This is a genomic window from Aeromonas sp. S15(2024) (assembly GCF_041402265.1).
Classification (GTDB): Bacteria; Pseudomonadota; Gammaproteobacteria; order Enterobacterales; family Aeromonadaceae; genus Aeromonas; species Aeromonas dhakensis.
The window spans coordinates 1-112,669 of sequence record NZ_JBGLQY010000005.1; the positions used below are offsets into that span (position 1 = coordinate 1).

At 61.4% G+C, this 112,669-nt stretch carries 109 protein-coding genes, 1 rRNA gene and 1 pseudogene; 37 read left to right on the forward strand and 74 right to left on the reverse strand.

The window, feature by feature from the left end:
* From ACB033_RS12280 to ACB033_RS12295, 4 genes are all read right to left on the reverse strand, one after another.
* A 16S ribosomal RNA gene (locus ACB033_RS12280) occupies positions 1-99 on the reverse strand; the annotation flags it as partial.
* A 492-nt stretch (positions 100-591) separates the two neighbouring features.
* A complete protein-coding gene (locus ACB033_RS12285) occupies positions 592-1,650 on the reverse strand; it encodes a nitronate monooxygenase family protein (protein WP_139725716.1) in 1,059 nt (352 codons plus the stop codon).
* Positions 1,647-1,931 (reverse strand): Pathogenicity locus, encoded by a 285-nt coding sequence (locus tag ACB033_RS12290; protein ID WP_042051325.1) that lies wholly within the window; start codon positions 1,929-1,931, stop codon positions 1,647-1,649. The genes ACB033_RS12285 and ACB033_RS12290 overlap by 4 nt, the downstream gene beginning before the upstream one ends.
* Positions 1,932-1,999: 68 nt before the next feature.
* Positions 2,000-2,647: a ribonuclease gene (locus ACB033_RS12295; RefSeq protein ID WP_017781081.1), complete on the reverse strand. Its 648-nt coding sequence runs from the start codon at positions 2,645-2,647 to the stop codon at positions 2,000-2,002.
* Positions 2,648-2,877: 230 nt separating this feature from the next.
* Here ACB033_RS12295 and ACB033_RS12300 point away from each other — a divergent pair, with 230 nt between their 5' ends.
* Both ACB033_RS12300 and ACB033_RS12305 read left to right on the forward strand, forming a co-directional pair.
* Positions 2,878-3,438, forward strand: coding sequence for a carbonic anhydrase (locus tag ACB033_RS12300; protein WP_005309014.1), 561 nt, complete (start codon positions 2,878-2,880; stop codon positions 3,436-3,438).
* Positions 3,439-3,583: 145 nt separating this feature from the next.
* Entirely contained in the window at positions 3,584-3,877 is a 294-nt protein-coding gene (locus ACB033_RS12305; protein WP_017764061.1) for a hypothetical protein, read from the forward strand.
* A 68-nt stretch (positions 3,878-3,945) separates the two neighbouring features.
* Here the strand turns inward: ACB033_RS12305 and ACB033_RS12310 are convergent, their stop codons facing one another.
* Entirely contained in the window at positions 3,946-6,996 is a 3,051-nt protein-coding gene (locus tag ACB033_RS12310) for a cytochrome c peroxidase (RefSeq protein ID WP_139725717.1), read from the reverse strand.
* Between the two features lie 193 nt (positions 6,997-7,189).
* The gene (locus ACB033_RS12315; RefSeq protein ID WP_139725718.1) at positions 7,190-8,098 is read right to left on the reverse strand and encodes an S-adenosyl-l-methionine hydroxide adenosyltransferase family protein; all 909 of its coding nucleotides are present in this window, start codon (positions 8,096-8,098) and stop codon (positions 7,190-7,192) included.
* 170 nt (positions 8,099-8,268) lie between these two features.
* Here ACB033_RS12315 and ACB033_RS12320 point away from each other — a divergent pair, with 170 nt between their 5' ends.
* Positions 8,269-8,724, forward strand: a complete 456-nt coding sequence (locus tag ACB033_RS12320; protein WP_025202207.1) for a hypothetical protein — start codon at positions 8,269-8,271, stop codon at positions 8,722-8,724.
* A 110-nt stretch (positions 8,725-8,834) separates the two neighbouring features.
* On the opposite strand, the gene ACB033_RS12325 is transcribed toward ACB033_RS12320, so the two are convergent.
* The gene (locus ACB033_RS12325) at positions 8,835-10,067 is read right to left on the reverse strand and encodes an MFS transporter (RefSeq protein WP_139725719.1); all 1,233 of its coding nucleotides are present in this window, start codon (positions 10,065-10,067) and stop codon (positions 8,835-8,837) included.
* A 219-nt stretch (positions 10,068-10,286) separates the two neighbouring features.
* Between ACB033_RS12325 and ACB033_RS12330 the strand changes: the two genes are divergently transcribed.
* The 5 genes from ACB033_RS12330 to ACB033_RS12350 all read left to right on the forward strand — a co-directional run bounded on the left by ACB033_RS12330 (position 10,287) and on the right by ACB033_RS12350 (position 14,130).
* A complete protein-coding gene (locus tag ACB033_RS12330) occupies positions 10,287-11,156 on the forward strand; it encodes a LysR family transcriptional regulator (RefSeq protein WP_139725720.1) in 870 nt (289 codons plus the stop codon).
* 102 nt (positions 11,157-11,258) lie between these two features.
* Positions 11,259-12,503 (forward strand): DEAD/DEAH box helicase, encoded by a 1,245-nt coding sequence (locus tag ACB033_RS12335; RefSeq protein ID WP_139725721.1) that lies wholly within the window; start codon positions 11,259-11,261, stop codon positions 12,501-12,503.
* A 126-nt stretch (positions 12,504-12,629) separates the two neighbouring features.
* Positions 12,630-13,064: a GNAT family N-acetyltransferase gene (locus tag ACB033_RS12340; protein ID WP_139725722.1), complete on the forward strand. Its 435-nt coding sequence runs from the start codon at positions 12,630-12,632 to the stop codon at positions 13,062-13,064.
* Positions 13,061-13,702, forward strand: coding sequence for an FMN-dependent NADH-azoreductase (locus tag ACB033_RS12345; protein ID WP_139725723.1), 642 nt, complete (start codon positions 13,061-13,063; stop codon positions 13,700-13,702). Before ACB033_RS12340 ends, ACB033_RS12345 begins: the two co-directional genes overlap by 4 nt.
* Positions 13,699-14,130: a carboxymuconolactone decarboxylase family protein gene (locus ACB033_RS12350; protein WP_024941976.1), complete on the forward strand. Its 432-nt coding sequence runs from the start codon at positions 13,699-13,701 to the stop codon at positions 14,128-14,130. The genes ACB033_RS12345 and ACB033_RS12350 overlap by 4 nt, the downstream gene beginning before the upstream one ends.
* 60 nt (positions 14,131-14,190) lie before the next feature.
* Here the strand turns inward: ACB033_RS12350 and ACB033_RS12355 are convergent, their stop codons facing one another.
* Both ACB033_RS12355 and ACB033_RS12360 read right to left on the reverse strand, forming a co-directional pair.
* Positions 14,191-15,483, reverse strand: coding sequence for a lipopolysaccharide biosynthesis protein (locus ACB033_RS12355; RefSeq protein WP_139725724.1), 1,293 nt, complete (start codon positions 15,481-15,483; stop codon positions 14,191-14,193).
* A gap of 163 nt (positions 15,484-15,646) precedes the next feature.
* Positions 15,647-16,408 carry a CphA family subclass B2 metallo-beta-lactamase gene (locus ACB033_RS12360; RefSeq protein WP_240041772.1) on the reverse strand — a complete coding sequence of 254 codons (762 nt, stop codon included), beginning with the start codon at positions 16,406-16,408 and terminating at the stop codon, positions 15,647-15,649.
* Between the two features lie 694 nt (positions 16,409-17,102).
* Between ACB033_RS12360 and ACB033_RS12365 the strand changes: the two genes are divergently transcribed.
* On the forward strand, positions 17,103-18,056 hold the full coding sequence (locus ACB033_RS12365; protein ID WP_139725726.1) for a DUF2971 domain-containing protein: 954 nt from the start codon (positions 17,103-17,105) through the stop codon (positions 18,054-18,056).
* 85 nt (positions 18,057-18,141) lie between these two features.
* On the opposite strand, the gene ACB033_RS12370 is transcribed toward ACB033_RS12365, so the two are convergent.
* Both ACB033_RS12370 and aguA read right to left on the reverse strand, forming a co-directional pair.
* The gene (locus tag ACB033_RS12370; protein WP_139725727.1) at positions 18,142-19,845 is read right to left on the reverse strand and encodes an amidase; all 1,704 of its coding nucleotides are present in this window, start codon (positions 19,843-19,845) and stop codon (positions 18,142-18,144) included.
* Between the two features lie 268 nt (positions 19,846-20,113).
* On the reverse strand, positions 20,114-21,211 hold the full coding sequence (aguA, locus tag ACB033_RS12375) for an agmatine deiminase (protein ID WP_371140536.1): 1,098 nt from the start codon (positions 21,209-21,211) through the stop codon (positions 20,114-20,116).
* Between the two features lie 153 nt (positions 21,212-21,364).
* Here aguA and ACB033_RS12380 point away from each other — a divergent pair, with 153 nt between their 5' ends.
* Positions 21,365-22,318 carry a LysR family transcriptional regulator gene (locus ACB033_RS12380; protein WP_371140559.1) on the forward strand — a complete coding sequence of 318 codons (954 nt, stop codon included), beginning with the start codon at positions 21,365-21,367 and terminating at the stop codon, positions 22,316-22,318.
* A 149-nt stretch (positions 22,319-22,467) separates the two neighbouring features.
* Here the strand turns inward: ACB033_RS12380 and ACB033_RS12385 are convergent, their stop codons facing one another.
* Entirely contained in the window at positions 22,468-23,034 is a 567-nt protein-coding gene (locus ACB033_RS12385) for a TetR/AcrR family transcriptional regulator (RefSeq protein WP_371140537.1), read from the reverse strand.
* A gap of 188 nt (positions 23,035-23,222) precedes the next feature.
* On the opposite strand from ACB033_RS12385, the gene ACB033_RS12390 reads away from it, so the two are divergent.
* Positions 23,223-24,260, forward strand: a complete 1,038-nt coding sequence (locus tag ACB033_RS12390; RefSeq protein ID WP_016349467.1) for an alkene reductase — start codon at positions 23,223-23,225, stop codon at positions 24,258-24,260.
* A 204-nt stretch (positions 24,261-24,464) separates the two neighbouring features.
* The gene (locus ACB033_RS12395; protein WP_371140538.1) at positions 24,465-25,403 is read left to right on the forward strand and encodes a GNAT family N-acetyltransferase; all 939 of its coding nucleotides are present in this window, start codon (positions 24,465-24,467) and stop codon (positions 25,401-25,403) included.
* 175 nt (positions 25,404-25,578) lie between these two features.
* Here ACB033_RS12395 and ACB033_RS12400 read toward each other — a convergent pair whose 3' ends face one another.
* The 3 genes from ACB033_RS12400 to ACB033_RS12410 form a co-directional block, all read right to left on the reverse strand.
* A complete protein-coding gene (locus tag ACB033_RS12400; protein ID WP_371140539.1) occupies positions 25,579-25,917 on the reverse strand; it encodes a nuclear transport factor 2 family protein in 339 nt (112 codons plus the stop codon).
* A 167-nt stretch (positions 25,918-26,084) separates the two neighbouring features.
* On the reverse strand, positions 26,085-27,674 hold the full coding sequence (gene prfC / locus ACB033_RS12405) for a peptide chain release factor 3 (RefSeq protein ID WP_085947086.1): 1,590 nt from the start codon (positions 27,672-27,674) through the stop codon (positions 26,085-26,087).
* A 240-nt stretch (positions 27,675-27,914) separates the two neighbouring features.
* Positions 27,915-29,777 carry a diguanylate cyclase gene (locus ACB033_RS12410; RefSeq protein WP_019839902.1) on the reverse strand — a complete coding sequence of 621 codons (1,863 nt, stop codon included), beginning with the start codon at positions 29,775-29,777 and terminating at the stop codon, positions 27,915-27,917.
* Positions 29,778-30,000: 223 nt separating this feature from the next.
* Here ACB033_RS12410 and ACB033_RS12415 point away from each other — a divergent pair, with 223 nt between their 5' ends.
* A complete protein-coding gene (locus tag ACB033_RS12415; protein ID WP_139725816.1) occupies positions 30,001-31,002 on the forward strand; it encodes a sensor domain-containing diguanylate cyclase in 1,002 nt (333 codons plus the stop codon).
* 6 nt (positions 31,003-31,008) lie between these two features.
* On the opposite strand, the gene ACB033_RS12420 is transcribed toward ACB033_RS12415, so the two are convergent.
* The gene (locus ACB033_RS12420; protein ID WP_139725732.1) at positions 31,009-31,461 is read right to left on the reverse strand and encodes an Lrp/AsnC family transcriptional regulator; all 453 of its coding nucleotides are present in this window, start codon (positions 31,459-31,461) and stop codon (positions 31,009-31,011) included.
* Positions 31,462-31,598: 137 nt separating this feature from the next.
* Between ACB033_RS12420 and ACB033_RS12425 the strand changes: the two genes are divergently transcribed.
* Positions 31,599-32,522, forward strand: coding sequence for a DMT family transporter (locus ACB033_RS12425; RefSeq protein ID WP_139725733.1), 924 nt, complete (start codon positions 31,599-31,601; stop codon positions 32,520-32,522).
* On the opposite strand, the gene viaA is transcribed toward ACB033_RS12425, so the two are convergent.
* Together viaA and ACB033_RS12435 are read right to left on the reverse strand one after the other, a co-directional pair.
* A complete protein-coding gene (gene viaA, locus ACB033_RS12430) occupies positions 32,469-33,923 on the reverse strand; it encodes an ATPase RavA stimulator ViaA (protein WP_025202217.1) in 1,455 nt (484 codons plus the stop codon). The genes ACB033_RS12425 and viaA overlap by 54 nt on opposite strands.
* 52 nt (positions 33,924-33,975) lie before the next feature.
* A complete protein-coding gene (locus ACB033_RS12435; RefSeq protein WP_162519908.1) occupies positions 33,976-35,583 on the reverse strand; it encodes an ATPase RavA domain-containing protein in 1,608 nt (535 codons plus the stop codon).
* Between the two features lie 238 nt (positions 35,584-35,821).
* Here ACB033_RS12435 and ACB033_RS12440 point away from each other — a divergent pair, with 238 nt between their 5' ends.
* Both ACB033_RS12440 and rimI read left to right on the forward strand, forming a co-directional pair.
* Complete coding sequence (locus ACB033_RS12440; protein WP_010635098.1) at positions 35,822-36,292, forward strand: DNA polymerase III subunit psi; 471 nt, start codon at positions 35,822-35,824, stop codon at positions 36,290-36,292.
* A gap of 54 nt (positions 36,293-36,346) precedes the next feature.
* Positions 36,347-36,796, forward strand: a complete 450-nt coding sequence (gene rimI / locus ACB033_RS12445; protein ID WP_005308924.1) for a ribosomal protein S18-alanine N-acetyltransferase — start codon at positions 36,347-36,349, stop codon at positions 36,794-36,796.
* Positions 36,797-36,819: 23 nt separating this feature from the next.
* On the opposite strand, the gene ACB033_RS12450 is transcribed toward rimI, so the two are convergent.
* Positions 36,820-37,365 (reverse strand): hypothetical protein, encoded by a 546-nt coding sequence (locus ACB033_RS12450; RefSeq protein ID WP_010635100.1) that lies wholly within the window; start codon positions 37,363-37,365, stop codon positions 36,820-36,822.
* A 186-nt stretch (positions 37,366-37,551) separates the two neighbouring features.
* Here ACB033_RS12450 and ACB033_RS12455 point away from each other — a divergent pair, with 186 nt between their 5' ends.
* Positions 37,552-39,342, forward strand: a complete 1,791-nt coding sequence (locus ACB033_RS12455; RefSeq protein WP_371140540.1) for a long-chain fatty acid--CoA ligase — start codon at positions 37,552-37,554, stop codon at positions 39,340-39,342.
* A gap of 79 nt (positions 39,343-39,421) precedes the next feature.
* On the opposite strand, the gene gshA is transcribed toward ACB033_RS12455, so the two are convergent.
* The 4 genes from gshA to ACB033_RS12475 are packed head-to-tail and all read right to left on the reverse strand — an operon-like array spanning position 39,422 to position 45,321.
* Positions 39,422-41,020, reverse strand: a complete 1,599-nt coding sequence (gene gshA / locus ACB033_RS12460; protein ID WP_017780236.1) for a glutamate--cysteine ligase — start codon at positions 41,018-41,020, stop codon at positions 39,422-39,424.
* 59 nt (positions 41,021-41,079) lie between these two features.
* Positions 41,080-43,893, reverse strand: a complete 2,814-nt coding sequence (locus ACB033_RS12465; protein ID WP_371140541.1) for a M16 family metallopeptidase — start codon at positions 43,891-43,893, stop codon at positions 41,080-41,082.
* Positions 43,894-43,912: 19 nt separating this feature from the next.
* Positions 43,913-44,350 carry a YqaA family protein gene (locus tag ACB033_RS12470; protein ID WP_017785611.1) on the reverse strand — a complete coding sequence of 146 codons (438 nt, stop codon included), beginning with the start codon at positions 44,348-44,350 and terminating at the stop codon, positions 43,913-43,915.
* A complete protein-coding gene (locus ACB033_RS12475; RefSeq protein WP_162519909.1) occupies positions 44,347-45,321 on the reverse strand; it encodes an NADP-dependent oxidoreductase in 975 nt (324 codons plus the stop codon). Before ACB033_RS12475 ends, ACB033_RS12470 begins: the two co-directional genes overlap by 4 nt.
* Positions 45,322-45,377: 56 nt before the next feature.
* Between ACB033_RS12475 and ACB033_RS12480 the strand changes: the two genes are divergently transcribed.
* Positions 45,378-45,545 (forward strand): hypothetical protein, encoded by a 168-nt coding sequence (locus ACB033_RS12480; RefSeq protein WP_005308905.1) that lies wholly within the window; start codon positions 45,378-45,380, stop codon positions 45,543-45,545.
* A gap of 48 nt (positions 45,546-45,593) precedes the next feature.
* On the opposite strand, the gene ACB033_RS12485 is transcribed toward ACB033_RS12480, so the two are convergent.
* Positions 45,594-46,598 (reverse strand): Preprotein translocase subunit SecY, encoded by a 1,005-nt coding sequence (locus ACB033_RS12485; protein WP_162519910.1) that lies wholly within the window; start codon positions 46,596-46,598, stop codon positions 45,594-45,596.
* Positions 46,599-46,872: 274 nt separating this feature from the next.
* On the opposite strand from ACB033_RS12485, the gene ACB033_RS12490 reads away from it, so the two are divergent.
* Positions 46,873-47,151: a hypothetical protein gene (locus tag ACB033_RS12490; RefSeq protein ID WP_010635109.1), complete on the forward strand. Its 279-nt coding sequence runs from the start codon at positions 46,873-46,875 to the stop codon at positions 47,149-47,151.
* A gap of 33 nt (positions 47,152-47,184) precedes the next feature.
* Positions 47,185-47,517 carry a hypothetical protein gene (locus tag ACB033_RS12495; RefSeq protein ID WP_080760737.1) on the forward strand — a complete coding sequence of 111 codons (333 nt, stop codon included), beginning with the start codon at positions 47,185-47,187 and terminating at the stop codon, positions 47,515-47,517.
* Positions 47,518-47,570: 53 nt separating this feature from the next.
* On the opposite strand, the gene ACB033_RS12500 is transcribed toward ACB033_RS12495, so the two are convergent.
* The 4 genes from ACB033_RS12500 to rpsF form a co-directional block, all read right to left on the reverse strand.
* Positions 47,571-48,311: a ferredoxin--NADP reductase gene (locus ACB033_RS12500; RefSeq protein WP_139725738.1), complete on the reverse strand. Its 741-nt coding sequence runs from the start codon at positions 48,309-48,311 to the stop codon at positions 47,571-47,573.
* Between the two features lie 101 nt (positions 48,312-48,412).
* On the reverse strand, positions 48,413-48,859 hold the full coding sequence (rplI, locus tag ACB033_RS12505) for a 50S ribosomal protein L9 (RefSeq protein WP_005308892.1): 447 nt from the start codon (positions 48,857-48,859) through the stop codon (positions 48,413-48,415).
* Between the two features lie 52 nt (positions 48,860-48,911).
* Positions 48,912-49,142 (reverse strand): 30S ribosomal protein S18, encoded by a 231-nt coding sequence (rpsR, locus tag ACB033_RS12510; RefSeq protein ID WP_005308890.1) that lies wholly within the window; start codon positions 49,140-49,142, stop codon positions 48,912-48,914.
* Between the two features lie 30 nt (positions 49,143-49,172).
* On the reverse strand, positions 49,173-49,559 hold the full coding sequence (gene rpsF, locus ACB033_RS12515) for a 30S ribosomal protein S6 (protein ID WP_005308887.1): 387 nt from the start codon (positions 49,557-49,559) through the stop codon (positions 49,173-49,175).
* A gap of 237 nt (positions 49,560-49,796) precedes the next feature.
* Here rpsF and ACB033_RS12520 point away from each other — a divergent pair, with 237 nt between their 5' ends.
* The gene (locus ACB033_RS12520) at positions 49,797-51,020 is read left to right on the forward strand and encodes an Nramp family divalent metal transporter (RefSeq protein ID WP_005308882.1); all 1,224 of its coding nucleotides are present in this window, start codon (positions 49,797-49,799) and stop codon (positions 51,018-51,020) included.
* 67 nt (positions 51,021-51,087) lie between these two features.
* On the forward strand, positions 51,088-51,978 hold the full coding sequence (locus ACB033_RS12525) for a hypothetical protein (protein WP_162519911.1): 891 nt from the start codon (positions 51,088-51,090) through the stop codon (positions 51,976-51,978).
* On the opposite strand, the gene ACB033_RS12530 is transcribed toward ACB033_RS12525, so the two are convergent.
* Entirely contained in the window at positions 51,969-52,859 is an 891-nt protein-coding gene (locus ACB033_RS12530) for a LysR family transcriptional regulator (RefSeq protein WP_042008753.1), read from the reverse strand. The genes ACB033_RS12525 and ACB033_RS12530 overlap by 10 nt on opposite strands.
* A 124-nt stretch (positions 52,860-52,983) precedes the next feature.
* Here ACB033_RS12530 and ACB033_RS12535 point away from each other — a divergent pair, with 124 nt between their 5' ends.
* The 4 genes from ACB033_RS12535 to ACB033_RS12550 are packed head-to-tail and all read left to right on the forward strand — an operon-like array spanning position 52,984 to position 56,217.
* Positions 52,984-53,655: an SDR family oxidoreductase gene (locus ACB033_RS12535; RefSeq protein WP_017785605.1), complete on the forward strand. Its 672-nt coding sequence runs from the start codon at positions 52,984-52,986 to the stop codon at positions 53,653-53,655.
* 10 nt (positions 53,656-53,665) lie between these two features.
* On the forward strand, positions 53,666-54,841 hold the full coding sequence (locus ACB033_RS12540; protein ID WP_139725740.1) for an MFS transporter: 1,176 nt from the start codon (positions 53,666-53,668) through the stop codon (positions 54,839-54,841).
* A 43-nt stretch (positions 54,842-54,884) separates the two neighbouring features.
* On the forward strand, positions 54,885-55,334 hold the full coding sequence (locus tag ACB033_RS12545) for a VOC family protein (protein ID WP_117405012.1): 450 nt from the start codon (positions 54,885-54,887) through the stop codon (positions 55,332-55,334).
* Positions 55,335-55,365: 31 nt separating this feature from the next.
* A complete protein-coding gene (locus tag ACB033_RS12550) occupies positions 55,366-56,217 on the forward strand; it encodes a glycine betaine ABC transporter substrate-binding protein (protein WP_139725818.1) in 852 nt (283 codons plus the stop codon).
* A 58-nt stretch (positions 56,218-56,275) separates the two neighbouring features.
* On the opposite strand, the gene ACB033_RS12555 is transcribed toward ACB033_RS12550, so the two are convergent.
* The 6 genes from ACB033_RS12555 to rlmB all read right to left on the reverse strand — a co-directional run bounded on the left by ACB033_RS12555 (position 56,276) and on the right by rlmB (position 61,441).
* A complete protein-coding gene (locus tag ACB033_RS12555) occupies positions 56,276-57,112 on the reverse strand; it encodes a DMT family transporter (RefSeq protein WP_139725741.1) in 837 nt (278 codons plus the stop codon).
* Between the two features lie 116 nt (positions 57,113-57,228).
* Positions 57,229-58,089 carry a DMT family transporter gene (locus tag ACB033_RS12560; protein ID WP_024942004.1) on the reverse strand — a complete coding sequence of 287 codons (861 nt, stop codon included), beginning with the start codon at positions 58,087-58,089 and terminating at the stop codon, positions 57,229-57,231.
* 218 nt (positions 58,090-58,307) lie between these two features.
* Positions 58,308-58,757 (reverse strand): GNAT family N-acetyltransferase, encoded by a 450-nt coding sequence (locus ACB033_RS12565; protein WP_139725742.1) that lies wholly within the window; start codon positions 58,755-58,757, stop codon positions 58,308-58,310.
* 66 nt (positions 58,758-58,823) lie between these two features.
* Positions 58,824-60,026 (reverse strand): lysozyme inhibitor LprI family protein, encoded by a 1,203-nt coding sequence (locus ACB033_RS12570; protein ID WP_139725743.1) that lies wholly within the window; start codon positions 60,024-60,026, stop codon positions 58,824-58,826.
* 94 nt (positions 60,027-60,120) lie between these two features.
* On the reverse strand, positions 60,121-60,681 hold the full coding sequence (locus tag ACB033_RS12575) for a Crp/Fnr family transcriptional regulator (RefSeq protein ID WP_139725744.1): 561 nt from the start codon (positions 60,679-60,681) through the stop codon (positions 60,121-60,123).
* 10 nt (positions 60,682-60,691) lie between these two features.
* A complete protein-coding gene (gene rlmB / locus ACB033_RS12580) occupies positions 60,692-61,441 on the reverse strand; it encodes a 23S rRNA (guanosine(2251)-2'-O)-methyltransferase RlmB (RefSeq protein WP_124249354.1) in 750 nt (249 codons plus the stop codon).
* Between the two features lie 866 nt (positions 61,442-62,307).
* Here rlmB and ACB033_RS12585 point away from each other — a divergent pair.
* The 3 genes from ACB033_RS12585 (at position 62,308) to ACB033_RS12595 (ending at position 65,484) form a co-directional block, all read left to right on the forward strand.
* Positions 62,308-63,261: a hypothetical protein gene (locus ACB033_RS12585; RefSeq protein ID WP_139725745.1), complete on the forward strand. Its 954-nt coding sequence runs from the start codon at positions 62,308-62,310 to the stop codon at positions 63,259-63,261.
* A 43-nt stretch (positions 63,262-63,304) separates the two neighbouring features.
* A complete protein-coding gene (locus tag ACB033_RS12590; protein WP_371140542.1) occupies positions 63,305-64,384 on the forward strand; it encodes a hypothetical protein in 1,080 nt (359 codons plus the stop codon).
* Between the two features lie 149 nt (positions 64,385-64,533).
* Positions 64,534-65,484 (forward strand): hypothetical protein, encoded by a 951-nt coding sequence (locus ACB033_RS12595; protein ID WP_371140543.1) that lies wholly within the window; start codon positions 64,534-64,536, stop codon positions 65,482-65,484.
* A 67-nt stretch (positions 65,485-65,551) separates the two neighbouring features.
* On the opposite strand, the pseudogene ACB033_RS12600 reads toward ACB033_RS12595, so the two are convergent.
* Positions 65,552-65,707, reverse strand: a pseudogene (locus ACB033_RS12600) (IS481 family transposase); the annotation flags it as partial.
* Between the two features lie 628 nt (positions 65,708-66,335).
* The gene (gene rnr / locus ACB033_RS12605) at positions 66,336-68,729 is read right to left on the reverse strand and encodes a ribonuclease R (RefSeq protein WP_005308855.1); all 2,394 of its coding nucleotides are present in this window, start codon (positions 68,727-68,729) and stop codon (positions 66,336-66,338) included.
* Between the two features lie 134 nt (positions 68,730-68,863).
* Here rnr and ACB033_RS12610 point away from each other — a divergent pair, with 134 nt between their 5' ends.
* Entirely contained in the window at positions 68,864-69,886 is a 1,023-nt protein-coding gene (locus tag ACB033_RS12610) for a GGDEF domain-containing protein (protein WP_024942009.1), read from the forward strand.
* Between the two features lie 61 nt (positions 69,887-69,947).
* On the opposite strand, the gene luxS is transcribed toward ACB033_RS12610, so the two are convergent.
* The 8 genes from luxS to ACB033_RS12650 all read right to left on the reverse strand — a co-directional run bounded on the left by luxS (position 69,948) and on the right by ACB033_RS12650 (position 77,543).
* On the reverse strand, positions 69,948-70,457 hold the full coding sequence (gene luxS / locus ACB033_RS12615) for an S-ribosylhomocysteine lyase (RefSeq protein ID WP_005308851.1): 510 nt from the start codon (positions 70,455-70,457) through the stop codon (positions 69,948-69,950).
* Positions 70,458-70,475: 18 nt separating this feature from the next.
* Positions 70,476-71,069: a transglycosylase SLT domain-containing protein gene (locus ACB033_RS12620; RefSeq protein WP_272943021.1), complete on the reverse strand. Its 594-nt coding sequence runs from the start codon at positions 71,067-71,069 to the stop codon at positions 70,476-70,478.
* A 60-nt stretch (positions 71,070-71,129) separates the two neighbouring features.
* Positions 71,130-71,468 (reverse strand): nitrogen regulatory protein P-II, encoded by a 339-nt coding sequence (gene glnB, locus ACB033_RS12625; RefSeq protein WP_005308848.1) that lies wholly within the window; start codon positions 71,466-71,468, stop codon positions 71,130-71,132.
* 9 nt (positions 71,469-71,477) lie between these two features.
* Positions 71,478-73,100, reverse strand: coding sequence for an NAD+ synthase (locus ACB033_RS12630; RefSeq protein ID WP_139725748.1), 1,623 nt, complete (start codon positions 73,098-73,100; stop codon positions 71,478-71,480).
* 73 nt (positions 73,101-73,173) lie between these two features.
* On the reverse strand, positions 73,174-75,282 hold the full coding sequence (locus ACB033_RS12635; protein WP_139725749.1) for a prepilin-type N-terminal cleavage/methylation domain-containing protein: 2,109 nt from the start codon (positions 75,280-75,282) through the stop codon (positions 73,174-73,176).
* Between the two features lie 8 nt (positions 75,283-75,290).
* Positions 75,291-76,397 carry a hypothetical protein gene (locus ACB033_RS12640; protein ID WP_024942013.1) on the reverse strand — a complete coding sequence of 369 codons (1,107 nt, stop codon included), beginning with the start codon at positions 76,395-76,397 and terminating at the stop codon, positions 75,291-75,293.
* 4 nt (positions 76,398-76,401) lie between these two features.
* Positions 76,402-76,989 carry a PilW family protein gene (locus tag ACB033_RS12645; RefSeq protein WP_017780260.1) on the reverse strand — a complete coding sequence of 196 codons (588 nt, stop codon included), beginning with the start codon at positions 76,987-76,989 and terminating at the stop codon, positions 76,402-76,404.
* A gap of 20 nt (positions 76,990-77,009) precedes the next feature.
* Positions 77,010-77,543: a GspH/FimT family pseudopilin gene (locus ACB033_RS12650; protein WP_019839935.1), complete on the reverse strand. Its 534-nt coding sequence runs from the start codon at positions 77,541-77,543 to the stop codon at positions 77,010-77,012.
* A gap of 92 nt (positions 77,544-77,635) precedes the next feature.
* On the opposite strand from ACB033_RS12650, the gene ACB033_RS12655 reads away from it, so the two are divergent.
* Positions 77,636-78,022: a type IV pilin protein gene (locus ACB033_RS12655; RefSeq protein ID WP_005308836.1), complete on the forward strand. Its 387-nt coding sequence runs from the start codon at positions 77,636-77,638 to the stop codon at positions 78,020-78,022.
* A gap of 4 nt (positions 78,023-78,026) precedes the next feature.
* Here the strand turns inward: ACB033_RS12655 and tppA are convergent, their stop codons facing one another.
* The 12 genes from tppA to murJ all read right to left on the reverse strand — a co-directional run bounded on the left by tppA (position 78,027) and on the right by murJ (position 91,980).
* Positions 78,027-78,428, reverse strand: coding sequence for a type IVa pilus pseudopilin TppA (tppA, locus tag ACB033_RS12660; RefSeq protein WP_017763999.1), 402 nt, complete (start codon positions 78,426-78,428; stop codon positions 78,027-78,029).
* Positions 78,429-78,436: 8 nt separating this feature from the next.
* Entirely contained in the window at positions 78,437-81,790 is a 3,354-nt protein-coding gene (locus ACB033_RS12665; RefSeq protein ID WP_139725750.1) for a pilus assembly protein, read from the reverse strand.
* Between the two features lie 9 nt (positions 81,791-81,799).
* On the reverse strand, positions 81,800-82,276 hold the full coding sequence (locus tag ACB033_RS12670) for a PilX N-terminal domain-containing pilus assembly protein (protein ID WP_005308830.1): 477 nt from the start codon (positions 82,274-82,276) through the stop codon (positions 81,800-81,802).
* Positions 82,277-82,286: 10 nt separating this feature from the next.
* Positions 82,287-83,381, reverse strand: coding sequence for a PilW family protein (locus ACB033_RS12675; protein WP_139725751.1), 1,095 nt, complete (start codon positions 83,379-83,381; stop codon positions 82,287-82,289).
* Positions 83,378-83,791, reverse strand: coding sequence for a type IVa pilus pseudopilin TppB (tppB, locus tag ACB033_RS12680; protein WP_139725752.1), 414 nt, complete (start codon positions 83,789-83,791; stop codon positions 83,378-83,380). Before tppB ends, ACB033_RS12675 begins: the two co-directional genes overlap by 4 nt.
* Entirely contained in the window at positions 83,788-84,291 is a 504-nt protein-coding gene (tppE, locus tag ACB033_RS12685) for a type IVa pilus pseudopilin TppE (RefSeq protein WP_010635136.1), read from the reverse strand. Before tppE ends, tppB begins: the two co-directional genes overlap by 4 nt.
* Before the next feature lie 258 nt (positions 84,292-84,549).
* Positions 84,550-85,485 carry a 4-hydroxy-3-methylbut-2-enyl diphosphate reductase gene (ispH, locus tag ACB033_RS12690; RefSeq protein ID WP_005308820.1) on the reverse strand — a complete coding sequence of 312 codons (936 nt, stop codon included), beginning with the start codon at positions 85,483-85,485 and terminating at the stop codon, positions 84,550-84,552.
* On the reverse strand, positions 85,485-85,937 hold the full coding sequence (gene fkpB, locus ACB033_RS12695; RefSeq protein WP_005308818.1) for an FKBP-type peptidyl-prolyl cis-trans isomerase: 453 nt from the start codon (positions 85,935-85,937) through the stop codon (positions 85,485-85,487). The genes ispH and fkpB overlap by 1 nt, the downstream gene beginning before the upstream one ends.
* A complete protein-coding gene (gene lspA, locus ACB033_RS12700) occupies positions 85,934-86,437 on the reverse strand; it encodes a signal peptidase II (protein WP_017763995.1) in 504 nt (167 codons plus the stop codon). Before lspA ends, fkpB begins: the two co-directional genes overlap by 4 nt.
* Positions 86,437-89,298: an isoleucine--tRNA ligase gene (ileS, locus tag ACB033_RS12705; RefSeq protein WP_017782215.1), complete on the reverse strand. Its 2,862-nt coding sequence runs from the start codon at positions 89,296-89,298 to the stop codon at positions 86,437-86,439. The genes lspA and ileS overlap by 1 nt, the downstream gene beginning before the upstream one ends.
* Complete coding sequence (gene ribF, locus ACB033_RS12710) at positions 89,298-90,272, reverse strand: bifunctional riboflavin kinase/FAD synthetase (protein ID WP_005308812.1); 975 nt, start codon at positions 90,270-90,272, stop codon at positions 89,298-89,300. The genes ileS and ribF overlap by 1 nt, the downstream gene beginning before the upstream one ends.
* A 142-nt stretch (positions 90,273-90,414) precedes the next feature.
* The gene (murJ, locus tag ACB033_RS12715; protein ID WP_017780266.1) at positions 90,415-91,980 is read right to left on the reverse strand and encodes a murein biosynthesis integral membrane protein MurJ; all 1,566 of its coding nucleotides are present in this window, start codon (positions 91,978-91,980) and stop codon (positions 90,415-90,417) included.
* A 191-nt stretch (positions 91,981-92,171) separates the two neighbouring features.
* Between murJ and rpsT the strand changes: the two genes are divergently transcribed.
* The gene (gene rpsT / locus ACB033_RS12720) at positions 92,172-92,435 is read left to right on the forward strand and encodes a 30S ribosomal protein S20 (RefSeq protein ID WP_005308808.1); all 264 of its coding nucleotides are present in this window, start codon (positions 92,172-92,174) and stop codon (positions 92,433-92,435) included.
* Positions 92,436-92,483: 48 nt separating this feature from the next.
* Here the strand turns inward: rpsT and ACB033_RS12725 are convergent, their stop codons facing one another.
* The 8 genes from ACB033_RS12725 to rppH all read right to left on the reverse strand — a co-directional run bounded on the left by ACB033_RS12725 (position 92,484) and on the right by rppH (position 100,083).
* On the reverse strand, positions 92,484-92,786 hold the full coding sequence (locus ACB033_RS12725) for a metalloregulator ArsR/SmtB family transcription factor (RefSeq protein ID WP_005308804.1): 303 nt from the start codon (positions 92,784-92,786) through the stop codon (positions 92,484-92,486).
* Between the two features lie 49 nt (positions 92,787-92,835).
* On the reverse strand, positions 92,836-93,768 hold the full coding sequence (gene nhaR, locus ACB033_RS12730) for a transcriptional activator NhaR (RefSeq protein ID WP_005308802.1): 933 nt from the start codon (positions 93,766-93,768) through the stop codon (positions 92,836-92,838).
* Positions 93,755-94,138 carry a hypothetical protein gene (locus ACB033_RS12735; protein ID WP_005308716.1) on the reverse strand — a complete coding sequence of 128 codons (384 nt, stop codon included), beginning with the start codon at positions 94,136-94,138 and terminating at the stop codon, positions 93,755-93,757. Before ACB033_RS12735 ends, nhaR begins: the two co-directional genes overlap by 14 nt.
* A 20-nt stretch (positions 94,139-94,158) precedes the next feature.
* Complete coding sequence (nhaA, locus tag ACB033_RS12740) at positions 94,159-95,349, reverse strand: Na+/H+ antiporter NhaA (protein ID WP_005308714.1); 1,191 nt, start codon at positions 95,347-95,349, stop codon at positions 94,159-94,161.
* Positions 95,350-95,575: 226 nt separating this feature from the next.
* A complete protein-coding gene (gene thyA, locus ACB033_RS12745; RefSeq protein WP_139431175.1) occupies positions 95,576-96,370 on the reverse strand; it encodes a thymidylate synthase in 795 nt (264 codons plus the stop codon).
* Positions 96,367-97,194: a prolipoprotein diacylglyceryl transferase gene (gene lgt, locus ACB033_RS12750; protein WP_017765294.1), complete on the reverse strand. Its 828-nt coding sequence runs from the start codon at positions 97,192-97,194 to the stop codon at positions 96,367-96,369. Before lgt ends, thyA begins: the two co-directional genes overlap by 4 nt.
* Positions 97,195-97,261: 67 nt before the next feature.
* Positions 97,262-99,541: a phosphoenolpyruvate--protein phosphotransferase gene (gene ptsP, locus ACB033_RS12755; protein WP_123247112.1), complete on the reverse strand. Its 2,280-nt coding sequence runs from the start codon at positions 99,539-99,541 to the stop codon at positions 97,262-97,264.
* A gap of 14 nt (positions 99,542-99,555) precedes the next feature.
* Positions 99,556-100,083, reverse strand: coding sequence for an RNA pyrophosphohydrolase (rppH, locus tag ACB033_RS12760; protein WP_005308708.1), 528 nt, complete (start codon positions 100,081-100,083; stop codon positions 99,556-99,558).
* A gap of 733 nt (positions 100,084-100,816) precedes the next feature.
* On the opposite strand from rppH, the gene mutH reads away from it, so the two are divergent.
* Positions 100,817-101,491 carry a DNA mismatch repair endonuclease MutH gene (mutH, locus tag ACB033_RS12765; RefSeq protein ID WP_005308705.1) on the forward strand — a complete coding sequence of 225 codons (675 nt, stop codon included), beginning with the start codon at positions 100,817-100,819 and terminating at the stop codon, positions 101,489-101,491.
* Positions 101,492-101,572: 81 nt separating this feature from the next.
* Positions 101,573-101,902: an isoamylase early set domain-containing protein gene (locus ACB033_RS12770; protein ID WP_005308703.1), complete on the forward strand. Its 330-nt coding sequence runs from the start codon at positions 101,573-101,575 to the stop codon at positions 101,900-101,902.
* Between the two features lie 103 nt (positions 101,903-102,005).
* On the opposite strand, the gene rplS is transcribed toward ACB033_RS12770, so the two are convergent.
* From rplS to ffh, 5 genes are all read right to left on the reverse strand, one after another.
* A complete protein-coding gene (gene rplS, locus ACB033_RS12775; protein ID WP_005308701.1) occupies positions 102,006-102,353 on the reverse strand; it encodes a 50S ribosomal protein L19 in 348 nt (115 codons plus the stop codon).
* A gap of 32 nt (positions 102,354-102,385) precedes the next feature.
* Positions 102,386-103,135, reverse strand: a complete 750-nt coding sequence (gene trmD / locus ACB033_RS12780; protein WP_005308699.1) for a tRNA (guanosine(37)-N1)-methyltransferase TrmD — start codon at positions 103,133-103,135, stop codon at positions 102,386-102,388.
* A 34-nt stretch (positions 103,136-103,169) separates the two neighbouring features.
* Entirely contained in the window at positions 103,170-103,691 is a 522-nt protein-coding gene (gene rimM / locus ACB033_RS12785; protein ID WP_024942024.1) for a ribosome maturation factor RimM, read from the reverse strand.
* A 24-nt stretch (positions 103,692-103,715) separates the two neighbouring features.
* Entirely contained in the window at positions 103,716-103,964 is a 249-nt protein-coding gene (gene rpsP / locus ACB033_RS12790; RefSeq protein WP_005308695.1) for a 30S ribosomal protein S16, read from the reverse strand.
* A 182-nt stretch (positions 103,965-104,146) separates the two neighbouring features.
* On the reverse strand, positions 104,147-105,523 hold the full coding sequence (gene ffh, locus ACB033_RS12795) for a signal recognition particle protein (RefSeq protein WP_005308693.1): 1,377 nt from the start codon (positions 105,521-105,523) through the stop codon (positions 104,147-104,149).
* 221 nt (positions 105,524-105,744) lie between these two features.
* Between ffh and ACB033_RS12800 the strand changes: the two genes are divergently transcribed.
* Together ACB033_RS12800 and ACB033_RS12805 are read left to right on the forward strand one after the other, a co-directional pair.
* Positions 105,745-106,536, forward strand: coding sequence for an inner membrane protein YpjD (locus ACB033_RS12800; RefSeq protein WP_005308690.1), 792 nt, complete (start codon positions 105,745-105,747; stop codon positions 106,534-106,536).
* Positions 106,537-106,579: 43 nt separating this feature from the next.
* Positions 106,580-107,860 carry an HlyC/CorC family transporter gene (locus ACB033_RS12805; RefSeq protein WP_005308688.1) on the forward strand — a complete coding sequence of 427 codons (1,281 nt, stop codon included), beginning with the start codon at positions 106,580-106,582 and terminating at the stop codon, positions 107,858-107,860.
* 55 nt (positions 107,861-107,915) lie between these two features.
* Here the strand turns inward: ACB033_RS12805 and ACB033_RS12810 are convergent, their stop codons facing one another.
* Complete coding sequence (locus ACB033_RS12810; protein WP_123247113.1) at positions 107,916-108,383, reverse strand: Rrf2 family transcriptional regulator; 468 nt, start codon at positions 108,381-108,383, stop codon at positions 107,916-107,918.
* 110 nt (positions 108,384-108,493) lie between these two features.
* On the opposite strand from ACB033_RS12810, the gene hmpA reads away from it, so the two are divergent.
* Positions 108,494-109,687 carry an NO-inducible flavohemoprotein gene (hmpA, locus tag ACB033_RS12815; RefSeq protein WP_139431178.1) on the forward strand — a complete coding sequence of 398 codons (1,194 nt, stop codon included), beginning with the start codon at positions 108,494-108,496 and terminating at the stop codon, positions 109,685-109,687.
* Between the two features lie 102 nt (positions 109,688-109,789).
* Here hmpA and ACB033_RS12820 read toward each other — a convergent pair whose 3' ends face one another.
* From ACB033_RS12820 to artM, 3 genes are all read right to left on the reverse strand, one after another.
* On the reverse strand, positions 109,790-110,383 hold the full coding sequence (locus ACB033_RS12820; protein WP_042051428.1) for a tetratricopeptide repeat protein: 594 nt from the start codon (positions 110,381-110,383) through the stop codon (positions 109,790-109,792).
* A gap of 464 nt (positions 110,384-110,847) precedes the next feature.
* Positions 110,848-111,783, reverse strand: coding sequence for a malate dehydrogenase (gene mdh / locus ACB033_RS12825; protein ID WP_005308680.1), 936 nt, complete (start codon positions 111,781-111,783; stop codon positions 110,848-110,850).
* Between the two features lie 221 nt (positions 111,784-112,004).
* Entirely contained in the window at positions 112,005-112,667 is a 663-nt protein-coding gene (artM, locus tag ACB033_RS12830; RefSeq protein ID WP_017785577.1) for an arginine ABC transporter permease ArtM, read from the reverse strand.
* Positions 112,668-112,669: the final 2 nt, after the last annotated feature.

The window sequence follows — 112,669 nt, forward strand, 5'->3', positions numbered from 1 at the left end:
CGGCAAAAGTAGCAAGCTACTTTCCCGCTGCCGCTCGACTTGCATGTGTTAGGCCTGCCGCCAGCGTTCAATCTGAGCCATGATCAAACTCTTCAATTTAAGTTTGGTTGCTTCGAAAAGCGGCTCAATGAATTGCTGAATTAACTGCTGCAACTTAAAAGTTGCTTTGGTCACTTCATCAGACATTGAAAATCAAAAATTGTTTTTGATGCTCGATGCTGTGAGTGCCCACACAGATTGCTTGATTCAAATTGTTAAAGAGCGACGCAGCTTTTGGCTGCTGCGGGAGTGGCATTCTACTCAACCGCCTTCTCGAGTCAAGCCTTATTTTCAAAGGCTTTTCGAGGCTACCGACTCAGGCTTTGCGTTGCCGCTTGCCGTGTCGATGGGGCGCATTATAGAGAGATTGATCACGCTGGCAAGGGGGCGAATGCAATAAAATTGCAAAAAACTGCACTTTTTTAGTTATTCATATCCAAGCACAGCTTTTATACAAACTTATCCACAGATAGCGAGTAAAACAGGGGATCCGAGTCCTCTTCTCCCCCTCTTTTCTGACCTCCCACCCGAGCCAGCACCCGCTTTGGCTTGCTATCTAGGCATAACGTCAGCCAACCCTGCTTCTTTTACCCAAAGCGAGATTAGTTCGGCAGCAGGCCAGTCACGGCAACCGGAGACATTCTGGCCAGCCCAGAGCGGCGAGCACCCTGCATCTCCCCGCTGTTCGGCCGCACTGCGCAGTGGGGCCAGGGCGCCACTGGCATGAGGAAAGGCAGGCACGGCTTCGGACAGCGGGCCCAACTCTCGCATCAGGCGATTGACGATGCCGCGGGCTGGGCGACCGCTGAACAGGTTGGTCAGCGCCGTGTGTCGCCCTGCCGGCGAGTGCAGCGCCGCCCGATGCAGGGTTGAGGTGGTGGCTTCATGACAACAGAGAAAGGCGGTGCCCATCTGCACGGCGCTGGCCCCCAGCGCCAGTGCGGCGCGAATGCCGACACCATCGACAATGCCGCCGGCGGCGATGACCGGCAGCCTCACCGCCTCTACTATCTGTGGCAACAGGGTAAAGGTGCCCTGCTGCAGGCTGAGATCGTCCTCGAGGAAATGGCCGCGATGGCCGCCGGCCTCCAGCCCCTGGGCGATGATGGCATCGGCGCCATGGTCGGCAAGCCAGCAGGCTTCTGCGACCGTGGTGGCGCTGGCCAATATCTTGGCCCCGCTGGCTTTCACCCTAACCAGCAACTCGGGCTCGGGCAGCCCGAAGTGGAAACTGACCACGGCCGGTTTGAACTCGGCCACCATGGCGGCATGTTCGGCATTGAACGGGGCCCGGCTAGGGGCGGCTGTGCCGGCAGTGTCGCGCACGCCGTATTCGTCATAGTAGGGCGCCAGCCGCTGCAGCCAGAGGGCCTGGGCGGCGGGATCCGGCGCCTCCTGCCGGTGACAGAAGAAGTTGATGTTGAATGGCCCCCCGCTTGCCGCCAGCCGGCTCAGCTCTTCGCGCAAGGTGGCGAGGCTCAGCATGGCCGCGGGCAATGAGCCCAGAGCGCCGGCCCGGGTCACGGCCAGTGCCAGCGCGCTGTCCTGCACACCGGCCATGGGGGCCTGAATAATGGGATAGCGCAGCCCCAGTTTGGCAAACAGCGTCATGATGTCGCCTCTTGCCGCTCGGGAGTGACGCCGCCGACCTGGCTGCGCGCCAGCGCGATGGCCCCATCGATGGCCGCGCGGGCCTGCGGACTGTTCTGCCAGCAGGTCGAGCCCAGCATGCTGGCCACCAGCTGCACGATATGGCCGGTGTCGGCCGCGGCCAATTGCACCAGATTGTGGTAACCAAGCTGTTCAAGTCGCCCGATGACGGTGGGCCCCACCCCTTTCACGCCGAGCAGCAGCGCCCGCTCTTCACCCGAAAATCCTTGCTTGCTCTTCATTGATAAGACTCCTTTCCCATACCCTCATTGCACATCAGGCCCGCGAGGGGCCTGATGAAGACAAGTGGTCAACGTACGCTGCGCAGCAGGAAGTCCGGCTGGCCGCAGGAGCGCAACTCGCGCTTTTGCATCTCGTCGGAACAGGTGACGGCATCGGTCCCCTCCTTGTTGAGGCAGATATAGACCTCCCGCAGGAAGCGGCCACCGTCGGCGCAGGCCACCGTGATGTTGTCCGGGGCCAGCCAGTCGTTGGCACTGGCCAGATCCGCCTTGAGCTGGAAGCGGCTCTTGCGCAGCGGCTCGGCGGGAGACTGATAGGCGGCCGGGATCTTCACTTTCTGGCGCAGGTCGCTGGCCAGCTGATGAAAATCGCGCTGGCTCAGGCCGGAACAGGTGCCGTGCTTCTCCCACTCATGGCGATAGAGAAAGCGGCTGGGATAGAGCCCGGCAAACTCCTGCTCCATCGCCGGATCCAGCCGCTCGCGGGTACAACTGCTCGGATAGCCGCGCTGATACTGGGGCCAGAGCCCGTGCAGCACGAATCCCAGCTGGCGGGAACATTGGTCCCGGTCGGCCGGCTTGATGGCGCAGTGCTCCGGTGACCAGGAGAGCGCCATGGCGTAATAGTCAAACTCGCCGGCCTCCCCTTTGGCCTGAACGGCAGAGGAGAACCAGGGGGCCAGCAGCATGCCGAGCAGCACAACAATCTTCTTCATCTTGGATATCCAGGGTTATGCAAATAGTGTCGAGCGGGCCGTTTCGCCCTCGGGAACGGCCATGCTCCCATATTTTGCCCAAAGGGAACACCCTGCCGGGGCGCCGGCCAATGTCGGGGTCAGACCAGTAAAGGGTTTCCCCTCCCGGCACCGAGGCGTAAGCTGACTCTCCGGCGGGCCCGCACGTCCGGCCTGTTTCCCGTCCGCTTTCCTCTTCAACAGGATGTAACATGATCCGCAAGAATCCCTCCGGCCATCTGCCGGTCATCGACGAGTCAGCCTATATCGACAAGACAGCCATCATCTGTGGCAAGGTGATCATCAAGGAGAACGTGTTTGTCGGCCCCTATGCGGTGATCCGCGCCGACGAGGTGGATGCCAGCGGCGACATGGAGCCCATCGTCATCGGCGCCAACTCCAACATTCAGGACGGGGTCGTCATCCACTCCAAGTCCGGCGCTGCGGTCACCATCGGCGAGTACACCTCCATCGCCCACCGCAGCATAGTCCACGGCCCGTGCGAAGTGGGTAACCGGGTCTTCATCGGCTTCAACAGCGTGCTGTTCAACTGCCACATCGGTGACGGCGCCGTGGTGCGCCACAACTCGGTGGTGGACGGCTGCGATCTGCCGCCGGAGTTCTACGTCCCCTCCACCACCCGCATCAACCAGCAGAGCGATCTGGACCATATCCCGCGGGTCTCGGTGGATGCCGCCGAGTTCTCCGAGGACGTGGCCCACACCAACATCGATCTGGTCAAGGGGTACAAGGCGCTCTCCAACGAGTTCTGAGTCCCGCGGTTGCCAGGATCCACAACGGGCGCCCAGGCGCCCGTTGTCATGACTGTAAAGAGGGTGAAAAGGGAGCGTAAAAGCCATTGAGATGGCGGCCGGCCTGGCGTTTGATGGGCCATCTTCCCTGGATGGAGTCGTCCCCATGTCACGTTACCCCCTCGCACTCACTCTGCTGCTTGCCAGTCTGTCGGCCCAGGCCTGCGAACTGCCAGCCCCGCCAGCCGGTCGTCCCGACGCGCGCCCGCCGGCGTTGCCCGCTCCCCTCTATCACGCCAGCAAGTTGGGCCAGGATCCCCAGGCCACCGCCCAGGCGCTGTTCAAGAACATTCCGCCGGCCGAAGCCGACAAACGCTATGAAGTGGTGGTAAGCGTGCGCGAGCTGCCGCCCCAGCCCATCCGGCTTCAACCTGCCGCCGCCCCGCTCAAGGGGCAGTAAGGCCCACCGCAGAACCGGCCATGAAAAGGGCGCCGCAGCGCCCTTGTCGAGATCATGACTCGAGTTTATTAACGTGCCCGCACGCAGGCGACGCCGTGAGCCTCTTGCGGCAGATCCGTGATGAGCTCGCCGCTGCCCGGATCGAGCAGAGGGGCCTCCCCGTCGTCATTGGGGGCATCGCTGCTCCAGAGCCGGCTGTAGAGCGGCCAGCCCTGCTCCGTCAGCAGCTTCATCTCCTCACCGACCTGATGATAGGCGGCAAACAGCGCCGTCAGCTCCCTGGCCGCCGGCAGGCGCCAATCATCGTGGCCACGCGCCACCAGTTGCTGGCAGTAGTCGCGAGCCCGTTCCTGGCTCATCACCACATAGTCGTGGGGGAAGGGGTTGTAATCCCCATCTTCATCCCTGGCGCTGCCGTCGTAGGCCAGCGTCAGCCGGTCTGCTTCCACGCGAGTCAGGGGGCAGACGAAGATCAACTCGCCCGCCGCCAGCTCGGAATGACGGCAGCCCTGGCTGAAATCGGGCTGGGCATCCACCACCTGCACCGCCAGTTCCAGCATCCGCTCGCCCGTGCTCACCTGCACCCGGGCAGGCCCCACCGCCAGAGCGCGCAGCACTCCATCGCCGTCGACGCTGACCCGCTCCGGCGTCATGCTGCGCCACTGCAAGGGACCCTGCGCCGGATTGCGCGTGCCATCGCTCAGCCGCAGTTCGGCCTGCAGAGCCAGCGCCTGGCCCACTTCCAGCCGGGGGGCTGCCGGCGTCACCTGCAGATCGATCACGATGGCAGACACCGGCGCCTCGTCAGCTACCCCGCTCAATCCGAGCTCGGCGACCGTGGCCGGAGTGCGCCTCGGCTCGGCAGACACGCTACGCAGGAACTCACCGATGGCATCCAGCTCGTCGTTGGAGAGACCGAGCGCATGCAGGTGATCGGAGGCTTGCGGGAAGAAGGGATCGTACTGCGCCACCCCGGTCGGGAAGCCCACCCCGCTGCTCCACTTGGTCACCCCGAAGTTGTACATGGCCACCACCCCCTGCACGGAACTGCCGATGCGCTGCGCCAGGATGGGGAAGACCCCGTTGTGCATATAAGGTGCGGTAAACGCCACGTCCCGCAGGCTGGGGGTCTTGAAGCGTCCCATGTCTGCCTTTTGGCGGGTGTGCAGGAAGCGGCCGCGGTCTTCCAGATTACGGCCATAGTAGGCCAGCCCCACGCTCTCGAACCGGTACTGGCTCAGCAGCGGCCCGGAGTGGCAGTTCATGCAGCGGCCATCGGTGCGATAGAGGTGCATCCCCCACAGCGCCTTGTCGCTTAGGGCCTGCCCGTCCCCTTGGACGAAGCGCTCGAAGTCGCTGTCGCGGCTGATGATGGTGCGCTCGAAGGTGGCGATCGCCTTGGCGATCCGCTCCAGGCTGATCCCCTCGTCACCGAACGCCGTGGCAAAGGCCGCCCGGTAGTCGCGGCTGGCCCGCAGACGCGCCAGCAGTTCGTCGTGATCCAGCGCCATCTCTACCGGGTTCTGGATAGGGTGCAGCGACTGCTCCTCAAGGGAACCGACCCGGCCATCCCAGAACTGGCTGCTGCTGAAAGCACTGTTGAGGATGGAGGGGGCGTTGCGGGTCCCCTTCTGCCCCTGATGGCCCACCGAGACGCTCAGCCCGTCGCTCCACCCCTTTTGCGGATCGTGGCAGCTGGCACAGCTGATGTCTTGCGCCCGGGAGAGCCGCTTGTCGAAGAACAGTTGCTGACCCAATACCACCTTTGCCCGGCTGTAAGGGTTGTCGGCCGGGAAGGGGACCGCCGGCAGCGGCCCCAGCTCCTGCCACTCGACCCCCTCATCAACCCTGGCGGCCGGCCATTGGGCGGCAGGGCCGGCATACTGGGCGCGCAGGGCGGCCATATCGGGCATCTTGTCGTCACGGATGACCGAAGGGCGTACCGGATAGGGCGCCAGCGCATACCAGAGCACGCTGCCCTCCCCCTCCTCGAGCCAGCTGCCCGTGGCGGGTTGGTAAAGAGCGGGGCGGCCGGCGCCGTCCTGCAGCCAGATCCGGGCCGGCACAGCCAGGGCAAAGGTGTGGGGGTAGCGCCAACTCTGCTTGTCCGCCGCCAGCAGCCGTTCAAATTCGGCCAGGCCAGGCAGTCGCCAGTCACCGCGTCCGCAGCCGGTCGGCACCACCCCCAGCCCGGCACGGCTGGCCTGCGGCAACGCACTGCTGCCGCTGGCGTGCAGCCAATACTGGCTGCCCTTGACCCCGGCGGGGCTGCGCACATCGTGCAGGCAACGCCAGTCAGTGCCGCTCGTCAGCCGCCCCTGCTCATCAAGGCGCAGCAGCTCGGCCGTCTCCGGCTCGTCGGGCTGGCTGGGTTGGGCGGGATAGAGCAGCTGCCTCGCCGCCTCGATGGGGCTGCTGTTGCTGCGCCGATACCAGCTGCGCTCCCCCTGATCGGCACGCAGGGCCAGCAGCATCTGCCAGCTGTCCGGATAGTTGAGCTCGGCCCCCGGCTGGCGCTGGGCCAGCAACAGGACTGCATAGTCCTGGATGAGTGTTTGCTGTTGCAGACGGATCTCTGCCAGTTGCCCCCACTCGCTCTGATCGAGAGTGCCGTCCCCATTGCGGTCGGCCAGCAGGAACAGCGCTGTCTCCTCTTCATCCAGTCGCAAGGAAGGAGCGTCAGCGCGGCGGGCCGACAGTGCCGTGGCACCGAGATCGGCCACTCGGGCCGTCGCGGCGCGCAGAATATAGCTGCCGTCGCTCCCCACCAGCTCCAGCGGCTGATCCAGCAGCAAACCGGCCGGCAGCGTCATGACCAAGGGGCGCTCCTCCCCCACCTCTCCGCTCACCGCGATGCCGGTAGCGGCCTGGCGCAGCAGCAGGGTGGCCCCCAGCCCCAGGCGGGTCGTCACATCGAGCCGCACGGTCAACTCGCTGCGGGTATGGGTCGGTACCGGCTCAACCGGCGGCTCTGTGGGTGGCGTCACCACCGGAGGTTCTACCGGCGGCTCTACCACGGGCGGTGTCACCACCGGCACAGAGGGAACGGGCGCCTGGCTATGGTTGTCATTGCAGGCGGTCAGGATCAGCAGGCTGACCAGTAAGAGGCTGGTTTTCATCGTGCAAAGGGTGAGTGGTCTGAGGAGTCGGCGATTATCCAGCCAAATGACAATCATTATCAATATCACCTTGCAAATATGTGTTTTGACAACAACCATCCTGCCTCGGACGCCATGACAAGAGGGCAGGCATCCGTCGATGCCTGCCCTCTTTATCTCCGTGTACCGGTCAGCCGGTGACCTCGGCTCGCGATCAGGAGCACTTCTTCAGGCTGATATGCCAGTTGGCACCGGATTGCACCTGATGCTGGGCGGCGAAGCTGTCCATGTTCAGCGCCACTGACACCTGCAGCAGGCTGTTGAGGTAGACCAGCGGCTGGCCTTCCGGCACATCGCCAAAGCTGCTGACATAGGGGGCCTTGCCCTCGTACTTCAGCGCATCCCCTTCGCTGATCTTGATGCAGGCGTTGTCACCCTTGTTGATCCCCGCCTTGGTCAACAGGCTGTCGTCGATGTTGGTCCACACGTTGCCGTACTGCACGTCCAGGATCGAAATGGTGCCCTTGAGGGTGCCATCCTGCTCGGCCACTGCCGGCTGATAGGGGATCTTCACCACCTCGGCCGGCAGCTTGGGCCCTACCTGCTCATAGCTGATGGCTCCGGAGGCGAGGCGGGCGCCGGTGTAGGCGTAGACGTCGCGGCCGTGGAAGGTGTAGGACTTCTCGGAGCCCCTGAGCCGGTTGGTCTTCTCGTCGATCTGGCGCACGGTATCGATGCCGAAGTGCTCCGCCACCAGGGTCAGGGTGCCGTTGTCCGGGCTGACGATGTAGTGCCCGCTCTTGGTCTTGAGCACCACCGACTTGCGATCGGTACCGACCCCCGGATCCACCACGCTGACGAACACTGTCCCCTTGGGCCAGTACTGCAGGGTCTGATAGAGACGGTAGGAGGCTTCCCAGATGTTGTAGGCCGGGATCTCGTGGGTCAGGTCATAGAGCGGCAGGGTGCGGTCCACCCCGAAGGCGACCCCCTTCATGGCCGAGACGGCACCATCCTTGAGACCAAAGTCGGTCTGGATCACCAGCGCCTCGTTGGCGGTGGCAAGGCCGCTGGCCAGCAACAGGGCGAGCGCAAGCGCGCGCGGGGCGGTACGAATATCCATATCTGAACTCCTGAAGGTAACGACAAAATAACCATCTAGACATCCAGAATGCCATCGATACCACATATTGCAAGCCGTATTCCCCGGATGGGGGGCGCCGAAAGCCCTCGCCAGCAGGTCGCGGCGGGTGTATGGATAGGGCTGAGTCGCGACCGCTACAAGGAGATCCCATGACCCACAACCAGACCGCCATCCTGCTCAGCCTGGGGGAGCACAGCAGCCAGCTGCAGCTGACCCGGGCCGACGGCACCCGCTTCACCCGCGACTTGGGCTTCGGCCTCGAAGCCATGACGCCGGGCCCGTTTCGCCGAGATCCGCCGAGCGCGCTGGAGTTGGAGCAGGCCATCATGGTGGTGGAGGACGTGCTGATGCCGCTGGCCGCCGAGGTACCACCCCATGAGGTGGTGACCCTGCAGGCACCGTTGCCGCTGGCCGAGGTGCTCGGCAGTCGTGAACTGAGCCGGGAGAGCCTGGAGCAGCTGTTCGGCCAGTTTGCCGCCATGGTGGAGGGTGACCCGCTGGCCGCCGCCAACCTGCCCAAGACCCGGCACTTTGCCGCTGCCCTGTTGATCCTGCGCGAATGGATGCACCATCTGTCGGCCGAGCGAGTCGTGCTGGCCGACTGAGTCACACTAGCCTGCCCAAGACCCGGCACTTTGCCGCCGCCCTCTTGATCCTGCGCGAATGGATGCACCATCTGTCGGCCGAGCGGGTGGTGCTGGCCGACTGAGTCACGCTAGCCGGCAGCCGGCTCGAAGCGGGTGCGCCAGGCCGCCCAGGCCAGCCCCAGGCTGATCAGCACGCTGCCGATGGTGAGCAGATCCACCGCCGCCTGCACGCCGGCTCCATCGCTGACCCAGCCCAGCAACACAGGCACCCAGTTCGCCACATAGGCGATCACGTAAAAGAGCGACACCAGCCGGGCGTGGCTGGCAGCCGGCGCGATGCGGTTGACCAGGGTCGCACTGCCGACGAACACCGCGCCCTGGGCATAACCGGCCACCAGCAAACCGACCACCGCCAGCCACCACGACTGGGCATGCACGGCGCCGGCAAACAGCAGCATGCAAATCGCCAGCGCCAGAGCGCCGCTTTGCAGGGTGTGGCGGGCATCGAGCCGACGGGCCCAGAGCTGACAGAGGCCGGAGAGCACCATGTAGGCCGCAATGAGATAGCCGAACAGGCCGAGATCCCGCAGCCCCAACAGCTGACTCGCCACCTTGGGGCCGATGGCCAGCAGGCTGGCCGCCACCGCCCAGGCGGTAAACAGCGCCAGTGCACAGATGAAGAAAGCCGCCCCGGTGGCTTTGAGCCCCTCCCCCAGCGATCCCCTGCCCTGCTGGGTTGCCGCAGCAGGCGCCCCTTGCGCGCTGGCGGGCCAGCTCAATGCCACCCCCGCCATGGCGCAGGCCGCCAGCCCCATGATGAGCAGGAAGGGCAGTTGGGTCGGATAGCACTCCAGCTGCAACGCCAACCCGCTGAACACCGGACCGAGCGCCAACCCGGCGGTGAAGGAGAGGGTCGCGCTGAGGGCCGCCCGCTTGCCGCCATCGCGCGGGCCAAAGCGCAGCAGGGCCACGTTGGCGGCGCCGGTCAGGGCGCCGGTGCCGATCCCGGCCAGCACCCGCGCCAACAACAGCGACCAGAAGGAGTCCGCGAGAGCAAACAGCAGGGCGCCCCCCAGTACCGCCAGCAGGGCCGGCAGGATCATGGCGCGCAGATCGCTCACCCTGCCCGCCAGATTGCCCACCCCGAACAGGGAGATCAGCACCCCGCCCGCATAGCCGCCATAGATGAGGGTGAGGCTGACATCGCTCAGGGCCAGCGCCTGCTGATAGTGGGGATAGAGGGGGGTGGGCACGCTGCTGTTGAGCAGCGCCGACATCAGCGCCAGCGGCAGAAACAGCAGGATAGCGCGATGGGAGGTAGCCGCCGCAGAGGGGGCAGCGGCGCAAAGAGATGATGACATGCAAGGCTCCGATGAGGGCGGGCAAGGCCGCTGACGAGAGGCGCCATGATAGCGCCCGTCGTGGCCCCTCGACAGCGACACAAATGCATCAGCCTGCTTCAATAATGCATGTCAGTGGCATCTATCTGCATGTCGACAAGGGCACTCTTGCCTTGTGCTCCCGCCGGCGCTGGCTTCTAATGAGCAAGCTCCAACAGGGGCTGACAAACGGGAGGCTCGATGATCAACTGGGACGACGCGCGGTTTTTTCTGGCACTGGCACGGCAGGGTACCCTGCGTGGCGCTGCCGGTGTACTGGGGGTCGATCAGGCCACCGTGGGGCGCCGCATCACGGCGCTGGAGCAGAACCTCGGCTCCAAACTCTTTATCCGCACCCCCAAGCTCTATGATCTCAGCCCCCTCGGCGAGGCCATGCTGGCGGATGCCAGCGCCATGGAGCAGGCCATCAAGGCCATCGAACGCAAGGCGAGCGCCGGCGATCAGAGCCTGTGCGGCGAGGTGCGCATCGCCACCACCGATACCCTGGCCCAAGCCTTCGTGCTGCCCGCCCTCACCCTGCTGCGCGAGCGCCACCCCGGCATCCGGCTCAGCCTGCAGACCGCGGTCAGCGTCAGCGACATCGCCTACCGGGAGGCCGATCTCGCCATCCGCGGGCTGCGCCCGGACAACGACGAACTGGTGATCAAGCGCCTCACCACCATAGAGATGGGGCTCTACGCCTCTCGCGACTATCTGGCCCGCCACGGCACGCCCAAGAGCGGCCACGCTCTCAGCCAGCACGCCCTGCTGCTGTTTGCCAGGGAGCTGGTCTCCCGCCACTGGCACAGCCTATGCGGGGAGCCGCTGCACGAGCCCAACGTGGTGCTGCAGTGCAACGCCCAGCTGCTGTTGCTGGCGGCCGCCCGCCAGGGGCTCGGCATCGCCCTGCTCTCCACCTTTCTGGCGGACAAGGAGCCGGATCTGGTGCGCGTGCTGCCCACCCTGTGCGATCCAGTCGACATCTGGCTGGTGCTCCACCCCGACTTGCAAAAAGCCAGCCGGGTGCGCGCCGTGGTGGACGCACTGGAAGAGGTGTTTCACTGCCGCTGAGCCGGCGGCGCCTTCTGCCCGCGGCCCCGCATCTGTTACCATGCCGGCCATCAAGACTGTTTCCAGCGCGGCGTGGCCGCGCCCATCCCGACGGGTACCCTTATGTCCATTGCCTCCTTCGCCGATCTGGCGCTCTCCCCCCGCCTGCAGCAGACCCTGACCGAGCTTGGCTACACCGCGCCGACCCCGGTGCAGGCCGGCGCCATCCCGCTCATTCTGGCGGGGCACGATCTGATGGCGGGCGCCCAGACCGGCACCGGCAAGACCGCCGCCTTCGTGCTGCCACTGCTGGAACAGCTGCTACAGCAGCCACAGGCAGAGCCCCGCCCCATCCGCGCCCTGGTGCTGGTGCCGACCCGCGAGCTGGCGGTGCAGGTGCATGAGAGCGTCACGCGCTACGCCAAGGGCTCCGACCTCACCAGCACGCTGGTCTACGGCGGGGTGAGTATCGCGGCGCAGGTGGAGGCATTGAAAAACGGCGTGGATATCCTGATCGCCACCCCGGGCCGCCTGCTCGACCATCTGCGCCAGGGGGCGCTGAGTCTGGCCGCGCTGCGCCATCTGGTGTTTGACGAGGCAGATCGCATGCTCGACATGGGCTTTATGGACGAGATCAAGGCGCTACTGAAACAGATCCCGGCGGATCGCCAGACCCTGCTCTTTTCGGCCACCTGCGATGACAACCTGTTTGCCTTGAGCAAGGTGTTGTTGCGTGACCCGGCACTTATCGAAGTGGCCCCACGCAACACCACGGCGGCCGAGGTGGAGCAGCGGGTCTATACGGTGGATGGCGATCGCAAGCTGGCGCTGGTCGAGCACATGTTGAAGGTGAAGGGCTGGGCGCCGGCGCTGATCTTCAGCCGCACCCGCCAGGGGGCCGACAAGCTGGCCCAGCAGCTCGGCAAGGCGGGCATCAATGCGCTGGCCTTCCACGGTGACCTGTCACAGGGCGCGCGGGAGAAGGTGCTGCTGGAGTTTCGCGCCGGCACTCTGCAGGCACTGGTTGCCACCGACGTGGCGGCCCGCGGCCTCGACATCACGGATCTCAACTACGTGATCAATATGGAATTCCCGTTTGTGGCGGAGGATTACGTGCATCGCATCGGCCGTACCGGCCGCGCCGGCAACAAGGGGCTCGCCATCACCCTGTTCAGCCCGGAAGATGCGCAGCTCTTGGAGAAGGTGGAGGCGGTGCTCGACACCCGCCTGCCCCAGCAGTGGTTCCCGGGCTTTGAGCCGGATCTCACCCGCTTCGACCCCGAGCCACGCCGCAGCAGCAAGGCGGCCCAGAAGCAGCGCGCCAGAAAGCAGGCGCTCGCTGGCAACAAGAGCAAGGCCCGCCGCTGATCCAATGAGGGAGCCCAGGCTCCCTCCGCACGGCCACATGGCCTACTCATTTACACCGTTTTTGGCCCTGTGACCGGGTCCATGACGGGCATACAGTGCCTCATCACCCCAGCATGGACACCGGATGTGGCACACACTCTCCACCCCCTCGACGACGAAGCGGCCTTTGCCGCCAGCTTCGCCCTGATGCAGCAGCTGCGACCCCACCTCAGCTGCCCGGAGCGCTATATGGCGCAGCTCACCAGGCAGGCACAACAAGGCTATCGCCTGCTGGGTGCACGGGACGCCGAACGCATCGTCGGCCTGGCCGGCTATCGCCTGCAGGAAAACCTCATCTACGGGCGCTTTGTCTATATCGACGATCTCGTCGTCAGTCCCGACCTGCAGCGCAGCGGCCTGGGGGCGCAGCTTCTGGACGCCGTGCGCGCCGAAGCCCTGCGGCTGGGGTGCGATCACCTGGTGCTCGATACTGGCCTGCACAATGCGCTGGCCCAGCGCTTCTACTTTCGCTGCGGGTTGCTCTCCCGCGGGATGCACTTTTGCGAGGATCTGCGCCCATGAACCAGGTACTGCTGATCAATGCCAGCGCCCAGGGGGCTGCCTCTCATGCCAACCGGTTGGCGCTGGACCTGGTGGCCTGTCTGCGGCAAGCGCATCCGACCCTCGCTCTGGTCGAACGCCCTGTTGGCACTGACCCCCTGCCGGCCCTGAGCCAGGCCTATGTACAGGCACTGACCACGGTCACCCCCTTTGACGCCCCCGAGCTGGCCCTCTCCGAGACGCTGATCCGGGAGCTGGAGCAGAGCGATGCCCTGATCATCGCCACCCCGCTGCACAACTTCACCCTGCCGGCCGCCCTCAAGCTGTGGATTGACTATGTGCTGCGCATCCATCGCACCTTCCAGTCGAGTGCCGAGGGCAAGCTGGGGCTGCTGGCCAACCGCCCCGTCTACGTCCTGGTGGGATCGGGCGGCTTTCATCAGGGCCCGCGAGCCGGGCAACCCGATTTCCTGACCCCCTACCTGCGCCACGCGCTCAACACCCTGGGGCTGTTCAACATCCATTTCTTCTATCTGCAGGGACTGGTGTTCGGTGACGAGGCGGTGCGCCAGACCATCGACACCAACCGCGCGCTGCTGGCGCAGCAGCCCCTGTTTAGCCGGCTTGCCGATCCACACCACCTTGGAGTACTGCCATGACCCAACCAAGACTTCCCTTTTCCACCCTGTCAGCCGAGGCCTATCAAGGGCTGCGCGCCACCAGCGACGCCCTGGCCGCAGGCCCCCTCGGCGCTCCCTTGCTGGAGCTGGTCTATCTGCGCATCTCGCAGATCAACGGCTGCGCCTTCTGCCTAGGCAAGCACGCCAAGACGCTGCGCGAGTGCGAGGTGTCGCAGCAGAAACTCGATTGTCTGGCGGGATGGCGGGTCAGCGACCTGTTCAGCGAACGCGAACGCGCCGCCCTGGCCTGGGCCGAGACGCTCACTTATGTCCATGAGGCAGGCGCACCGGACGAGCGCTACGCACCGCTCAAGGCCCACTTTTCCGATCGCGAGATCTCGGATCTGACCCTGGCGGCCGCCCTGATGAATGCCTTCAACCGGCTGGCCGTTGGCATGCTGCTGTAACCCGCAGCGCAACCCAATAAAAAACGCCCAAGCGGGCGTTTTTTATTGACCAACCGGCGGCTACCCTTGGCTGGCCAGCACGGGCGGCAGGGTGCGCAGGATGCGCTGCTCGGCCAGGGTGGAGAGCACGAACATCACCAGATAACCGAGGCCGAGCGCCACGATAATGGCCACCACATTGGTGGTGAAGCGGGCCACCAGGTAATAGGCCGCCACCAGCGCCACTATGCCCACCGCCCGGATCAGCAGGCTCTGGGTAAAGTGGCCGTGGGCCTTGATATAGGCGAGCTGGTAGCCGTTGAGCATCATAAAGATGAAGAAGAGGGAAAAGTGCAGCAGCACCGGCACGGCCCCCAGATAGTCGGCCGGGAACAACAGCGACACCAGCGGCTTGCCCGCCAGCAGCATCACCAAGAAAAAGACGAGGCTGACGATGGCACTGAGGCGGAAGATCCAGCGCCGGATCAGGCGGATCTGGCGGTGATCGCCGCTGCGCAGATTGACCGCCAGCTCAGGCAGCACGAAGCGGTAGATGGGGAAAACGAAAAGCAACGTCATATAGGTAAAGATGGGGCGCACCACCACCTGAAAATCCCCCAGCTCGTCGAGGCTGAAATGGCGGATGGTGAGCAGTACCGTGATGTAGATCATCAGGATGCTGGCCCCCGCCTCGAGGGACGCGGTGAAGCTCTTCTTCACATAGCTGCGCATATCGGGGCCAAGCTCGACCCTGGCCAGCGGCCGGGTGGCGATGGCCCGACGGCGATGCAGATACATGTAACCGGCGATGGCGAGCGAGGAGAAGGTCAGCCCGTAGAAGAGCGAAGCAAGGGCATCCAGGCCAAGTGCGAAATAGCAGGCCATAAACATCAAACCGTTGGCCAGCGGTTCCAGCCAGGTGACCCGGTTGGAGATCCCGTACATCCGGTACATGGCCACCAGATTGGTGAAGTAGACCTTGAGCCCCAGCCCGAAGATGACCCCTACCAGTTGCAGATATTCGGCCCGGATATGGAGCCCGTGCTTGATGTAGGGGATCACCAGCCCCCAGGTGAGCAGCACCATGCCGATGAGGAAGTAGCGGAAGATATTGATGATGTCCCGATCGTTCCTGGTCTGGGAGTAACTCACCACCATGGAGGAGCGAAAGCCGGTCATCAGGATGAGGGACAGCGAGATCAAATCCACCACGCTGTTGAACAGCGCCAGATCCCCCTTGGCCACCCACTGCGCCAGCCACACCTTGAAGGCGAAGCCGATAATGATGCTGGCAAGGGACGCCCACATGCCGGTGATGAAGGCCTGCTTGAGGCGGCCAAGTGAATCGGGTTGTTCGTCTTGAATTGCGTGCATCACGAAAGGCCCGCTAACTGCGTGAGGAGAGGCCCATCTTATGAAAGGGGGCCGCCCTTGAACAGCCCGAAACAGGGGGCAAGGGCGTCCCCCTGCCAGCAACGCCCGGCCGGGCGTCTCTTTTAGTGCGTCCAGCGCGTCCTCCGGCTGCCACCGCGCCGGCTTATGACTGGGGCGCAGCCTTGATCAGCGCCTCGTAGCGATCGATAAGCTCAGGGCCGTGCAGCGGCGAGTCGTGACCGCCCACCACCGTCTTGATCGGCAGCTTCATCGCTTTCAGCCGCTCAAGGGTCTGCGGATAGGCCTTCACATCGGCAAAGTTCAGGTTGCCCAGCTTCTCCTTGAGGATGCAGTTGCCATAGAGCACCTGCTGGTCGGGGAAGTAGACAAAGATGCCGTCCGGCGTGTGGGCCGGGCCCGCGTAGAAGGCGCGCAGCTTGCCCTCTTGCAGGGTGAAGTCGCCATCGTGCACCACGTTGGGCAGTACCAGCGGCAAGTCCGGGTACTCCGGCAACCCCTTGCGGGTAAAGGCGACAATCTCGGCCCAGTCGCTCTTCATCAGATCCCGGGTCTGGCGGGTCGATACCACCTTGGCACCGATGGACTTCCAGTAGGCGTTACCGCCGGCACGGTCGGTGTGGTAGTTGGTGTTGATCACCTCCAGCACCGGCTTGCGGCTGACCCGTTTGATCAGCTTGTGCAGCTCGCGGGCGGTATCCGGCGTCCAGGTCGCCCCCACCACAGTCACTCCCTTGGCCCCGAAATAGACCATGGAATTTTCCTGCACGTAGTAGTTGTCCTCCACCACATAGACGGGGCCGCTCACCTGTGTCAGCGACATCCCCGCCGCCCGCACGCTGCCACCCCAGAAGCTCGCCACCAGCACCACGGCGCCGGCCAGCCCGCACTTTATCCAACCTTTCATCATCTTGCTCCCTCGAACCAACCGCCCCCTCGCCACCCCTGTGGCAAGCCGGGCCCATTTATCAGTGGGCAGAAAATACGGGGGATTTGTGAAGGGAAAATGGGCTTGTGTGAAGAGAAGGTGAAGTCAGGGGGGAATTCAGAAAAAATCAGGGGGGAACCGGCAGCGAGCCACGCGATTGACGGTGCGGGGAATGGAGAGTGAAGAGCTATAAAGGCGCAAAACGAACCGACAACACAGATAGCAACCCCTCACCCTAACCCTCTCCCGAGGGAGAGGGGATGGCCCGTGCCAATTCCAAGCCACTCATATTCACCCGCACCACAGAGCCAACGCACAATCAGCGGAGCATATTTGCTCCCTTCTCCCCTTGCGGGAGAAGGGCTGGGGATGAGGGGGAGGTAACAATAAGCCACATAATGTAGGGACGATTAGCGCAGCGTAATCGTCCGTTTATCGCCACGCATCGAGTCATGGCAAGGCCAACAGGAAACTCTGAATATCACCTGCTTCTCGGCCACGGCCTGTCCGCGATCGTCTGAATACGATTCACTATTCGAACCCATGGCACTAACTGTGAAGACAATCATGCAAGCTAAACAATGCTCAATCTATCCCGACAATAGATTAGAAAACAAATATGAAATCATATTATGATGCATGAAATTACTCACTAAAACGTGCAGGTACGGTGATGAAGAAAGAAATTTTCTACAAATACAGGGCGATGAATACTAACCTAATAGAATCTCTTTGTTGGGATAAAATATTTTATGCTTCACCCGCGACCTTTAATGACCCACTTGACTGCAAAATGTTCTCCATTGAGAATAATTCTTCAATTGAAGAGCTAAGACAGATATATGCTAGGCTAAAGTTTCCTAGAACACTTAAAAATGCAGAACAGAACATTAGAGGTAAAGACATTGAAGCAAAAATAAAACCCTTACTAGAAGAAATGGCAAAATCTATAGTAATAGATGACTTAAATAGAATGAATTATAACTCAACCGATCCAGAGTATACCTGTACACCGGAGGATGCTGAAACTGGAATATTAACTTCAAATATACTTTCAGAGTTAAGGGAACATTACAGTAGCGGTGTTTTCTGTTTTTCTAAAGATGGGAAAAACATGCTAATGTGGAGCCATTATGGTGATGAACATAAAGGTATCTGTATTGGATATAGCGATAATAGAAAGCCTGTTCCTGATATCAAGCCTGTGATATATGGCAAGCATGGCGTGATAAAAACATCATCACTTTACAATGCATTTGTTAAAAATGATAAAGATGAACAAACCATCATAGAAAATGAAATCCTCTTAAAGAAAAGCAGAACATGGAAATATGAAAAAGAATACAGACTGATAAGTAACATTGGTATTCAAAACTCGCCCCTAATGTTAGAGGAAATCACGTTTGGTCTCCGATGCCCAGCTGAAATAAGGCATACGATTATAAAAATGATGGAAGGTCGACAACCAAGTATAAAGTACTATGAAATGGTATTAACAAACAAAAATGCAGACCTAATTAAACAACCTTACAACGAAAATTGCGAGTGGAGCGTCCACTTACCCAAGGTAGCATATTCAGGCGTGGAAATTTTTGGTGAACATAAGATGGAAATACCGAACCAATAACACATTTAAATAAAAACCACCCGCATAACGGGTGGTTTTTTCATTATCTTCGGATAAACCAGAGAGATTTAACTCACCACACAAATCAAGCCAACGGCGGCGTACGCGGCGGCACCTTGCGCTTGCTGCCGGTGGATTCGAAGGCCGAGGCGAAGCGCAGCAGCTTATTGTCGTCATAGGCGCGACCGGCGAAGGTCAGGCCCACCGGCATACCGATATCGGCCATGATGCCCATGGGGACAGTGACGGTCGGCACGCCGAGATGGCGAATGGCGAGGTTGCCGTTGGCAACCCAGATGCCGTTGCTCCAGGCGATATCGGCGGAGACCGGATTCACATCCGCATCAGCCGGGGCGACGTCGGCGACGGTGGGGAACAGCACGGCGTCGAGCTTGAGCCCGTCCATCCAGTCCTCCAGATCCAGCTTGCGGGTCTTTTCCAGAGCACGCAGGCCATCCGGCACCGAGGCAATCTCGTCGAAACGCTTGAGGCCGCGCTTGGCCATATTGACGTACTCGTCCATGCCCGCCGCCAGATCGCCCTCGCGGTTAGGCAAAGTGCCCGGATCGTGGGGGAAGATCTTGGGCCCGTCGACATCGGCCAATTGCTTAAGCTTGGGATCGCCGTTGGCGCGCAGGAAGTCGTCGAACGCCCAGCCGGAGAGCTCCCACAGCTCGTCGTTGAGAAACTCCGGGCTCACGATGCCGCGATTGAACACGGTCGGCGCGCCTGGTCGGTCCCCTTCGCAGTTGGAGACCAGCGGGAAGTCCACTTCGATGACCTCGGCGCCAGCGGCTTCCAGCGCCTTGCGCGCATCTTCCCAGAGGGCAATCACGGCCTCGCGGGTATGGATGCGCTGACCGGTCGGGCCGCCGATACCGGGGTTTTCGCTGGTGCCGGCCAGTTCATCCTTGTTGATAAACATGCGCGGCACGCCGAGGCGCTTGCCCTTGAGGGCATCGGCCTTGGCAGCCAGCTCCAGATAGGAAGCCGGACGCACTTCGGAGGCCTTGGGCAGTTGCACCCAGGGCTGCATGCGCCAGAGATCTCCACGGGTATCGGCATCGTCAGCCACTACCACATCCAGCACTTCCAAGAGATCAGCCATGGTGCGGGCATAAGGCACCACCACATCCATGGTCGGAGTCAGCGGCCAGTTGCCGCGCACCGAGATGACACCACGGGACGGGGTGTAGGCGCACAGACCGTTGTTGGAGGCCGGGCCACGGCCGCTCGACCAGGTCTCTTCAGCCAGGCCGAAGGCGGAGAAGCTGGCGGCGGTGGCGGTACCGGCACCGTTGGAGGAGCCGGAGGCAAAGGGCGCGGTCAGGTAGTCGGCATTGTAGGGGCTCTCGGCACGGCCATAGACGCCGCGCTGCATGCCGCCATTGGCCATCGGCGGCATATTGGTTTTGCCAAGGCAGATGGCACCGGCGGCGCGCAGCCGCTCAACGGTAAAGGCATCGCGCTGGGCCACCAGATCCTTGAAGGCCGGGCTGCCGGAGGCGGCGGTCAGCCCCTTGACCAGATAGCTGTCTTTGGCGGTGTAGGGGATACCGTCGAGCGGCCCCAGAGTTTCGCCACGGGCGCGGCGCTCATCAGACGCTTGCGCCTCTTTCAGCGCATCGGGGTTGGGGACTACCAAAGCGTTGAGCTTGGTGTTGGTCTCGGGGCCGTTGTAGGCCTCGATCCGGGCCAGATAGGCCTTGACCAGTTCGACCGCTGTGGTGCGGCCTGCTTCGAGCGCACCGCGCAGCTCGGCAATGGAAACCTCGGTCACTTCGATCATTTTGATCTCCTGTAAAGGGTGACTGTTTGTCATGATGATCGCCGCATCAGCGCCGGCGACCATCACGTCATCAAGAGAGAAAACCCCACGGCGTGGGGTTTTGAATACTCACCGGAACCGGTTTACGACCCGTCGCGAGAGGCCGTCAGCAAGGTGAAGAGCAGCGCAGGAACCGGAGCGTATAAACATACATGAACCCTCGGTTTCACATAAGCGAGCAGCACATGAGCCTTGATCACGGCCTCGCAGCAGGATCGTCATCCGGTTCTTATTTGCCGGACGGGATCTGCTGGGTAATGCAGTGAATATTGCCACCGCCCAGCAGGATCTCGCGGGCCGGTACGCCGACGACCTTATGCTCCGGGAAGATCTCTTCCAGAATGCGCTGGGCTTCGCCGTCGGTGGCGGCATCCAGCAGCGGGTAGACGATGCGATCGTTGGTGATGAGGAAGTTCACGTAGGAGCCGGCCAGACGACCTTCTGCCTCGCGCGGCACACCGGTGCCGCTCTCGACGCCGGCAGACTCTTCCTGGGTGCAGTAGAGCGGGCCCGGCTGGGGCAGCTTCCACACTTTCAGCTTGCGACCCTTGGCGTCGACCGCCGCTTCCAGCACCTTGAGGGCGGCCACGGAGCGCTCGTACTGGGGATCGTTCTGGTCGTCGGTCCAGTGCAGGGCCACTTCACCCGGACGCACGAAGCAGCACATGTTGTCGATGTGGCCGTCGGTCTCGTCCATGTAGACGCCTTCGTCCAGCCAGATAAAGCTCTTCACACCCAGATAGTCGCGCAGGTGAGCTTCGATCTGCGCTTTGCTCAGGTGCGGGTTGCGGTTTTCGTTGAGCAGGCACTCGGCGGTGGTCAGGCAGGTGCCTTCGCCGTCGACGTGGATGGAGCCCCCTTCCAGAATGAGCGGCGCGTCGTAACGATCCATGCCGTGCTGTGCCAGCATCTGGGCCGCCACTTGCTCATCTTGATCCCAGGGGTAGTAGAGACCGCCCTTGTGGCCGCCCCAGGCGTTGAAGCCCCAATCCACGCCACGGCACTCGCCGGTTGCGTTGGTGACGATGGTGGGGCCGCTGTCGCGGGCCCAGCAGTCATCGCTGTTCATCTCGACCAGGGTGACATGGCTGGGCATGATGGCGCGGGCCTGCTCCATAAACCGGGCCGGCACCCCCATAAAGACCGGGGTGGCTTGCCCGATGGCATCCGCCACCTTGGCGAAGGTGGCTTGCGCGAAGCGACCGGCCTCACGCCAGTTGTCCGGGCGAAACGGCCAGATCATCCAGACGGCCTGCTGGTGTGCCCACTCGGCGGGCATGGTGAAGCCGTCGGCGGCCGGCGTGGTGTTCATGGTCTTGATGCTCATCGCAAGGCTCCTTGCATGGATTGAGACCCCGCAGGCGTGAAAACGCGGCGCGGGGATCCTGGAAAAATAACAGTGGTCGCAGTGTAAGAAGTTGCGCTCACATCCATCAAATGAATAGGATGGATTGTCCCATAAGCCTGGCAAATAATCTTGATGAAACTGCACCAGCTCGACCTCAATCTGCTGCTCGCCTTTGACGCCCTGATGGCGCAGGGCAGCGTCACCCGCGCCGCCGAAACCCTCTTTATCAGCCAACCCGCCATGAGCCATGCGCTCAATCGTCTGCGCACCTTCTTTGGCGATCCGCTCTTGGTGCGCACCCCGCAGGGGATGCTGCCGACCCCTCGCGCCCAGCGGCTGCATCTGGGAGTCCAGCAGGCGCTGCGGCTGCTGGAGCAGCAGCTCAGCGACGAGGAGGTGTTCGAGCCGAGCCAGTCGAAGCGCCGCTTCGTGCTCTGCACCACGGATTACGTGGAGTGCGTGCTCATCCCGCCGCTTATCCAGCGTCTCAAACGGCTGGCGCCCGGAGTCACCATCGAGATCCGCATCCTGCGCGACACCCTGCCCGAAGCCGAGCTGGCGAGCGGCGAAATCGATCTGGTGCTCGGCTTTGACGAATACATGCAGGTGCCGGGGTATCTGGGCAAGGAGACCTGGCTCACCGAGCCGCTGGCCGGGCTGGTGCGCGCCGATCTGCCGATGGCCGCCCCGGCGCTCGCAGAGAGTGGGGATGACCCGGCGCTGCCGGGCGAGCGCATCAGCTTGGCGCAGCTGATCGAGATGCCCCACGTGTTCCACTCGCCCCTTGGCACCTCGGAGGCGAGTCTGGATCGCTATCTGAAGACGCTGGGGTTCAGTCGCACCATCTCGGTCAACAGCCAGAGCTATATGTCCGCCGCCGCCATCGTGAGCCAGAGCGATCACCTGCTGGTGTTGCCCAGCATGGTGGCCGAGCTGCTCGCCAACCACTGGCCGCTGAAAAGCCTGCCGCTGCCCGAAGATGTGCCCGATTATCACCTCAACTGCGTCTGGCATCCGGTGCATGCGCAGCAACCCGCCCTGATCTGGCTGAAAGACCTGATGAAGGAGTTGGTGAATCCGGAGTAACCCGGCAACGTGTGCCCCCCTCATCCCCAACCCTTCTCCCATTCTTTTGTAAATAAGCGGGAGAAGGGAGCAATCAACCCGGCTGCGTGTGGCATACCCAGAAACAACCATGGCTCCCGCGGGAGCCATGGTTGTTTATGGGCGAGGCATTATGCCCGCAGGGCCGTCATCAGCTGGGTGACCACGCCACCCAACAGGACGGGGTCGGGGCGGCACTGGGCGAAGGTGACCAGGCCCTGGATGTTGATGAGCAAAAAGGCAGTCAGGGTCGGGATGTCGCGCCCGACCGCCAGCTCGCCACGCTCGAGGGCCAGGCTCAGCACCGCGGCCAGATCCGCATCCAGCTCGCCATAGATGGCCTTGAGCTTCAGATGCAGCTCTTCATCCTGCTCCGCCAGCTCCATCAGGGTGCGGGTCACCAGACAGGTGCCGCAGAGGGCGTCGTTCACCACCTGCTCGAGGTAGGCCTGCACCCCCGCCAGCGGGCTCGCGGCGGCGAAGAAACTGCGCCGCAGGGCGCTCTTCTCCTGCACATAGTGATCGACCGCCGCCAGCAGCAGGCCGCGCTTGTTGCCAAACGCCGCGTAGAGGCTGCCCGGATGCAACCCGGTCGCCGCCACCAGCTCCTGCATGGTGGTCTTGGCGTAACCCTTGGCCCGAAATGCCTCCATGGCATTTCGCAAGACGTCGTCCCGGTTGAACTCGGCGCTGCGCATGGTTTCTCCGTTGAAAAAGCGGATTCACCGACCAGGGGCCGGCGAGGGGAAATAAGAGGGCGGCAAGTTTACCCCAGCGGGCCGGCAACACCAACCCATGTTGAATGCTCGTTCAAAAAAGACTTGCACACAAAACAAAAAACGTCTTGAATGCACGTTCAAGAATCACTCCCTCAGGACAGACGATCATGAATACCCTGTTTCAGCCCTATCGCCTCAACGACACCCTCACCCTGGCCAACCGTTTCATGATGGCTCCCCTCACCCGCTGCATGGCAGGCCCGGGCCTGGTGCCGACCGAGCAGATGGCCGCCTATTACGCGCGCCGCGCCGACATCGGCCTCATCATCTCCGAAGCCACCATCATCCGGCCGGACGGACAGGGCTACCCCAATACCCCGGGGCTCTACAGCGCCGAGCAGATCGCCGGCTGGAAGAAAGTGACCAGCGCCGTGCATGCCAACGGCGGCAAGATCTTCGCCCAGCTGTGGCACGTGGGTCGTCTCTCCCACCCCTTCTTCCACCACGCCGAAGTGCTGGCCCCCTCTGCCGTCGCCCATGAGGGCACTGTGCCCCGCATGCGCGAGCTGGTCTATCAGGTGCCGCGCGCCCTGACCGAGAGCGAAATCGCCCAGCTGGTCGAGGATTACGCCCAGGCCGCCGCCAACGCCATCGAAGCGGGCTTTGACGGGGTGGAGATCCACGGTGCCAACGGCTACCTCATCGATCAGTTCCTGCACCACGCCAGCAACCTGCGCACCGACAACTACGGTGGCAGCCCGGAAAATATGAGCCGCTTCGCGCTGGAGGTGGTGGATGCCATCAATGCCCGCATCGGCGGGGATCGGGTGGGCCTGCGCCTCTCCCCCGGCGCCTATGTGCACCTCGAAGGGGATGCGCGGGATCGCGCCGTGTTCGACCACCTGCTGGCCGAGCTGAACCAGCGCAACCTGGCCTATGTGCACCTCGGCATCTTCGATGACAGCCTCACCTTCGACTACCTGGACGGCCGCGCCTCCGACTACCTGCGCGCCCGCTACGACGGTCATCTGGTGGGGGTGGGCAACTACAGCGCCGAGACCGCAGCCGAGGCCATCAAGGCCGACCGCTTCGACCTCGTCGCCATCGGTCGCCCGCTCATCGCCAACCCGGACTACCTCGCCAAAGTGAAACAGGGCGACGCCCTGGTGCCCTATGCCGACACCATGCTGGCCGAGCTGGTCTAACGCTCGCCGGCGCCTTGCCTGACCAAGGATGGGATCCGCGCCCTCGCGCGGGTTTCCAATGTTTGGGCCCCCTCCCGGGCCCTTTTTTGTGTCCGCTCGTTATGCCCGCCATTTCACGACCCTCGCCAGCGCAATAAAAAAGTTGCTAGTAACAACTAGTTGGCTATATTGGTTGTTGATGACAACCAAATAGGAAACCCTGATATGGATCCCCGCCCCCTGCGCGCCCTGTCGCGCGATCTGGTACGCGAACTCGGCATGCTCTCCCAGCAGTGCGGCGAACTGGCGCTCAGCCCGCTCGAAGCCCATCTGCTGATCGAGCTGGAGAGCGGCCCCGCCACCAACCAGCAACTGGCCGAACGGCTGCGCATCGACAAGTCCAACGCCAGCCGCCCGCTGGCCCGTCTGGCCGAGCGCGAGCTCATCAGCTGGCACCCCCATCCGTCCGATGGCCGCAGCAAGGAGGCGCGCCTCACCATCGCCGGCCAGGCCCAGCTGCTGGATCTGCATCAGGAGATGGACAGCGCCATGGAGGAGACCCTGGCCCAGCTCACCCTCGCCGAGCGTGAGCAGCTGTGGACCGGCCTGCGCCTCTATCGCAGCGCCCTCTCCCGTGCCCGCCGCCAGCAGGGCTACCGCATTCGCCCGATCCGGGCGGCCGACAACGGCCAGATTGCCGCCGTGATCCGCGCCGTCTCCGCCGAATACGGGCTCACCGCCGACAAGGGATACGGGGTGGCCGACCCCAATCTGGATCGGCTGCATGAGACCTATCAGGGCGCGCAGAGCCGCTACTGGGTGATCGAGGGACCGGACGGCGCCATTCTCGGCGGAGGCGGCATAGCGCCGCTGGCGGGGGAAGAGGGGCAAGTCTGCGAGCTGCAGAAGATGTACTTCATGCCCTCCCTGCGCGGGCTGGGACTGGGGCGACGGCTGGTGCTGCAGGCGCTGGACGAGGCGCGCGCGCTCGGCTATCAGCGCTGCTACCTGGAGACCACCGCCGTGCTGCGCGAGGCCACCGCACTCTACGTATCTCTGGGCTTCGAGCACCTGCCGGGCCCGCTCGGCAGCACCGGCCACGATGCCTGCGAGATCTGCATGGTGCTGGCGCTCGCCGCCAACAAGGCCCTGCCAGTGGCGTGAGGCATAAAGACCGGATGAACAGGGGCGGCTCTGGTGCCGCCCTTTTGTTTGCCTGTCGTTCAGAGCCGGGGGGCGGGTGGCACAAAATGGCATGAAGGGCGAGGCTTGACGTCATCCTGTATCAATGAACGGCGTTTGTGATCAGGCCAGGGCAGACAGGGGCGCTGGGCGCCTGTCAGGTGGGAAAGTAGAACCAGGCCGTCTTGATAAGGCCGGCCTCCACCTCGAACACCGCCATGCTCTCCAGCGGCTCGGGGGAAAGGCCATAGATCAACTCGTGATCGAACACCTTGTTGCCGATGACGGTGCGCGCCAGCAGCTCGGCCCGCAGGGCCGGGTTGTTGAAGCGATGTTCGGCATAAAAGGTTCTGAGCGCCTCCTTGCCCACTGTGCTCGGGCTCTCCGTCGGCATCCGGTACCCCTTGAACGCGTCGGAGAAGCAGGCCAGGAAGGCCTCGAGATCGTGGGCGTTGTAAGCGTTAAATTGTGCCTCGACGGGCAGTTCGACGGACATGCATCACTCCCTGAATCATGTGTGAGCCTCCTTTATAGGGGGCATTGCTCCCCTTGTCGACGGGTGACGGCGGCGCTCCCCCTATCCGCGCCCTGTTCGCCATGCAAAAAGAGACCCCGCCGAAGCGGGGTCTCTTTTTATCTTGTCTGCCTGTCGGCAAGCGCTGATCAGTGCTCGCGGGTCTGGCGGAACTGGACGTCGGCGTGACGCTCCTGGGCCAGGCGCAGGTTGACCATGGTCGGCGCGATGTAGGTGAGGTTGTCACCGCCATCCAGCGCCAGGTTGACCTCGTTCTTGCGCTTGAACTCCTCGAACTTCTTGACGTCGGTCCCTTCCACCCAGCGGGCGGTGGCGACGTTGACCGCCTCGTAGATGGCCTCGACGTTGTACTCGCTCTTGAGGCGCGAGACCACCACGTCGAACTGCAGCACACCGACCGCACCGACGATGAGATCGTTGCTGATGAGCGGACGGAACACCTGCACCGCCCCCTCTTCGGAGAGCTGCACCAGCCCCTTGAGCAGCTGCTTCTGCTTGAGCGGGTCGCGCAGGCGGATGCGGCGGAACAGTTCCGGCGCGAAGTTCGGGATGCCGGTGAACTTGAGATCCTCACCCTGAGTAAAGGTGTCGCCGATCTGGATGGTGCCGTGGTTGTGCAGACCGATGATGTCACCGGCGAAGGCGTCTTCCGCCTGCTCACGGTCACCGGCCATGAAGGTCACGGCGTCGGAGATGTTCACGTCCTTGCCGATGCGCACGTGGCGCATCTTCATGCCCTTGCTGTAGGTGCCTGATACGATACGCATAAAGGCGATACGGTCGCGGTGTTTCGGATCCATGTTTGCCTGGATCTTGAACACGAAGCCGGAGAACTTCTCCTCGGTCGCCACCACTTCGCGGCTCTCGGCCTTGCGCGGCATGGGGGCCGGCGCCCAGTCGGTCAGACCGTCCAGCATGTGGTCGACACCGAAGTTGCCGAGTGCGGTACCGAAGAAGACCGGGGTCATCTCGCCGGCGATGAAGGCGTCGTGATCGAACTCGGGGGAGGCGCCCTGCACCAGCTCCAGTTCACCGCGCAGCTGGGCCGCCAGATCGTCGCCGATGGCCGCGTCCAGTTCGGGGTTGTTCAGCCCCTTGACCACCCGCTTCTCCTGGATGGTGTGGCCCTGACCGCTCTGATACAGATAGGTCTCGTCCTTGTAGAGGTGATAGACACCCTTGAAGGATTTGCCGCAGCCGATGGGCCAGGTGATGGGGGCGCACATGATGTTGAGCTCGCGCTCCACCTCGTCCATGACCTCCATGGGATCGCGTACTTCGCGGTCCAGCTTGTTCATGAAGGTGAGGATGGGGGTGTCGCGCAGCCGGGTTACTTCCATCAGCTTGCGGGTCCGGTCTTCAACACCCTTGGCGGCATCGATGACCATCAGGCAGCAGTCGACCGCCGTCAGGGTACGGTAGGTATCTTCGGAGAAGTCCTCGTGACCCGGGGTATCGAGCAGGTTGACCAGGCAGTCGGCGTAGGGAAACTGCATCACGGAAGTGGTGATGGAGATACCGCGCTGCTTCTCCATCTCCATCCAGTCGGATTTGGCGTGCTGGCCCGAGCCACGGCCCTTGACGGTACCGGCGCGCTGAATGGCCTGTCCGAACAGCAGTACCTTTTCGGTGATGGTGGTTTTACCCGCATCCGGGTGCGAGATGATCGCAAAAGTGCGTCTCTTGGAGACTTCACTCAGAAATTCAGCTGACATAATTCAATGTTCTTCTATTGGGCGGCGGCCTTGGCCACCGTGGGATAATTCCGGAGTGCCGCATTGACTCACGGTCCGGCATGGATACGCAACGGGCCACTCGGGCGGGCATCAGACCCGCCGGTGGAGAGAGGGAGAGGGTTGCGTTACATGGGTCTTCTCACCTGAGCCAAAGCAAAATTGCGCGACATTATACCCGCGCGAGTGAAAAATACCCAGCCCGGCTTTGCAGGGTGGGGCACCCTATTCGGCCCGCATCACCTGGTTGCGGCCGGCCTGCTTGGCCCGGTACATGGCCTCGTCGGCCCGCTGCACCAGCCCCCCCAGGCTCTCGTCGAGAGGGCCTTGCTGGGCACAACCGATGCTGACGTTGACAAAACGCCCCTCCGGCATCCCCTCGATACGCAGCTGGGAGACGCGATGACGGATCCGCTCCGCTACCTCCATCGCTTCGTCCAGACAGGTGTCGGGCAGCAGCACCAGAAACTCTTCGCCGCCGTTGCGCCCCACTCTGTCCAGCGAACGCAGCTGGGCGGCGATGCACTTGGCCACGGCGGCCAGCACCAGATCCCCCACGTGGTGGCCCAGCTGGTCATTGACCAGCTTGAAGTGATCGATGTCCAGCAGCAGCACCGAGAAGGGCTTGCCCTGCTCGCGCGCCTGTCTGAACCAGTGCTGGCCCTTGTTCTGGATCTGGCGGCGGTTGTGCAGCCCGGTCAGATCGTCGGTCATGGCGAGCCGGCGCATCTGGCGGGAGCGATTGAACTGGTGCAGCGCCAGCATGCCCATCACCAGCAACAGCAGGGCCACCACCACGTACTGCCAGTGGCGCCGCTCCTGCAGCTGCTTGAGCTTGGCCTCCTGCAGCAGCTGCTTGGTCTTGAGGGCCTGGTTCTCCAGCTCCTTGCGGGCCAGGTCGAACTCGAAGCGCATCTGCAACGAGCGCTGCTCCCTGAGCACCCGTTCCAGCGAGTGCTTGGTCTCGACAAACAGCTTGAGGTTGCTGAGGGCGGCGCTGATCTGCCCCTGCTGCTCCAGGATCCGCGCCCGCACCTCGTAGACCCGCGCCAGGAAGCGCTGGTTCTTCTCCTTGACGAAGATGGGTTCGGCGTGGGCCAGGTAGTAGAGCGCCTTGGTCGGGTTGCCCTGCGCCGCCTCCGCCATCCCCATCACCAGTTGCCAGTGACCCAGGGTGACGCTGTCAGAGGTCTCGCGCCCCTGCAAAATGGCGTCAGCCTGGCGTAACTTGCTCACCGCCTCGGTCACCTTGCCCTGATTGAGCAGTATGGTGGCGATCTCGATCCGGACCCAGGCCAGCAGCCCCTCTTTCTGCTGAGAACGATAGAACTGCTCGGCCATCTTCATCAGCGGCAGCGCCCGGTCATACTCCCCCATCTCGGAGTAGAGCAGCCCCTGCTGGGAGCGGATCCTCACCAGCGGCTCCTGAGCGCGCAGGGCGCTGTAGTCATGAGCCAGCTCTTCGAAATACCCCTCGGCCCGCTCATAGAGCCCCATCCGCCGATAGGCGTTGGCGATCTGGGCCAGCACCTCCCGCGCCTTGCCATCCAGCCCCAGCGACTCGAAGCGCTTGTGCGCCTCGATGAGCTCCATCAGCCCCTCCGCCAGCTCACCCTGATAGGCGTACATGTCGCCGCGCAAGCTGAGGATGTCCGCCTCCTGCACCCGATCACCGAGCCGGCGGGCCAGCACCAGCGCCTGCTGGTAGTCCTCCTTGGCCTGCTCCATGTTGCCGAGCATCTGCTGATGAAAGGCGCGGCAGGCCAGCAGACCTGTCTCGGTGATCCTGTCCTTGCGGGCCCGGGCACCGGCCAGTTCCTGGTCGGCAAAGTTCACCACGGCACGGTACTCGTCGTCCCACTCGGAAGGCATGGCCCAGCACTGCAGCCGCACGATGCGCCCCTGCACGTCGGGGGGATAGGCCTCCTTGCTCGCCACCAGGGCGGCGATGCGCAGCCGGAACATGCGATCGGGCTGGAACCCCTCCTCCAGCAGCTGCAACTCGCGGGAGAGCTGGGGCTCGGTCAGCGGCGCCCGGGCCGCCCAGGCGAGGGGCGTACACAATCCCGTCAACAGGATCAGGGTCATGATGCGTTTCATGCCGGTTCGGTTTCCCCTCAGGTGGTGCTAGTACACGAATATGCTCACTCCCCCCATCATATCTCGCCTTGCAGCAACACACAGCAACCATGGAAAAAGAGAGGAGATAGGCCAGATCCGGCAGGCTCTCACGCTGACCGAACGCGCCCCTTTACAGATGGAAAATCAGCATCGACTATAGGCGCCATCCAACACAGGGAAGCGCAGGTTGATGACATATCAGGAGCTGCAGGCGGCCTACGACAAGCTGCTGCAGGAGAACGAACGGCTCAGGCGGGTCGCCGACGATGCGCGGGAGAAGCTGGAAGCCGCCATGGACGGCACCGGCCTGTGCATCTGGCAGAAACACGTGCCCACCGGCAAGCTCATCATCTTCAACCGGCGCTGGGGTTCCATGCTCGGCTATCAGCCCAAGGAGCTGTCGGCCCACTTCGATGTCTGGCGCGAGCATCTGCATCCGGAAGACAGGGAGCGGGTGCTGCAGGCCTTCTTCGATCACCTGAGCGGCAAGAGCCCGTTTTATCAGGTGATGCACCGGATGATCGCCAAGGACGGCAAGACCACCTGGGTGCTGGACCGGGGCCGGGTGGTGGAGCGGGACGCACAGGGCAACCCCGTTCGGGTGATGGGCACCCACATCGACATCACCCACGAGAAGGAGTATGAACAGCAGCTGGCCCGGCTCGCCCACCGGGATCCTCTCACCGGCCTTGCCAACCGCACCGCCCTGCAACGCAAGTTCAACCAGGGTTTCAAAGCCATCTGCTTCATCGATCTGGACGACTTCAAGCAGGTCAACGACAACCTGGGCCACCGCGCCGGCGACGAGCTGCTGATCGCCCTCACCCGTCGGCTGCGCGACTGCTGCGAAGAGGGGGTGAAGATAGGCCGGCTCGGCGGCGACGAATTCGTGCTGCTGCCCTGGGCCAGCGACGATCCCCGCACCAGCCAGCTGGCCAGCCAGTGCATCGACGCCATCGCCACCCCGTTCGAGCTGCCCAACGGCGACGCCTCGGTGGGCTTGAGCATGGGGATTGCGGCAATCCGGCCGCAGGATGATTTCAGCACGGCACTGGCCCGGGCCGATCAGGCCATGTATCGGGTCAAGCGCGGCGGCAAGCGGGGCTTTCATGTCGCCCGGCCGAGTGGCCAGCCACTGCTGGATCAGGAGCAGGTCAACGAGCGCGGGCTCGGCCACCAGCCCCGCCCCTGAACAGGGTCAGATGGGCAGCGGCCCCATCACCTTGACCGCCCGAATGGCGAAGTGGCTGCTGATGTCGTTGACCATGTCCTGAGACTGCAGCCGCCGGATCCACTGCTCATAGGCGGGCAGGTCGGGCACCACCACCTCCAGCAGGTAGTCGTAGTTGCCGGAGACGGTGTGACAGCTGATCACCTCCGCCATGGCCGCCACCGCCTGCTCGAAGGCCTCCACCAGCGGCTCCCTGTGCTGACTGAGCCGCACGTTGACGAAGATGGTGATGCCCAGCCCGAGCTTCTCCCGCGCCAGCACGGCGCGATACCCCCGTATATGGCCCTCCCCCTCCAGCCGCTTCAGGCGCCGGGCACAGGGGGAGGCGGACAAGCCGACCAGCTCCGCCAGCTCCACGGTCGTGAGGCGTCCATCCTGTTGCAGCAAGCGCAGCAGATGTAAATCAATCCTGTCGAGCATCTTGGTGATATCCGGTAAAAATCCCTTTTGGATTGGCTGAAACTAGCAATTGCCCCCGAATATCTCAAACAGTTTGCCCTGCAACACCCTCCCCCCTGGCGGGATAATGAGCCGGGACACGCCATGGAGGGAGCCCGATGTCATTCACACCATCACCCCGTTGCAGCGGCTGGGCCGCCGCCCTCGCCACCGTGCTGCTCTGGTCCGGTTTCTTTCTCTCACTGCGTCTGGGCGCCGAGGAGAAACTCCCGCCACAGGCGCTGGCGCTGCTGCGCTTTGGCATCCCGGCCCTGCTGCTGCTCCCCTATTACTGGCGTCACCGCATCCGTCTGCGCCGCACGCCCCTGCGCTGGCAGCTGGCCATGCTGGCGGGAGCCGGCCTGCCCTTCTTCTGGCTCGGCGCCATCGGCATGCAGCTGGCCCCGGTGGCCCAGGGCAGCGCCCTGATCCCGGGCACTGTGCCCCTCATGGTCAGCCTGCTGGGCCTGCTGCTGTGGCGCGCCCCCTGCCCCCTGCAGCGGCGCTGGGGGCTCTCCCTCATCGCCCTGGCCACCGCCATCCTGTTGCTGAGCGGAGAACCGGGATTATGGCAGGGGCAGCTCTGCTTTCTGGGGGCGGCCCTGCTGTGGGCCCTGTTTACCCTGGCGGTCAGACGCAGCGGACTGGCGGCGCTGGATGCGGCCGCGCTGGTGGCGGTGCCGTCGGCCCTGTTGCTGCTGCCGACGCTCCTGTGGAGCCCCTTGCCCGCCGTGAGCCATGCCAGCGTCTGGCTCTGGCAGGGTCTGCTGCAAGGGATAGGCGCCGGCTTGCTGGCGGCACTCTGTTACGCCCACGCCATCCGCACCCTGGGCGCCGAGGTCAGCTCGGCGCTGGGCTCGCTCACGCCCGTGATGGCGGCCATGCTGGCATGGTGGCTGCTGGGGGAGAGCGTCACGCCGCCGGTGTGGCTGGCGCTTGGCCTCTTGTGTGTCGGGGTGGTGCTGGCCAGTCTGCCGGCACGGCGGGTTTCAGCTGCGCTGCCAGCGGCGCAACAGGCGACCGCGCAGGCCGCAGTCGAGTAGCCAGCTGTTGTCGAACACCCGCAGCAGCGCCGGTTTGGCGTGGCGGGACATGGCCACCGCGTGGAAGCGGGTCTGCTGCTTGCGCTGGCGGTTCATCCGATCCAGTAGGCTGTGAGGCAGGCTCTGGGCGATAAAGTCGGAGACCACCAGTACGTCCGCTCTGGCAAAGGCGGGGTCATCCAGCTTGATCAGGGCCTTCTCGAGGCAGGGCACCAGATCGGTGCCGCCGTGAAAACTCATGGAGAGGAAGCGCTCCGCCTTGTCGAGCCCTGTGTCGGCGGTGATCTCCAGGGTCGCCACCTCGGTGGAGAAGAGCATCAGGTAGCAGCCCCGCTTCTCGTCCATCGCCACCTTGAGCAGCGCCAGAAACAGCGCCTTGGCGCACTCCTCCGGGTAGCCCCCCATGGAGCCCGAGGTGTCGATGCAGACGATGAAGGGCCCCCGCTGCTGCAGCTGCCGCCCGCCAAGCTCAGGGGTGCGCAGCATGATGCGCTGGCGCGGCAGGGTGCCGCGCGACTGGTAGCTGAGCAGGCGCCGCTCCAGATAGCGGCGGTAGAACTCTAGCTCCAGCTCCGGCAGCGCCAGCATCACCGCCTCGCTCGGCAAGAGCCGCATCAGGTCGCTGGCGGGGTGGATGCCCACCAGATCGTCCGGCACGTCGTCGGTCTGCACCTCTTCCAGCTCGTGCACCTGCACCGGCGGCACCGGCGAGTCGTTGGCCCGGTTGTCCTGCTCGCTGCGTCCCAGCAGGTTGGCGATCTCCGCCAGCAGCGGCTCGCGCTGCAGCATGCGGGCGTACTGCTTGACCAGCACCAGGCTGCGCTTGTGCCAGCTGCCCTGCGCCAGATCCCAGAGCCCGCCGGCGGAGATCTGGTTGGGATCGAGCGCATCGGCCAGGGTACGGCTCGCCAGCAGCTGATCTTCGATCTCCTGGCGCTGCTTCTCCCGCTCCGCCTCGGCGATCTGCTGCTGCAGCTGCAGCAGGCTGCCCACCAGGCTGGTGCGCCACTTCTCGATCAACAGCTGGCGCTGGCTGTCGGTGGGGTGAGCCATCAGCTGGCGCACCAGGCTGCGCGCCTCGCCGGCGAAAGGGCTGTACTGCTCAAGCCCGTCCAGCAGGGCCGGCAGGCGCCCCATCAGCTCGGCCAGCGGCAACCCCTTGTGGGCCTGATAGAGGCGATACTCCTGCTCCAGCGCCACCGGCACCGGCTTGTGGCGCATCTCCTCCCCCAGCTGATCGCTCCAGCGGCGGATGCGCTTTTGCAGCAGTTTGCCCTGCAGCGGGGAGCGTTTGATGAACTCGGAGATCTTGGGGGTGGAGGCCAGCAAGAGCGCCATTTCGCCCGCCAGCTCCCCCTCGCCCATGAGCAGCCCCAGATCCATCATGCCGATCTCAAGCATGGCGACCTCCGCCGACCAGGCTCACCACAGTCCCTTTCGCGCTCGCCATGGTTCAGGCGTCCAGCTGCGGCAGCCGGTCGTGCCACTGGCTGATGTCGGTGCGCAGCTGATCCAGATCCCGGTTCAGCACGAAGAAGCTGTCCTCCACCTGCTGCAACCAGTGACGACCGATGAAGAGGTGCTGCTGATGGCGCTCGAACAGGTTGCGCTGGCGCTTGAGCTCCTGCGCCAGCACGCCGGCCTCCGCCAGCAGCTCGGTCAGGGCCGCCTGCCAGGGGGTGATCACCACCTCGGGAATGGGGGTGCGCTCCACCAGCACCAGCGGGATCTGCTGGCGCTGCAGATCCAGCACGTGCAGCCGCAGCTCGTCGTCCAGCACCAGCTCGTAGTGACCCTCCTTGGGGTTGCCAAGCGGCCAGCCCACCAGCGACTCGCCGGTGGGATGCCAGTGGGAGAGCAGGGTCCGGTCGAACACCAGCGTCTCCACCAGCCGCTCCGGATCGTCGCCATCCAGCGCCGCCTGGGTGAGCAGGTGGAAGTGCACCAGCTTGCCGAACGGGCGGGCGTTGGCCAGCGGGATCTGGATGCCGCGGGCGCGGCGCCCGAACCACTGCTGGCGCTTTCTGGCCTTGCAGCACAGGCGCTGGGCCACGCTCTGTTTGAGCTGCTTGAACTTGTCCCGCAGCCCCATCAGCTGACGGGTCATGGTCAGCTGCTGATAGCCGTAGAGGCGGGAGAACTCGGTCATCATCTCCAGCAGGGCGGTGCGCGAGGCCTCGTCATGCCAGAGGCAATCCTTGAACAGCAGCAGATCGAGCGGGGCCACCTCGTCACGGCCGTTGAAAAACGCGCTCGCCTTGATGAGCCGCACAGCCTTCTTCCAGCGCCGATCCGACACGTAGCAGCTGTGGGCCAGCTGGCTGTCGAGCTGCTGGCGCAGCTGATAGATGAGCTCGAAGCAGTCGTCCGGCAGCCGGACCCGGTCGATCTGTTCCTGCCACTCCAGATACTCGTCGCCGTGGATCTGCACCGAGGGCGGCAGATTCTGGTGGGACTGGCCGTCGCTGGCCAGCATGGCCTGGAAGTTGGCCTTCTCCTGCACCCGGTCCATCCAGATCCGCACCAGCATGCGGTCGTAGAGCGCTTCCAGCCCGCTGTCGGGGGCCGGCAGCTCGTTGGAGGCGGTCACCAGCAGCCGCATGGGGATGGGGTGCTGGCTGTCGCCGTTGCGAAACTGCCGCTCGTTGATGGCGGTGAGCAACGTGTTGAGGATGGCGGGGCCCGCCTTCCAGATCTCGTCGAGGAACACCACCTCGGCCTCCGGCAGGTAGCCGGCAGTGAGCCGCAGGTACTTGCCGTCCTCCTTCAGCGCCTGGATGGAGAGGGGGCCGAACACCTCCTCCGGCGTGCTGAAACGGGTCATCAGGTACTCGAAGTGGCGCGCTTCATGAAAGGCCAGCTTGAGGCGCCGCGCAATCAGGCTCTTGGCGATGCCGGGCGGGCCCAGCAGAAACACGCTCTCGCCGGACAAGGCCGCCAGCAGACCAAGCCGCAGGGCATCCTGGCGCTCGTAAAGCCCCTCGCCGAGGGCCGACAGCAGGCGTGGCAGCCGTTCGTGAATGGGGGCGAGACGAAGATTCTGTGATGCTAAAGGTGGCATAGGCGCACTTCCGATACTGGGGTTGTCTGGAACCGGCACACCCGCGACGCGATCGAAGGTTCCCTGTCCTGCTTGTTGTATTGTCGGGAGATCGCCTCAGGCTCGCACCGGCCGGTTGCCGGGCGCCGGAGCGCCTCTCCTGGCTAAAACATACCGCAAAAGATGCAGCAAAACGCGTTCGAGTGTACCCTGCGCAGAGCTTTTTTCATCAATGCAGATCAAGACTGAGTCATCGCCTATGCAAGATCCAGTGCAGCTGACCACAGCGCGGGAACCCGTCCCCGAGCAACCAGACCAGGCATCCGGTCGCCTGCGGCAACACCTACTGGCCCGGATGGGCATCCCTAGCTGGCAACTGCGCCGGCCGGCCCTGCTGGCGGGCCATCAGGCTGCGCCCGCGCCGGCCAATGAGACCCAGGCAAATCTGCAGGAGGCGGCCCCCGTGCCGAGCGAGCCGCCGAGCGGCAAGCTCTGGATCCTGGCGAGCCGGCTGCCCGCCCCCGGTCTGCTGGCGGATCTCTGCCAGCTGCTCGGCATCGACAGCGACGAGATCAGCCTGCTGAGCAGCCTGCCCGCCGGCCACACCCCGCCCCTGCTCTGGCTGGAGGCGGCCGATCCCGCCTGGCCAGAGGCTCTGATCTGCCCGCTCACCCCCAGCCCGGCCCAGAAACGGGCGCTGTGGCAGCAGCTCAAGGGGCGCCTCGGCTGACCAGCCGTGCGCCCCGCATCTCTCTTCGTTCAGCCGCCCCGACCCGGAGCCACCATGGTGCAATTTCGTCCCCTGCTCGAGACCGACTTCGAGCTCGTCTACCCCATAGAACAGGCTGCCCACAAGGAGCCCTGGAGTCAGGCCAATCTGCTCTCCTGCTTCGGGCCACGCTATCTCAACGGCCTGCTGCTGGTCGACGGCCAGCCGGCCGGCTTCTACATCTCGGATCTCGTGGCAGGCGACAGCTCGCTGATGAACATCTGCGTGCACCCTGACTTTCAGGGCAAGGGGCTGGGGCGGGCGCTGCTCAGGGAGTACCTGAGCCGCAGCAAGGCCAACAAGGCCGAGGCCTGGTTCCTCGAGGTGCGGGCCGGCAACAGCACCGCCATCAGCCTCTACGAGAGCGAGGGGTTTGCCGAGTACTGCCGGCGCGCCGACTACTACGGCACCGGTCAGGATCGGGAAGATGCCGTGCTGATGTCCCGCCTGTTCGACTTCGGCTAAGCCGCCGCGCTACATCTGCAGCACTAGAGCAGCGGCGCGTTGTCGAGGGCCGGATCCTGCAGGCTTTGGGTGGTGTGCAGCACAGCCTCGAAGCCGGCGGCGGAGAGCGGCATGAAGAAGCCGCGCTGCCAGGTCACCCCGGGCATCCAGATCTGCTGGATATCCACCACTATCTTGATGGGCTTGAGCGGCTCACCCGGCTGCTGCACATAGATGCCGGGCGGCGTCGCCACCTGCGGGAAGCGGCGCAGTATCTGCTCGCTGCCATCCCCGGCATTCGGGTTGAGACGCACCTTGACCAGCCGGGCCAGCACAGGCGCCATCTCCTCTGTCTGCCACAGGGTGGTATCCAGCAGCTTGCAGCGCCGGCATTTGGCGCGCTCGATCACGTAGAGCAGCGGATAGCCCTTCTGCAGGGCCAGCTGCTGCGCCTGGGCGTAGCCTTCGGCGCCGCTCAGCCAGGGGTTGTCCTCCTCGCCACCCGTGCCTCCCAGCGTAAACCAGAGCCCACCGGCCCCCGCCAGCAACAGCAATACCCCGGTCACCACCCCCTTGATACCGACACTCATTATGCTCCCTCCCTGAATGGCTCCACACGTCAGCCACCATCATGCCTCAAGCGCCCCCTAATTGACGACTTTGTGATCCAAGACAAATGGCGAACACTTGTAAGCTGTAATCTTAGAGTTTAAACTCCAGCGCGATTTTTCAGTGCCCCTTAGGGCGTACAACTGTTACTTGAGGATGTCTGACTGATGCCGAAACACCACCTGGTTCGACTGATGCGGGAACGTATCGCCCGGCTTGGCAACAAGGCCGCCCTGCGCGTACAACAGGATGGCCAGTGGCGTGCCATCGGCTGGCGTACCCTGGGGCAGGCCATGGACTACTGCGCCCAGGCGCTGATCCGCGCCGGCCACCAGCCTACCGAGATGGTCGGCATCTATGCCCGCAACATGCCGGAGTGGACCCAGGCCGATCTCGGCATCCTGGCCGCCCGCGGCGTCAGCGTCCCCATCTACCCCACCAGCACGCTCGATCAGCTACGCTACATCGTCAAAGATGCCGGCATCAAGGTGCTGTTCGTCGGCGAACAGCCCCAGTTCGACCAGGCGCTGCAACTCATTGAAAGCGGCGAGATCCAGCAGCTCATCGCCCTCGACGGCAGCGTCAACCTGCGCGGCTGCCAACAGGCGAGCCACTTCCAGACGTTTCTGGTCTCCGGCAATCACCAGCCCAGCGAACAGGCACTGCGCGAACGCGAGAGCCAGTACCGGATGGACGACCTGCTGACCCTGATCTACACCTCGGGCACCACGGGTGAGCCCAAGGGGGTCATGCTCGATTTCGCCAACATCGCCGCCTGCTTCGAGATGCACAACAGCCGCCTCGATCTGAACGAGCAGGACGTGTCGCTCTGCATGCTGCCGCTCAGCCACGTGTTCGAGCGCGCCTGGACCTACTACGTGCTCTATTGCGGCGCCGAGAACGTCTACATCCGCGATCCGCAGAAGGTAATGGATGTCATCGGCGAAGTGCAGCCGACCGTGATGTGCGCCGTGCCGCGCCTCTACGAGAAGGCCTACGCCATGATCCAGGCTCGCGTCGCTCAGGCCCCACGCCTGCGCCAGGCCCTGTTCGGCTGGGCCACCCGGGTCGGCAAGCAGATGGTCGCCACCCGTCAGGCGGGTAAAGCCGCTTCCCCCCTGCTCTACGGCCAGCTCTGGCTCGCCGAGCGGCTGGTGTTTCGCAAGCTGCGCGCCCGTTTCGGCGGCCGTACCCGCTTCCTGCCGGTGGCCGGCGCCCGCCTCGCCGACGAGGTGAACATCTTCTTCCAGGCCATGGGGCTCAACCTCAAGTACGGTTACGGCATGACCGAGACCACCGCCACCGTCTGCTGCTACGAAGACAGCCAGTTCAAGCTGGGCTCCATCGGCACGGCGCTCAGCGGCATCGAGGTGAAACTGGGTGAGAACAACGAGCTGCTTGTGCGCTCCCCCACCGTGATGCGCGGCTACTACAACAAGCCCGAGGCCACTGCCGAGGTGATGACCGAGGATGGTTTCCTGCGCACCGGCGATGCCGGCGAACTCGACGGCGAAGGCAACATCTACTTCACCGAGCGCCTCAAGGAGCTGATGAAGACCTCCAACGGCAAGTACGTGGCACCGCAACTGGTGGAGGGGACCCTCGGCAAGGATCGCTTCATCGAACAGATCGCCATCGTCGCCGATGCCCGCCACTTCGTCTCCGCGCTGATCGTGCCCTGCTTCGAGTCGCTGGAGGAGTACGCCCGCTCCATCAACCTGCAGTACCAGTGCAAGACCGAGCTGCTGCGCCACTCCAAGGTGGTGGAGTTCTTCGAGGCGCGCATCCAGGATCTGCAAAAAGAGCTGGCCAAGTTCGAGCAGGTGAAGAAGTTCACCCTGCTGCCGAGCGCCTTCTCCATGGAGCTGGGTGAGCTGACCCCCACCATGAAACTGCGCCGCAAGATCATCGAGTCCAAGTACCAGAGCGAGATCGAGGCCATGTATAACCATGTCTGAGTACAACAACGTCTGAGACCGCTCGGATTTCCGGAAATAAAAAAGCCGCTTCAAGAGCGGCTTTTTTTGTTGCCTGTCATCAGGCCGGGGTCTTGCTGGTCCCGAAGTAGTCAGCCAGGAAGTCGTCGAACGACAGGCTGTCGCTGCGCTCCCGCTCCCGCTGCTTGGCCAGGGACTCCCGTGCCTCGCCGGCAAAATAGGCTTCGTCCCAGTACTGCAGCTCGCCGGCCAGCATCTCTTCCCGGTAGCGGCTCGCCAGCTCGTCGGCGAAGGCGCCGTTGTCCTTGCCGCTCTCCAGCAGCTGCTTGAGCAGGCGGGCGGAGTAGGTGAGCTCGGGGTTGAGCAGCTTCTCGCGGTGCATCGCCAGCGTCTCGCGATAGCGGTTGCGGCCGCAGCAGCGATCCAGCAGCGCGGCGACCTCGGCCAGCTCGTCGAACAGCTTGAGGCCGAACTCCTTGAGGCCGATGGGGTTGCCCTGTTCGTCCTCCAGCTCGAGTCCGGGACGGCGCCCCTCCAGCACCACCTTGGTCTGGTTGCGGCGATTGCGGGCGATCTCCTCGTCACCCAGCACAGGGGACGGGCGCAGCAGGCACCAGACCAGGAACAGGTCGAAGAAGCGGATCTGATCCACCTCGATGCCGTACGGGGTGAAGGGGTTGACGTCCACGGTACGCAGCTCGATGTATTCGATGCCACGCTGCTCCAGCGCGTCGGACGGCTTCTCGCCGCTGCGCGGGGTGCGCTTGGGGCGGATCGGGGCGTACAGCTCGTTCTCCAGCTGCAGTACGTTGTCGTTGAGCTGGCGGTACTCGCCGTTCACCTTGACGCCGATCCTGGCGAAGTCGGGATCATGGGTGTTGATGGCGCGGCGCAGGCTGCTGACATAGGCCGGCAGGTTGTCGTGGCTGATCTTGAGCCCAGCCTGGGCGCTGTTGGTGTAACCCAGATCCGACAGCCGCAGGGCGGTGGCGTAGGGCAGGTAGAGGGTGCCCTTGCCGGTCTTCTGGAACGGCAGGTTGCTCTTGCGCCCCTTGAGGAAGGATTCGCAGATGGCCGGCGAGGCACCGAACAGGTAAGGCACCAGCCAGCCAAAGCGGTAGACGTTGCGAATAAGCCCCATGTACTTGTCGGAGATGAAGCGCTGGCTGCAGCACCCCTCGCACACCAGCTCCTGCCACTCGCACCAGAAGCTGTCCGGCATGGAGAAGTTGAAGTGCACCCCGGCGATCACCTGCATCAGGCTGCCGTAGCGGTTCTTCAGCCCCTGCCGGTAGAGGGTCTTCATCCGGCCGATGTTGGAGCTGCCGTACTGGGCCAGCCGGATGTTCTCCTCGTCGCCGACGAAGCAAGGCATGGAGAGTGGCCAGATCCGCTCATCACCCAGGTGATGAATGGTGTGACGGTGGATGTCGCCAAGCTGTTCCAGCAGGCTGTCGATGGAGTCGGTGGCCGGCGTGATGAACTCCAGCAGGCTCTCCGAGTAGTCGGTGGTGATGTTGGCATGGGTCAGTGCCGAGCCCAGACTTCTGGGGTGATCGGTCTGGGCCAGGGTCCCCTGTGGGGTGATGCGCAGACATTCACGTTCGATCCCGCGCCGGATCCCCTTGAGGGCGGTCAGCCGTTCCGGCGAACCCAGGGCGGTCAACAACTCGGTGAGTGACAAGCTTGTCGTAGTCATATTCACGGCTCATGTGTGGCCGCCCCACAGGGGGGCGGCACTATTTTTATGTAGCGCCCTCAGGGCAGCTGCAGCGGATAGATGGGAAGATGAAGCTCCTGCAGGGGTTTTTCAAGCTTTTGCTTGTCCCCCACCACCACAATCACCATCTCGGCCGGGTCAAGCCAGCGTGCCGCACTGGCCTTGAGCGTCTCGGCCGATACCGTCTTGATCAGGTTGTTCTGGGCCTGCACATAGTCCGGTTTCAGGTCATACATGATCATCTGCAGCAGGAAGCCCGCCTTCTGGCCGAGCGTCTCGTAAGAGAGCGCATCCTGCTGGGAGACGGCGCTGCGCATATAGGCGAGCTCGACCGGAGTCGGGCCACTCTTGCGGTAGTTGTCCATCTCCTTGAGGAACTGGCGGATGGCATCCACGGTCGCATCGGCCCGCACGTTGGCGCCGGTGGCGAAGGTACCCACCTCCCGGTTGGCGGAGAAGCCCGAGCTGGCCCCATAGGTATAGCCCTTGTCTTCCCGCAGGTTGAGGTTGATGCGGCTGTTGAAGTTGCCGCCCAGGTTGAAGTTCATCAGCCCGGCGGTGAAGTAGTCACCCGTGGTATCGAACGGCATGGCGCGGCGGCCGATGCGGATCACCGACTGGGGCGCACCCGGCTTGTCCACCAGATAGATGCCCGGCTTGGCCTGCTCGCCTTCGGGCTTGAGACTGCCAAGAGAGGGTGCAGCCCCCTTCCACTGGGTCAGGAAGCCGAGTTGCTCCTCCACCTGGGACTGGGTCACGTCACCCACTACCACCACCTTGGCGTTGGTCGGGTTGTAGTAGTTCTGGTAGAAGCGCTTCACGTCCGCCAGGGTCAGCTTCTCCACGTCGGCCAGCACGCCGTCACCCGGCTGACCGAGGCGGTTCTGCTTGCCGTAGATCAGCTCGCGGAAGGCCTGGCCGGCCAGCCACTCCGGCTGCTGCTCGCTCTGTTTCATCCCTTGCAACATCTGCGCCTTGACCCGCTCGAAGTCGGCCTCGCGCATGCCGGGCCGCTCATACACCTCGCGCACCAGCGCCAGGGTCTGCGGCAGCTTGTCGGCCAGGCTGCTGATGGTGACCAGGTTGTTGTACTGGGCGCTGGAGACGCTGACGCTGGAGCCGAGCTTTTGCAGCTCGTCGCTGAGCTGGGCCTCGGTCAGACGCACCGAGCCCTGCCCCATCATGCTGGCGGTGAGGCTGGCCAGCCCCAGCTCGCCCTTGCCTTCGGCCCGCATGCCGCCCGGCAGGGCGACCATGATGGAAACCGCCGGGATTTCATCGCTCTGGGTGCCGATGATCTCGATCCCCTTGTCGAGCTTGCCGTACCAGATGGCGGGCACCTTGACGCTCACCGCATCGGCCGCCTTGGGCTGCACGCTGCGATCGAAGTCGTCTTTCACCGGCCGTTCGGCCAGCACCTTGTCATGCTTGGCGTAATCCGGCAGCTCGCGCTTGGCCGGGGTGAAGTTGGGCTTGGCGGCCTGCCAGTCGTTCTTGCCTTTGGGCACCACGCTCAGCACCACCGCCGGCTTGTTCAGGATGAACTTGTCGTAGGCAGCCTTGACCTGCTCCGGCGTCACCTTGCCGATGGCGTCCAGGCTCTTGAACACATAGTTGGGATCCTGGGCGAACACCTGGCCCATGGCGAGCTGGCTCACCTTGCCGGAGACGCTGTCCAGACCCCAGATGGCCGAGGCACGATAGCTGTTGATCGCCTTCTCCAGATCCTCCGGCTTGAGGCCGCGACCGGCGAACTCGCCGATCACCTTGTCCACCTCGCTCTTGAGGGTCTTCAGGCTGCCATCCACCGCCGGGTTGGGATAGGCGTAGACGGTGAGGGTACAGGCCAGCTCCTCGCAGTAGTGGGAGGCCCCCACATCGATCGCCTTGCCGCTCTTGACCAGCGACTGGTAGAGCATAGAGCTGGCGGAGCCGCCCAGCACGTCGGCAAACATGTCGAGCGCCGGCTCCTGCGGATCGCCAAGGGACACGGTCGGGTAGCTGATGTAGAGCAGCGGCAGGTGCACCTTGTCCTCGAGCGTCACGTAACGGGTCTCGGGCAGGGTCACCGGCTCGGGGGTCGGCTCAGCCACCTCGGGTCCACGCGGGATCGGGCCGAAGTACTTCTCAATCCATGCCAGCGCCTGCTTGGTGTCGAAGTCGCCGCCCAGGGTCAGGGTGGCGTTGTTGGGGCCGTACCAGCGCAGGAAGAACTGCTTGAGGTCGTTGACGTCGACCCGGTCGAGATCTTCCACATAGCCGATGGGCTGCCAGGAGTAGGGGTGGGTGCGTGGATAGAGCGCCTCCCCCACCTTCTCGCTCACCAGGCCGTAAGGCTGGTTGTCGATGCGCTGGGCCCGTTCGTTCTTGACGGTGGCGCGCTGGATCTCGAACTTCTTCTGGCTCACCGCATCAAGCAAGAAGCCCATGCGATCAGCCTCGAGCCAGAGCACCTTCTCCAGCTGGTTGGCCGGCACGGTCTCGTAGTAGTTGGTGCGGTCCTTGTTGGTGGTGCCGTTCATGTCACCACCGGCCTCGTTGATGATCCGCATGTGCTCCTGATCCCCCACGTGCTTGGAGCCCTGGAACATCATGTGCTCGAAGAAGTGGGCGAATCCGGACTTGCCCACCTGCTCGCGGGCCGAGCCCACGTGATAGGTGACGTCCAGGTGCACCAGGGGATCGGATCGGTCGGGCGCCAGAATGACGGTCAGGCCGTTGTCCAGCTTGTACATCTGATAGGGAATGCCGAGTTTGCCCTCTTCCTTGACCTGTTCCGACACCAGGGTGGGTGCCGCCAGCACGGGCAGAGAGAGGCCCAGAAGCATGCTTAATGGAATGAGTTTGTTCACGGTTACCTCGTGAGTGAAGCTAGAAGATCTGCCTGGCCAGCAGAAAGACCAGGGCATAACGCAATAATTTGCCGAGCCCGATGAGAATGAGAGAGCGCCAGAAGGAGAGGCGCAGCCAGCCGGCCAGCAGACAGAGACCATCGCCGACCACAGGCGTCCAGGCCAGCAGCAGACACCAGTGGCCATGTTGTTTGAGCCAGCCGAGGGCTTTTTGTTCCCCACGGCCTTGAAAATCTTCCGGTTTTTTCTTGAAGGTGGCGAGCCAGCCGAGCCACCAGGTGGTCATGGAGCCGAGGGTGTTGCCCAGCGTCGCCCACAGCAGCAGGCTGGCCATGCTCCACTCCCCCTTGGTCGCCATGGCCCCCAGCAGCACTTCCGAACTGCCGGGCAGCAGGGTGGCGGAGGTGAAAGCGCTCAGAAACAGCCAGCCAAGCCCCAGCTCGGTGATGCCATTCATCCGGCCAGCTCATCCGCGGCGGGCATCCGCAGCAGCAGCTTGCCGCGCACGTGGCCCTGCTCGATGGCCTGATGGGCCAGGGCCCCTTCCGCCAACGGGAATTCGCCGGAGACGGTGATCTGTACCTCCCCCTGACGCAGCAGGATCAGCATCTGGCTCAACTGCTGGCGGTCAGGATGTACCAGCATGCCGAGCACTTCGATGGCGCTGCCGGCCGCGGCATCCTTGATCTGCTGCGCGGTGATGGTGGGTACCGTCACCAGCCGGCCACCCGGCTTGACGCAGGCCAGCGCCGCCTGGCCGCTCTCGCCACCCACCAGATCCAGCACCAGATCGACCAAACCGTCGGCCACCACCTGGGCGGCCCAGTCTGCATGGTGGTAATCCACCATCTTGCTGGCCCCCAGCGCGTGCAGGAAGCTGTGGTTGTCACCGCTCGCCGTCGCCACCACCTCGGCGCCATAGGCGCTGGCAAACTGCACCGCCAGATGGCCGACGCCGCCGGCGCCGGCCAGGATCAGCACCCGTTGCCCCGCCTTGAGGGCGCCGTGCTCGAATAACCCCTGCCAGGCGGTGAGGCCGGCCAGCGGCAGCGCCGCCCCCTGCCTCAGAGCCAGCTCCTCCAGCTTGACCAGCTCCTCCTCGCGCGCCACCACGGACTCGCCGTAGCCGCCGGCGGTGAGGGGAAAGCCGACCATGCCGCACACCCTGTCCCCCTCGGCCAGCGAGCCGACACCAGGGCCGACCTTCTCCACCACGCCGGCCACGTCATAGCCCGGCGTCCAGGGCAGTTTCTCCTTGTTTTGCGCCGCCGCCCAGCCGAGGCCGGCCCGGGTCTTGGCATCGATGGGGTTGACCCCCGCAAAGCAGATGCGCACCCGCACTTCGCCCTCGGCAGGCACCTTGTCCTGGGAAGGGTTGAGCCTGAGTACCGAGGGGGCGCCGAATGCGGTAATCTGTAGCTGCGTCATTGCACAATCCATCCTGTTGATTGATCAAGGGTCAACAGAATAACAGCGAGGACACCATGGCTCGAATGTTTCTTATTCCTCTATTGCTGGCCCTGGGGTGGTGGGCGTTTCTGCTCTACTTCCGCATCCCGCTCAAGCAGGGGGCCAAGGGGTTTTACTGGATCATCGGCATCGGCGGCGGGCTGGCCGCCTTCCTCAGCCTGATGATGGTGCTGACCCACTAGCACAGCCCCCGCGCGCAATAAAAAGGCCACCCCGAGGTGGCCTGATGCTCAACTTCCTTGCGAGCTGAGATGGTAGTGGCGGTTGCTGCCCTGCCCCAGCACGCCCTGGGCCAGCAGATGCTGGAACACCCGATCCACCTCCTCCAGCGACAGCGACAGCGCCTGGGCGACACTGCGCTTGCTGCACTTGAGCTCGCCGCTCTCCAGCGCGCTGCGCACCTGTTCCACCACCTCTGGCTCGGGCTCCGGCCGGCTGGGCAGCTGCTGTGCCATGGCAGCGGCCTCCGCCTGCTGCAGCACGATCTGTTCCCGCTCGCGATCCCGCTGCCACAGCCAGCTGCGGCGAAAGCGGTTCTCCTCGCCGATCAGACTGACGAAGAAGGCGCCGAACACGTCGAGCAGCACCGAGAGGAAGCAGACCAGCAGAAACTGCACCTGGCTGATGCTCATGCCCACCCCGTCCGCCAGGCTGCTCATCAGCCCCAGCATGGAGGATTGCTCGTTGACGGGCTTGGCGTCGCGCTCCTGGCGCAGCTCGTCCTGGCGCAGCCTGAGCTTGGTGTTGGCCTGCTGCAGGCCGCTGACGCCGCTGGAGATGCGCGCCATCTCGATGTACTTGCGGGCCGCCTCCTCATTGAGCTGGATCTGCCGCTCTATGCTGGCGATCTGCTCGTCGAAGCGGGCGATCTCCCGCTCATGGCGCGCCTGCTGGTTGAGGATGGTGTTGGTAGCGCTGTTGATGCCGCCTATGCTGCCGCCGATGGAGATGGCGGCCAGCACGCTGTAGAACAGCAGCGACCAGAAGGCCCCGCTCAGATCGCGACGCGCCTTGCACTCCCCGTATTCATACCAGACGTAGAACTTGCCCAGTTCGAAGATGATGGCCAGGCCACCGAACAGCCACTTCATCAGGGGATTCTCGTCGATGGAGAGAAACAGCAGCAGGGAGAAGACGATGGAGGCCAGAATGGCCAAGCCGGTAAAACTGTACACCGTGGTCAGTGCGAACCACCCCTTGGGGTAGCGCAGCACGGCAGAAGCCTGTGTGGTCATGAGAAAGCGGGCGCGATATGCAGGAAAAGTTGGCTGCCGATTATAGTCAGCAGACTCCTCGAGAGAAGGACAATCACCATAATTGCACCAGATCCTTGGTCAGTTGCCCAGAGTGCGACCAAAACGGACAAATCGACCGCAAAAAGTCGATACACTCACTGCCGACTCTCGTAGCATGGGAGATTGAGCCTGATTCTGCTCGGATTCAGCAAGACTGGCATACACTGACCCGCAACAACCAACCACCGAGGCCACAATGAACCGAACGACTAGCTTGTTACTGCCCCTGCTTCTGGTTGCCGGCGCCGCGCTGGCAGCACCGCAGTATGAGGAGGAAGGTGGTACGGCATTTTCCGTCGATGCACTAACCTTCAACCTGGACTGGGATGACAAGCAATTTGGCTGGTCATCGACCAACTGCTTCGAGCCGGGAATGAACGATGGCACCCAGACGCCATGTCGGGAAAGCAGGGTCAGCTTCGACGATGAAGAGCACCGCAATGATCCCCCCGGCAGCAACCAGATGCCCGCCACCCAGGGCACCGGCCAGTAACCAAGGAGAACTTTCGTCATGACTCATTCAACCATGTTCAACAAAGGCGCCCTGCTGCTCTCCCTGTTGCTGGCCAACGGGGTTGCCTTTGCCGCCCCGCCCCACTCCAAGGATGGCGATGGCATCCGGCTTTCCACCGACAACATCAAGCTGAACGTCGACTGGGATGACAAGGAGTACGACTGGTGGCAAAACAACTGCCTGGATCTCGGCATCGGTGACAGCCGCATCAAGCTCAACTGCGACAAGATCGACGGCAAGTACCGGGATCACTACAACCGCAGCATCCATAGCGGCAACAACCCGGGGCAGGGACATGACAAGTTCAAAGAGAAGGACAAGGGCCACGGCAACAAGAAGCACTGATCTGACTGCCGGCGTGCATGAACAAGGGGCCCATGGCCCCTTGTTCGCTTTTCCTACCAGTAATTCTCCGCACTGATGTTGCCGGGGGCCCGCCGCAGGTTCTTGGCCAACCCCAATGACAACAGGGTCTGCTGGGTCTCCTTCACCATGGCCGGGTTACCGCAGATCAGCACCTGGCTCAGCGCGGGAGCAAATTCCAGCCCCACTCGCGCCTGCAGGCGACCATCGGCGATGGCCGCCGGGATCCGCCCCTCCATCGCCTCGGGCCAGCTTTCACGGCTGACGAAGGGGACGTAGCGAAAACGCTCGCCATGACGCTCGGCAAAGCTCGCTATCAGATCCCGATAGCTCAGCTCCTCCCCCTTGCGGACCCCGTGTACCAGCACCAGATTCTCGAAACGGGCAAAGGCTTCCCCGTCCGCCAGCATGGAGAGGAAGGGGCCGATGGCGGTCCCGGTGGAGAGCAACCAGAGATCGCGCCCGGCCGGCACCTCGTCCAGGGTCAGAAAACCGGTCGCCAGGGATTGCACGAGCAGGCTGTCGCCCGCCCGCAGGGAACCCAGGGTCGGAGTCAGCTCCCCATCGGGGATCTCGACGAAATAGAACTCGTGATAGGGAGTCGAAGGCGGATTGACGAAGGAGTAGGCCCGCTGGACGCGGCGATCGCCCTGCTCGAGGGCCAGTTTGGTGAATTGCCCCGCCTTGTAGGGGGCCAGCTCGGCCACCACACGCAGGGAGAACAGGGTGGGCGTCCACTCGATACGTTCAAGGACGCGACCTTCGACCCAGGCCATAGGGATCTCCTCCAGAGGAACAGGTCTTTACTCTACCCCCGGGCCTGAAAATAAAAAACCCGCGCAAGTGCGCGGGTTTTTTCTGCAAAAGCGAATCGCTATTACAGGGCAACAACCTGGATCTGTACGGTTGCTTTAACGTCAGCGTGCAGCTGAACAGCAACTTCGTAGTCACCGGTGTTACGCAGAACGTTGCCCATGCGGACTTCGCTCTTGGCAACGGCTACGCCGGCAGCAGTGATGGCTTCAGCCACGTCACGGGTACCGATGGAACCGAACAGCTTGCCTTCGTCGCCAGACTTGGAAGCGATAACCACGGTAGCCAGTTCGGCCAGCTTGGCAGCACGCTCTTCAGCAGCAGCTTTGTTGGCAGCCAGTTTGGCTTCCAGCTCAGCGCGACGAGCACCGAAAGCTTCGATGTTGGCCTTGGTGGCCATAACAGCTTTGCCTTGCGGGATCAGGAAGTTACGGGCGTAACCAGCTTTCACGGAAACTTGGTCACCCAAACCGCCCAGTTTGGCGATTTTGTCGAGCAGGATAACTTGCATTACCTTTCCTCTATAAATTTCGTTGAGTTAGGCTTAAGTGCCGGACCGATTCTTACTTGTTGTGCAGATCGGTGTACGGCAGCAGAGCCAGGTAACGAGCACGCTTGATGGCGCGTGCCAGCTGACGCTGATACTTGGCGCGGGTACCGGTGATACGGCTCGGTACGATCTTGCCAGATTCAGTGATGTAGTTTTTCAGAGTAACGATATCTTTGTAGTCGATCTCGGTAACGTTCTCGGCGGTGAAGCGGCAGAACTTACGACGACGGAAATAACGTGCCATGGCCTTTATCCTCTAGTCAGTGATCCAGAATTACTCTTCGGAAGCAGCTTCGGTAGCTTCTTCGCGGCGCTCGTCGTCACGACGGGTGAAGCGCTCTTCCTTGGCCTTGGCCATCGGAGAAACTTCAGTCACGGCGTGCTTGGTGCGCATGATCATGTTGCGGATAACGGCATCGTTGAAGCGGAAGTTGGTTTCCAGCTCATCGATAACGGCTTGCTCTGCTTCTACGTTCATCAGAACGTAGTGGGCTTTGTGCAGTTTGTCGATCGGGTAAGCCAGCTGACGACGGCCCCAATCTTCCAGGCGATGAATGGTACCACCGGAGGTGGTGATGGCGCCGGTGTAACGCTCGATCATGCCAGGTACTTGCTCGCTCTGGTCCGGATGAACCATGAAGACGATTTCGTAATGACGCATTTTAGCTCCTTACGGATTAATTCAGCCTCCGCCCAGGTGCAGCCAGACCTCGGAGGCAAGGAACATAATGGTGTTTAGACGCTGCTTTTCTAGGGCGGCGTATTGTACGAAATCCCATCCCTCACTGCAACCAGCCACCGCCGATGTTTTTATCTATGGGAACAATACAAAACTTCAATTGATAATAATTATCATTTAGATCTATTCTATCTCCATGCACTTATGGAGGCTGATACCATGCAACCCGCGCTGACCACGGCCATCCCGGCCCGCAAATTCAAGCTGACCCTGCTCGGGCCGGCCTTTATCGCCGCCATCGGCTACATAGATCCGGGCAACTTCGCCACCAACATTCAGGCCGGTTCCACCTTCGGCTACCAGCTGCTATGGGTCGTGGTGTGGGCCAACCTGATGGCCATGCTGGTGCAGACTCTCTCGGCCAAGCTCGGCATCGTCACCGGCAAGAACCTGGCGGAACACATTCGCGATCGTCTGCCCAAGCCGGCGGTCTGGGCCTACTGGGTGCAGGCGGAGATCATCGCCATGGCCACCGATCTGGCCGAATTCATCGGGGCCGCGGTCGGCTTCAAGCTGCTGCTCGGCGTCACCCTGCTGGAAGGGGCCGGCATCACCGCCGTGGTCACCTGGGGCATTCTGATGCTGCAGTCCCGCGGCCAGAAACCGCTGGAGTTCGTGGTGGGCGGCCTGCTGCTGTTCGTGGCGGCGGCCTACATCGTCGAGCTGGTGTTCTCCCGCCCCCATCTGCCCAGCCTGCTGGAAGGGGCCCTCTTCCCCGGCCTGCCCAACAGCGACGCCGTCTATCTGGCGGCCGGGGTGCTCGGCGCCACCGTGATGCCCCACGTCATCTATCTGCACTCGGCGCTGACCCAGCACACCCAGGATCAGGGCTCGGTTCCCCAGCGGCTGCACACCACCCGGGTCGACGTGGCCATCGCCATGACCATCGCCGGCTTCGTCAACCTGGCCATGATGGCCATGGCCGCGGCCGCCTTCCATAGCTCCGGCAACCAGCAGGTGGCCGAGCTGGAGTCCGCCTACCAGACCCTGACCCCGCTGCTGGGCCAGGCGGCCGCCACCCTGTTCGGCCTCTCGCTGGTCGCCTCCGGTATCAGCTCCACCGTGGTGGGCACGCTGGCCGGCCAAGTGGTGATGCAGGGCTTCGTGCGCTTCACCATCCCGCTCTGGCTGCGCCGCGCCATCACCATGGCCCCCGCCTTCGTGGTGATCGCCATGGGCCTCAACACCACCGAAATTCTGGTGCTGAGCCAGGTGGTGCTGAGCTTCGGCATCGCGCTGGCCCTGATCCCGCTGCTGATATTGACCGGCGATCGCGCCCTGATGGGGGAGTATCGCAACCACCCGGTGACCCAGGCGCTCGGCCGCCTCATCGTCGCCCTGGTGATCGGGCTCAACGCCTACCTGCTGGTCGCCATGATCTAGCACTCATCATCCTGCCTCCGGACCGGCTCATTAACCGAGGTTAATGAGCCGGTCTGCGCTTTGACGTATGCTGGCGGCTCTCTTCCTCTTCGATCTGCGGGAGCCATCCATGTCACATACCCGAGCCAGCTTCGTGCTGGGCCACCATCAGGAGCAGGCCAGCGTCATCAGCTGCCAGAGCGGCGACACCAGCCTGCTGGTCACCGACCTCACCCCCTTTCATCCCCAGAGCCACCTCTGGCCCGATCAGCCGGGTGACGTGGGCACAGTGCGTTGGGAGGGTGGCGAAGCGGCCGTCGGCCCCTGCCGCATGGGGGCCATCAGTCCGGATGGGGAGCTGTTCGTCGACCAGACGATCCCGGTCAAGCGGGGCGCGGAAGGGTGGTGTTTCGTGGTGGTGCACCCGCTGGCCGGCCACTGTGCGCTACCGGTGGGCAGTCAGGTGACGCTGCAAGTGGATGCCGAGGCCCGCCACGCCCTGAGCCTGGGCCACAGCGGTTGCCATCTGGCGGCACTGGCACTCAACCGGGCTCTCATCCCCTACTGGCGCAAGGAGGTCAGCGAGCGGGATGCGCTGGATCAGCCGGACTTCGACCGCCTCGCCATCCAGACCTCGCGGGTCGAGCCCAATGGCTCGCGCGAGCAGTACCGGATCGGCAAGAGCCTGCGCAAGAAAGGGGTCAACAGTGAGGCCCTGCTGGCGGATCTGGCGCAGATTGAAGCGCATATCAATCGCCAGCTGGCCGACTGGCTGGCAACCGGAGGCGAGATCCGCCGCAGCTGGGCCGGCGAGTCGATCATCGACTCCCGTTACTGGCACTGCCCGCTGGAAGGGCGGGAGGTCACCATTCCCTGCGGTGGCACCCATGTGGCCACGCTGGCCGAGCTGGGACGGATCGAGACCAGCCTCACCGCCGATGCAGAAGGGTTTGTCATGATGACCCGGGTCTACCCCTGAGGGCGTCCGAACTCGGCGACCAGCGCGTCGATCAGGGCGCGCACCCGGCGCGGCTGATGCCGCCCGGAGGGGTAGACGATCTGCAGCCGTGACGCCGGGGCGGCGAACTCGGGCAGGATCTCCACCAGGCGGCCACGGCTCAGATCCTCCCCCACATCCCAGCGGGACTTGAGGCAGATCCCCTCCCCCTGCAGGCACCACTGGCGCACCAGATAACCGTTGTTACTGATGCGCCGCCCCTGCACCATCACCCGCTTCACCACACCCTCGACCTGAAAAGACCACCAGCGCTCCGGATGTTCTCCGAAACGCATCAACAGGCAGTCATGATCGGCAAGCTCTTCCGGATGGCGGGGCTCCCCCTTGCGCGCCAGGTAGGCGGGTGAGGCACAGACGATCCGGCGGTTCTCCCCCAGCGAGAGGGTGCGCAGTGTGCTGTCGGCCAGCTCTCCGTAGCGCAGGGCCAGATCGATCCCCTGCCCCACCAGATCCAGATAGCCGTCGGTCAGGTTGAGATCCAGCGTGATCCCCGGGTGTTGCGCCATGAAGCGATCGAGCAGCGGCACCAGCCGGCTGATCCCCAGATCATGAGGGGCGCTGATGCGCAGCAACCCGTTCATTTCGTCCCCGCCATCGCGCAGACGGCGCTTGAGCCCCTCGGCCTGGGCCAGCAGATGGCGCCCCTCCTCCAGCAACAGGCGCCCCTCTTCGGTGAGGCTGATGGAGCGAGTGGTTCTGCTGAGCAGGGTCGTACCGTAGTAGCGTTCCAGGGAGGCCAGCCGCTCCGAGACGGTTGCCGGGGAGAAGCCCAGCTCACGCCCCGCGGCGGCCAGCCCCCCTTTTTCCACTATGACCAGGAACAGATTGAGGTTCTCGAGCATGATTGTATTGATAATCCGAATTATGTTTTAGATTTTGCGGCAATTATCAAAATACACCGTCACATCTATCTTCTCCAGCAGACACAGGCGCGGATCCCCCGCCGTCTCAGAGAGGAACATTGCCATGGCATTTCATCAACACACCCTGTCCCTTGTCATCGGTGGCCACACCGGTATCGGCCGCGCCGTCGCCGATGCCCTGCGCCAGCGCCCCGGTCAGGTCATCGTCGCCAGCCGCAAGAGCGGCTTGGATATCACGGACCAGACCTCCATCGATAACCTCTTGACCGATCTGGGCCAGCTGGATCACCTGGTCATCACCGCCGGTTCCCAGGCGCCTGGTGGGTCGCTGCTCGAGCTGGATCTCACCGCCGCCAAGGCGGCCTTCGACACCAAGTTCTGGGGCACTCTGGCGGTCATTCGCAGCCTTGCCCCGCATATGGCCCCCGGCGGCACCATCACCCTCACCACAGGGTTCCTGGCCCGCAAAACGGTGCCCGGTACCCTGGTCAAGACCACCATGAATGCCGCGCTCGAAGCCGCCGCCAGGCTGCTAGCCCGTGAGCTGGCCCCCATCAGGGTCAACGTGGTCAGTCCGGGGCTGACCGATACCGAGGCCTACGCCGCCATGGCACCCGAGGCGCGAGAGGCCATGCTGGGCCGGGCGGCCGCCAGCCTGCCGGCCGGTCGGTACGGCCGCGCCGAAGATCTTGCCGCCGGCTATCTGCTGGCCATCGACAACCCCTTCATGACCGGCGCCACCATAGATATCGATGGCGGCGCCCTGATCAACTGAGGAGATGAGCATGAAAGAGCCCAACACGCTCCCGGCCCGGATCTGGATCCTGACCCTGAGTGCCTTTGCCATCGGCACCGCAGAGTTCCTGATCGCCGGCATCCTGCCCCAGGTGGCTGAATCGCTGGGGGTCACCACGGGCCAGGCGGGCAACCTCATCACCGCCTATGCCCTGGCCATCGTCTTTGGCGGCCCGCTGCTCACCCTCTGGCTGGCCCGCTTCGAGAAACGTCGCATCCTGCTGGCACTGATGGTGCTGTTTGTGGTCGCCAACCTGATCGCGGCCTTCAGCACCGACTACGTCACCCTGATCGTGAGCCGCATCCTGGCCGGCCTGACCCAGGGCCCCTTCTATGGCATCGGTGCCGTGGTCGCCACCCGCATGGTGAGCGACAAGATGGCGGGCCGCGCCGTCGGCCAGATGTTTGCGGGCCTGACCCTGGCCAACGTGCTGGGCGTACCAGCGGGGGCCTGGATAGGCAACGCCTTCGACTGGCATACCACCTTCCTGGTGGTCGCCGGGCTGGGTCTGCTCTCCATGCTGACCATCGCCCTCGTCATCGAGCGCCAACCCAGGGAGAGCGCCGCCTCCATCAGCCAGCAGCTTGCCGCCTTCCGCAGTTGGAACCTGCTGGCCAGCCTGCTCTTTACCGTACTGGGCTGGGCCGGCTTCATGACCCTCTATGGCTACATAGCGCCGCTGGCAGAAGAGGTGGCTGGCTTCGAACGTTCCGCCATCACAGGCGTGCTGGTGGTCGTCGGGCTGGGCCTGGTGCTGGGCAACAACATCGGCGGGCACAGCGCCGACCGCAATCTGCGGCGCTCCCTGCTGGTGTGGCCACTGCTGACCATTCTGGCCCTGCTGCTGGTCGGCGTGCTGGAGCACTACACATGGCCTTTCCTGATCGCCACCTTCCTGTTTGGTGTGGCCACCTTCGCCAATCTGCCCGCCATGCAGATGCGGGTGATGAAATATGGCCGGCAGGCCCCGGAGCTGGCGGCCACCGCCAACATCTCGGCATTCAACATCGCCAACGCCTTGGGCGGAGTGATCGGTGGCGCCGTCGTCGACAGTCAGCTGGGACCGGCGGCCCTCCCCTTCTTCGCGGCGCTGGTACCGGCTCTGGGGCTGCTGTTCATCCTGACCCAGGAGCGAAGAGGGCGGCCAAGGGCCCTGGCCTGCTAGGCGACGACCCCTTCACCCGCATTCCGAGCCGACAGGAGGCCATATGACCATACATGCCATCGACCACGTCACGCTTCGCACGGATCAGCTGGAGCAGACCATAGCGTTTTATCGCGATGCCATCGGCCTGCAGGAAGGGGGGAGGCCCCCCTTTCCTTTTCCGGGTTGCTGGCTCTACGCAGGAGGGCGCCCCCTGCTGCACATCGTTGCCAACACCCAGGGCCAAGGACTGACCGACTATCTGGGGAAACGGGAGACGGAGCAAGGCAGCGGCTGCATCGATCACATCTCGCTGAGTGCCTCGGATCCTGTAGAGACGCAGGCTCGCCTGCTGCGACTGGAGGTGCCCTTCGTCAGCCGGGTCATCCCGGAGCGCAACGAGCTGCAGCTCTTTCTGAGGGATAACAACGGGGTGCCGGTCGAGTTGCTCTTCACCCAGACGGACATAGACCAGCACGACAACCCGCCGACCGGGGGAGATAGGGATGAGTAACAGACGACACTTCATCAAAAGCGCGATTGCCATGGGCACCTTGGCAGTGGCGGGGCGGGCCTTGGCAAGCCCTCGCACCCCCTCGGGCCAGGGCGCTGGCCCCCAGCTCAGGCTCGGCATCACGGATCTCTCATTCCACCGCATGACCGGGGCCCTGGTGACTGCCGTTCTGGAGCAGCGGGGCTACCGGGTCACCCGCAGCTACGCCCCCCATGAGGCCAATTTTGAACGGCTCGCCAGCGGCGAGATCGATCTGCTGGCCTCCGCCTGGCTGCCTGCCAGCCACGGCATCTACAAAGCCGAGGTCGAGAAGCGGGTGGCCGTGCGTGAGCTGGGGCTGCACTACCAGCCCTATGCCCTGTGGGGCGTCCCGGACTATGTTCCCGTCGATCAGGTGGCCGAGGTCGCCGACCTGCTGCGCCCCGAGGTGAGACGGCGCATGACCCCGCAGATCCAGGGGATCGGTCCGGGGGCTGGCATCAGCCGCTTCTCGCGGGAGATCATAAGGGTGTACGGGCTCGAGCAGGCGGGTTACCGCTTCCTGAACGGGACACAGGAGCAGTGTCTGGCCGCCTTTGAGCAGGCCGTGGCCGAGCAACGCTGGGCCATAGTGCCCCTGTGGCGCCCCCAGTTCCTGCACGCCATCCATCCCATCCGTGAGTTGAAAGAACCCGGAGGGCTGCTGGGCAGGGTCGACAGGGCCGTGCTGCTGATACGGGAGGATCGCCTGGACAAACTGGACGGCGCCACCCTCACAGCGCTGGACAAGCTGCGCTTTGGCAACGAGCTGATAGAGCGCCTCGACTATCGGGTCAGCCGGCTCGGCGAGCCCCTCGACCGGGTCGCCCGGGAAGCCATTGCCGCCTTGCAGCAACCAGCCTGATGTCGCCGCCGCCGGCATCCAGGTCGGGGGCGGCCGTCAGCACCGAGGGGGCAGGCCCCTAGCCGAGGCGGATCAGCAGGATCCCGCCCAGGATAATCAGGGCGGCCAGCAGCCTGACCCGCCCCAGCGTCTCCCCCAGCCAGCCCCAGGAGAGCAGCACCGCAAACAACACGCTGCTCTCGCGCAGGGCCGCCACCAGGCCGATGGGTGCCTTGGTCATGGCCCAGATGACGATACCGTAGGCCAACAGCGACAGGGCGCCACCGATGGCGCCGCTGCGCCACGCCGCAGGCCCCAGCTCGCGCCAGGCGGTGCGGTTCTGCCAGCGCATCAGCAGCGGCATCATCAGCGCGGTGAGGGTGAACAGCCAGAGGGTGTAACGCACCGGCTCGCCGGCCGAGCGAGCCCCCGCCCCATCGGACAGGGTATAGGAGGCAGTAAACAGCGCCGTGACAAGCACCGCCTGCAGCGCGGCCGGTGCCAGCCGCAGGCCACCGCGCCACGCCATCAGCAGCACGCCGCTCACCAGCACTACGGCTCCCGTCACCGCCACCATTCCCGGTACTTCACCCAGCAGCAGGGCACCGAACAGCAGGGTCACCAGAGGGGCACAGCCCCGGGCCAGCGGATAGATCTGGCCAAACTCACCCAGCCGGTAGGCTCGGCCGAGAAACAGGCAGTAGCCGCAGTGCAGCAGGATGGAGAGCGCCAGCCAGGGATACTCGGCCGCCACCGGCCAGCCCACCAAGGGGAGAAAGGGGGCGGCAAACAGACCGGAGCAGAGGGAGACCAGCAGGACGCTGACGCGCCCCTCGGCCTGGCGCTTGGCCAGCGCATTCCAGAGCGCGTGCAGCAGGGCTGCCAGCAGGATGGCGGCAAAGATGGTTGGGGTCACGACAGGGTTCCGATAGCAACAGGCCGCCCAGCATACCCGGTTTGCCCGGCCATGACAGAGAGCGGCCTCATAAGATGCCTGTTTTTCTCATCCGGCAGCCTGCTGCCGGCCTGGCCTCAGCGCAACCGGCGCTGCCAGTGAATGGCCAGCAGGATGAAGCTCACCCCGACCCAGAGGTTCCACGCCGGGATCTCGCCAAACAGCCAGACCCCCAGCAGTACCACGAACATCAGACCCGAGTACTCGGTCGCCGCGATGCGGTTGGCCTCCACCTGACGATAGGAATAGAAGCAGCTGGCGTGATAGAGCAGCTGCATGACGCCGCTGCCACCGATTAGCACCAGCAGTCGCCAGTCCACCGGCTGCCATTGATGTACCGCCAGCCCGGCGGTCAACGGCAGAGCCAGCAGGTTGGCCCAGAACAGGGTCGCCACCACCGAGATCCCGGCCGGCAACTTGCGTCCCGTGATGTTGAACAGCGCCAGAGTGAAGGCGGTCACCAGGGCGCCCAGCCCGGCCAGATGGAAATCCCCCGGCCGCAGCACGAACACTACCCCGAGCAGCCCCATGCCGCTCAGAAGCCAGACTCTGGGGTGGATCTTCTCCTTGAGCAGCCAGGCTGCCAGTGGCAACGTCAGCAGCGGGGAGACATAGAAGATGGCGTTAGCCGTGGCCAGCGGCAGCTGAGTCAGAGCCAGCATCATGCCACCGCCGCCGAGCAGGCAGAGGTGGCCGCGCAGCAGGTGCCACTTCCAGGCACCCAGCCCCCAGGCCGAGCGCGGCACCCGCAGCATGAAGGGCAGCAGCACCAGCAGGGTCAGCAGCTGGCGCAGGAACATGTATTGGAAGGGGCTGAAACCGGGGCCGATCAGCTTGACCAGCACGTCGGAGAAGGCCTGGGCCAGATTGCCCAGCACCAGGGTGATGATGGCGAAGGTTTGCAGGTCCAGTGCGAACCGCTTGCGCAACAACTCCATCAGCGACAACCGCTCGTGTGACGAACGCAAATAAAATGGCTCAACGGCTCAATCGCTGAATCTTGTTCTGTATTAATGGGGTAAAAGACCATTTTTAAAACCTATCCATCAACGGTTGCCGATTAATCACTCAGAGGGTACCCACTAACATGGCGCCAGGCACCCGTTTTCTTTACTACCTCAAGACATAATAATTTCATTGTTATGCCTAAAAGGCATTAAGAGGAGCTCATGCCGATGTGGGGGATGTCATCTTCCAGATAGGGTTCACCCACGGCGGTGAAGCCGTGACGGCCGTAGAAGCCCTGCAGGTGCGCCTGCGCCCCCAGATAGATGCTGACCTCGGGCCACAGCCGGGCACACTCCTGCAGTGCCTGCTGCATCAGACGGTGGCCCAGGCCATCGCCTCTCGCCTCGGGGGCAGTCACCACCCGGCCGATCACCACCTGCTCACTCTTGGCCACACCGGGTGCCATCAGCCTGGCATAGGCCACCAGTGCCCCATCCTGCCAGCCGAGCAGGTGCAGTACTCCATCCCGGCGGTCTAGACCATCCAGGTCTTGGAAGGGACAGGTCTGCTCGACCACAAACACCTCGACCCGCAGGGCCAACAGGTCATACAGCTCGTCCGTGGTGAGTTCGCACCAGGGTTTCAGGATCCAGTTCATCCGCGACTCCATGTAAAGGGAAAGGTGCAGCATAGTCGATGCGCCACCCCCCTTCATTAACCATTGTTAATGTGAGGCATCCTCGATCAAGTCCCATTCTTCGATGAAATCTAGGCGCTGATTAAGCCAGATTGCCACGATGTGGTTCATGGCGAGCTCGGCGTTTTGGACCGACATTCCCTTCTCTTCCTGCAGCCAGGTCAGTGTGAGCTGCCGCACCTCTACTATCGCCTTGAGCATGGCCTCACGCTCGGCGACCGGCCATACCTTCGCATCCCCGTTGCGTATCCGTGGTTCAGCAGCCGAGGTCGACCTCCCTGCTTTATCGATAACAATAAAATCCTCGGGGGCAAGATTGATATGCAGCTCGTCTATCCGCCAATCGGCGAAGGTACCGAAAACTATGGTGCCAAAAGAGGATGAAATGCGTTCCATCTGTGTATTGAAGAGCTGGAGAAGATGCTGCCAGGCCAGACGCTGGAACAGATCATCGGGAAGAGAGCAGTAAGGCGCCATGTTATCGCGGCTTGATCCCCAGAGCCCGCCAAAGGCGTCATATGCAGGCCAGCCGATGCGTTTAAAGATAAAGCAGTGCCGCAGTGACTCGGGATTGGATCGCTCTTCCAGCACCAGACGCAGCAAGGTCAAGGTCGCACTGGCACGGGTTGCGGGCTTCTCATATCCCAAATCGGCGGCCATAGAAGCGGTGTATTCGTCATTAAATCTGGCCAATATCTGGGCATAGCGAGCACGCGCTTGCTGGTCGCTGACCCCGCTCGCCGGTTCGAACTGATGGAGATAGAGCAGCCACGCCGAGGCTTCTGCACTACGGTAATCACTCAGCTTGACCGCAGCAGCGGCGGGATCGACCTGGATCAGTTGCACTGTCTCGGTGAACGCCTTGTCTTGTTGTGCGATCTGCTCGCCGAGCGCTTTGATACGGTGCGCCATGCTGTCTCGCAAGCACTCTGGCAGTTGCGATGTCTTCTTACTGCAGGCGTTACGCTGTTTAAGCCACTGACGCTGTTCGGCAAGCAGTACATCCGCTTGAGATGAATCAGCACTATCACGAGCATGTTCATAGCGATCGGCCAGCTGACTGTCGAGTGCACCTAGCGCATCTTGTTGGCAAATCGTGTGTTCGATGACCGTGCTGGCCACCCCGCAATCAAACGAGGCTGCCTGTGCGGTGGCCGAACCAACACACGCCCCTACCGTGGTCAGCAACCACAACAGATAAAAAGCAGAATGGGTAACAAACCTTCTCATATGTGCACTCCCGGACTCATGGCGAACCGTGCACATCATACGGAGATTCTCGAGTGGCAACAGCGCCGTATGCCTGCAATACGCCATACGACGATCAGAGTGTATTACGCATTCTCTTACGAATGCGGCTCAGGCTGATGGGGGTGATGCCGAGGTAGGCGGCGATCTGGTGATCGGGCACCCTGGCCTCCAGAGCGGGAAAACTGCGCAGAAAGTGCTGATAACGGGCCTGCGGGCTCTCGGTCAAGAGCAGCAGCTCCTTCTCCTCCTTGATGCGCAGCTGCACCGCCAACAGATGCTGATACCAGGCGGGCCAGCAGGAGATAGTGCGCAGGTCGGCCAGATTGAACAGCAAGAGCCGACAGGGCTCCAGCGCCTCCACGCTGTAGCGGGCCGGCTCGCCGCTGAGCAGGTGGTGGAAGTCGAGGAACTCATCCCCCTCCCAGTAGAACTCCTTGATGTACTCGCGGCCGTCTGCCAGCACCACCTTGGCCCGCAGCAGCCCCTGCTCCACCATCACCAGCAGATCGGGTCGATCGCCGGCATGCCAGAGGCAGGCACGGGGGCTCAGGGTCAGCGGCCGGGCAAAAGAGAGGAGGCGCGCGGCCTCCTGCTCATCCGTGACCCTATCCCGGCAAAACGGGGGTCTGTCCATTCAGCTCGCCTCAGGCACGACGCTGGCGCACGGCTTCAAACAGGCAGACGCCGGTCGCCACCGAGACGTTGAGGCTGGATACCGCCCCTGCCATCGGGATGCTCACCAGCTCGTCGCAGTGCTCGCGGGTGAGGCGACGCATGCCCTTGCCCTCTGCGCCCATCACCAGCGCCATCGGGCCGGTCAGCTTGGCCTGATAGAGGTCGTGATCCGCCTCACCGGCGGTGCCGACCAGCCAGACGCCACGCTCCTGCAGCTCGCGCAGGCTGCGAGCCAGGTTGGTGACCTGAATGAGCGGCACCACTTCGGCGGCGCCACAGGCGACCTTGCGCACGATCGGAGTCAGCCCGGTGGCCTTGTCGCGCGGCACGATCACCGCATGGACGCCGGCCGCATCGGCGCTGCGCAGGCAGGCACCCAGGTTGTGCGGATCGGTCACCCCGTCCAGCACCAGCAGGAAGGGGACGGTTTCTTGCTCGGCCAGCTTATCCAGCAGGCTGGCCAGGTCGTGCTCGGCCAGCTTGGGCGCCTCCTTCAGCCGGGCCATGATGCCCTGGTGATTGTTGCCCTCCGCCTTGTCGTCGAGCGTCTTGCGGTTCACGCTCTGCACCTTGAGGCCGAGCGCATCCAGCTCCGCCAGCAGGGGCTGCAGCCGGTCGTCATCGCGGCCCTTGAGGGCCCACACTTCGATGAAACGCTCCGGCTCGCGCTCAAGAAGGGCGGCCACGGCGTGGATGCCGTAAATCAGTTCACTGCTCATGTTCAAGATCCGTGGTGTCGGGTCGCACTCAGTGCGCCCCAAAGAAAAATGGCCCTACCGGCAGCCTGACCAGCATGATGCTGGCGTCGTCACCGGTCGCTAAATGATGGCGCATCATACCAGAGACACCGGCATCTAGGGAGAAGGGAGGTACTCGGTCAAGCTCCTTCACCTGTGCCAAGCATCCCAATCCCTGCGGGATTGCCACTATGCGGGGGTCGCCCGCCCTGCGGGCTGCGGCGAGTGACTTCTTGCTGGCCCAAGAAGTCACCAAGAAGGCCTTCCCCCGCCCCTCTGATGCACTTGCTGATACCTGAAACTCACCGTATTGGCGCACTACGCACAAAGCCCCCCCATGCCAATTAATTTGTTGATCCTGCTCAGGAAATCATTACTCCCCTCTTTTCTCCCCGCCAGCACTCGCTACCATAGCCGTTTGGCAACCATCTCGTCGGAGTCACCCATGAACCGGGCCAACGAAACCACGCAGGTAAATAGCAGCAGACTGGAGGCTGAAATTCAGGGGCGGTAGCCTTGCCTGATGGAATGGATAAGCGAGTGGCGCGATCACTGAACATGATGACGGACTTATATTCATTTCTGAGCCGTCCACGCAGGCGTGATGAGCCGACGCTTTCCAAGACTGATCTGTGCGCTGTTTTTTCATACAGTGCTAATGGTGGCGCAAAAAGAGGAAGTCAAGCAAATACGCACGGACACCTGATGTAATCTGTAATATTATGATTTCATAATGATTTTTACTTGGCGGTGATTGAAATGTTACGGAGTTAGATGGAATTCTCTGCTAACGGATTAGTACCGCCTTCCATCTAATCACTGTTAGCTATTATAAATAGGAATAGACAATGGATGTAAATTCAAAAAGGGTTGATAACCCAATTTATAAAGTCATCATGTATTTAAATAAACATGATCCGGATCTTATAGATAATGAGAAGCTCGAATTTCTTATAAAGAACTTAAATACGCATTTTAAAAAGCTTTTTTACATGGTCTCGTACATTAATAAAATTCAGAAAGATGAGGATTACATTAATAAGTACGATCAAACTAAGCTTGTTAGCATTAGTGCAGTCGAGTATTGCTACTACAAAATTAGTACAATTTGGGATATTGCATATCAAATTGCTGATAAGCTAATTTTTCCAAAACAAAAAAATGGTAACAAGTACGAGTATCTTGAGAGGCATTTCGAACAGTATGCAGATACATTGCCGAATCTGAACTTAGATTGGTATAAAAGTCTTAATAAGATTAGAAATAAAATAGTTCATGGAGGGATTACTGTTAATCCTTACTATATCAATGATGAAAATGTAAAGCATAAGATTTGCTTCCAAGCATACAACTCTAACTTAGATGATTTGATTCAGCCTCACTACGTGTATTCGAACGAGAGGAATAATAATATTAACTTTGCTGATTACTACTTTGCGTTTCAGACTCACCTGCTCTATTCATACCTTTGTGACTTCTTTGATTTTGTTCTATTGGAATTAAATAAAGAAAGGTCTCACGATTTGAACGACCTCAGCCTTGATGATTTGCCGCATGAGTTCTTTGGTCGTTTTCATGAAACATGGTTGCTATCTGACGTTGACCAGTTTTGTGAAATAACAAGGGAAATGATAGCGCTTCAATTAACCGACGGACGCTTAAATAGCATAGGCACTATAAATCAAGAAGATGTAGAACGTTTTTTTGAGGTTTTTCCATTCTGCTTAATGCAAAGAATCAAAGATGGAGGCTGGGAGTTAATGGAAAAAAAAGCTAACAAGAAAAATCAGGCGGACGCATAAATGCGCCGCTGTTTTTGGCGTTAATTCTATAGGAGTGGTTTCGGTGCAAGTAGATATAAAAAAACTAGATAGCTTAATTAATGCACAATACCTGAGTTTGACAGGCACAGGTGAATTAGAACAGTTGTCAAAACTATTTGAGCCTAGATTTTTAGCAGAGTTACTTAATGTCTTAACAGAGAACTTAAGTAATAGCAGACAATTTCAGCAAAAATTAGAAATTGCAGTATGTTGGATTGATAAAAGACCTTTGGCTGACTTTTCTAAACAAAAAGTTGTCGATCACAATGGGCACATTGTTACTAAAAAGGTCGAAGTAGGTGACGCAGCTTTTGTTTTTAGTAACGAGATTTGTTATTTAAAAGGTGGGAAGGAAGTGAGTCAGAGGCAATATTCAAGCTCTTTGATTTTTCAAGCTAAACGATCTGGTAAAAAAGATATACCACATATTCCTATAGGAATAGGGAAATCGCAAAACGTCAGTACTGCAAAAGAACTGGCTTTGCTATCTGAGTGGCCTACATTTGACTTATTCAAAGCGTCAAGAAGTAAAAAAGCTCTTCACTCAAATCTGAAAATCACTAAAAGTGGTGGATCTAAACTATCATATGGCTGGTTTGGAGCTTGTCCTCCGGGTAAAAAAACATATTGGAAGTCTAGATGGATGTGTGCTCCTGCAAATAATGGTCAAAAATGTAGCTTTAGTCTCGGTGAAGTGTTAGAAGCTCTTATTAATAAAACTCAACTAAGCCATGTAAACGTAGGTGAAGAATTTCAGCTTATTACAGATTGGGAAAACTACGCTAATAAGGGAACCCTTCACTCTTGGGATATTTTGAATAATGAAATACTATCGCAATGTCGAAAGTCTAAACTTCCTAAATCAATATTTAATTCAGAAAAAAGCCGAATAGCTCGTGCTCATAAATACGTATGGCTCGATGAGGAGTTTAGACTCGCAATAGTTGAACCACAGTCAGTTATTGACTTTGATGATGAAGCAAGTACAAAGGCAGTGCGTTATATAACAGGTGCGGACAGCACGAATCCTCAACCGTTACAGTTGATAAACAAAATGCACTTTCCCGTTTTAATGATTTCCCTTAAAAGCATCGAAGGATAGAACTAACAAGCAATTTAAGAGGGATTCACAACGCTTGGCAGTTTCAAATTTAGTGTTTATGGCACAATGCTTTAGGTTTGGGTGGATGCGTTGTTCACCCCTTAATTGGGCGTTAGCTGTCTATCTCAGAGTTTTATGGATATATAAGTATGATCTTATCACCAAGAGAAAGAAGCAATATAGAAAATACGTTTGAAATTGTTTGCAATGTTAATCTTTCCCTTGAATACCAGTTAGAAAAGATAAAAAGAATATCGGAACTCATTGAAGCAGAGTTAGATAAACCAAGAGATACTTGGTATGTGAACTCAGTAGACTTTGACTACAACATTGATTTTTTGATTAACGGGTTTTCTACTCTTATAGAGTATTATCATACTTGGGTTCTCCAACAATGTATTGGATTGATCAAGCCAGAATGTAAAATTAATTATGAGGCGATAGATAAGAATAAGATTGAATTAATCCAAAAATTGATGAAAAAGTATAAGGTTGGCATTACGAACTGTCCTGAGTTGTACCGCTTTAATTTCTATAAAAAATGCAAATCGAAATACATATCGGCGATGACTCCATTTTTCATTGGAAAAAATCATGAGATTTTTGTTCTGAATAATTATATAAAACACAACCATATGGCGAGATCTTATGCACCGTTATCTATTTTAGATAATGAACATTTCTCTTTTCCTTATTTGTATATCGATAACAATCGAGGTCGCTTGTTAAATCGTTCACTGTTTCGCCATTTATTAGACTTATCTGTAGATGACGTAATTAACGGATTTGATTCAGATTTTTATGGGTCGTATGTGAGTAATAGTGAGGTAACCACCTACAAAATGGGTGGTTTAGACATAGTTGTGATTAATGGACTTGAATATGTAAAAGGTGGGACATCTATAGGCATAAGCATAGAATCAATGCTTGAGACTATTAAGCATGCTTGTGTAGATATTTTAGATATGATGCTAGAGGAACAGCATTGTTCTGGTATTACTGCTGGGACCAATATTGATCACTTTACTATGTTAAAATCTAGTTTTATGGAAAGAAAAGCTAAGACGCTAAGTAATGTGATAAATAAAAACGACAGCTAAAAGTGAAATTTGGACACCTGTACAGATCTAGTTATCACCTGACACCGGCCTCAAACCGGTGTCTTGTTTACGCTACTTTAGAGCGCACCTCCTTCGGTATCAATTTCAGACCCTTCTTGAACATGCTGTAAAGCGTCTGTCCCTCCATCATCCTGCCCTGATGCGGCCGCTGGGTGTTGTAGTGCTCCAGGTAGCTATCCAGGTCTGTCTGCATCTGCTCTACTGGGAAATTGGGACACCCACCAATCTGAGCGCCGCGTAGCGGCCCACAGACCAGCAACCAGTCAACCCAGTCAACCCAGTCAACCCAGTCAACCCAGTCAACCCAGTCAACCCAGTCAACCCAGTCACAGGCTGGCACGGTATTGGTCTCCCCTGCAATCCGCTGAGGGGAGGGCACAAGGTCAGGAGCGCCATCAGGGATGATGGCGCAGCCGCAGGCGGCACATGAACGTGCTGTGTGCGGCGGTACAACCGACCCGATCAATGAGCCGAGGGAATCCGCGTAGCGGACGACTTGCCGGGGTTGGCCGCTCGATTGGTAACTTTTCTTTGGCCACGCAAAGAAAAGTCACTCGCCACAGCCCGCAGGGCAGGGCTAAACCCCTATGCGGCATAGCCGCATCAAGATGCTCGCCATAGACAAGGAGATTGGCCGAGCTCCGCCCAGAATCTAAGTCTCCCCACTTCGATGACCATAAAAAAATCCGAACCACGGTAACAGGGTTCGGATTTTTTTCATCTCAAGACTCTCAGGCTTTTGCAGTGATAACCCGGGCTAAGATACCCCGGGGCCATCAGCCCCTTACGACCTCAGACCGGGTCGCCGGCTCCAAGCATGGGCCGAGGGTTTACCCCTTGGCCTTGTCGCGCGCTTTTTTGCTCGGTCGTCTGTTGCTGGGTTTGGCACGGCCGCCCTTGGCTGATTTACCGTGGTCCTTGCCCTCTTTCTCTTTGCGTTTGTCGTGGCGCTCAGCGCTCTTGGCCTTCTCCTTCTTGATCTCGGCCATCTTGCGCACCGCCTGCTTGGCGTTCTTGCCGGTGATCTTGAGGGGCTCTTCCACCATCACGAAGTCGATCTTGCGATCGTCCAGGTTCACGCCCATCACCTTGACCCGCACCTTGTCACCCAGACGGTAGCGGCGGCGGAAGTTCTCGCCGATCAGCTGCTGGTGCAACGGGTCGAACTGGTAGTAGTCGTTGGTGAGGGTGCTGACGTGCACCAGACCGTCGATGTGGATCTCGGCCAGACGCACGAAGAAGCCAAAGCCGGTGACGCTGGCGATGACGCCGTCGAACTCGTCACCCACGTGATCCAGCATGTACTCGCACTTGAGCCAGTCGGCCACGTCGCGGGTGGCGTCATCGGCGCGGCGCTCGGTCATGGAGCAGTGCTCGCCCATCGGGTCCACTTCTTCCAGCTGGTAGTGGTAGCCACCGCTCGGGGTCCACTTGTGGCGCAGGTTGCCCTGCTGCTCCTTGGCGGTCTGATACTTGATCGCGCGGTGCAGGATGAGGTCAGGGTAACGACGGATCGGCGAGGTGAAGTGCGCGTAAGACTTCAAGGCCAGACCGAAGTGACCGATGTTGTCGGCCTGATAGATGGCCTGACGCATGGAGCGCAGCAACATGGTGGAGAGCAGCTCCGCATCCGGGCGCCCTTCAAACTTGGCGGCCAGGTCGGCAAAGTCTTTCGGCTCGGGCTCCAGGCCCCCCTTGAGCTCCAGGCCCAGCTCGGCCAGGAAGTCACGGAAGCCAGTCAGACGCTCTTCGCCCGGGCGGTCGTGCACCCGGAACAGGGCGGCGGCCTCGTTCTTCTCGATGTAGCGGGCGGCAGCCACGTTCGCCTGGATCATGCACTCTTCGATGATCTTGTGGGCGTCGTTGCGTACCAGCGGCACGATGCGGTCGATCTTGCGCTGGGCGTTGAAGATGAAGCGGGTCTCTTCGCTCTCGAACTCCACCGCACCGCGCTGATGGCGGGCATGCTTGAGCGCCTTGTAGAGGTTGTTGAGCTCCTCGATGTGGCCCACCAGCGGCTCGTACTGCTGGCGCAGCTTGGGATCGCCATCCAGGATCGCCGCCACCTTGGTGTAGGTCATGCGGGCGTGGGAGTTCATCACCGCTTCGTAGAACTTGTAGCCGGACATGCGGCCGGCAGCGGAGATGGTCATCTCGCACACCATGCAGAGGCGGTCAACCTGCGGGTTGAGCGAGCAGAGGCCGTTGGAGAGCACCTCCGGCAGCATGGGCACCACGAACTCGGGGAAGTAGACCGAGTTGCCGCGCTGGTAAGCTTCGGTGTCGAGGGCGGTGCCCGGCTTCACGTAGGCAGAGACGTCGGCAATGGCGACCCACAGGCGCCAGCCGCCGCCGCGCTTGGCTTCACAGAAGACGGCGTCATCGAAGTCGCGGGCATCTTCCCCATCGATGGTGACCAGCGGCAGGGCGCGCAGATCGATGCGGCCCTCTTTGGCCTTCTCCGGCACCTGCTCGCCCAGACCAGCGACCTCTTTGGTCACCTCTTCCGGCCAGGTGTGCGGGATGCCGTGGGTACGCAGGGCAATCTCGATCTCCATGCCGGGTGCCATGTTTTCACCCAGCACTTCCAGCACGGTGCCGACCGCGTTGAAGCGGGCAGTGGCGCGCTGGTTGATGCGCACAACCACCACCTGGCTCTGGCGAGCCCCCTTGTTCTCCCCTTCCGGGATGATGATGTCCTGGCCGATGCGGCTGTCGTCGGGTACCACGAAACCGACGCCGTTCTCGACGAAATAGCGACCGACGATGTCCGCCTCGCGGGCCTTGAGCAGGCGCACCAGACGCGCCTCCTGGCGCCCCTTGCGGTCGATCTCGGTGGGCTGCACCAGGGCATAGTCGCCGTGCATCAGGCGCTGCATCTCGCGGTTGTTCAGGAACAGATCCGGGCCACCACCCTCGGGACGCAGGAAACCGAAGCCATCCTTGTGGCCGAGCACATAGCCTTTGACCAGATTCAGGCGATCCGGCAGGGCGTAACACTGGTTGCGGGTGAAGACCAGTTGACCGTCGCGCTCCATGGCGCGCAGACGACGACGCAAGGCTTCCAGCGGCTCTTCTTCGGTCAGCTTGAGGACCTTGGCCAACTCTTCACGGGACATGGGCTTTTCATGGCCCTTGATGAGGTCGAGGATCAGCTCGCGACTGGCGATCGGATTCTCGTATTTTTCGGCCTCGCGTTCGAGGAAAGGATCTTTTTGAGACATAAGCAGGCCTTAGGGTAGGTGGTAACGGCGACATTATATCGGAGGGGGGGGCGAATGGCATCCATCGACTGCCTTTTGGCCAATCTCTCTGTCATACTATGCACAGTTTGCAGTCATGATGAGACATGGAACTCATGAGCAAGGATTCGTTCGCCCAATCCGCCGCCTATCTCAAACAGGCGGTTCCCCTGATGATCAAGTATCAAATCCCCACCACGCCGGATAATTACACCCTTTGGTATAACTATGTGGCGGCCAGCATGCCCGAGCTCAATCAGGCCATCGATCAGGCCATCAAGCTGCAGGGCACCTGCTCGCTGACCACCTGCGAACGTCTCTATCACCAGCACCTCGCCGCCCAGGATGAGCAGCAGATGGAGGCGATGAAGCTCAACCTGGCCGCCATGGCCAACGAGCTCGGCCACACCATGCAGGATGCCATCTCGGATACCGGCATGTTCCAGGAGATGCTCGACAAGAGTTTCGACCGGCTGAGCCTTATCGATGACGAGGGGCTGAGCCTGGAAGACACCATGGGGATCCTGCGGGATCTGGTGCGCGAGTCGCGGGACGTGCGCATGTCGACCATGCACTTTCGCAACCAGCTCAGCAGCGCCGAGAAGGAGATCAAGGAGCTGCGCGAGGCGCTCAACGAGACCCGCAAGCTAGCCAACGAGGATGCCCTCACCAGCCTGCTCAACCGGCGCGCCTTCGATCTGGAGATAGACAGCCTGCTGCGCAGCAAGCAGCCCTTCTCGCTGATCCTCGCCGATATCGACCGCTTCAAGAGTTTCAACGACGAATATGGCCACCTGCTGGGAGATCAGGTGCTGCGCGCCTTCAGCAAGCGACTGCGGGAGACCTGCAAGGAGGGCGTCACCGCCTACCGCCTCGGCGGCGAAGAGTTTGCCCTGCTGCTTCCCATGCGCAACCTGGCGCTGAGCCGCCAGATGGCGGAGAGCCTGCGCCGGGCCATCGAGAAGATGTCGATCCTGGATCGCAAGTCGGGCCGGCGCATCGACCACATCACCGCCTCGTTCGGGGTGGGCGAATACAATGGTCAGGAGACGGGCGACAGCCTGGTCGAGCGCACCGACAAGCTGCTCTACAAGGCCAAGGAGCTGGGCCGCAACCGGGTGATGCCGCTGCCATCCTGAACTCGCCAAACGCAAAAAGGCCGGTCATTGACCGGCCTTTTTCATGTTTGCCATCCCGGGATCAGAGGCTTTTCAGCTTCTCTTCCGGCAGGGCCAGTTCGTCATTGCGGTTGACGCCGATGCCGCGCTCCAGCACGTGGCGGGCGATGGCATGGGCCTCTTCCAGCGAGTGCATGCTGTAGGTACCGCACTGGTATTCGTTCAGCTCGGGGATCTTGCCCTGCTCCTGCACGGTCAGCACGTCGCTCATGGCGGCCTGCCAGGCAGCGCCAACCCGGGCTTCGTCCGGCGCACCGATCAGGCTCATGTAGAAGCCGGTGCGGCAGCCCATGGGAGAGATGTCGATGATCTCAACCCCATCCCCATTGAGATGGTCACGCATAAAGCCGGCAAACAGGTGCTCGAGGGTGTGGATGCCACGCTCGGAGAGGATCTCCTGGTTCGGCACACAGAAACGCAGATCGAACACGGTAATGGTGTCCTTGTTCGGGGTCTGCATGGTCTTGGCCACACGTACCGCCGGCGCGGCCATGCGAGTGTGGTCAACGGTAAAACTGTCCAATAACGGCATTTCTGACTCCTGATTTGGTTACCAGAACCAGCCCCCGCTGGAGAGCTGATCCTTGCATTGTCGATACTGGGCGCCGTAGCGCTGGGCGCGAGCCTCCACCTTGCGGGATGTCTTCATCAGCCATCCCTTGCTGCGGTAGCTGCCACGCCGATAGCCACCCCACCCTTCGTGATAGTTGAGATACTGGCCATACGCATCCCACTTGGAGGTGCCGTTCAGCCGCTGGGCCTTGTGAGTGTACCAGCCCATGAAGTCGATGGCGTCGGCAAAGTCATCGCGATCGCTCCAGCTGTTGCCGGTCTCCCGCTGATAGTCGGCCCAGGTTTCATCTTTGACCTGGGCATAGCCGTAGGCGGAGCTGGCCCGCCCGGTCGGGATGAAGAGGAAATACTGCATCGGCGGCTGAGCATCGTGCACGAAGGAGGACTCCTGATACATCATGGCCATCACCACCTGCACAGGCGTTCCCCACTTCTCGTTCATCTTGAGCGCCGCCTTGTGCCAGTCCGGCTTCTCACGAAAGATCTGGCACAGGTTTTCCGGCTGGGCCGGCGGCCGGGTACTGCAGGCGGTCAGTCCGGCCAGCAGGCCGGCCACCGCAACGAGGCGCATCCAGGACATCAGCGGGCTCGAGTCTCCATTCGTTGGCTCATCACAAGGCTCGGCCATCCGTCAGATGGCGTCTTCGTTCTCTTCGCCGGTACGGATGCGGATGACCCGTTCCACCTCGCAGACGAAGATCTTGCCGTCACCAATCTTGCCGGTGCGGGCGGTGTTCTGGATCGCTTCCAGGCAGGCATCGAGATCCTCGTCTTGCACCACCAGCTCCACCTTCACCTTGGGCAGGAAGTCGACCATGTATTCGGCGCCGCGATAGAGCTCGGTGTGGCCCTTCTGGCGGCCGAAGCCCTTGACCTCGGATACCGTCATGCCGTTGATGCCGATCTCGGCCAGGGCCTCGCGCACATCGTCCAGCTTGAACGGTTTGATGATGGCTTCAATCTTCTTCATGGTGACTCCTTACCAGTTCTGTTTGCCAAACCCGGACGTGATGGGGTAACGGCGATCCTTACCAAAGTTGCGGGCCGTAATGCGGGGCCCGACCGCCGCCTGACGGCGCTTGTATTCGTTGAGATCCACGAGGCGGATCACCTTGCGCACCACCGCCTCCTCGAAGCCTTCCGCCACCATGTCAGCCACGGAGGCATCTTCTTCCACATAGCGCTTGAGGATGGCATCCAGGATGTCATAGGGGGGCAGGCTGTCCTGATCCACCTGGTCCGGTGCCAATTCTGCCGAAGGAGGACGGTCGATGACCCGCTGCGGGATCACATAATCGACGGAATTGCGGTATTCGCACAGCTTGAAGACCAGCGTCTTGGGAACGTCCTTGAGCACGTCGAAACCGCCAGCCATGTCGCCGTACAGGGTGGCATAGCCCACCGCCATCTCGCTCTTGTTGCCGGTGGTCAGCACGATGCGGCGACGCTTGTTGGAGAGCGCCATCAACAGCACACCACGGCAGCGAGCCTGCAGGTTCTCTTCGGTGGTGTCGCGAGCGGTCCCTTCAAACAGCGGCGCCAGCTGGGCCATAAAGCCTTCGAACATGGGCTCGATGGAGATGATGTTGAACTCCACTCCCATCCGTTCGGCCTGCTCCTTGGCATCCTCCACGCTCATCTGGGCGGTGTAGCGGAACGGCATCATCACCGCCTGCACCTTGTCGGCACCGATGGCATCGGCCGCGATGGCCAGGGTCAGCGCCGAGTCGATGCCGCCGGAGAGGCCCAGCACGGCGCCGTGGAAGCCGTTCTTGGTGACGTAGTCGCGCACCGCCAGTACCAGTGCCTGATAGGTCTCGGCCAAGGGTTCCAGTGGTGCGGCGGGTTCCCGCTCCTTCACCGGCTGACCATCGGCAAAGTGCACCAGCGCCAGCTCTTCGGCAAAGGGGGCCAGCTTGTGGGTCAGCTCGCCCTGGCTGTTGAACACCTTGGAGCAGCCGTCGAAGATCAGCTCGTCCTGACCGCATACCTGGTTGAGGTAGACCAGCGGCAGACCGGTCTGATCGCAGCGCTCGGCCATCAGCTCACGGCGGATCCAGGGTTTTTCCTGATCGTAGGGCGAGGCATTGATGGTGAGCAGCAGCTCGGCTCCGGCGGCCTTGGCGGCCAGCGCCGGCCCCGGCTGCCAGAGATCTTCGCAGATGAGCAAGCCCAGCTGATGACCACGGAAGGGGACCACGCAGGTCTCGGTTGCCGCGGTGAAGTAGCGCTTCTCGTCGAAGACCCCGTAGTTGGGCAGATCCTGCTTGAAGTAGCGTGCGACCAGCTGCCCCTGCTCATAGAGGGAGGCGGCGTTGTAGAGCGCCTCCCCTTCACGCCAGGGGTGACCCACCAGAATGGCGCAAGCCCCCTGCCATGCCGCGATGCGGGTCAGCGCGGCCTCCACCCGGATCATCAGATCGGCGCGCAGCAGCAGATCTTCCGGCGGGTATCCGGTCAGGGCCAGTTCGGAGCAGACCAGCAGATCGGCGCCTTGCCGATCGGCTTCGGCGGCTACCGCCAGCACCTTGTCACAGTTATCTTCGATGGCGCCTACCGTCAGATTCAACTGGGCAAGCATCAGAGAGAGGGCTTTTGCCATGGCGATGCATCTTGAATTCGAAAATGATGGGGAATGATAAAGAAAAGGCGCTGGCTGTGCCAGCGCCCAAGACTCAGGGGGTACAAGTCAGGCTGCTCGCGTTGGTCACGCCGTTGTCCACCAGCAGGCCACAGGGCCCGGTGATCACCTGACCGCTGGCGGGCGGTGTCATGGCGATGCTCAACGACGCCGGCTTCAGCAGATAGGTGGTGTTGCCCTGGGCACTGTAGGAGAAACTCACCACCAGGCTGCTGTTTTGCGCCGCCGTGCAGACATAGGTGGCCGGCTGGTTGTTGGCCTGGGGCTTGTCGATGCGGCATGTGGCCCCCGTGGTGGTGGTGGTCACGCTCAACCCGTTGAAGGTGTTCTTGTTGCATGAAACAGGATCCGTATTGTTACCGTTACCTTTTTCCAGACATTCGATCCGTCCCGATACCGTGATGGTCGGCACCGTCTGGGAACTGGTATCGATCGCCACCGGCATGCTGGCGCTCTTGGCTTCACTCTGATCCACTGGCGAGATGAGCGAGGCGGTGATCCCCGAGTTGCCTTGATAGGCGGTCACCTTGATCGACGCGCTCTGCAACACGTTGGAGGCATCCTTGGTGCTCTTCTTGGCCGACAGGTAGCCGCGACTGTAGCTGCCGAAGTAGTAGTTGTTGAGATCGACCACCGTCTTGACCGTCTCGTTGGTCACCCCTACATAGTCGGAGACACTGCCGGTCAGCTGGCCACTCAAGGGCACCAGACTCCACTCGGCCAGCATGGTCAGGTTGATATCCTGGAATGGCACCCTGGCCAGCAGATCCTGCGAGGTCAGGTCGAGTGCGGCCAGATAGGTGGGCGAGAGCACATCCACATAAATGCCGCGCGCGATCAGCTGGGCCGTGCCCGTGCTCATGGTGACCTTGGTCGTGGTGTCTCCCCCCGCCGCCGCGTTGGCAGGCAACCAGTCGGCAAACTCGGTGATGGTCGGTGGCGTGGCAGTGGGGTTCGCTGTCCAGTTGAGGGTGTTCTTCTGCCAGGTGATGTAGGTGGTGACCACGTACTTGATGTAATTCTGGTAGCTGGTCTGATTGGCCGTCTTGGCGAGGAAGTCGGCGCTGGTCACTATGACTTTGATCAGGTTCCACTCTGGCAGAGGGCGATAATAGCCATCGAGCCGGACGAAGCGGCAGGCATCCACATAGTTGCCACTGTTTACCGAGGTGAGCGAGCTGTTATAGCGCTGCCTGTTGGTGTGCAGCGGGGAGTAGAACTGATCAAAGCTGCTGCCACTGCCATCGAAGTGGTTCTTGCAGCAACTGGTGCAGAGGGTGGGTTGATCTGTAACGCTGCTGTTGAGAATGCCGGTCTGCTTGGTGACCTGGGAGCCCACGCTCCAGTAGAGCAGATTGCTGTCGGTCAGGATCGCCTGGCCCGGCAGGTAGGCATTGACGCTCGAGCCGTAACTGCAAGAGCAGGAGACCGAGGCCAGATCCTGCAGCACCTGCTGGGTGTTGCCACCGTTGTCGGGCTTGTAGGTGACCGTCTCGAACTGCACCAGCTTGCCGACGGTGCCATCCTTGGAGGTCACCGTCGGCAGCGGTTTGCTGGTCTCCTGCTTGCGCCCTTCCTGATCGATCTGGATGGAGATGACGTCCGGCGCCACCCCCGGGGTATAGACCACCTGGGGAGGTTCGCGACTGGTATCGAGCCCGCCATTCAACTGGTTCTGGGCCAGTGACTCTGCCGGCGACACTGCACCGGCCAATAACAGCGAGACCGGATTCCCGTCATTGTCGCTCCAGCTGACGGTCACGTTGACGACCTTGCGACCCGGGTAGGACTGCAGGTATCCCGCCGGGGCCGTCGTCTGCCAGGCCGTACCATTCCAGTACTGGTTGTTGACGGTCCAGCTCAGGGTATAGGTCCCGCCGCCATCGGCGGGGGTGACCGTACTGGAGCCCGCCGCAATGCTGTTATAGGCCGTGAGTGGAGAGACGGCACTCACCACGCCGTTGAAGGTACGAAAGTCATCGAGTTTCGACTCGGCCAGCCGCATCGCCACCTCATAGCGCCGCCCGTCCTGGGAAGCCCCGAGGATCCCGCGCGACATGGCCACCAACCCGGCCACCCCCACCCCGAGCAGAACCAGGGTGATCAAGATCTCCAACAGCCCGAATCCCTTGTGCGGTTTCATGTTCGCTCCTACCAGTCCCGCCAGCTACCGGGCACTAGGTTAATGATCTGAAATGCGGCTCCATTCTCGATATTGCTCAGCACCGCCTGGTCGTACTTGGCGTCGAAGGTCCCGTTGGCGGTCTTGCCCAGTTGGTAGTTGGCAACCACAGCGCCATTGACGATAGCGCCCCCCTTCAGGCTGATATCGTTGGTAGCCGTGGCGGGAGTGGAGGAGTAGGCGAACACCAGCCCATAGAGGGTGGCGTTGCCGTTGACCATCAGATCCCCGTTGCGCACGATAAGCACCACAGGTGCGGCAACCGAACCGATCGAGCCGCCCGGCTTGCAGTCCCCATCGACGATGATGAGTCCACGGGAGGCGGTCGACAACGAATCGCAATTGGTCAGCATCTGCACCGCCCGCGACTCCAGATTGGCCCATCCTGTTGCATCGTCATTCTCGTTGAACAGATACCAGACCAGATCGCTTGGGAAGGCGGAATCGTTGTCCTTGATGTCCGACTGTTTGTCCCCCTTCTGGCTGATGTAGGCACTGCACCCTCCACTGTAATCCCCCTGATGGCAGGTCTGACCGGAGCCATTGGTCAGATCCACATTACCATTGGTCCAGATGGAGAGCGGCACGCCAGGCCCGCCCCCGTTGGGATTGGCCACCACGGTAAAGTTGCCGGAAACGGCCATACCACCGGCAACCGTCAGAGGGGCGGCCGGGGTGCCAGCCAATACGCTGACCTTGATGGTCTTTATCTCCACATCAGCATTGGCAGTACTGTCAACCAGGGTAGCCTGAGCTCGCACCCTGACCGGCGTCACGCTCGCCCCGCCCACGGTCACGGCTGTGTCGTCCAGCGCAAACAGGGTATAGGTACCGGCCGACACAGTGACCGACACGCCACTGCTGGCGCTACGCCAACTTGCGTCCTGCGCCAAGCGGCCGACCCCGTCGGATAAACCCAGTTCGGCCAGGGCCAGCGCCTGTCGATACTGCACTTCGTTGAGGCTGACACGGCGGTCAGACACCATCAGCTTGCCCACCAGCAGCGAGATGCTCAGCAACATCACAGTAAGCAACAAGGTAACGGTGAAGGTGGTAAAACCAAGATGACGTTGCATGACATCAATACCCGTCGTTGCGCAGCTTGATATCACGCTGCAGAGTGAGTTTGAGTGCGGTGTTGGCCTTGAACTGGCCCGATATGTTCAGCCGCACCGTCCGTGCACCTGACGAGACGCTGCCACTCAACAGCGAGAAGGTGAGATCCGTAATTTCGATGGTATTGTCGGTACTCAGCAGGCTACCGGTGCTGCAACTGGTGCCGAGCTGCACCCCTTTGTCGGCACTGTCGTAGCTGTAGATATAGGTTTCATCAGCCCCAAGCACGCCGTTGTTATCATCATCGTATTTCAGCCTGATGCAGCGATAAATCTTGGAGCCTGTGACCGTCTCATTCATCAGATCGCTGCTGGTATCGAAATAGAAAGGAGATCTGGCTCCCGATGCCGCGCCGAGAAAGGCTGTCGCCCCCTGATCATAACCGGTGCGCTGCACGTCACGGGCGATCATGTCGGTGACGCTCTGCAGCTCCTGATTGAGGCGGCTCACCTGCATGGAGGTTTGATTGACCCTGAGGATGGTGGCGAACAGGGATGTCACCGCGGCGACCAGCAGCAGGCCTGCGACCATGGCAACCATCAGCTCCACCACGTTGAATCCCCTTGGTGCTCTCAACATGCAGGCACCCCACTGACATTGCTGACACCGCAGGTACGCACACGTCCGACATTGTTGGTCTTGACCTGCATGGAGTAGGTACCGGATGAGATGGCAATATTCCCCGCCGTCAGGGAGGACCTTCTGGGAGAGATACTCAGGGGTCTGATGTTGCTGGCCGATTCACTGTAGCTGGCGACCAGGCTGATACCGGGATATTCACTGGCATCGCCCCCCTTGCGCCCCTCAATACTGGAGCAGTGATCGCTGCAACTGTTGCAACTGCCATCGATAAAAATGCGGTAACACCAATTGCTGGTGCCGCTGTTGAAGATGATGAATTGCAGGGTGCGGTTACGCTTGATCGCCTCGGACTTCAGCAACATCACATCCGTATACACCGCCTGGGTGGCGGCCTTGACCATCTGCTCCTGGCGCAGTGATTGATAACTGGGAATCGCAACGGTCAGCAGCAGAGCGACCAGAGACAGGGCAACCATCAGCTCTATCAGGGTAAAACCGGCGGATCTGCCCTTTCTGCCTTCCATCGTTCAAGACTCCTTTCTTTTGCACATGCCAGTAGAGCACACCGTCAGTACTATCCTATAGTATCAACCTGTTTCACGAAGCATGCCGCCCCATGAAAGCCAAACAGTCCGGAATCACGCTGCTGGAACTGCTCGTTGCAGTCGCCATCGTCGCCATCATTGCATCCATCGCCTACCCCAGTTTCAGCGACGGTTTGCGCAAATCCCGTCGAGCCGAGGCGTTCAAGGGCCTGCTCAGCATGCAGCTGAAACAGGAAGAGTTCAGAGTCTCCAACACCAGCTACGGCACGACCCCGTCCCAGGTGGGCAACCCCACCAGCAGCTACTATGACTTCACCATCTCCGGGGCTACCGCAACCACCTACACCCTGATCGCCACCAGCAAGGGAGCGCAGGTGGGTGACAAGAGCGGCAGCACCGCCTGCGATACCCTCACCCTCAACAAGGCTGACATCAAGACCCCAGCCGCCTGCTGGTAACGGATTACCAGCACTCGGCGGCCGTCATGCTGGCCATCGACACCCCCTGCTGCCCCCCCTGATCCAGAGTCAGCAAGCCGCAGGGATCGCCGTTCATCACTCCGGTCGGGATCGCCGTCAGGGTATAGCGGGCGCCGCTGGCATTGAGCGCCAGATTGTAATAGGCAGCCCCGCCATCCCTGGGCAAGGTGGCCAGTCCGGCTGAGGCCAGGTTGCCACCATCATAGTTGCCATCTGCGGTAAACTGCCGCTCCATGTATTGCGCCGCCTCGAGCAGCGCCGCCTTGGCCTCGGCCCGCTTGGCCGACGCCATGTAGCTGTTGTAGCTGGGGTAGGCAATCAGGGTCAGAATCGCCATCACGGCTACAGCAATCATCAGCTCCAGCAGGGAAAATCCACGCTCCATCTCCACCTCTACTCCAGTTGCAACCAGGACTGGCGCCCCCCAAGGTCACCCGCCCCCTCTTCCAGCGTGACCGAGATATTGCCGCTGGAACCGCTGATGTACTTGCGCTCCATGTCGGCATCCTCCACCACGCTCGGCGTCGTGGTGAGCTCGTCAAACTGCTTGCCGCTGACCGGCACCTTGATGTCGTTGCCGCTGCCGTCCTTGATCCCCACATAGTCGTCATCATTGACGGCCCCATCGCCATTGACGTCGAACACCGAGTAGCTCAGACGCGCCCCCGAGACAGGATCCAGCTCCATCAGCCAGGAGCGTCCACCAAAGTCACAGGCATCCGCCGAGGGGATCAGGGTATTGAAGATCAGCCGTTTGTTGCGGTAGAGCATCTCCGAAACGGCTCGCTCCCCTACCCCCTTGCTCAACGCAGGGGATTTGAGCACCAGATACCACCCTTTCTGGCTGGTGTAGTTGACCGCCGTGTTGGAGACCACCCTCACATTGAACTTGATGGTGGTGCCATTGGCGGAGTATTCGTGGGTAATGCTCTGCTGCTGCAACTGGCTGGCAAGCACGGTCGCCCCCGCATCCCAAATGCCGTAGACAGCCTCCAGCCTGGGGGTTGCCGGCAACAGCTTGTCGTCATTGGTGAAATAGCTGCCGGTTCCCATCAGCACCATGATGCCCCCCTTGGGATGGCGGATGGCCAACGGGCGCATGGTGATGGGCTGGCGCGTGCTGGCAGAGCAGGTCCCGTTGCACGCCTGAAACAGCGGTTTTGGCTTGTTGCCGGTCTTGAAGGCACTCCCCCACTGGGCGCTGTTGTTGTCGGTCAGGTCGAATTTCCACAGATTGCCCTGCAGATCGCCGGCATAGACATAGTCCGCCACCCGATCGCCGTCCTCGTCCACCGGCAGGGGGGATGAGAGGCCATTTGGTTCGCTGGCCGAGCCCACCTGGGTATCTATCTCCTTGATCACGGCGCCGGTCGCCAGATCCAGCACAAACAGCCGGGCGGTCTGGCTGGTGCTGTTGTAGCCGTTGGCCACCAGCGCCACCCATTTGTTGCCGGACTTCACCCGGACCAGGGTCGGCGCAGCCAGCGCTACCCCCATCTCGGCGTTGGTAAACTCCCACAACATCTTGTCGGCGGTGAAGTTGTCGGGGGCCGTTACGTCGATGGCAAAGACCGCCTTGCCTCCGGCGCCGGTCGACCCCAGCAGCACGGTTTTCCAGCTGCTGCCAAGATAGGCATCCCCCACCTTGGGCGTACCGTCCACATAGTAGCGGTGGCTGTAATCCGGCTTGGTCAGCAGGCTCAGATCCCCCAGCAGGCTGGCCGGGATGTAGCCCAGCGTCTCCACCCCGTTGGCGACCCGAAAACCGTGCAGCATGCCGTCGTTGGCCCCCACGTAGAGCATGGGAGTACGGCGACTGATGGCCGTCGAGCCAAGGAAACTCTGGTAGCCCTCCCGCTCGGCCTGGGTCAGGCCGGTGGCGCTGCCATAGCCGTAGTCCCGGTTGCCGACATAGACGGGATCCGAGTTGATGATGTCCCCCAGCAGGTCGCTGCGACTGCGGAACAGGCCGCCATTGCTCTGCTCACTGCTGCGATCACCGCGCAAGTAGGCGACCCGGTTTTCCCCCTGGTTGTCACCGGCGAGGTTGAACAGGGCGCGATTGGTGGCGTTGAGATCGGCCCAGGTGAAGGGAATGCCGACCCCGTTCTGGCGAGTGAAGAGGCTGCGGGCGGTATGGGCAGGGATCTGGGTTGCGGCATCCCAGGCCATGTTGCCCAGCGAGCCGTCGCTGTTGAGCGGAATGGAGATGAGCTGCCCGGACCAGTCGCCACTGTTGTAGCGGGCCTGATAGATGTGGGTATTGCTGTCCAGCCGGGTGGCGTTGGCGGTCACCGAACTGGCGGAGCTGTTGCGTGCCGCAATCTGGGCCAGGGTACTGCTCAGGGCCGCGGCAAAGACGTCGGGATCACCCGCGCTGAAGAAGCTGCCCTTGCTGTTGAGCGCCGCGTGCCACAGGTCATCGATCTTGTACTCCGGAATATAGGTCGCGTTCTTGTACTCCTTGTCATCCGGATCATGGGGATTGGGCCAGCTGTTCGGGATGCCGTTGGCCGGATTGAGCGACCCGTTGACCCCGAGCCCCACGGTAAAGTTGACCAGATGCTGCCAGTTGGCGGGATCTACCGTGCTGGTCGGCACCTTGTCGGCCAGATCGGCACGCAGGTCTGTTTTCCAGTACTTGTAGGCCACGTCGGCCAGGGTATTGCTGTAGCCATCCTTGTCCAGATCCCCCACCGAGGGGGTATCCCCGTTCCAGTAGCCATCGGTCATCAGGATGTTGTAGCTCTGCCGGCAGGTGAGGTGGGGCAAGGTGCTGCCGGCGCTGGCCGCCCAGGGGCCATTGTTGTCGGTGCGGGAGAAATACTCCCCCACATCCTTCAGGCTGGTGCGCAGCGGCGTGCCGGCGGCCGGAATGTCGCGGCTGTAGAGGTCGCTGAAAAAGGCGCTGCGATCGGTGCCGGAGAAGGGCGCCACCCCGCGGATCACGCTGCCGCTGGCATTGATGGTGGCAAACCCCACCCGCAGGGCCTGTCCCTGACTGGCGAAGGCACGACCGACCCCGGCCCGGGCAGCCAGGATCCGGGAGCGATAGTAGGTGTACCAGTTGGCGAAGTTCTGAATCTCCTCCTCATAGGTACAGACAGGAGCACTCTTGCAGTCGCTGCGATTGGGACGCCCGCCATAGGTGCTGCCCGACTTTATCTCGACCCGGGTATAACTGCTCGCCCTCTTTACGTCACCGCTGCCCTTGTAGGCGAAATAGACGGCGGGCCAGAAGGTCTCGTCATCGTTGTAGTCGCTGGAGGAGAACCCGGTGTAGTAGCGCAACGACTTCGAGCGGTTGTTCTTGGTCAGGTCGCGACAGCCGGCGGCGATGTTGAAGGGGTTGTGCGGCGCGCAGCTGATGCTGGCATTCGCCATCAGGGTACCGTCCGCCTTGGCCCAGGGGCGGTAGCTCAGCAAGGGGTTGTAGTAGAGCTTGTTGTTGTTGCTCGAGCGGGTGTAGGCGTTGCGATCGTTGTTGCTGGTGAAGGTCACGGTCCGGTTGTCATAGTCCTCGCTGCCATAGACGTTGTCGGCACGGGGATAGACGTAGCGAGCGCTGTTTTCGATCAAATCCTCCGGCATCAGCTCGAAGTGCATCGAGCCGGAGTCATCCAGACTGAACATGATGTTGGGTTCGGCCCGGGTGCCGAGATAGAGGGGAACCTGGGCGATGTCGAGCGCCGCCTGCACCTGGGTGCAGAGCAACAGGGCACAAAATCCGTAGCCAGATGCACGCATGGTTCCCTCCTAGCGGCTGTAGGTCGATTGCAACAGCACCCGGCTCTCGTCCGAGAGGCCGAATCCCCGAGCCGTGATGCGATAAAGACGGCGCTCGCTGATGGGTTCGTCCACCGCCAGGCTCTCGTTGCTGCTCTGGGTGTAGGGCAGCCGCTCGATGAAGTACTCTGGGGCCCGTCCCGCCAGCCCGCTATTGGCATAGGTACGCCAGGCCGTGGAGGGAGAAGCGGGATCCACCGCCACGCTGACGAACTCATAGAGGCCGGCGCTGTTGTCGTAGGGGCCTGAGTTGCCTGCCTCCAGATAGCGCTCGGCAGCGCGCAGTGCCGCCTCTGCCGCCTGCAGCGCCTGTTGCGACTCCTTCTGGTTGCCCGCCATCTTCTCCTGCAGCAGGGCGCTCTGCATGCTGGCCATCGCCAGCAGGCTCACTACCGCGAGAAAAATCAGGCTGATCACCAGTGCCATTCCCCCTTGTCGCCCCATCATGCCTCCCTCCTCATGGCAGCCGGTTGCGCAAGGCGACCGTGGTTTCGGCCACCCAGTACCAGTGGCTGTCGGTTGCCTGGAAGGTCGCGCCGGCGAAGCTGATGGCCTGCGGATCCGACACCACATTGCCCTGGTTGCTGCGCATCAACAGCTGAACGCCGATCCCCAGCACGTTGTCCCAGTTCGGGTTGCTGGCGGCACTCACGTAACGATCCGCCGCCCGATCCCGGTTCTGATCCTCACCGAAGGTCAGCTGGATATCGGTGACCCCGTCCACCAGCGGCATGCCCGCCCCCAGCCCGCTCTTGCGATAGAGGGCATAGGGGGCGCCGGCCGAGGGACGGGCGATGTAATAGACCCGGGTTTCCATCCGGCTCAATACCGAACCGGCGCCGAAGCGCTCCTCGACCGGGCTGCTGGCTCCGCCCCAGGAGCTGACGGCATTGCCCGGGGTGTATTTGTTGTCGTTGGAGTGGCCGATGTTGACCTCGCTGCCCCCTCCCACCACTTGGGTCTGGGTGATCTGGAAGATCCGCGCCTTCTGGCAGTCGGAGACCATGACGATGTCCCCCTCGCACAGGTCGCTGTAGCCCTGCTTGCCGGTGCCGCAGTAGTTGGCCTTGCTGGAGAGTTGCTGCACGAACAGCTGGGCCGCACTGTTGTTGCGGGTCACCGGCACACCGCTGCCGGTAGGCCCTTGCACCAGCAGCACGTCGGTTCCCGGCTTGGGTTTGGGCTCGGCCGCGGTAAACAAGGCCGACAGCGGCGCAGGCAGCGTCGCCGTGACATTGTCATAGCCGCGCAGATAGACGGTGAAGTTGTAGGGCAACGCCGTCGCCCCGTTGAGGGTATTGGTGATGTTGACCCCCTGCTTGCTGAGGCAGCCCTGGTAACCCACCATCCGCAGCTCTTGTTGCAGCAGGTTGACGGCAAACCGGCTGTCCTCCTGCACCCGGGCGATGGCCTCACCGGTCAGGTAGGTTTTGTGGTTGCCAAGCAGCACCTGGATGATGACCCCGACCGTCAGCAGCGACAGCAGCAGGGCGATCATCACCTCCACCAGACCGACACCGGCCTGGCGCAGCAAGGTGCGCCGCCCGTTCACAGATCCGTCCTCAGGGTCATGCTGCGCAGCGCAGGCTCGGTGGCCAGCCGGCTGGCATCCCACTGGATGGTGATGGTCGCCTGTCCGGCACTCACGGCAATGGCCCCATCACCGCCGGGCAGGCCGCCGAGCGCCTGTTTCCAGTACTGCACATCCTGTATCGCCATCGAGCTGCCGGAGACCGCCTCCCCCATGCCGACGTTGTACTGGCCGAGCAGAGCCGCGCTGCGGTTGGCCCGCATCATGTCGGTGATCATGTAGGCAAACTGGGTCGCCTCGGTCCGGGTCAGGGCCGACTGATTGCTCTTGAGTGCCTGCAACTGCAAGGTCGCCATGCCGAGGATGCCGATCGACAACACCAGCACGGCGATCATGATTTCAAGCAGCGAGACGCCTTGCTGGTGCTTCATATGCAGCTGGTCTCCGTGATTGAAGGGCGGCCGGCCGGGGTGATCGTGATGTCGCGCGATGCCTCCTGAGCGCAGTCGGGCGGCTGCAGGGAAAACACCAGCGCCGCCTGGGTGCGACCATCGAGAAAGCCATTGCCACTGAAACGTACCAGCGACGTATTGCTGACCAGGGTGCCTGCCCCCATGTCGGGAAAGAGTCGCAGCAACTCGCCGTTGTCCAGGGTGCCGTTGCCGTTGCTGTCGACCCAGATCTGCCAACCTGATTCCCAGTGGTTCTGGGTCAGATTGCTGGTGGAGGCGGAGAGAGTGACCGCCGTATTGCGGCGAATGGCTTCGGAGCGGGCAAGGTTGATGGCGGCCACGAAGTTGTTGGCCTGGCTGGTCAACGTCATGTTGCGCATTATCGCGCTGAAGGAGGGGACTCCCAGCGTCAGCAGGATAGAGACGAGCGCAATGGTGACCATCAGCTCGATGAGGCTAAAACCTGAACGCAAAAACATCCTGTTTCGCTCTGATTTTGTCGGGGGGCCGGCTGCACATCCATCTGCCATCAAGCCGGTGATAAGTTCATCAGCAGTCTAGGCCGCGAACCTTCGCTTGCAATTCAATCTACTCAAATCTTGGACATACATCATCAAATTTCGCTGCGATCTCACGGCAAAGCGGCCAACAAGAGCCATAAGAATCACCCATGAAAAAGCCACCTCGCTGGAGGTGGCTCAATCAGAGACGGTGTAGTCCCGCAGGGGACGCATCGCTCACAGGATGCGCAGTTCCGGCGGCACTTCAAACACCACGTTCTCTTCACGACCGGGGTGTTCGGCCACCACCTTGCCGCCCAGCTCGCGCAGACGGGTGATGACGGACTGCACCAGCACCTCGGGCGCGGAGGCACCGGCGGTGACACCGATCGCCTTGACTCCCGCCAGCCAACCGGCCTCGATCATGGAGGCGTCGTCGATGAGGTAGGCCTTGGCGCCCACCTTCTCGGCCAGCTCCCGCAAGCGGTTGGAGTTGGAGGAGTTGCGCGACCCCACCACCAGCATGGCGTCCACCAGCCCGGCCATCTCCCGCACCGCATCCTGGCGGTTCTGGGTGGCGTAGCAGATGTCATCCTTGCGCGGCCCCTGGATCTTGGGGAAGTGCGCCCGCAACGCATCGATCACGTCCGAGGTCTCGTCCACGCTGAGGGTGGTCTGGGTGACGAAGCAGAGGTCGTCCGGGTTCTTCACCTTGAGCCTGGCCACGTCTGCCGGCGTCTCCACCAGATACATGCCGCCCTCGCGATTCTCGTACTGCCCCATGGTACCGATCACCTCGGGGTGGCCGGCGTGGCCGATGAGCACGGCTTCGGAGCCCTTGCGACTGGCGCGATGGACCTCCATGTGCACCTTGGTCACCAGCGGACAGGTGGCATCGAACACCTTGAGGGCGCGGGACTTGGCCATCTCGCGCACCGCCTTGGAGACGCCGTGGGCGGAGAAGATGACGATGCTGTCGTCCGGCACCTCATCCAGCTCCTCGACGAAGACGGCGCCCGCCTCCTTGAGCTTGTTCACCACGTAGCGGTTGTGCACCACTTCATGACGGACATAGATGGGGGCACCGAACTTCTCCAGCGCGCTCTCGACGATGCTGATGGCGCGGTCGACACCGGCACAGAAGCCGCGGGGATTTGCGAGCAGGATATCCATCAGTGCACCTTCTCCTCGTCATCAACCCCCAGGATCTCCACCTCGAAGGTGACGGTGTGACCGGCCAGGGGATGGTTGAAATCGACCGTCACCGACATACCTGCCACCGCCCGGACGATACCCGGCAGCTCGCTGCCGTTGGGCTGGTCGAACAGTATGATGGTGCCGACTTTCGGCTCCACATCGGCGCCGAACTTGGCGCGGTCCAGATGGTAAATGTTGTCGGGGTTGGAGAGGCCAAAGGCCTCTTCCGGCGCCAGGGTGAAGCTCTTGCTCTCCCCTTCGCGCAGCCCCAGCAGGCACTGCTCGAAGCTCGGCGTCAGACTGCCGTCGCCCATCCGCAGACGGGCCGGCTTGCCGTGCAGCGCCGTGCTGTCGGCCACCGAGCCGTCTTCCAGCTTGATGGCGAAATGGAACAGTACGCTGCTGTCCGCAGCAATCAGCTGACTCATGAGTTCGCGTCCTGTTTTTTCTCGCCACGCAAGCCGTCCAGCACGATCATGGCGGCACCGATGAAGATGAAGCTGTCGGCCAGATTGAACGCCGGCCAATGGGCGCGCTGCCAGTAGAAGTCGAGGAAGTCGACCACATGACCCAGCACCAGCCGGTCAAACACGTTGCCGAGCGCCCCGCCGATGATCAGCGAGTAGGCGATGCCGCTCCAGCGCTGGGTGACCGACTGTTTGCGCAGCCAGTGGATCAGCAGGCCGCAGATGGCGAACGCCAGCACGGCGAAGAACCAGCGCTGCCAGCCGCCTTGATCCGCCAGGAAGCTGAAAGCAGCCCCCTTGTTGTAGACGTGGACCAGGTTGAAGAAGGGGGTGATCTCCACCCCCGGATAGCCAAACGGCAGCAGCTTGACCACGGCGAGCTTGCTCGCCTGGTCCAGTACGAAGGCCAGCACCGCCAGCCACAGCCAACGCAGGCCGCTTTTATGTTGAGTCATGTTCATCAGGCAAATTGACGAGTTTCGCCGTCACCCTCGACGTTGGTGACGCAGCGGCCACAGATCTCTTCGTGGCCCGCGATGGTGCCCACGTCTTCCACATGGTGCCAGCAGCGGTCGCACTTGGCGGCGGCAGACTGGGCCACGCTCAGCCACAGGTCATCGCGCTCGGTTGCCACGGCCTCAGCCGGTGCGGCATCGACGCTGACCACCTTGGCCTTGGAGGTAAGCAGCACGAAGCGCAGCTCATCGGCCAGGGCGTTCAGACGCGCAGCCAGCTCAGGCTTGGCGAACAGAGTCAGCTCGGCCTGCAGAGAACCGCCGATGCGCTTCTCGCCACGGGCCACTTCCAGCGCCTTGTTCACTTCACCGCGCACGGTGAGGATCTCGGCCCAGAACTCGTCGTTCAGCACTTCGCCCGCTTCCAGCCCGAACAGGCCGTCGTACCACTCCTCGGTGAACACGAACTCGCCGCGCTCGCCCGGCAGCAGGGCCCAGATCTCGTCGGCAGTGAAGCTCATGATGGGCGCCATCCAGCGCACCATGGCTTCAGCGATGTGATAGAGGGCGGTCTGGCAGGAGCGACGGGCCAGGCTGTCAGCCTTGGCGGTGTACTGACGATCCTTGATGACGTCCAGATAGAAGGAGCCCATCTCGATGGAGCAGAACTGCATCAGCTTCTGGGTCACACCGTGGAAGTTGTACTCGTCGAACGCCGCCACGATCTCGGCCTGTACTGCTTTGGCACGGCCCACCGCCCAGCGATCCACCACCACCATGTCGGCCGGTGCCACCATGTCGGTCGCCGGATTGAAGCCGTTCAGGTTGGCCAGCAGGAAGCGGGCGGTGTTGCGGATACGGCGATAGGCGTCGGCGGAGCGCTTGAGGATCTCGTCGGAAACGGTCATCTCGCCGGTGTAGTCGGTGCTGGCAACCCACAGACGCAGGATGTCGGCACCCAGCTTGTTCATCACGTCCTGCGGGCTCACCACGTTGCCGATGGACTTGGACATCTTGCGGCCCTGACCGTCCACGGTGAAGCCATGAGTCAGCACCTGGTTGTAGGGGGCCTTGTCCTTCATGGCGACGCCGATCATCAGGGAGGACATGAACCAGCCGCGGTGCTGGTCAGAGCCTTCCAGATACATGTCGGCCGGCTTGCCGTTGAACTCGGGACGGGCATCGACCACGGAGGCGTGGGTAGAGCCGGAGTCAAACCAGACGTCCAGGGTATCGGGCACCTTCTCGTAGTTGTCGGCGTCCGCGCCCAGCAGCTCGGCCTTGTCCAGATCCCACCAGGCCTGGATACCGGACTGCTCGACCCGCTTGGCCACCTCTTCCATCAGACGCACGGAATCCGGGTGCAGCGCCTGGGTATCCTTGTGGACGAACAGGGAGATGGGCACGCCCCAGGTACGCTGACGGGAGATACACCAGTCAGGACGGTTCTCGACCATCGCCTGAATGCGGTTTTTACCCCAGGCAGGCACCCAGCCGCTCTGACCGTGCTGGGCAATGCCCTCTTTCTCGATGCGCTCGATCTCTTCCAGGGCACGCTGCCGAAGACCCTTCTGTTCCATGCTGATGAACCACTGCGGAGTGGCACGGAAGATGATCGGGGTCTTGTGACGCCAGCAGTGCGGGTAGGAGTGGTTGAACACCTTGTGATGCAGCAGGGCGCCACGCTCGGTCAGCACCTCGACCACGGCCGCATTGGCCTTGAACACATGCTGGCCGGCAAACAGTTCGGTATCCGGCAGATAGACGCCGTTGCTGCCAACCGGGTTGGCCACTTCCAGACCGTACTTCTGACCGACCACGAAGTCTTCCTGACCGTGGCCAGGGGCGGTGTGCACCGCGCCGGTACCGGCGTCCAGGGTGACGTGATCACCCAGCACCACAGGCACGTCGAAGCTGTAGAAGGGGTGGTTGAAGCGCAGCAGCTCGAGCGCCGCGCCCTTGGCGTAGCCCAGGTTGTGGAAGTGCTCGATGCCGGCGCGATCCATCACGTCCTTTACCAGCTCGGCGGCCAGGATCAGACGCTCGGGATTGTCACCCTCGACCTGCACCAGCGCATAGTCGAGATCGGCGTGCATGGCGATGGCGCGGTTGGCCGGCAGGGTCCACGGGGTGGTGGTCCAGATCACGGCAGAGAGGGGCCCCTTGCCGGTGTGGCCTTCGGCGCAGTCAAACTTGGCGGCAACGGCAGCCTCGTCGACGGCCTTGAAGCGCACGTCGATGGAGGGGGAGTTCTTGTCGTAGTACTCCACCTCGGCTTCAGCCAGCGCGGAGCCGCAATCGGTACACCAGTGCACCGGCTTGGAGCCTTTGTGCAGGTGGCCGTTTTCAACGATCTTGGCCATGGAGCGGATGATGTTGGCTTCGGTGCCAAAATCCATGGTCAGGTAGGGGTGTTCCCAGTCACCCAGCACGCCCAGACGGATGAAGTCGGTCTTCTGCGCTTCGATCTGGGTCTTGGCGTATTTGCGGCACTCGGCACGGAACTCGGCGGCGGAAACCTTCTCGCCCGGCTTGCCGACCATGCCTTCCACTTTCAGCTCGATGGGCAGACCGTGGCAGTCCCAGCCCGGCACGTAGGGGGAGTCGAAGCCGGAGAGGCCCTTGGACTTGATGATGATGTCTTTGAGGATCTTGTTGACCGAGTGACCGATGTGAATGCTGCCGTTCGCATAGGGGGGGCCATCGTGCAGAATGAACGAAGGCTTGCCCGCTTTGGCGCGGCGAATGGCGCCGTAAAGATCCTGATCGTACCAACGTTTCAGCATGTTGGGTTCGCGCTTGGCCAGATCGCCACGCATCGGAAACTCGGTTTCCGGAAGATTCAGGGTGTGTTTATAGTCGCTCATCAGTCCTGGGTTCCCTTCTTTTCTAAAAGAGTGCTGGGTAAATGAAATTGTGGCAGCCCGAACCAGGCTCGGGCCGCCAGGGCATCTCGTTCGATCTGCTCTTTCAAGGCGGTGAAAGAGGCAAACTTCTGCTCTTCGCGCAGCTTGTGGCGAAGCAGCACCTTGACCTGTTGACCATAAAGGTCGCCAGAAAAATCAAATAGATGTACTTCCAATCTGGCTTGTGTACCGCTCAAGGTCGGCCGTACACCCACATTGGCGACACCGGGGAAGGTCTTGCCGGAACATATCACTTCCACCGCGAACACGCCACCGACCGGGATCACCTGACGCTTGAGGGCCAGATTGGCGGTGGGAAAACCTATGGTGCGGCCCAGCTTTTCACCGTGGGCCACCCGACCGCTGATGGTGTAGGGACGGCCGAGCATCAGCTCCACCTCCGCCATCCGGCCGGCCGCGAGGGCCTCGCGCACTAGCGTGCTGCTGACCCGCTGGCGGGAAAGCTGGAAACTCTGGGTGCTGATCACCTCGAAGCCGAAGCGCCGGCCGGCCTCCTCCAGCAGGTGGAAGTCCCCTTCCCGCCCCTTGCCGAAGCGAAAATCGTCGCCGACCACCAGATAGTGCACGCCGAGTTTCTCCACCAGCAGTTGCTCGATGAAGGTGGTGGCGGACTGCTCGGCAAAGCGGTGGTTGAAGCGCACGCAGAGCATGCGATCGATCTGCATCCCCTTGAGCGCCTCGTACTTCTCCCGCAGGCGGCTGAGGCGGGCCGGCGCCGCGGCCCCGGCAAACAGCTCCAGCGGCTGGGGTTCGAACAGCATGACGCAGGCCGGCAGGCCGAGCTGGGCGGCCTTTTCCTGCAAGCGAGCCAGCACGGCATGATGACCCTGATGGACCCCATCAAAGTTGCCAATGGTCAATACACACCCCCGGTGACGGGGCTTGATATTGTGAATACCGCGGATAAGCTCCATCAGTGCCTTGTGCTTTGCTGCTATGAAAATCGCCGGATTATATATCAGGCGGCACGCCGGGTCAGCCCTGTTGCTGACCCGATTTCAGCCGCTCCGCCCCGACAACAGGTTCAGGTGGGGCTATCTCGCCGCAGGGGCTGACTCAGTCGTCCCGCCCCGCTCTCAGATCTCTTGGCCGGATCCCAAGCGCCAGCAGGACACCGGCATAGATGGCGCCCCCCACGACCAGCAGCATGGCCAGCTGCATGGTCGCCTTGCTCATGTGCCAGGCGCCCCACTGGGCCAGATCCGGAGAGAGGTACAAGAGCACGCCCCCCATCAGCAGGCTGGCGGTCAGCAGCTTGAGACAGAACATCCCGGTGTGACGGGACGGGCGGTAGACGCTCTGCTGATGAAGCCCCCTGAACAGCAAAGCCGCGTTCAGTGTGCCCGAGCAGGCGGTCGAGAGGGCCAGCCCCACGTAGCCAAGCGGATAGATGAAGAGCAGGTTGCAGACCATGTTGGCCGCCATCGAGATCATCCCGATCCGCACCGGCGTGCGGGTATCCTGGCGGGCGTAGTAGCCCGGTGCCAGCACCTTGATCAGCATCAGCGACAGCAAGCCCGTGGTCGATGCCAGCAAACTGGCGCTCGACATGCTCACCTCGTGCAGGCCGAACTCGCCGCGCATGAACAGCACCCGCAGGATGGGCTCGCGCAGCACGGCGATGCCCACCATGGCCGGCAGGCCGAGCAGCATCACCATCCGCACCCCCCAGTCCATGGTACGGGAGAAGTCGGCCGGGTCGGCATCCACGTGCTTCTTGGCCAGCGCCGGCAGAATGACGGTGCTGATGGCGACGCCGAACATGCCGAGCGGGAACTCCAGCAGCCGGTCCGAGTAATAGAGATAGCTGATGGCACCGGTCGCCAGGAAGGAGGCGAGCATGGTGTTGACCAGCAGGTTGATCTGGCTGACCGAGACCCCGAACAGGGCCGGGATCATCAGGGTGCGGATCTTCACCACCCCCGGGTGGTGCCAACCCCACTTGGGCCACACCAGCATGTTGAGCTGGCGCAGGAACGGGAACTGGAACAGGAACTGCACCAGACCGCCGAGGAAGACACCGATGGCCAGTGCCAGCTCGGGGTTGTCGAGCCAGGGTGAAATCCACCAGGCGGCGGCAATCATGGTGATGTTGAGGAAGATGGGGGTAAAGGAGGAGACCCCGAAGCGGCCGAAGGTGTTGAGAATGGCCCCCGCCATGGCGGTGAAGGTGATGAACCAGAGGTAGGGGAAGGTGATCTTGAGCATCAGGCTTGCCATCTCGAACTTCTCGGCCGCCGGCCCGCCGTGCAGCCAGTCCCAGAACCAGCCCCAGCCAAACAGGGCCGTCAGCACGCCTGACCCCAGCACCCCGAGCAGGGTGACCACAGTAACGATCCCCCCCAGGGTGCCCGCCACCGCAGCCAGCAACTCGCGCACTTCGCTCTCGTCACCCTTTTTCTTGTACTCCGTCATCACGGGAACAAAGGCCTGGTTGAAGGCACCTTCGGCGAACAGGCGGCGCAGAAAGTTGGGAATGCGGTTGGCAAAGAAGAAGACGTCTGCGGCCACCCCGGCGCCAAGCAGATTGGCGATGACCACATCGCGAACCAAGCCCATAACGCGGGACGCCAACGTCATTCCGGACACTATCATGCCGGATTTGATCAATTTCTTACTCAAGACGAGGCCTCTGGAACTGTCGGAATGAAAAGAATGCTGATAGAATCGGCCGACAGTTTAACCGTCTCCCACCTGACACACCACCGGGGGGCGGTGTTTATTTGCACAAATCATTTGACAATATGTGGTTGAGAAGGCATATTTCCGGGCCTTTTCAATACACTCGCTAAGACAGTTTTAGGAGTTTTACCTTGGCTAACATCAAATCTGCTAAGAAGCGCGCTCTTCAGTCAGAGAAACGTCGTCAGCACAACGCCAGCCGTCGTTCCATGACCCGTACCTACCTGAAGAAAGTCATCGCTGCCATCGCCTCCGGCGACAAGGCTGCTGCGACTGCCGCTTTCGCTGTTGCTCAGCCGATCATGGATCGTATGGCGACCAAAGGCCTGATCCACAAGAACAAAGCTGCTCGTCACAAGAGCCGCCTGTCTGCCCAGATCAAAGCTATGGCTTAATCAGCTTCTGCTGATAAAGCTGAAAAAACCGGCCTTTGTGCCGGTTTTTTATTTCTGTTCGCTGCAGTACAACTTGTGCAGCAACCCTATCATCTCGCGCACCTCGTAGCTGCGCAGCGAATAGTAGACCGTCTGGGCCTCCTTGCGCGTCTCCACCAGTTCATCCCGCCGCAGCACGGCCAGGTGTTGTGACAACGCCGACTGACTCAGACCAAGCCGCTCGTTGAGCTCCCCCACCGACAGCTCCCGCTCCAGCAGCTGGCACAGGATAAACAACCGCCGTTCATTGGCCAGCGCCTTGAGCAGTGCCACCGCCCGGCTCGCATTGGCCTCCATCTCTTCCAGTTGCATCTCATTCCCTCTCGTTCGAGGCAAGAATCATACTCTGTGGCCCGTCAATTTAAAATGACAGGGTTGCCGGTTGAATCATGGCAAAGTCCTCCTGGCCGGCAAACAGGAAGGAGAAATCACTCTCGCATACCCGTTTTACCGCCGGGTGCTGGATCATCCGCTCGGCGAAGATGACGTAGTACTCCTCCATCAGATCCTGGGTCTCGCCCAGCAGCATCACCCCCTCCCCTTCCAGGATCTCCTCCCGGTAGATGGTGGGTGCCATGAAGATGCCCTGGTTGAAGAAGCCGAACGCCTTCATCAGGGCCGCATCGTCAAACTCGCCGAGAATGCTGGGGGAGACCCCCTGCTGCTCGAACCACTGGGTCAGCTGGCGACCCATGGCGGTACGCCGGCCGGGGATCAGCAGCTTGCGCTCTTCCAGACAGGCGGGAAACGGCAGCGATGGCAGCGGCGCCTTGCAGAAGAAGCTGACCCCGCAACCACCGAGTCGCTTGGAGAGCAGGCCGGCGTGCTGGCTGGAGTCCACCGGGCAGTCGGAGAGGATCATGTCGAGCTTGTGTTCGCTCAGCTGCTCCAGCAACAGCTCGTGGGTCGATTCGAAGCAGCGCAGGTGGATGGAGCCATCATTGGGGATGACGGAGAGCAGCACCCGGCTGGCGAGGCGTTTGGAGAGGGCGTCGGCGATGCCAACGTCGAACAGGATCTGGCTCTCCTTGCGGTAGTTGACGATATCCAGCATCTCGTAGGAGAGGCTGAACATCTTGTCGGCATAACGGAACACCAGCTGGCCCAGCTCGGTCGCCTCCAGGGAGCGCCCCTTTCTTATCAGCAATTTACCGCCAAGGCGCTGCTCCAGCAGCTTGATCTGGCCGGTGACGGTCTGCGGGGTCAAAAAGAGGGCTTCCGCCGCTTGCGTGACGGAGCCCTTCTTCTGGGTCATCCAAAAATAATAGAGATGATTGTAGTTAAGGTGTGACATCCGATGGGGTTCCCGCCTGGCGCGGGCTCCGGTAGCAGCTGAGTTCAGCCGCCAGAATGTCATACATGTCGCTGATCGAGTCAACCTTGTTCGCGCCGAACTGCTCCTGCAGGTGGGCCTTGAGGCTGACCGGATCCGGCATCCGCTCCCCGCAGTAGCGCTTGTTGGACTGCTTGACCCGCTCGCCGGCCCGGCTGCTCAGCGCCCGCTCGGCGAAGGTCTCGCCAAACTGCGCCTTGGCCTGCTTGTCCCCCAGCAGCAGGGCGCTGTCGACCACGCCGCTGAGGTAGGCCGAGCAGCTGGCCGAGGCAGCATCCTGCTGGCAATCCTGCAGACTGCCGGCCCAGGCCGCCTGGCTCAGCGCCAGCATGGCCAACCATCCTACTCTTTTCATAACCCCTCCGTGCTTTGATCGGCCTCCCGGTTCGGGAGCGCCATGCGCAGGGCGAGATAACCGACGATCGCCGCCAGGGTGGATCCCACCAGGATCCCGAGGCGAGAGTAGCTGCCGTAATCCAATCCGCCGTGCTCGAAGGCCAGCGAGGCGATGAACATCGACATGGTAAAGCCGATGCCACACAGAATGCTGACCGCAAAGATCTGTCTGAAGTTGACCCCGGGTGGCAGTTGGGCAATGCCCAGCTTGACCGACAGCCAGCTGATGGTGAACACCCCGAGCGGCTTGCCGATGAACAGCCCCAGCATGATGCCCATGGGCACCGGGCTCAGCAGGGAGGATAGACCTATCCCTTCCAGCGACACCCCGGCGTTGGCAAAGGCGAACAGCGGCAGGATCAGGTAGGCACTCCAGGGGTGCAGGGCATGCTCTAGATGCTTGAGTGGCGACTCATAACGCTTGCCGTTGAGCGGGATCATGAAGCCCACCACCACGCCGGCCAGGGTCGCATGGACGCCCGACTTCAGCACCGCCACCCAGAGCACCAGCCCGACCAGCATGTAGAGGCTGATCCGATCCTCACCGCGGCGATTCATCCACAGCAGGGTCAGGGTCGCCAGGATGCCGATCGCCAGCGCCGTCAGCGACAACTGCTGGGTGTAGAACAGGGCTATGATGATGATAACCCCCAGGTCATCCATGATGGCCAGCGCCAGCAGAAACACCTTGAGGCTCACCGGCACCCGCTTGCCCAGCAGCGCCATCACCCCGAGGGCAAAGGCGATGTCGGTAGCGGCGGGAATGGCCCAGCCGGCACGCGCCACTTCGTCCGAGTAATTGAAGAAGGCATAGATCAGGGCCGGCGCCAGCATGCCACCCACCGCCGCGATGGCCGGGAAGGTGGCCTGCACCCGGGAAGAGAGGGCCCCTTCCAGCATCTCGCGCTTCACCTCGAGGCCGACCAGCAGGAAGAAGACAGCCATGAAGCCGTCGTTGATCCAGAGCAGCAGCGGCTTGTTGATGTCAAGGGCGGCAATGCGCACCTGCACCTGGGTATCGAGGAAAGCCTGATAACTGCCGGCCAGGCCGCTGTTGGCCAGGATCATGGCCAGCATGGCTGCCATGATCAGAATTATTCCGGAGGCGGCCTCCAGCTTGAGGAACTTCTTGATTACGTCGCTCATGGTTAAAATATCCACAGTCTTACTTTGATTTGAGTCTATATCCGATAACAATCCGTGAAAAATCGTTTCTTACTGCGAAATACAACGAAAAAACCGAAGGCAAAATCAAACATGCCTGCTATAAGCAGGTTTTCTCTCGGGCAGATATCACTCGAAACTCCCCCATAAGAATGAATATTCTGTGGTTTTTATGCATAAAAAAGGCACCTCATGGGCGCCTTTCACATCAGATGGCGACGGGCGCCTTGATGCCGGGATGGGGGTCGTAACCCTCGATCTCGAAATCCTCGAACCGGTAGTCGAAGATGGAGTCCGGCTTGCGTTTGATCAGCAGGGTCGGCAGCGGGCGCGGCTCGCGGGAGAGCTGCAGCGCGGTCTGCTCCATGTGGTTGGAGTAGAGGTGCACGTCACCACCGGTCCAGACGAAGTCCCCCACCTCCAGGTCGCACTGCTGGGCCATCATGTGGGTCAGCAAAGCATAGCTGGCGATGTTGAACGGCAGGCCGAGGAAGACGTCACAGCTGCGCTGATAGAGCTGGCAGGAGAGTTTGCCATCCGCCACGTAGAACTGGAAAAAGGCGTGGCAGGGGGCCAGCGCCATCTTGTCCAGCTCGCCCACATTCCAGGCGGAGACGATGATGCGACGGGAATCCGGGTTGTGCTTGATGTCGTCCACCGCCTTCTGGATCTGGTCGATGACAGAGCCATCAGCCGCCGGCCAGGAGCGCCACTGGGCACCGTATACCGGGCCCAGATCGCCGTTCTCGTCGGCCCACTCGTCCCAGATGCTGACGCCGTGCTCTTTCAGATAAGCGGTGTTGGTGTCGCCATTGAGGAACCAGAGCAGCTCGTGAATGATGGAGCGCAGGTGGCACTTCTTGGTGGTCACCAGCGGAAAGCCTTCGGCCAGGTTGAAGCGCATCTGATGGCCGAACAGGGAGACGGTGCCGGTGCCGGTGCGGTCGGACTTGACGGTGCCCTCATCCAGGATCTTCTGCATCAGGTCGAGATAGGCTCTCATTGTTTTGCCTCCTTCACGGCGTTGCCGAACAGCTGCGGGCGCTTGTAGGCGGCCCAGATCATCAGGGCACCGATGAGGATCATCGGAGTAGAGAGGATCTGGCCCATGCTTATCTCGTTGAAGTAGAGCCCCAGCTGGCTGTCAGGTTGGCGCACGAATTCCACCAGGAAGCGGAACAGGCCGTAGAACAGCAGGAACATGCCGGAGATGGCGCCGCGCGGCGGGTTCTTGCGCCAGAACAGGTTGAGGATGATGAACAGTACCACCCCTTCCAGTGCGAACTGGTAGAGCTGGGAGGGATGGCGCGGCTCGGGGCCGGCTTCCGGGAAGATGATGGCCCAGGGCACATCGGTGACCCGACCCCACAGCTCGCCGTTGAGGAAGTTGCCGATGCGGCCGACGCCGAGGCCAAACGGAATGAGCGGTGCCACGAAATCGGCCACGGTAAAGAAGTGGCGCTTGGTCTTGTGGGCAAACCAGACCATGGCGGTGATGACCCCGATCAGGCCGCCATGGAACGACATGCCACCGGTCCAGATCTTGAACAGGTAGAGAGGATCGGCCAGAAACATGTCGAAGTTGTAGAACAGCACGTAACCGACCCGACCACCCAAGATCACCCCGAGGAAGCCGTAAAACAGCAGGTCGGACACCTCGTTGCGGGTCCAGCCGCTGTTCGGCGCATCGGCGCGACGCCCCGCCAGCCACATGGCAAAAGCGAAGCCAAACAGGTACATGAGACCATACCAGCGTACCGATAGTGGTCCCAAACTGAATGCTACGGGATCAATCTGCGAGAAAACCCAATATCCATCGTGCTGCATATGCGGCCCCAGTCATAAGAAAAGCCGCATTTTCCGATCATTCGTCAGCAGGGACAAGGCATGATTATCAATCAGTCTGTTTCGTTTTGTGACCGGCACGCAGCAAACCGCCCAGGCCGTGCTCTTCCAGATAGCGGGCAAACAGGCCGCGCAGCACATGGGGATTGTCGTGCTTGAGGCCGTCGGTCAGCAGCACAGTCAGCTCGCTCAGGTTGGCCTGGCGCAGTACGTACTTGATGCGGGCGATGTTGTGGGTGTTCATGCTGAAGCGGCGATAGCCCATGGCCAGCAGCAGCAACACCCCCACCGGATCACCGGCCAGCTCGCCACAGACCGAGACCGGTTTGTGGTAGCGATGGGAGGCATCGACCAGCAGCTGCAGGGCGCGGATCACCGCCGGATGGAAGGCGTCGTAGATGTTGGCGACCCGGGCGTTGTTGCGATCCACCGCCAGCAGGTACTGGGTCAGGTCGTTGCTGCCCACCGACCAGAAGTCGATGAGCGGCGCCATCTCGGGCAGGATGTAGAGGGCGGAAGGCACCTCGATCATCACCCCCAGGCTCGGGTAGCGGATCACCGCACTGCGGCTGGCCGCCTCTTCCGACACCTCGCGCCACGCCTGATCCAGCAGGCGGCGAGAGGCCTTGATTTCACTGACGCTGCTGATCATCGGCAGCATGATGGCCAGATTGTCCAGCCCTTCGCTGGCCCGCAGCATCGCCTTGAGCTGCACCAGGAACAGTTCGGGGTGATCCAGGGTGAGCCGGATCCCCCGCCAGCCAAGGAAGGGATTTTCCTCGACGATGGGGAAATAGGGCAACTGCTTGTCACCCCCCACATCCAGGGTCCGCATGCAGACCGGCCGGTTGCGATAGGTCTCCAGAATGCCGCGATAACGGGCGGTTTGCTCCCACTCGGAGGGGAAGCTGTCCTGCAGCATGAAGGGGATCTCGGTGCGATAGAGGCCGACCCCGTCCGCCAGCTGATTGAGAGAGATCTCGGTGTCGGCGCTGAGGCCGGCGTTGAGCAGCAGAGAGACAGGCACGCCATCGGCGGTCTCGGAGGGCTGATTGTCGACGCTGCGCACCAGAGTATCGAGCGCCCGCTCCTCGCTCAACAGCTGACGATACTCGGTCAGGATCACCTGATTGGGCTCGATGAAGAGATCGCCGCTGTAACCGTCGACCACCAGCATGCGACCACCGATGTCGCCGAGCGGCAGATCCACCCCCATGATGGCCGCCACCCCCATGGCGCGGGCCAGGATGGCGGCGTGGGAGTTGGTCCCCCCCTTGAGGGACACCACCCCGGTCAGGAACTCGCGGGGCACCTCGGCGAGGATGGTAGCCGTCACCTCATCGGCAACCAGCACCACAGGCTCGCCGATGGCGATGTGCTCGGGCTCGTTTTGCACCAGCCGGCTGATGAGCCGCTGAGCGATGTCCTTCACATCGGTGGAGCGCTCCTGCAGATAGGGATCCTTCATCCCCTTGAACTGCTCGATGAGACGATCGCTGATGAGTTTGACCGCCGAGACCGCCGTCCAGTGCTCCTTGCTCACCTTGTTGCGGATCGGCTTGATGTAGCCGGGATCGTCCAGCAGATGCAGGTAGATATCGAAGATCGCCACCGAGTCCTGGCTGTAACTCTCGCGAAAACGCAGGGCCAGGCTCTCCAGATCGTGGCGCACCTCTTCCACCGCCACGTTCAGCCGCGCCAGCTGGCTGGCGTGATCCTCATCCTTGCGCGGGGTGATGGAGCGCAGCTCCTTGCGTGGCCGCCATACCCAGGCCTTGGCCATGGCGATGCCGCTGGCCCCGGCAATGCCGCGCAGCGGCTTGCTCCAGTCGGTCTTCTGCAGCCACCCCTTGGCCTGAGCCTGGGCGATGCGCGCCGCCAGCTGGGCCGCCAGGGTGACCATGAAGGACTCCTCCCCCTCATCGAAGAGACGGCTCTCCTTCTGCTGCACCACCAGAATACCCACCACCTGGCGCTGATGCATGATGGGGGCGCCGAGGAAGGAGCGAAACGCCTCTTCGGCCACATCGGGCAGGAATTTGAAACTGGGGTGGGAGGGGGCATCGGCCAGGTTGATCAGCTCTTCACGCTGACCCACCAAGCCGACGATACCCTGCTCGAACGGCAAGGTGGCCTTGCCCACCGCCGACTCGGCCAGACCGTCGGTCGCAGCCAGCCGGTAGCGGCGCATTTCAGGTTCGGAGACATAAACGGAACAGCAGTCCACCGACATGGCCAGCCGGGTCTGGCTGACCAATGCCTGCAAGGCCAGCTCGAGGGTATTGGCTTCGGCCATGCTTTCGACGATGCGTCTGAGTTCCGTTAACAACTAATCTGTGCTCCTTAGCGGGCGCGATTACGCCGCCCATCCTTCTTGTTGACCTGCACTGCCGGCACCGGCATCGCCAGCGGGGCAAACTCCTTCATCACCCGGCGATAGACTTCCCGCTTGAAGGAAACCACCTGACGCACCGGGTACCAGAAGCTGACCCAACGCCAGTCATCAAACTCCGGATGACCATGACAACCGAACTGGATCCTGGACTCCCTGCCCGGATCCAGCTGCAGCAGGAACCATTTTTGTTTTTGGCCAATACAGACCGGTGAACTGTCCCAACGAACGAGGCGTTTTGGCAAGCGATACTTCAACCAGTTGCGACTGGTCGCCATGATGGTCACATCCTCGGGCTTGAGGCCTATCTCCTCATACAGCTCACGATACATGGCCTGCTCTGGCGTCTCACCGTCATCAACTCCTCCCTGCGGAAACTGCCAGGAGTGCTGCCCATAACGCTTGGCCCACAATACTTGTCCGTCACGGTTACAGATCACGATTCCGACATTGGGACGAAACCCGTCGCCATCTATCACGTGATCACCTTATAAAGGCTGAATCTATAAGGGGATTGTTCCACATTCACCTCGTGGCAGCAAACAAGGACTGCAATCCCCCATTCATGAATAACTTTCGATTTCAAGCAAACTTATAAACAAATTAAAGGATCAGATCCTGCAAGTTGCTCACCCAGACTGTGCATAAGCCTGTGAGCAAGCGGGTATATACAGTAGTTTTATTTATCTGCTCCAAACTGCCCCACAGCATACAGGATGTGATAGAAAACAAAATATGTATTTAAATACATGGTGTTAAACAAAGAATGCTGGATCAAGATCCATGTCTTTTACCGCCAGCGATCCGGGATCCGGATTGTGAACAAGTTCGACTGTTCAAAGATCCACCACGGCTATTTTATCCACAGGAGTGGCACACTATCTGCCCCGATATCGCCGCAAAAATCGGTGCCGTTTCACATTTTTTTGTAACAACAGGGTGACTATTCCTACTTTTAAGCAGTTATCCAAGATTTCTGTGGATAACTGTGTGAAACAGCGCGAGCAAACCCTTGGACAACTATTTCAAGGCAGGATCCAGCGCTACGCCCATCGATAAATTGGAGACAAATCCCTTTAAAATCATTACGATAAACACTTACACACAAAACTGCCCCCTCTGTGCATACCCCTGCCAGGATCGGTTATAAAAACAGCGATCCTCAGGGAGGATCAGAGTTGCTAGAATAATCCCTCTTTGCAGGAGTCACTCATGCCCGCCAACCCTCGCTCCGAACAGGAACTGCTGGCCCGCGCCTACGCCATGGCCGGCTTCACCCTGGCCCAGCTGGCCGCCGACGCCAACATCGCCGTGCCGGCGGATCTGCGTCGGGACAAGGGCTGGGTCGGCCAGCTGATCGAGTGGCAGCTGGGAGCGAGCGCCGGCAGCAAGCCGGAGCAGGACTTCCCGGATCTCGGCATCGAGCTCAAGACGATCCCCATCGATCCTCAGGGCAAACCGCTAGAAACCACCTTCGTCTGCGTGGCACCGCTGATCGGTGTCAGCGGCCAGCGCTGGGAGGAGTCCAACGTGCGCAACAAGCTCTCCCGCGTGCTCTGGATCCCGGTGGAGGGCAGCCGAGAGATCCCCATCGGCGAGCGCCGGATCGGCATGCCGCTGCTGTGGAGCCCGAATGAAGAGGAGGAGATGCTGCTGCGCCAGGACTGGGAAGAGCTGATGGACATGATAGTGCTGGGAGAGGTGGAGCAGATCAGTGCCCGTCATGGCCAGGTGCTGCAACTGCGTCCCAAGGCGGCCAACAACAAGGCGCTGACCCGGGCCATCGGCCGCAACGGCCAGCCGATCCTGACCTTGCCGCGCGGCTTTTACCTCAAGATAGGTTTCACCCACGGCCTGCTGCAGCGCCACTTTGCCCTGCCCGCTTGATCTCTGTTATCAACATCCTTGTCATAAAGTGATATAAAAATAGACAGCCGCTATTTTTCGCAATCAGGACAAGGAGGCGTCATGCCGATCAACAAGCAATTTCTCAAGTCCCGCCCCGAGGTCAAGGTGACCTTTGCCGTGGAAAGAGAGGCCGCAGGAGAAGCCGAGCAGGTGTTGTTGCTGGGAGAGTTCAGCCAGTGGCAGCCCATCGAGCTCAAGCGGATGAAGAGCGGTGAGTTCAAGACCACCCTCAACCTGCCGACCGATGGCCCCAGCCATTTCGAATACTGCTATCAGCTGGTTCAGCCGAACGGGGAGACCCGCTACGACAATGACTGGGCGGCGGATGACTACGTACCTGGCCCCTTCGGGCGAGACAACTCTGTGGTGCGGGTCAGCCAGCCAGGTTGAGTCGGCACACCCGAAAGTGGATACAAAAAAGGCTCGCCATTGGCGAGCCTTTTCACTACCTGTCGAGCATTTCGCCGACATATCGACACCAATTCGAATCGAATTAGTTGAGCTTCTCTTTGATACGAGCAGCTTTACCGGACAGGTTGCGCAGGTAGTACAGTTTGGCGCGGCGAACATCACCACGACGCTTCAGTTCTACACTGTGGATCAGCGGAGAGTGAGTCTGGAATACACGCTCAACACCTTCGCCGTTGGAGATCTTGCGAACGGTGAAAGCAGAGTGCAGACCGCGGTTACGCTTGGCAATCACGATGCCTTCGAAAGCCTGCAGACGCTCTTTACCACCTTCTTTAACACGAACTTGAACACGTACGGTGTCGCCCTGGGCAAAAGCCGGGATGTCGGTACGCATTTGCTCTTGTTCAAGCTGCTGAATAATCTTGCTCATTGTCTTTCCTTACCTAGGATAAACTGAAAACTCTACTTAACGCTGTCACGCACTTCGCGGACATACTCGGCAAGAAGTGATTCTTGCTCGTCAGTCAGAGCTAGGTTGTTAATAAGTTCCGGCCTTCTTTGCCAGGTTCGTCCGAGCGATTGCTTGAGACGCCAGCGTCGAATCACTTCGTGATTGCCGCTTGTCAGCGCCTCGGGCACCGCCAACCCATCCAACACCTCCGGCCGAGTATAGTGGGGATGATCCAGCAGACCGTCCGTGAAGGAGTCCTGCTCGGCACTGGCCTGATCACCCAAAACCCCTGGAACCAGACGCGAAACCGCATCGATCAGGGTCATGGCAGGCAACTCACCACCACTTAACACGTAATCCCCGATAGACCACTCTTCGTCGACTTCGGTTTGTATCACGCGTTCATCGATACCTTCGTATCGACCGGCTACCAGAATCAGTTTCTGATTCGTCGCCAACTCGGTCACGCCCGCTTGAGTCAGCTTGCGCCCCTGAGGAGAGAGATAGATGACTTTCGCCCCGTCTCCCGCCGCTTGCTTGGCTGCATGAATCGCGTCACGCAGCGGCTGAACCATCATTAGCATGCCGGGCCCACCACCATAAGGACGATCATCGACCGTACGGTGTTTGTCGTGGGTAAAGTCCCGGGGGTTCCAGCACTCAATCTGCAGCAGGCCACTCTTGACGGCCCGACCCGTTACCCCGTGTTCGGTAATGGCTCGGAACATTTCAGGGAAGAGGCTAATCACCCCAATCCACATAAGAAACCTCCGGCACTCGTGTTACCGCGGGAAACTAGAAACCAGGATCCCAATCAACTTCGATTGTTCGAGCAGTCAGATCAATATTCTTGATCACCTGCTCTTCCAGGAACGGAATCAACCGCTCCTTCGCACCAAAGGCATCTTTTACATTGGCCTCAACCACCAACACATCGTTGGAGCCGGTTTCCATCAATTCGGTCACCTTGCCCATGTCGTATCCCTTGGTGGTCACTACCGAGCAACCAATCAGGTCACGCCAGTAGAACTCGCCCTCAGGCAACGCAGGCAACAGATCGGCGGCTACGCCAATCTCGACATTGGTCAATGCCAGGGCATCCTCGCGCACATCGATACCATCGAGTTTGCAGATCAGACCCTTGTTGTGACGCTTCCAGGACGAAACCCGAATTTCACGCCACACCCCGTTCTGATTGATCAGCCAGGGGTTGTAATCGAAAATCGCTTCGGCAACATCGGTGAAGGAGTTCACTTTAAGCCAGCCCTTGATGCCGTAAACGGTACCCAGGGTGCCCAGAACTACAGGTTTTTCCACCTTAACTCCTTACCGTTTGGCTGATTAAGCAGCTTTGGCAGCGTCTTTGATCAGCTTGGCAACGCGGTCAGAAACAGCGGCACCAGTAGCAACCCAATGCTCGATACGAGCCAGGTCCAGGTTCAGCTTTTCAGCGTTACCAGAAGCAACCGGGTTGAAGAAACCAACGCGCTCGATGAAACGACCGTCGCGGGCGTTACGGCTGTCAGCAACTACTACCTGGTAGAACGGACGCTTTTTCGCGCCACCACGTTGTAAACGAATGGTTACCATATCGTCCTCATTAACATCTAATGAACAAGGCCCGCAAACACGCGGACCCTAGCTTAAAATAAGCCGCATAATTCTACTTGGATTCGTAATAATTGCAACCAAGCCAGCCATTTTTTGCGCAGAGCCGCAATGAAAAGGGCCTGCCACTGGCAGACCCTCACTCGCTACGTCAGCCCGAATGATCAGAACGGACCGCGGCCACCACCGAAGCCGGGAGGCAGCATGTTCTTCATCTGGCTCATCATCTTGCGCATGCCTCCCTTGCCGGACATCTTCTTCATCATCCGCTGCATCTCGGTGAACTGCTTGAGCAGCTTGTTGACGTCCTGCACCTGCATGCCGGAACCCGCGGCGATACGGCGCTTGCGAGAGCCCTTGATGAGATCGGGATGGGCACGCTCCTTGGGGGTCATGGAGCTGATGATGGCCTCCATCCGCACGGTGAGCTTGTCATCCATCTGATCCTTGACGTTGTCCGGCAGGCCGGACATGCCGGGCAGCTTGTCGAGCATCCCCATCATGCCGCCCATGTTGCGCATCTGGGCCAGCTGCTCGCGGAAGTCTTCCAGATCGAAGCCCTTGCCACTCTTGACCTTGCTGGCCAGCTTGGCAGCCTTCTCTTTATCGACGGTGCGCTCCACCTCCTCGATGAGAGAGAGCACATCACCCATGCCGAGGATGCGAGAGGCGAGACGATCCGGGTGGAACGGCTCAAGCGCGTCAGTCTTCTCGCCCATACCGATGAACTTGACCGGCTTGCCGGTGATGTGGCGCACCGACAGGGCGGCGCCGCCGCGGGCATCGCCGTCCGCCTTGGTGAGGATCACGCCAGTGAGCGGCAGCGCCTCGTTGAACGCCTTGGCGGTGTTGGCGGCATCCTGACCCGTCATGGCGTCGACCACGAACAGGGTCTCCACCGGCTTGATGGTGGCGTGAAGGTGTTTGATCTCCTCCATCATCTCGCCGTCGACGTGCAGACGACCGGCGGTATCGACGATCACCACGTCATAGAACTTCTTGCGTGCCTGATCGATGGCCGCGTTGGCGATGTCCACCGGCTTCTGGCTGGCATCGCTCGGGAAGAAGTCGACGCCGATGTCGCCGGCCAGGGTCTCCAGCTGCTTGATGGCCGCCGGGCGGTAGACGTCCGCACTGACCACCAGCACCTTCTTCTTGTTGCGTTCCTTGAGCAGCTTGGCCAGCTTGCCGACCGTGGTGGTCTTACCGGCACCCTGCAGACCCGCCATCAGGATGATGGCCGGCGGCTGGGCCGCCAGATTGAGCTGCTCGTTGGCCTCCCCCATCACGGAGACCAGTTCGCCGTGCACAATCTTGATGAAGGCCTGGCCCGGGCTCAGGGACTTGGCCACTTCCTGGCCCACCGCCCGCTCCTTGACGCGCGCGACGAAGTCACGCACCACCGGCAGGGCGACGTCCGCCTCGAGCAGCGCCATGCGAACTTCGCGCAAGGTATCCTTGATGTTCTCTTCGGTCAGGCGGCCACGGCCGCTGACGTTGCGCAGGGTGCGCGAGAGTCGTTCAGTCAAATTCTCAAACATGACGCATTCCGGTTCTTGGCGTAACAAATGGGAGGCATTATACCTCACTCGCACGATGAGGACGATTATTCGCCGCACTCGGCTGCGGTCAGCCCTGTGCGGCTGGCCCAACATGCTGCCTATATATGGGCAGATCGGCGGCAGCACAACTGGCGAGCACATCTTGTGCAAGGTATACTGCCCTTCCTATTCCCAATCGCTTGCTCGACAACGACCCGGTTATGATCGTGATCTCTGTTCTGGCCCTGGCGTTCTATCTGCTGGCCATCATCGCCTCTCTGCACCTGCTGCTCAGTGCCAAACCAGTGGGACAAGCCCCCTTGTTTGCCTGCATCGGACTGGCCCTGATCGCCCATGGCGCCGCCCTCTCCGGCGAGGTGCTGGTGACCCACTCCGGGCAGAATCTGAGCATGCTCAACGTGGCCTCGCTGGTCAGTCTCATCATCAGCTGCTTCATGACCTGCGTCACCCGCCGCTTCAACGGCTGGATTCTGCTGCCGGTGGTCTACAGCTTCTCGGCCCTGTTGCTGGCAGCCAGCGCCCTCATTCCCGGTCGCTACATCACCCACCTGGAGGCCCATCCCCAGCTGCTGCTGCATATCGGCCTCGCGCTGATGGCCTACTCGGTATTGATGATTGCCTGCCTGTTTGCGCTGCAACTTGCCTGTCTGGACCGGCAACTGAAGACGCGCAAGATCAGCCAGCTGCCGGCCATGCCGCCCCTGATGACGGTCGAGAAGCGGCTGTTCCAGCTCATCTCGGCCGGCGTCCTGTTGCTGACCCTCTCCATTGCCTCCGGCCTCTTCTTCCTCGAAGACATGTTCGCCCAGGGCAAATCCCACAAGGCCATCCTCTCGATCCTGGCCTGGTGCGTCTACGTGCTGCTGCTGTGGGGCCACCATACCCGTGGCTGGCGCGGTCGCAAGGTGATCACCCTGAGCCTGATCGGCAGTTTCATTCTGACCCTGGCCTACTTCGGCAGTCGCTTCGTCAAAGAAGTGCTGCTGAGCTGATCGCCCACTACTTCTTCATCACCCAGTCCCACAGGAGCCCTTCTTGGACAGTATCTCAACGAGTACATTGCTGATTGTTCTCGTTATCTTGATCCTCATGTCTGCCTTCTTCTCAAGTTCTGAAACCGGCATGATGTCGCTCAACCGTTACAAGCTGCGGCATCTGGCCCAGACCAAGCACAAGGCTGCCCGTCGGGTGGAGAAACTGCTCTCCCGGCCCGACCGCCTGCTGGGGCTGATCCTGATCGGCAACAACCTGGTCAACATCCTGGCGTCAGCTATCGCCACCATTGTCTGTATTCGTCTGTTCGGGGATCTGGGGGTGGCCATCGCCACCTTCGGCCTGACCCTGATCGTGCTGGTGTTTGGCGAAGTGACTCCCAAGACCCTGGCGGCCATGTTCCCGGAGAAAGTCGCCTATCCCGCCTCCTGGGTGCTCAAGGGGTTGATGGTGCCGCTTGCCCCCTTCGTCTGGATGATTAATGGCATCACCAGCGGCCTGCTCAAGCTGCTGAAGATCAATCCGAACAAGGATGACTCCCTCAATACCGAGGAGCTGCGCACCATCGTCAACGAGGCGGGCAGTCTGATCCCCCAGCGCCATCAGGAGATGCTGCTCAGCATCCTGGATCTGGACAAGATGACGGTGGAGCACATCATGGTGCCGCGCAGCGAGATCTACGCCATCGACATCAACGATGACTGGAAGACCATACTGCGTCAGCTGGCCCACTGCGCCCACACCAAGATCCTGCTCTATCGCGACAACATCGACGACGTGGTGGGTTTTCTGCACGCCCGCGACGCGCTGCGCCTGATGGCCAAGGATCAGTTCAACAAGTCGAGCCTGCTGCGGGAAGTGGACGAGATTTACTTCATTCCGGAAGGGACGCCCCTCAACGTGCAACTGGCCAAGTTCCAGCGCAACAAGGAGCGGATCGGTCTCATCGTCGACGAGTATGGCGACATTCAGGGGTTGATCACCCTGGACGACATCCTGGAAGAGATAGTGGGCGACTTCACCACCTCCATGACCCCGGCGCCCAGCGACGAGATCCATCCCCAGCCGGATGGCTCCTTCCTGGTGGAGGGCTCGGCCAGCATCCGCGAGCTCAACAAGGAGATGAACTGGCAACTGCCCATCGACGGGCCCCGTACCCTCAACGGCGTCATCCTCGAATATCTGGAGGAGATCCCCCAGCCCAACATCAGCCTGCGGCTGGCCGGCTACCCCATCGAGATCCTGGAAGTGGAGAACAACATGGTGAAGATGGCGCGGATCATGCCGGCGTTGTACCGAAACGAGTCGGGACTGGAAGATTGAAAAAAAGGCTGCCGATGGCAGCCTTTTTCTATTGCGTCATTGGCCGGCGATCGGCTCACTCATCTTCGTCGCCAGGCTCCAGCACCAGAGTCGGGATCAACTCGCCGAATACCTGCTGCAGCTCGTCGCGATTGGCCAACAGATCCTGCAGCGTGTAGCTGTCCATCACCGCCAGAAACGCATTCATCGCCTCTTTCAGGGCACTCTTCAGCAAACAGACAGAGACGATGTGGCAGGCCGGCGAGTTGCAGTCGATGCCGTCCAGGTTCCCTTCCAGCGCCCGGATCACCTGGCCGATGTTGATGCTCTCCGGCTCGCAGGCCATGCGAATGCCGCCATTCTTGCCGCGCTGGGACTGCAGGTAACCCAGTTTCACCAGCTGGTTCACCACCTTCACCATGTGGTTGCGGGAGACGTCATACAAGGCGGAGACCTTGGCCACGCTAGACAATTCGCCCTCCGGCAGGGTCGCCAGATAGAGCAGGGCTCTCAATCCAAAATCGGTATAGCTAGTTAGTCTCATAGTGCCTGTGTCGCATCACGCGGAAATTGATTATTGATTCAGATCAAATAAACATCTAGGATGCAGCTTATTAAGTGACATTCTAGATGTTCAATTAGCAAGGAACCCCTATGTTAGACCAAGCCACCATCGCCGTCATCAAAAGCACCATCCCTTTGCTCGAATCGGCGGGCCCCGCGCTCACCCAGCATTTCTACCAGCGCATGTTCAGCCATAACCCGGAGCTGAAGGACATTTTCAACCTGGCGCACCAGCGCAGCGGTGGTCAGCCGTTGGCGCTGTTCAATGCGGTGGCGGCCTACGCCAAGAACATCGACAACCTGGGGGCACTGGCCGGTGCCGTGGAACGCATCGCCCACAAGCACACAGGTTTCCTGATCCAGCCAGAACAATATCACATTGTAGGTAGTCATCTCTTGGCCACGCTCAAAGAATTGGGCGGAAGTGCGGTCACCGACGAGGTGCTGGATGCCTGGGGCAAGGCTTACGGCGTGCTCGCCAGCATCTTCATCGGCCGCGAGAGCGAGATTTATCAGGAGAAGGCGAACGAGATCGGTGGCTGGCAAGGCCCCCGCCCCTTCCTGATCAAGGAGAAGCGGGTCGAGAGCGAGCTCATCACCTCCTTCCTGCTGGCACCGGTGGATGGCAAGCCTGTGCTGGACTTCAAACCGGGCCAGTACCTCAGCATCAAGCTGGTCCATCCCGAGCTCGAGTATCAGGAGATCCGCCAGTACTCCCTCTCCGATGCCCCTAACGGCCAGCACTACCGCATCAGCGTCAAGCGCGAGCCGCAAGGCCAGGTCTCCAACCTGCTGCACGATCATCTGCAAGAGGGCGATCAAGTGGAGCTGATGCCGCCCACCGGCGATTTCTACCTGAAAGCCGATGGCCATACCCCGGTGGTACTGCTCTCGGCCGGTGTGGGTGTCACGCCGATGATGAGTATGCTCAACCAGTTGCTGGCGAACAGCCATCAGGCCGACATCACCTGGCTGCATGCCTGCGAACAGGGCGCCGTGCATGCCTTCAGGGAGGATATTCAGCAAAAATCCCGCCAGCATAGCAACCTGCTGAGCCGGGTCTGGTATCGGAAGCCACAGGCCAGTGACGTGCAGGGCGAAGAGTACCATCATGCCGGCACCATGGATCTGAGTGCCGTACAGGAGCGCATCACGCCGCAGGCCCACTACTACTTCTGTGGCCCTCTTGGCTTCATGCAGGCGGTCAAGCAGCAGCTGATCGCGGCGGGTATTCCGGCCGGCCAGCTGCACTACGAAGTTTTTGGTCCCCACCAAGATCTGTAAGGCGGGCGGATCACTATAACCTTATGAGGGTCCAGCCTGTCACGGCACGGCGGCTGGCCCCTCCCGACCCACGGATGCAGATCCGTGGGTCATTTTTTGGGATCAGTGCATCGCCTTGGCACGGGCGATGGCATTGGCGGGCATGCGATTGCCGAGCCGGCTGAGCAGGCTCGCCGCCTTCTGGTGGGTGGTCTTGTCACCGATGACGGCGCCGTGCAGCCAGTGATACGCCTCCTCGTAGTCCAGTGGGCTTCCCATGCCCTGCAACAGCATCTCCACCCACTCGATCTGCGCCCGCTGGAAGCCCAGGCTGGCGGCCTCCCGCATCAGGGTCTCGGCCTTGAGCAGGTCCTTTTGCACCAGGGTGCCCTTCCAGTAGTAGCGACCCAGCTGCTCCAGCGCCGGCGCCAGCCCCTGGTTGGCCGCATCCCACATGAATTTCACCCCCAGCTCCGCATTGGGCTTGATGCAGACCCCCCAGGCCAGCATGTCCCCCCACAGAAACTGATAAGAGGGGATCTTCATCACCTCGGCCCGCACCTCGATATCCTGGGTGAGCTGACACCTGTCCTGCTTGACCTGCTGCAGGTGACGGCCCTGTTCAATCCAGTTGAGCAGTTCGTCCTGACGATAGAGCGGCACCGCCTGCAGCGCGCCGCTGTCCACGGTCAGGCCGCTGGCCGGGGTGCTGGTCATGGGACGATTGTTCGGCGAACGGTCACCCTCTGCAGCGACAGGCGCGGGAATGGGGGCTGCCGCTGGCGCAGTGGCGGTTGTTGCACTCGCTGCCGCTACCGGTGCAGCAGGGGGGGCTGGCGTTGCCGTGGTTGGCGCGGCAGCCGGTGCGGGAGCCGCAGCAGAGGACGGGGCAGCCGCAGAGGGCTGAGCGGCAACCTCCGGCTGCGCCGGCGCACTGGTCGCCGGCGTGGCCCCGCTCGTCGCGGCGGCGGCAGAGGTGGAAGGCTCGGCCCCCTGCGCTTGGCCCGTCAGCAATGGGGGCGTCAGCAAACAGAGCAGGCCGACAAGGGTAATGGGTTTCATCATAAGGATCTCCTGCAGCACCCTGTTATCGGCAGCCGGCGGCATCCCCTTAGTCCGGCACCACCTGCCCATAACGACAAAGGGGAGCCGAAGCTCCCCTTGCTGTCCATCCGGACGCCTTACTTGACGAAGTCGACACCCAGCTGGATATCGGCTTTCAGGGTGGCCAGCATGCCATCCATCGCCTCTTGTTCGAAGGCGCTCAGCTTGCCGTAGTCCAGCACGGTTTCGACGCCGTTCTTGCCAAGCAGGATGGGCTGCGCGAAGAAGGTGGCGTGCTTGCCGTCGCCTTCCACGTAAGCGCACTCGATGACGTTGGCTTCACCCTGCAGACCCTTGATGAGCGACAGACCGAAACGGCAGGCAGCCTGGCCCATGGAGAGAGTGGCGGAACCGCCACCGGCCTTGGCTTCCACCACTTCGGTACCGGCGTTCTGGATACGCTTGGTCATGGCGGCCACTTCGTCAGCGGTGAAGGAAGCCCCTTCAATCTGGGAGAGCAACGGCAGAATGGTCACACCACTGTGGCCACCGATCACGTTGACGCGCACCTTGTCGACGTTCAGACCCTTGGCCTCGGCCACGAAGGTCTCGGCACGGATCACGTCCAGGGTGGTGACGCCGAACAGGCGACGCTTGTCATAGACACCGGCTTTCTTCAGCACTTCGGCAGCGATGGCGACCGTGGTGTTGACCGGGTTGGTGATGATGCCGATCAGCGCTTTCGGGCAGGAGGCGGCGCACTTTTCCACCAGATTCTTGACGATGCCGGCGTTGATGTTGAACAGGTCGGAACGATCCATGCCGGGCTTGCGCGCCACGCCGGCGGAGATCAGCACGACATCGGCGCCGACCAGAGCCGGGCTCGGATCTTCACCGCAGAAACCTTTTACTTTCACGTCAGTCGGGATATGGCTCAGATCGACCGCCACGCCCGGGGTCACCGGTGCGATGTCATACAGGCTCAATTCGGAACCAGCAGGCAGACGGTTTTTCAACAGCAGAGCGAGGGCTTGGCCGATGCCACCGGCGGCACCCAGAACGGCAACTTTCATGATCAACTCCATGTTTAAGCGTAGGTTTAAGGTTGTTTCTTGTTGTGCGCCCAACCTTAAAGGATCCCCCCCTAAAAAACAATCTGATAACAGTTGTAATCACAGGTTCTGTGAGCCAATAAACAGGCGGCGAATAAAAATGGGGGAAAATGCAAAAAATTGGAGGGGAAGCACAGATTTCCTGCACTTCCCCTCACCATTAATAGGTAGATCTGCCGACTTCAGCCCTGGAAGGCCAACGCCCTGCGTTCACACCAACGAAAACCAATTGTTAACAATCCGTTCATGGTCAGGTAGAGGGCACCGGCCACGGTGAACACCGCCAGGGTGTCATAGGTCTGGGCATTGAGGCGCTGGGCCAGCCCCATCACATCCATGATGGTGATGGTACTGGCGAGCGAACTCCCCTTGAGCACCAGGATCACCTCGTTGGAGTAGGCGGGTACCAGTCGCCGGGCGGCGTGACGTACCTTCATCCACAGAGTCTGGCCGGCGGAGAAACCGAGTGCGCGGCAGGCCTCTACCTCGCCGGCCGGGATGGCGTCGAGCGCCCCCTTGAACAGCCGGGTAGAGTAGGCGGCGGTATTGAAACCGAGCGCCAGCACGGCGCAGAACCAGGGCTGCTTGAGCAGCGGCCAGAGCGGCCCCTCTTTGAGCCAGGCAAACTGGCCCGGCCCGTAGTAGATGAGGAAGATCTGGATCAGCAGCGGCGTGCCGGTGAAGATCAGCACCCACAGCTGCACCAGCTGGGTCGCCACCGGGATGCGGCGCTCCAGCACCCAGGTCATGGCCGCCGCCATCAGCACGCCCAGCAGCAGACTGCCGGCGGTCAGTTGCAGGGTAATCGCCAGTCCACCCAGCAGGGTCATCAGGTAATCCTGCATGA

Coding starts and splice junctions, on each gene's coding strand:
- ACB033_RS12285 (WP_139725716.1), bottom strand. CDS start 1,650: ATGACGCTGTTTGCCAAACTGGGGCTGCGCTATCCCATTATTCAGGCC.
- ACB033_RS12290 (WP_042051325.1), bottom strand. CDS start 1,931: ATGAAGAGCAAGCAAGGATTTTCGGGTGAAGAGCGGGCGCTGCTGCTC.
- ACB033_RS12295 (WP_017781081.1), bottom strand. CDS start 2,647: ATGAAGAAGATTGTTGTGCTGCTCGGCATGCTGCTGGCCCCCTGGTTC.
- ACB033_RS12300 (WP_005309014.1), top strand. CDS start 2,878: ATGATCCGCAAGAATCCCTCCGGCCATCTGCCGGTCATCGACGAGTCA.
- ACB033_RS12305 (WP_017764061.1), top strand. CDS start 3,584: ATGTCACGTTACCCCCTCGCACTCACTCTGCTGCTTGCCAGTCTGTCG.
- ACB033_RS12310 (WP_139725717.1), bottom strand. CDS start 6,996: ATGAAAACCAGCCTCTTACTGGTCAGCCTGCTGATCCTGACCGCCTGC.
- ACB033_RS12315 (WP_139725718.1), bottom strand. CDS start 8,098: ATGGATATTCGTACCGCCCCGCGCGCGCTTGCGCTCGCCCTGTTGCTG.
- ACB033_RS12320 (WP_025202207.1), top strand. CDS start 8,269: ATGACCCACAACCAGACCGCCATCCTGCTCAGCCTGGGGGAGCACAGC.
- ACB033_RS12325 (WP_139725719.1), bottom strand. CDS start 10,067: ATGTCATCATCTCTTTGCGCCGCTGCCCCCTCTGCGGCGGCTACCTCC.
- ACB033_RS12330 (WP_139725720.1), top strand. CDS start 10,287: ATGATCAACTGGGACGACGCGCGGTTTTTTCTGGCACTGGCACGGCAG.
- ACB033_RS12335 (WP_139725721.1), top strand. CDS start 11,259: ATGTCCATTGCCTCCTTCGCCGATCTGGCGCTCTCCCCCCGCCTGCAG.
- ACB033_RS12345 (WP_139725723.1), top strand. CDS start 13,061: ATGAACCAGGTACTGCTGATCAATGCCAGCGCCCAGGGGGCTGCCTCT.
- ACB033_RS12350 (WP_024941976.1), top strand. CDS start 13,699: ATGACCCAACCAAGACTTCCCTTTTCCACCCTGTCAGCCGAGGCCTAT.
- ACB033_RS12355 (WP_139725724.1), bottom strand. CDS start 15,483: ATGCACGCAATTCAAGACGAACAACCCGATTCACTTGGCCGCCTCAAG.
- ACB033_RS12360 (WP_240041772.1), bottom strand. CDS start 16,408: ATGAAAGGTTGGATAAAGTGCGGGCTGGCCGGCGCCGTGGTGCTGGTG.
- ACB033_RS12365 (WP_139725726.1), top strand. CDS start 17,103: ATGAAGAAAGAAATTTTCTACAAATACAGGGCGATGAATACTAACCTA.
- ACB033_RS12370 (WP_139725727.1), bottom strand. CDS start 19,845: ATGATCGAAGTGACCGAGGTTTCCATTGCCGAGCTGCGCGGTGCGCTC.
- aguA (WP_371140536.1), bottom strand. CDS start 21,211: ATGAGCATCAAGACCATGAACACCACGCCGGCCGCCGACGGCTTCACC.
- ACB033_RS12380 (WP_371140559.1), top strand. CDS start 21,365: ATGAAACTGCACCAGCTCGACCTCAATCTGCTGCTCGCCTTTGACGCC.
- ACB033_RS12385 (WP_371140537.1), bottom strand. CDS start 23,034: ATGCGCAGCGCCGAGTTCAACCGGGACGACGTCTTGCGAAATGCCATG.
- ACB033_RS12390 (WP_016349467.1), top strand. CDS start 23,223: ATGAATACCCTGTTTCAGCCCTATCGCCTCAACGACACCCTCACCCTG.
- ACB033_RS12395 (WP_371140538.1), top strand. CDS start 24,465: ATGGATCCCCGCCCCCTGCGCGCCCTGTCGCGCGATCTGGTACGCGAA.
- ACB033_RS12400 (WP_371140539.1), bottom strand. CDS start 25,917: ATGTCCGTCGAACTGCCCGTCGAGGCACAATTTAACGCTTACAACGCC.
- ACB033_RS12410 (WP_019839902.1), bottom strand. CDS start 29,777: ATGACCCTGATCCTGTTGACGGGATTGTGTACGCCCCTCGCCTGGGCG.
- ACB033_RS12415 (WP_139725816.1), top strand. CDS start 30,001: ATGACATATCAGGAGCTGCAGGCGGCCTACGACAAGCTGCTGCAGGAG.
- ACB033_RS12420 (WP_139725732.1), bottom strand. CDS start 31,461: ATGCTCGACAGGATTGATTTACATCTGCTGCGCTTGCTGCAACAGGAT.
- ACB033_RS12425 (WP_139725733.1), top strand. CDS start 31,599: ATGTCATTCACACCATCACCCCGTTGCAGCGGCTGGGCCGCCGCCCTC.
- viaA (WP_025202217.1), bottom strand. CDS start 33,923: ATGCTTGAGATCGGCATGATGGATCTGGGGCTGCTCATGGGCGAGGGG.
- ACB033_RS12435 (WP_162519908.1), bottom strand. CDS start 35,583: ATGCCACCTTTAGCATCACAGAATCTTCGTCTCGCCCCCATTCACGAA.
- ACB033_RS12440 (WP_010635098.1), top strand. CDS start 35,822: ATGCAAGATCCAGTGCAGCTGACCACAGCGCGGGAACCCGTCCCCGAG.
- rimI (WP_005308924.1), top strand. CDS start 36,347: ATGGTGCAATTTCGTCCCCTGCTCGAGACCGACTTCGAGCTCGTCTAC.
- ACB033_RS12450 (WP_010635100.1), bottom strand. CDS start 37,365: ATGAGTGTCGGTATCAAGGGGGTGGTGACCGGGGTATTGCTGTTGCTG.
- ACB033_RS12455 (WP_371140540.1), top strand. CDS start 37,552: ATGCCGAAACACCACCTGGTTCGACTGATGCGGGAACGTATCGCCCGG.
- gshA (WP_017780236.1), bottom strand. CDS start 41,020: ATGACTACGACAAGCTTGTCACTCACCGAGTTGTTGACCGCCCTGGGT.
- ACB033_RS12470 (WP_017785611.1), bottom strand. CDS start 44,350: ATGAATGGCATCACCGAGCTGGGGCTTGGCTGGCTGTTTCTGAGCGCT.
- ACB033_RS12475 (WP_162519909.1), bottom strand. CDS start 45,321: ATGACGCAGCTACAGATTACCGCATTCGGCGCCCCCTCGGTACTCAGG.
- ACB033_RS12480 (WP_005308905.1), top strand. CDS start 45,378: ATGGCTCGAATGTTTCTTATTCCTCTATTGCTGGCCCTGGGGTGGTGG.
- ACB033_RS12485 (WP_162519910.1), bottom strand. CDS start 46,598: ATGACCACACAGGCTTCTGCCGTGCTGCGCTACCCCAAGGGGTGGTTC.
- ACB033_RS12495 (WP_080760737.1), top strand. CDS start 47,185: ATGTTCAACAAAGGCGCCCTGCTGCTCTCCCTGTTGCTGGCCAACGGG.
- ACB033_RS12500 (WP_139725738.1), bottom strand. CDS start 48,311: ATGGCCTGGGTCGAAGGTCGCGTCCTTGAACGTATCGAGTGGACGCCC.
- rplI (WP_005308892.1), bottom strand. CDS start 48,859: ATGCAAGTTATCCTGCTCGACAAAATCGCCAAACTGGGCGGTTTGGGT.
- rpsR (WP_005308890.1), bottom strand. CDS start 49,142: ATGGCACGTTATTTCCGTCGTCGTAAGTTCTGCCGCTTCACCGCCGAG.
- rpsF (WP_005308887.1), bottom strand. CDS start 49,559: ATGCGTCATTACGAAATCGTCTTCATGGTTCATCCGGACCAGAGCGAG.
- ACB033_RS12520 (WP_005308882.1), top strand. CDS start 49,797: ATGCAACCCGCGCTGACCACGGCCATCCCGGCCCGCAAATTCAAGCTG.
- ACB033_RS12525 (WP_162519911.1), top strand. CDS start 51,088: ATGCTGGCGGCTCTCTTCCTCTTCGATCTGCGGGAGCCATCCATGTCA.
- ACB033_RS12530 (WP_042008753.1), bottom strand. CDS start 52,859: ATGCTCGAGAACCTCAATCTGTTCCTGGTCATAGTGGAAAAAGGGGGG.
- ACB033_RS12535 (WP_017785605.1), top strand. CDS start 52,984: ATGGCATTTCATCAACACACCCTGTCCCTTGTCATCGGTGGCCACACC.
- ACB033_RS12540 (WP_139725740.1), top strand. CDS start 53,666: ATGAAAGAGCCCAACACGCTCCCGGCCCGGATCTGGATCCTGACCCTG.
- ACB033_RS12545 (WP_117405012.1), top strand. CDS start 54,885: ATGACCATACATGCCATCGACCACGTCACGCTTCGCACGGATCAGCTG.
- ACB033_RS12550 (WP_139725818.1), top strand. CDS start 55,366: ATGGGCACCTTGGCAGTGGCGGGGCGGGCCTTGGCAAGCCCTCGCACC.
- ACB033_RS12560 (WP_024942004.1), bottom strand. CDS start 58,089: ATGGAGTTGTTGCGCAAGCGGTTCGCACTGGACCTGCAAACCTTCGCC.
- ACB033_RS12565 (WP_139725742.1), bottom strand. CDS start 58,757: ATGAACTGGATCCTGAAACCCTGGTGCGAACTCACCACGGACGAGCTG.
- ACB033_RS12570 (WP_139725743.1), bottom strand. CDS start 60,026: ATGAGAAGGTTTGTTACCCATTCTGCTTTTTATCTGTTGTGGTTGCTG.
- ACB033_RS12575 (WP_139725744.1), bottom strand. CDS start 60,681: ATGGACAGACCCCCGTTTTGCCGGGATAGGGTCACGGATGAGCAGGAG.
- rlmB (WP_124249354.1), bottom strand. CDS start 61,441: ATGAGCAGTGAACTGATTTACGGCATCCACGCCGTGGCCGCCCTTCTT.
- ACB033_RS12585 (WP_139725745.1), top strand. CDS start 62,308: ATGGATGTAAATTCAAAAAGGGTTGATAACCCAATTTATAAAGTCATC.
- ACB033_RS12595 (WP_371140543.1), top strand. CDS start 64,534: ATGATCTTATCACCAAGAGAAAGAAGCAATATAGAAAATACGTTTGAA.
- rnr (WP_005308855.1), bottom strand. CDS start 68,729: ATGTCTCAAAAAGATCCTTTCCTCGAACGCGAGGCCGAAAAATACGAG.
- ACB033_RS12610 (WP_024942009.1), top strand. CDS start 68,864: ATGAGCAAGGATTCGTTCGCCCAATCCGCCGCCTATCTCAAACAGGCG.
- luxS (WP_005308851.1), bottom strand. CDS start 70,457: ATGCCGTTATTGGACAGTTTTACCGTTGACCACACTCGCATGGCCGCG.
- ACB033_RS12620 (WP_272943021.1), bottom strand. CDS start 71,069: ATGCGCCTCGTTGCGGTGGCCGGCCTGCTGGCCGGACTGACCGCCTGC.
- glnB (WP_005308848.1), bottom strand. CDS start 71,468: ATGAAGAAGATTGAAGCCATCATCAAACCGTTCAAGCTGGACGATGTG.
- ACB033_RS12630 (WP_139725748.1), bottom strand. CDS start 73,100: ATGGCAAAAGCCCTCTCTCTGATGCTTGCCCAGTTGAATCTGACGGTA.
- ACB033_RS12635 (WP_139725749.1), bottom strand. CDS start 75,282: ATGAAACCGCACAAGGGATTCGGGCTGTTGGAGATCTTGATCACCCTG.
- ACB033_RS12640 (WP_024942013.1), bottom strand. CDS start 76,397: ATGCAACGTCATCTTGGTTTTACCACCTTCACCGTTACCTTGTTGCTT.
- ACB033_RS12650 (WP_019839935.1), bottom strand. CDS start 77,543: ATGGAAGGCAGAAAGGGCAGATCCGCCGGTTTTACCCTGATAGAGCTG.
- ACB033_RS12655 (WP_005308836.1), top strand. CDS start 77,636: ATGAAAGCCAAACAGTCCGGAATCACGCTGCTGGAACTGCTCGTTGCA.
- tppA (WP_017763999.1), bottom strand. CDS start 78,428: ATGGAGCGTGGATTTTCCCTGCTGGAGCTGATGATTGCTGTAGCCGTG.
- ACB033_RS12665 (WP_139725750.1), bottom strand. CDS start 81,790: ATGCGTGCATCTGGCTACGGATTTTGTGCCCTGTTGCTCTGCACCCAG.
- ACB033_RS12670 (WP_005308830.1), bottom strand. CDS start 82,276: ATGATGGGGCGACAAGGGGGAATGGCACTGGTGATCAGCCTGATTTTT.
- tppB (WP_139725752.1), bottom strand. CDS start 83,791: ATGAAGCACCAGCAAGGCGTCTCGCTGCTTGAAATCATGATCGCCGTG.
- tppE (WP_010635136.1), bottom strand. CDS start 84,291: ATGTTTTTGCGTTCAGGTTTTAGCCTCATCGAGCTGATGGTCACCATT.
- ispH (WP_005308820.1), bottom strand. CDS start 85,485: ATGGATATCCTGCTCGCAAATCCCCGCGGCTTCTGTGCCGGTGTCGAC.
- fkpB (WP_005308818.1), bottom strand. CDS start 85,937: ATGAGTCAGCTGATTGCTGCGGACAGCAGCGTACTGTTCCATTTCGCC.
- lspA (WP_017763995.1), bottom strand. CDS start 86,437: ATGAACATGACTCAACATAAAAGCGGCCTGCGTTGGCTGTGGCTGGCG.
- ileS (WP_017782215.1), bottom strand. CDS start 89,298: ATGAGCGACTATAAACACACCCTGAATCTTCCGGAAACCGAGTTTCCG.
- ribF (WP_005308812.1), bottom strand. CDS start 90,272: ATGGAGCTTATCCGCGGTATTCACAATATCAAGCCCCGTCACCGGGGG.
- ACB033_RS12725 (WP_005308804.1), bottom strand. CDS start 92,786: ATGCAACTGGAAGAGATGGAGGCCAATGCGAGCCGGGCGGTGGCACTG.
- nhaR (WP_005308802.1), bottom strand. CDS start 93,768: ATGTCACACCTTAACTACAATCATCTCTATTATTTTTGGATGACCCAG.
- ACB033_RS12735 (WP_005308716.1), bottom strand. CDS start 94,138: ATGCTGGCGCTGAGCCAGGCGGCCTGGGCCGGCAGTCTGCAGGATTGC.
- nhaA (WP_005308714.1), bottom strand. CDS start 95,349: ATGAGCGACGTAATCAAGAAGTTCCTCAAGCTGGAGGCCGCCTCCGGA.
- thyA (WP_139431175.1), bottom strand. CDS start 96,370: ATGAGAGCCTATCTCGACCTGATGCAGAAGATCCTGGATGAGGGCACC.
- lgt (WP_017765294.1), bottom strand. CDS start 97,194: ATGCAGCACGATGGATATTGGGTTTTCTCGCAGATTGATCCCGTAGCA.
- mutH (WP_005308705.1), top strand. CDS start 100,817: ATGCCCGCCAACCCTCGCTCCGAACAGGAACTGCTGGCCCGCGCCTAC.
- ACB033_RS12770 (WP_005308703.1), top strand. CDS start 101,573: ATGCCGATCAACAAGCAATTTCTCAAGTCCCGCCCCGAGGTCAAGGTG.
- rplS (WP_005308701.1), bottom strand. CDS start 102,353: ATGAGCAAGATTATTCAGCAGCTTGAACAAGAGCAAATGCGTACCGAC.
- trmD (WP_005308699.1), bottom strand. CDS start 103,135: ATGTGGATTGGGGTGATTAGCCTCTTCCCTGAAATGTTCCGAGCCATT.
- rpsP (WP_005308695.1), bottom strand. CDS start 103,964: ATGGTAACCATTCGTTTACAACGTGGTGGCGCGAAAAAGCGTCCGTTC.
- ffh (WP_005308693.1), bottom strand. CDS start 105,523: ATGTTTGAGAATTTGACTGAACGACTCTCGCGCACCCTGCGCAACGTC.
- ACB033_RS12800 (WP_005308690.1), top strand. CDS start 105,745: ATGATCGTGATCTCTGTTCTGGCCCTGGCGTTCTATCTGCTGGCCATC.
- ACB033_RS12810 (WP_123247113.1), bottom strand. CDS start 108,383: ATGAGACTAACTAGCTATACCGATTTTGGATTGAGAGCCCTGCTCTAT.
- hmpA (WP_139431178.1), top strand. CDS start 108,494: ATGTTAGACCAAGCCACCATCGCCGTCATCAAAAGCACCATCCCTTTG.
- ACB033_RS12820 (WP_042051428.1), bottom strand. CDS start 110,383: ATGACCAGCACCCCGGCCAGCGGCCTGACCGTGGACAGCGGCGCGCTG.
- mdh (WP_005308680.1), bottom strand. CDS start 111,783: ATGAAAGTTGCCGTTCTGGGTGCCGCCGGTGGCATCGGCCAAGCCCTC.
- artM (WP_017785577.1), bottom strand. CDS start 112,667: ATGCAGGATTACCTGATGACCCTGCTGGGTGGACTGGCGATTACCCTG.